At 66.3% G+C, this 111,000-nt stretch carries 126 protein-coding genes and 1 tRNA gene (1 of these 127 only partly in view); 87 read left to right on the forward strand and 40 right to left on the reverse strand.

Features of this window, described 5'->3' with window-relative positions; all coding sequences use genetic code 11:
- Positions 1–152: 152 nt before the first annotated feature.
- Positions 153–1,190 (reverse strand): hypothetical protein, encoded by a 1,038-nt coding sequence (locus NEK97_RS17020; protein WP_257370964.1) that lies wholly within the window; start codon positions 1,188–1,190, stop codon positions 153–155.
- Entirely contained in the window at positions 1,187–1,597 is a 411-nt protein-coding gene (locus NEK97_RS17025; RefSeq protein ID WP_257370965.1) for a hypothetical protein, read from the reverse strand. Before NEK97_RS17025 ends, NEK97_RS17020 begins: the two co-directional genes overlap by 4 nt.
- A gap of 402 nt (positions 1,598–1,999) precedes the next feature.
- On the opposite strand from NEK97_RS17025, the gene NEK97_RS17030 reads away from it, so the two are divergent.
- Entirely contained in the window at positions 2,000–2,455 is a 456-nt protein-coding gene (locus NEK97_RS17030) for a LexA family transcriptional regulator (RefSeq protein ID WP_257370966.1), read from the forward strand.
- Between the two features lie 15 nt (positions 2,456–2,470).
- Positions 2,471–3,775: a Y-family DNA polymerase gene (locus NEK97_RS17035; protein ID WP_257371063.1), complete on the forward strand. Its 1,305-nt coding sequence runs from the start codon at positions 2,471–2,473 to the stop codon at positions 3,773–3,775.
- Between the two features lie 70 nt (positions 3,776–3,845).
- On the opposite strand, the gene NEK97_RS17040 is transcribed toward NEK97_RS17035, so the two are convergent.
- Complete coding sequence (locus NEK97_RS17040; protein ID WP_257370967.1) at positions 3,846–4,136, reverse strand: hypothetical protein; 291 nt, start codon at positions 4,134–4,136, stop codon at positions 3,846–3,848.
- A gap of 115 nt (positions 4,137–4,251) precedes the next feature.
- Complete coding sequence (locus NEK97_RS17045; RefSeq protein ID WP_257370968.1) at positions 4,252–4,725, reverse strand: hypothetical protein; 474 nt, start codon at positions 4,723–4,725, stop codon at positions 4,252–4,254.
- Between the two features lie 208 nt (positions 4,726–4,933).
- Here NEK97_RS17045 and NEK97_RS17050 point away from each other — a divergent pair, with 208 nt between their 5' ends.
- From NEK97_RS17050 to NEK97_RS17065, 4 genes are all read left to right on the forward strand, one after another.
- Complete coding sequence (locus NEK97_RS17050) at positions 4,934–5,089, forward strand: hypothetical protein (RefSeq protein WP_257370969.1); 156 nt, start codon at positions 4,934–4,936, stop codon at positions 5,087–5,089.
- A gap of 146 nt (positions 5,090–5,235) precedes the next feature.
- Positions 5,236–5,370 carry a hypothetical protein gene (locus tag NEK97_RS17055; RefSeq protein ID WP_256248754.1) on the forward strand — a complete coding sequence of 45 codons (135 nt, stop codon included), beginning with the start codon at positions 5,236–5,238 and terminating at the stop codon, positions 5,368–5,370.
- 150 nt (positions 5,371–5,520) lie between these two features.
- A complete protein-coding gene (locus tag NEK97_RS17060) occupies positions 5,521–6,021 on the forward strand; it encodes a hypothetical protein (RefSeq protein ID WP_257370970.1) in 501 nt (166 codons plus the stop codon).
- Between the two features lie 106 nt (positions 6,022–6,127).
- Positions 6,128–6,565 (forward strand): hypothetical protein, encoded by a 438-nt coding sequence (locus NEK97_RS17065; protein WP_257370971.1) that lies wholly within the window; start codon positions 6,128–6,130, stop codon positions 6,563–6,565.
- A 186-nt stretch (positions 6,566–6,751) separates the two neighbouring features.
- On the opposite strand, the gene NEK97_RS17070 is transcribed toward NEK97_RS17065, so the two are convergent.
- Positions 6,752–7,567: a hypothetical protein gene (locus tag NEK97_RS17070; RefSeq protein ID WP_257370972.1), complete on the reverse strand. Its 816-nt coding sequence runs from the start codon at positions 7,565–7,567 to the stop codon at positions 6,752–6,754.
- Positions 7,568–8,013: 446 nt separating this feature from the next.
- Between NEK97_RS17070 and NEK97_RS17075 the strand changes: the two genes are divergently transcribed.
- From NEK97_RS17075 to NEK97_RS17155, 17 genes are all read left to right on the forward strand, one after another.
- On the forward strand, positions 8,014–8,562 hold the full coding sequence (locus NEK97_RS17075) for a homing endonuclease associated repeat-containing protein (protein WP_257370973.1): 549 nt from the start codon (positions 8,014–8,016) through the stop codon (positions 8,560–8,562).
- Positions 8,563–8,635: 73 nt separating this feature from the next.
- Complete coding sequence (locus NEK97_RS17080; protein ID WP_257370974.1) at positions 8,636–8,947, forward strand: hypothetical protein; 312 nt, start codon at positions 8,636–8,638, stop codon at positions 8,945–8,947.
- Positions 8,948–9,033: 86 nt separating this feature from the next.
- Entirely contained in the window at positions 9,034–9,321 is a 288-nt protein-coding gene (locus NEK97_RS17085) for a hypothetical protein (RefSeq protein ID WP_257370975.1), read from the forward strand.
- A gap of 200 nt (positions 9,322–9,521) precedes the next feature.
- Positions 9,522–9,842 (forward strand): hypothetical protein, encoded by a 321-nt coding sequence (locus tag NEK97_RS17090; protein ID WP_257370976.1) that lies wholly within the window; start codon positions 9,522–9,524, stop codon positions 9,840–9,842.
- Positions 9,842–10,081, forward strand: a complete 240-nt coding sequence (locus NEK97_RS17095) for a hypothetical protein (RefSeq protein ID WP_257370977.1) — start codon at positions 9,842–9,844, stop codon at positions 10,079–10,081. The genes NEK97_RS17090 and NEK97_RS17095 overlap by 1 nt, the downstream gene beginning before the upstream one ends.
- A 19-nt stretch (positions 10,082–10,100) precedes the next feature.
- Positions 10,101–10,364: a hypothetical protein gene (locus tag NEK97_RS17100; protein WP_257370978.1), complete on the forward strand. Its 264-nt coding sequence runs from the start codon at positions 10,101–10,103 to the stop codon at positions 10,362–10,364.
- Positions 10,365–10,596: 232 nt separating this feature from the next.
- Positions 10,597–11,088, forward strand: a complete 492-nt coding sequence (locus NEK97_RS17105; protein ID WP_021473537.1) for a single-stranded DNA-binding protein — start codon at positions 10,597–10,599, stop codon at positions 11,086–11,088.
- Between the two features lie 175 nt (positions 11,089–11,263).
- A complete protein-coding gene (locus NEK97_RS17110; RefSeq protein WP_257370979.1) occupies positions 11,264–11,527 on the forward strand; it encodes a hypothetical protein in 264 nt (87 codons plus the stop codon).
- Complete coding sequence (locus NEK97_RS17115; RefSeq protein WP_257370980.1) at positions 11,524–11,754, forward strand: hypothetical protein; 231 nt, start codon at positions 11,524–11,526, stop codon at positions 11,752–11,754. The genes NEK97_RS17110 and NEK97_RS17115 overlap by 4 nt, the downstream gene beginning before the upstream one ends.
- A 219-nt stretch (positions 11,755–11,973) precedes the next feature.
- Positions 11,974–12,111 carry a hypothetical protein gene (locus tag NEK97_RS17120; protein WP_257370981.1) on the forward strand — a complete coding sequence of 46 codons (138 nt, stop codon included), beginning with the start codon at positions 11,974–11,976 and terminating at the stop codon, positions 12,109–12,111.
- A gap of 27 nt (positions 12,112–12,138) precedes the next feature.
- On the forward strand, positions 12,139–12,552 hold the full coding sequence (locus NEK97_RS17125) for a hypothetical protein (RefSeq protein WP_257370982.1): 414 nt from the start codon (positions 12,139–12,141) through the stop codon (positions 12,550–12,552).
- Positions 12,553–12,618: 66 nt separating this feature from the next.
- Positions 12,619–12,764: transfer RNA gene (locus tag NEK97_RS17130), tRNA-OTHER, on the forward strand.
- A gap of 62 nt (positions 12,765–12,826) precedes the next feature.
- Positions 12,827–13,135, forward strand: coding sequence for a hypothetical protein (locus NEK97_RS17135; protein WP_071416397.1), 309 nt, complete (start codon positions 12,827–12,829; stop codon positions 13,133–13,135).
- Positions 13,136–13,152: 17 nt separating this feature from the next.
- A complete protein-coding gene (locus tag NEK97_RS17140) occupies positions 13,153–13,455 on the forward strand; it encodes a hypothetical protein (RefSeq protein WP_056387614.1) in 303 nt (100 codons plus the stop codon).
- Positions 13,456–13,620: 165 nt separating this feature from the next.
- Positions 13,621–14,268, forward strand: coding sequence for a thermonuclease family protein (locus tag NEK97_RS17145; protein WP_257370983.1), 648 nt, complete (start codon positions 13,621–13,623; stop codon positions 14,266–14,268).
- Positions 14,269–14,305: 37 nt separating this feature from the next.
- The gene (locus tag NEK97_RS17150; RefSeq protein ID WP_257370984.1) at positions 14,306–14,644 is read left to right on the forward strand and encodes a hypothetical protein; all 339 of its coding nucleotides are present in this window, start codon (positions 14,306–14,308) and stop codon (positions 14,642–14,644) included.
- Between the two features lie 141 nt (positions 14,645–14,785).
- Positions 14,786–15,379: a hypothetical protein gene (locus NEK97_RS17155; protein WP_257370985.1), complete on the forward strand. Its 594-nt coding sequence runs from the start codon at positions 14,786–14,788 to the stop codon at positions 15,377–15,379.
- Positions 15,380–15,440: 61 nt separating this feature from the next.
- On the opposite strand, the gene NEK97_RS17160 is transcribed toward NEK97_RS17155, so the two are convergent.
- Complete coding sequence (locus NEK97_RS17160; RefSeq protein ID WP_056387604.1) at positions 15,441–15,662, reverse strand: hypothetical protein; 222 nt, start codon at positions 15,660–15,662, stop codon at positions 15,441–15,443.
- 71 nt (positions 15,663–15,733) lie between these two features.
- On the opposite strand from NEK97_RS17160, the gene NEK97_RS17165 reads away from it, so the two are divergent.
- The 6 genes from NEK97_RS17165 (at position 15,734) to NEK97_RS17190 (ending at position 18,396) form a co-directional block, all read left to right on the forward strand.
- A complete protein-coding gene (locus NEK97_RS17165; RefSeq protein WP_257370986.1) occupies positions 15,734–16,153 on the forward strand; it encodes a hypothetical protein in 420 nt (139 codons plus the stop codon).
- 220 nt (positions 16,154–16,373) lie between these two features.
- On the forward strand, positions 16,374–16,550 hold the full coding sequence (locus NEK97_RS17170; RefSeq protein ID WP_257370987.1) for a hypothetical protein: 177 nt from the start codon (positions 16,374–16,376) through the stop codon (positions 16,548–16,550).
- A 5-nt stretch (positions 16,551–16,555) separates the two neighbouring features.
- Positions 16,556–16,936, forward strand: a complete 381-nt coding sequence (locus NEK97_RS17175) for a hypothetical protein (protein ID WP_257370988.1) — start codon at positions 16,556–16,558, stop codon at positions 16,934–16,936.
- 36 nt (positions 16,937–16,972) lie between these two features.
- Positions 16,973–17,236: a hypothetical protein gene (locus NEK97_RS17180; RefSeq protein ID WP_257370989.1), complete on the forward strand. Its 264-nt coding sequence runs from the start codon at positions 16,973–16,975 to the stop codon at positions 17,234–17,236.
- A 155-nt stretch (positions 17,237–17,391) separates the two neighbouring features.
- A complete protein-coding gene (locus tag NEK97_RS17185) occupies positions 17,392–18,114 on the forward strand; it encodes an HD domain-containing protein (RefSeq protein WP_257370990.1) in 723 nt (240 codons plus the stop codon).
- A gap of 39 nt (positions 18,115–18,153) precedes the next feature.
- Positions 18,154–18,396 (forward strand): hypothetical protein, encoded by a 243-nt coding sequence (locus NEK97_RS17190; protein ID WP_257370991.1) that lies wholly within the window; start codon positions 18,154–18,156, stop codon positions 18,394–18,396.
- Between the two features lie 111 nt (positions 18,397–18,507).
- On the opposite strand, the gene NEK97_RS17195 is transcribed toward NEK97_RS17190, so the two are convergent.
- The 6 genes from NEK97_RS17195 to NEK97_RS17220 form a co-directional block, all read right to left on the reverse strand.
- A complete protein-coding gene (locus NEK97_RS17195) occupies positions 18,508–18,720 on the reverse strand; it encodes a hypothetical protein (protein WP_142938850.1) in 213 nt (70 codons plus the stop codon).
- Between the two features lie 79 nt (positions 18,721–18,799).
- Positions 18,800–20,254 carry a M50 family metallopeptidase gene (locus NEK97_RS17200; protein WP_257370992.1) on the reverse strand — a complete coding sequence of 485 codons (1,455 nt, stop codon included), beginning with the start codon at positions 20,252–20,254 and terminating at the stop codon, positions 18,800–18,802.
- A 235-nt stretch (positions 20,255–20,489) separates the two neighbouring features.
- The gene (locus tag NEK97_RS17205; protein WP_257370993.1) at positions 20,490–20,963 is read right to left on the reverse strand and encodes a hypothetical protein; all 474 of its coding nucleotides are present in this window, start codon (positions 20,961–20,963) and stop codon (positions 20,490–20,492) included.
- A gap of 3 nt (positions 20,964–20,966) precedes the next feature.
- Positions 20,967–21,383: a hypothetical protein gene (locus tag NEK97_RS17210; protein WP_257370994.1), complete on the reverse strand. Its 417-nt coding sequence runs from the start codon at positions 21,381–21,383 to the stop codon at positions 20,967–20,969.
- Positions 21,380–22,693, reverse strand: coding sequence for a hypothetical protein (locus NEK97_RS17215; protein WP_257370995.1), 1,314 nt, complete (start codon positions 22,691–22,693; stop codon positions 21,380–21,382). The genes NEK97_RS17210 and NEK97_RS17215 overlap by 4 nt, the downstream gene beginning before the upstream one ends.
- 52 nt (positions 22,694–22,745) lie before the next feature.
- Positions 22,746–23,213: a hypothetical protein gene (locus tag NEK97_RS17220; protein WP_257370996.1), complete on the reverse strand. Its 468-nt coding sequence runs from the start codon at positions 23,211–23,213 to the stop codon at positions 22,746–22,748.
- Positions 23,214–25,348: 2,135 nt separating this feature from the next.
- Here NEK97_RS17220 and NEK97_RS17225 point away from each other — a divergent pair.
- Both NEK97_RS17225 and NEK97_RS17230 read left to right on the forward strand, forming a co-directional pair.
- Complete coding sequence (locus NEK97_RS17225; RefSeq protein ID WP_257370997.1) at positions 25,349–25,681, forward strand: hypothetical protein; 333 nt, start codon at positions 25,349–25,351, stop codon at positions 25,679–25,681.
- A 168-nt stretch (positions 25,682–25,849) separates the two neighbouring features.
- Positions 25,850–26,338, forward strand: coding sequence for a DUF2493 domain-containing protein (locus NEK97_RS17230; protein WP_257370998.1), 489 nt, complete (start codon positions 25,850–25,852; stop codon positions 26,336–26,338).
- Positions 26,339–26,462: 124 nt separating this feature from the next.
- Here NEK97_RS17230 and NEK97_RS17235 read toward each other — a convergent pair whose 3' ends face one another.
- Positions 26,463–26,798, reverse strand: coding sequence for an Lsr2 family protein (locus NEK97_RS17235; protein WP_257370999.1), 336 nt, complete (start codon positions 26,796–26,798; stop codon positions 26,463–26,465).
- 208 nt (positions 26,799–27,006) lie between these two features.
- On the opposite strand from NEK97_RS17235, the gene NEK97_RS17240 reads away from it, so the two are divergent.
- The 29 genes from NEK97_RS17240 to NEK97_RS17380 all read left to right on the forward strand — a co-directional run bounded on the left by NEK97_RS17240 (position 27,007) and on the right by NEK97_RS17380 (position 50,958).
- Positions 27,007–28,932, forward strand: coding sequence for a DHH family phosphoesterase (locus tag NEK97_RS17240; protein ID WP_257371000.1), 1,926 nt, complete (start codon positions 27,007–27,009; stop codon positions 28,930–28,932).
- 19 nt (positions 28,933–28,951) lie between these two features.
- Complete coding sequence (locus NEK97_RS17245; protein ID WP_257371001.1) at positions 28,952–29,776, forward strand: CPBP family intramembrane glutamic endopeptidase; 825 nt, start codon at positions 28,952–28,954, stop codon at positions 29,774–29,776.
- A gap of 170 nt (positions 29,777–29,946) precedes the next feature.
- On the forward strand, positions 29,947–30,357 hold the full coding sequence (locus NEK97_RS17250) for a hypothetical protein (RefSeq protein ID WP_142938857.1): 411 nt from the start codon (positions 29,947–29,949) through the stop codon (positions 30,355–30,357).
- Positions 30,358–31,477: 1,120 nt separating this feature from the next.
- Positions 31,478–33,406, forward strand: a complete 1,929-nt coding sequence (locus NEK97_RS17255; protein WP_257371002.1) for a phage/plasmid primase, P4 family — start codon at positions 31,478–31,480, stop codon at positions 33,404–33,406.
- A gap of 7 nt (positions 33,407–33,413) precedes the next feature.
- Positions 33,414–33,650: a hypothetical protein gene (locus tag NEK97_RS17260; protein ID WP_056387559.1), complete on the forward strand. Its 237-nt coding sequence runs from the start codon at positions 33,414–33,416 to the stop codon at positions 33,648–33,650.
- A 298-nt stretch (positions 33,651–33,948) separates the two neighbouring features.
- Complete coding sequence (locus tag NEK97_RS17265) at positions 33,949–37,173, forward strand: hypothetical protein (protein ID WP_257371003.1); 3,225 nt, start codon at positions 33,949–33,951, stop codon at positions 37,171–37,173.
- Positions 37,174–37,336: 163 nt separating this feature from the next.
- The gene (locus NEK97_RS17270; RefSeq protein ID WP_257371004.1) at positions 37,337–37,786 is read left to right on the forward strand and encodes a hypothetical protein; all 450 of its coding nucleotides are present in this window, start codon (positions 37,337–37,339) and stop codon (positions 37,784–37,786) included.
- A gap of 6 nt (positions 37,787–37,792) precedes the next feature.
- Entirely contained in the window at positions 37,793–38,122 is a 330-nt protein-coding gene (locus tag NEK97_RS17275) for a VRR-NUC domain-containing protein (RefSeq protein WP_071416422.1), read from the forward strand.
- A complete protein-coding gene (locus NEK97_RS17280; RefSeq protein WP_056387550.1) occupies positions 38,119–38,538 on the forward strand; it encodes a dATP/dGTP diphosphohydrolase domain-containing protein in 420 nt (139 codons plus the stop codon). Before NEK97_RS17275 ends, NEK97_RS17280 begins: the two co-directional genes overlap by 4 nt.
- A 98-nt stretch (positions 38,539–38,636) precedes the next feature.
- Positions 38,637–39,365: a hypothetical protein gene (locus NEK97_RS17285; RefSeq protein ID WP_257371005.1), complete on the forward strand. Its 729-nt coding sequence runs from the start codon at positions 38,637–38,639 to the stop codon at positions 39,363–39,365.
- 39 nt (positions 39,366–39,404) lie between these two features.
- Positions 39,405–41,273 carry a DEAD/DEAH box helicase gene (locus tag NEK97_RS17290; protein WP_257371006.1) on the forward strand — a complete coding sequence of 623 codons (1,869 nt, stop codon included), beginning with the start codon at positions 39,405–39,407 and terminating at the stop codon, positions 41,271–41,273.
- 269 nt (positions 41,274–41,542) lie between these two features.
- On the forward strand, positions 41,543–42,448 hold the full coding sequence (locus NEK97_RS17295) for a hypothetical protein (RefSeq protein WP_257371007.1): 906 nt from the start codon (positions 41,543–41,545) through the stop codon (positions 42,446–42,448).
- A 202-nt stretch (positions 42,449–42,650) separates the two neighbouring features.
- Positions 42,651–42,824 carry a hypothetical protein gene (locus NEK97_RS17300; RefSeq protein WP_156400143.1) on the forward strand — a complete coding sequence of 58 codons (174 nt, stop codon included), beginning with the start codon at positions 42,651–42,653 and terminating at the stop codon, positions 42,822–42,824.
- Complete coding sequence (locus NEK97_RS17305) at positions 42,821–43,120, forward strand: hypothetical protein (RefSeq protein WP_257371008.1); 300 nt, start codon at positions 42,821–42,823, stop codon at positions 43,118–43,120. Before NEK97_RS17300 ends, NEK97_RS17305 begins: the two co-directional genes overlap by 4 nt.
- An 89-nt stretch (positions 43,121–43,209) precedes the next feature.
- Complete coding sequence (locus tag NEK97_RS17310) at positions 43,210–43,728, forward strand: hypothetical protein (protein WP_257371009.1); 519 nt, start codon at positions 43,210–43,212, stop codon at positions 43,726–43,728.
- A gap of 104 nt (positions 43,729–43,832) precedes the next feature.
- A complete protein-coding gene (locus NEK97_RS17315; protein WP_056387538.1) occupies positions 43,833–44,150 on the forward strand; it encodes a hypothetical protein in 318 nt (105 codons plus the stop codon).
- Positions 44,147–44,347: a hypothetical protein gene (locus NEK97_RS17320; RefSeq protein ID WP_257371010.1), complete on the forward strand. Its 201-nt coding sequence runs from the start codon at positions 44,147–44,149 to the stop codon at positions 44,345–44,347. Before NEK97_RS17315 ends, NEK97_RS17320 begins: the two co-directional genes overlap by 4 nt.
- Positions 44,344–44,613 carry a hypothetical protein gene (locus tag NEK97_RS17325; RefSeq protein WP_257371011.1) on the forward strand — a complete coding sequence of 90 codons (270 nt, stop codon included), beginning with the start codon at positions 44,344–44,346 and terminating at the stop codon, positions 44,611–44,613. Before NEK97_RS17320 ends, NEK97_RS17325 begins: the two co-directional genes overlap by 4 nt.
- A 146-nt stretch (positions 44,614–44,759) precedes the next feature.
- Entirely contained in the window at positions 44,760–45,290 is a 531-nt protein-coding gene (locus tag NEK97_RS17330) for a hypothetical protein (RefSeq protein WP_133830757.1), read from the forward strand.
- A 59-nt stretch (positions 45,291–45,349) separates the two neighbouring features.
- On the forward strand, positions 45,350–45,691 hold the full coding sequence (locus tag NEK97_RS17335) for a glutaredoxin family protein (RefSeq protein ID WP_056387525.1): 342 nt from the start codon (positions 45,350–45,352) through the stop codon (positions 45,689–45,691).
- A complete protein-coding gene (locus NEK97_RS17340; RefSeq protein ID WP_156783997.1) occupies positions 45,646–46,176 on the forward strand; it encodes a hypothetical protein in 531 nt (176 codons plus the stop codon). The genes NEK97_RS17335 and NEK97_RS17340 overlap by 46 nt, the downstream gene beginning before the upstream one ends.
- Positions 46,173–46,517, forward strand: coding sequence for a hypothetical protein (locus NEK97_RS17345; protein ID WP_257371012.1), 345 nt, complete (start codon positions 46,173–46,175; stop codon positions 46,515–46,517). Before NEK97_RS17340 ends, NEK97_RS17345 begins: the two co-directional genes overlap by 4 nt.
- Positions 46,518–46,719: 202 nt before the next feature.
- Positions 46,720–47,130 carry a WhiB family transcriptional regulator gene (locus tag NEK97_RS19870; RefSeq protein ID WP_142133561.1) on the forward strand — a complete coding sequence of 137 codons (411 nt, stop codon included), beginning with the start codon at positions 46,720–46,722 and terminating at the stop codon, positions 47,128–47,130.
- 29 nt (positions 47,131–47,159) lie between these two features.
- The gene (locus NEK97_RS17355) at positions 47,160–47,474 is read left to right on the forward strand and encodes a hypothetical protein (RefSeq protein WP_142938868.1); all 315 of its coding nucleotides are present in this window, start codon (positions 47,160–47,162) and stop codon (positions 47,472–47,474) included.
- 29 nt (positions 47,475–47,503) lie between these two features.
- Entirely contained in the window at positions 47,504–47,956 is a 453-nt protein-coding gene (locus tag NEK97_RS17360; protein ID WP_142938869.1) for a hypothetical protein, read from the forward strand.
- Positions 47,957–47,959: 3 nt separating this feature from the next.
- Positions 47,960–49,261 (forward strand): replication-associated recombination protein A, encoded by a 1,302-nt coding sequence (locus tag NEK97_RS17365; protein WP_133830753.1) that lies wholly within the window; start codon positions 47,960–47,962, stop codon positions 49,259–49,261.
- A gap of 108 nt (positions 49,262–49,369) precedes the next feature.
- Positions 49,370–49,732 carry a hypothetical protein gene (locus tag NEK97_RS17370; RefSeq protein WP_056387508.1) on the forward strand — a complete coding sequence of 121 codons (363 nt, stop codon included), beginning with the start codon at positions 49,370–49,372 and terminating at the stop codon, positions 49,730–49,732.
- Between the two features lie 28 nt (positions 49,733–49,760).
- The gene (locus NEK97_RS17375; protein ID WP_133830752.1) at positions 49,761–50,108 is read left to right on the forward strand and encodes a hypothetical protein; all 348 of its coding nucleotides are present in this window, start codon (positions 49,761–49,763) and stop codon (positions 50,106–50,108) included.
- A 160-nt stretch (positions 50,109–50,268) separates the two neighbouring features.
- Entirely contained in the window at positions 50,269–50,958 is a 690-nt protein-coding gene (locus tag NEK97_RS17380; protein ID WP_257371015.1) for a bifunctional 2-polyprenyl-6-hydroxyphenol methylase/3-demethylubiquinol 3-O-methyltransferase UbiG, read from the forward strand.
- Here NEK97_RS17380 and NEK97_RS17385 read toward each other — a convergent pair.
- Together NEK97_RS17385 and NEK97_RS17390 are read right to left on the reverse strand one after the other, a co-directional pair.
- Positions 50,955–52,040 (reverse strand): hypothetical protein, encoded by a 1,086-nt coding sequence (locus tag NEK97_RS17385; protein WP_257371016.1) that lies wholly within the window; start codon positions 52,038–52,040, stop codon positions 50,955–50,957. The genes NEK97_RS17380 and NEK97_RS17385 overlap by 4 nt on opposite strands.
- Positions 52,041–52,042: 2 nt before the next feature.
- Positions 52,043–52,732 carry an SDR family NAD(P)-dependent oxidoreductase gene (locus NEK97_RS17390; protein WP_160147647.1) on the reverse strand — a complete coding sequence of 230 codons (690 nt, stop codon included), beginning with the start codon at positions 52,730–52,732 and terminating at the stop codon, positions 52,043–52,045.
- A 125-nt stretch (positions 52,733–52,857) separates the two neighbouring features.
- On the opposite strand from NEK97_RS17390, the gene NEK97_RS17395 reads away from it, so the two are divergent.
- The 7 genes from NEK97_RS17395 (at position 52,858) to NEK97_RS17425 (ending at position 57,263) form a co-directional block, all read left to right on the forward strand.
- Positions 52,858–53,415, forward strand: coding sequence for a hypothetical protein (locus NEK97_RS17395; RefSeq protein WP_142938872.1), 558 nt, complete (start codon positions 52,858–52,860; stop codon positions 53,413–53,415).
- Positions 53,415–54,536, forward strand: a complete 1,122-nt coding sequence (locus tag NEK97_RS17400; protein ID WP_257371017.1) for a hypothetical protein — start codon at positions 53,415–53,417, stop codon at positions 54,534–54,536. Before NEK97_RS17395 ends, NEK97_RS17400 begins: the two co-directional genes overlap by 1 nt.
- Entirely contained in the window at positions 54,533–55,171 is a 639-nt protein-coding gene (locus tag NEK97_RS17405) for a hypothetical protein (protein ID WP_256248800.1), read from the forward strand. Before NEK97_RS17400 ends, NEK97_RS17405 begins: the two co-directional genes overlap by 4 nt.
- 140 nt (positions 55,172–55,311) lie before the next feature.
- Positions 55,312–55,719 (forward strand): hypothetical protein, encoded by a 408-nt coding sequence (locus NEK97_RS17410; protein WP_142938874.1) that lies wholly within the window; start codon positions 55,312–55,314, stop codon positions 55,717–55,719.
- 61 nt (positions 55,720–55,780) lie between these two features.
- The gene (locus NEK97_RS17415; RefSeq protein WP_257371018.1) at positions 55,781–56,416 is read left to right on the forward strand and encodes a hypothetical protein; all 636 of its coding nucleotides are present in this window, start codon (positions 55,781–55,783) and stop codon (positions 56,414–56,416) included.
- A gap of 216 nt (positions 56,417–56,632) precedes the next feature.
- Positions 56,633–56,929, forward strand: coding sequence for a hypothetical protein (locus tag NEK97_RS17420; protein ID WP_257371019.1), 297 nt, complete (start codon positions 56,633–56,635; stop codon positions 56,927–56,929).
- The gene (locus NEK97_RS17425) at positions 56,922–57,263 is read left to right on the forward strand and encodes a hypothetical protein (RefSeq protein WP_257371020.1); all 342 of its coding nucleotides are present in this window, start codon (positions 56,922–56,924) and stop codon (positions 57,261–57,263) included. The genes NEK97_RS17420 and NEK97_RS17425 overlap by 8 nt, the downstream gene beginning before the upstream one ends.
- A 70-nt stretch (positions 57,264–57,333) precedes the next feature.
- Here the strand turns inward: NEK97_RS17425 and NEK97_RS17430 are convergent, their stop codons facing one another.
- A complete protein-coding gene (locus NEK97_RS17430; RefSeq protein ID WP_202979322.1) occupies positions 57,334–57,891 on the reverse strand; it encodes a LysM peptidoglycan-binding domain-containing protein in 558 nt (185 codons plus the stop codon).
- A gap of 171 nt (positions 57,892–58,062) precedes the next feature.
- On the opposite strand from NEK97_RS17430, the gene NEK97_RS17435 reads away from it, so the two are divergent.
- The 17 genes from NEK97_RS17435 (at position 58,063) to NEK97_RS17515 (ending at position 74,169) form a co-directional block, all read left to right on the forward strand.
- Entirely contained in the window at positions 58,063–59,013 is a 951-nt protein-coding gene (locus NEK97_RS17435; RefSeq protein ID WP_257371021.1) for a hypothetical protein, read from the forward strand.
- Positions 59,014–59,149: 136 nt separating this feature from the next.
- Entirely contained in the window at positions 59,150–60,181 is a 1,032-nt protein-coding gene (locus NEK97_RS17440) for a hypothetical protein (RefSeq protein WP_257371022.1), read from the forward strand.
- Between the two features lie 218 nt (positions 60,182–60,399).
- Positions 60,400–61,644, forward strand: coding sequence for an AAA family ATPase (locus tag NEK97_RS17445; RefSeq protein ID WP_142938880.1), 1,245 nt, complete (start codon positions 60,400–60,402; stop codon positions 61,642–61,644).
- Between the two features lie 103 nt (positions 61,645–61,747).
- Complete coding sequence (locus NEK97_RS17450) at positions 61,748–63,439, forward strand: hypothetical protein (RefSeq protein ID WP_257371023.1); 1,692 nt, start codon at positions 61,748–61,750, stop codon at positions 63,437–63,439.
- Between the two features lie 148 nt (positions 63,440–63,587).
- Positions 63,588–65,522, forward strand: coding sequence for an AAA family ATPase (locus NEK97_RS17455; protein WP_257371024.1), 1,935 nt, complete (start codon positions 63,588–63,590; stop codon positions 65,520–65,522).
- A gap of 106 nt (positions 65,523–65,628) precedes the next feature.
- Complete coding sequence (locus tag NEK97_RS17460; RefSeq protein ID WP_142938883.1) at positions 65,629–65,832, forward strand: hypothetical protein; 204 nt, start codon at positions 65,629–65,631, stop codon at positions 65,830–65,832.
- A gap of 328 nt (positions 65,833–66,160) precedes the next feature.
- Positions 66,161–68,950: an ATP-dependent helicase gene (locus NEK97_RS17465; RefSeq protein ID WP_257371025.1), complete on the forward strand. Its 2,790-nt coding sequence runs from the start codon at positions 66,161–66,163 to the stop codon at positions 68,948–68,950.
- Positions 68,951–69,057: 107 nt separating this feature from the next.
- Positions 69,058–69,678 (forward strand): hypothetical protein, encoded by a 621-nt coding sequence (locus NEK97_RS17470; RefSeq protein ID WP_142938885.1) that lies wholly within the window; start codon positions 69,058–69,060, stop codon positions 69,676–69,678.
- 62 nt (positions 69,679–69,740) lie between these two features.
- Positions 69,741–70,682 carry a hypothetical protein gene (locus NEK97_RS17475; protein ID WP_257371026.1) on the forward strand — a complete coding sequence of 314 codons (942 nt, stop codon included), beginning with the start codon at positions 69,741–69,743 and terminating at the stop codon, positions 70,680–70,682.
- Between the two features lie 36 nt (positions 70,683–70,718).
- Positions 70,719–71,420 carry a hypothetical protein gene (locus NEK97_RS17480; RefSeq protein WP_257371027.1) on the forward strand — a complete coding sequence of 234 codons (702 nt, stop codon included), beginning with the start codon at positions 70,719–70,721 and terminating at the stop codon, positions 71,418–71,420.
- A gap of 2 nt (positions 71,421–71,422) precedes the next feature.
- Entirely contained in the window at positions 71,423–71,686 is a 264-nt protein-coding gene (locus NEK97_RS17485; RefSeq protein ID WP_257371028.1) for a hypothetical protein, read from the forward strand.
- On the forward strand, positions 71,683–71,967 hold the full coding sequence (locus NEK97_RS17490) for a hypothetical protein (protein WP_257371029.1): 285 nt from the start codon (positions 71,683–71,685) through the stop codon (positions 71,965–71,967). The genes NEK97_RS17485 and NEK97_RS17490 overlap by 4 nt, the downstream gene beginning before the upstream one ends.
- A 221-nt stretch (positions 71,968–72,188) precedes the next feature.
- Positions 72,189–72,491 (forward strand): hypothetical protein, encoded by a 303-nt coding sequence (locus NEK97_RS17495; protein WP_257371030.1) that lies wholly within the window; start codon positions 72,189–72,191, stop codon positions 72,489–72,491.
- A 157-nt stretch (positions 72,492–72,648) separates the two neighbouring features.
- Positions 72,649–73,020, forward strand: coding sequence for a hypothetical protein (locus NEK97_RS17500; RefSeq protein WP_056387433.1), 372 nt, complete (start codon positions 72,649–72,651; stop codon positions 73,018–73,020).
- Complete coding sequence (locus NEK97_RS17505; RefSeq protein ID WP_257371031.1) at positions 73,013–73,519, forward strand: hypothetical protein; 507 nt, start codon at positions 73,013–73,015, stop codon at positions 73,517–73,519. The genes NEK97_RS17500 and NEK97_RS17505 overlap by 8 nt, the downstream gene beginning before the upstream one ends.
- A 54-nt stretch (positions 73,520–73,573) precedes the next feature.
- Complete coding sequence (locus NEK97_RS17510; RefSeq protein WP_257371032.1) at positions 73,574–73,915, forward strand: hypothetical protein; 342 nt, start codon at positions 73,574–73,576, stop codon at positions 73,913–73,915.
- Positions 73,912–74,169 carry a hypothetical protein gene (locus NEK97_RS17515; RefSeq protein WP_257371033.1) on the forward strand — a complete coding sequence of 86 codons (258 nt, stop codon included), beginning with the start codon at positions 73,912–73,914 and terminating at the stop codon, positions 74,167–74,169. Before NEK97_RS17510 ends, NEK97_RS17515 begins: the two co-directional genes overlap by 4 nt.
- 70 nt (positions 74,170–74,239) lie before the next feature.
- Here NEK97_RS17515 and NEK97_RS17520 read toward each other — a convergent pair whose 3' ends face one another.
- Both NEK97_RS17520 and NEK97_RS17525 read right to left on the reverse strand, forming a co-directional pair.
- Positions 74,240–75,061, reverse strand: coding sequence for a hypothetical protein (locus NEK97_RS17520; protein WP_257371034.1), 822 nt, complete (start codon positions 75,059–75,061; stop codon positions 74,240–74,242).
- The gene (locus tag NEK97_RS17525; protein ID WP_257371035.1) at positions 75,048–76,109 is read right to left on the reverse strand and encodes an ATP-dependent DNA ligase; all 1,062 of its coding nucleotides are present in this window, start codon (positions 76,107–76,109) and stop codon (positions 75,048–75,050) included. Before NEK97_RS17525 ends, NEK97_RS17520 begins: the two co-directional genes overlap by 14 nt.
- A 111-nt stretch (positions 76,110–76,220) precedes the next feature.
- Here NEK97_RS17525 and NEK97_RS17530 point away from each other — a divergent pair, with 111 nt between their 5' ends.
- Positions 76,221–76,595 (forward strand): hypothetical protein, encoded by a 375-nt coding sequence (locus tag NEK97_RS17530; RefSeq protein WP_257371036.1) that lies wholly within the window; start codon positions 76,221–76,223, stop codon positions 76,593–76,595.
- A 10-nt stretch (positions 76,596–76,605) separates the two neighbouring features.
- On the opposite strand, the gene NEK97_RS17535 is transcribed toward NEK97_RS17530, so the two are convergent.
- From NEK97_RS17535 to NEK97_RS17635, 21 genes are all read right to left on the reverse strand, one after another.
- Complete coding sequence (locus tag NEK97_RS17535; protein ID WP_257371037.1) at positions 76,606–77,703, reverse strand: hypothetical protein; 1,098 nt, start codon at positions 77,701–77,703, stop codon at positions 76,606–76,608.
- Positions 77,704–77,807: 104 nt separating this feature from the next.
- Positions 77,808–78,179, reverse strand: a complete 372-nt coding sequence (locus NEK97_RS17540) for an HU family DNA-binding protein (RefSeq protein ID WP_257371038.1) — start codon at positions 78,177–78,179, stop codon at positions 77,808–77,810.
- A gap of 109 nt (positions 78,180–78,288) precedes the next feature.
- Complete coding sequence (locus NEK97_RS17545) at positions 78,289–78,654, reverse strand: hypothetical protein (RefSeq protein WP_166185560.1); 366 nt, start codon at positions 78,652–78,654, stop codon at positions 78,289–78,291.
- A 30-nt stretch (positions 78,655–78,684) separates the two neighbouring features.
- Positions 78,685–80,439 (reverse strand): hypothetical protein, encoded by a 1,755-nt coding sequence (locus tag NEK97_RS17550; RefSeq protein ID WP_257371039.1) that lies wholly within the window; start codon positions 80,437–80,439, stop codon positions 78,685–78,687.
- 1 nt (position 80,440) lies between these two features.
- Complete coding sequence (locus NEK97_RS17555; protein ID WP_257371040.1) at positions 80,441–86,002, reverse strand: hypothetical protein; 5,562 nt, start codon at positions 86,000–86,002, stop codon at positions 80,441–80,443.
- A gap of 166 nt (positions 86,003–86,168) precedes the next feature.
- Positions 86,169–90,263 carry a type IV secretory system conjugative DNA transfer family protein gene (locus NEK97_RS17560; RefSeq protein ID WP_257371041.1) on the reverse strand — a complete coding sequence of 1,365 codons (4,095 nt, stop codon included), beginning with the start codon at positions 90,261–90,263 and terminating at the stop codon, positions 86,169–86,171.
- Between the two features lie 125 nt (positions 90,264–90,388).
- Positions 90,389–92,458 (reverse strand): hypothetical protein, encoded by a 2,070-nt coding sequence (locus NEK97_RS17565; protein WP_142133567.1) that lies wholly within the window; start codon positions 92,456–92,458, stop codon positions 90,389–90,391.
- Between the two features lie 132 nt (positions 92,459–92,590).
- On the reverse strand, positions 92,591–94,357 hold the full coding sequence (locus NEK97_RS17570) for an AAA family ATPase (protein WP_257371042.1): 1,767 nt from the start codon (positions 94,355–94,357) through the stop codon (positions 92,591–92,593).
- 153 nt (positions 94,358–94,510) lie between these two features.
- Positions 94,511–94,783, reverse strand: coding sequence for a hypothetical protein (locus NEK97_RS17575; protein ID WP_257371043.1), 273 nt, complete (start codon positions 94,781–94,783; stop codon positions 94,511–94,513).
- A gap of 25 nt (positions 94,784–94,808) precedes the next feature.
- The gene (locus tag NEK97_RS17580) at positions 94,809–95,648 is read right to left on the reverse strand and encodes a hypothetical protein (protein ID WP_257371044.1); all 840 of its coding nucleotides are present in this window, start codon (positions 95,646–95,648) and stop codon (positions 94,809–94,811) included.
- 87 nt (positions 95,649–95,735) lie between these two features.
- The gene (locus NEK97_RS17585; protein WP_071416492.1) at positions 95,736–96,275 is read right to left on the reverse strand and encodes a hypothetical protein; all 540 of its coding nucleotides are present in this window, start codon (positions 96,273–96,275) and stop codon (positions 95,736–95,738) included.
- Between the two features lie 160 nt (positions 96,276–96,435).
- Positions 96,436–98,712, reverse strand: a complete 2,277-nt coding sequence (mobL, locus tag NEK97_RS17590; RefSeq protein WP_257371045.1) for a relaxase MobL — start codon at positions 98,710–98,712, stop codon at positions 96,436–96,438.
- Between the two features lie 94 nt (positions 98,713–98,806).
- The gene (locus NEK97_RS17595; RefSeq protein WP_257371046.1) at positions 98,807–99,823 is read right to left on the reverse strand and encodes a hypothetical protein; all 1,017 of its coding nucleotides are present in this window, start codon (positions 99,821–99,823) and stop codon (positions 98,807–98,809) included.
- Positions 99,823–100,359 (reverse strand): hypothetical protein, encoded by a 537-nt coding sequence (locus tag NEK97_RS17600; protein WP_257371047.1) that lies wholly within the window; start codon positions 100,357–100,359, stop codon positions 99,823–99,825. The genes NEK97_RS17595 and NEK97_RS17600 overlap by 1 nt, the downstream gene beginning before the upstream one ends.
- A gap of 57 nt (positions 100,360–100,416) precedes the next feature.
- A complete protein-coding gene (locus NEK97_RS17605) occupies positions 100,417–101,148 on the reverse strand; it encodes a hypothetical protein (protein WP_257371048.1) in 732 nt (243 codons plus the stop codon).
- Complete coding sequence (locus NEK97_RS17610) at positions 101,145–101,951, reverse strand: hypothetical protein (protein WP_257371049.1); 807 nt, start codon at positions 101,949–101,951, stop codon at positions 101,145–101,147. The genes NEK97_RS17605 and NEK97_RS17610 overlap by 4 nt, the downstream gene beginning before the upstream one ends.
- A gap of 73 nt (positions 101,952–102,024) precedes the next feature.
- On the reverse strand, positions 102,025–102,747 hold the full coding sequence (locus NEK97_RS17615; RefSeq protein ID WP_257371050.1) for a hypothetical protein: 723 nt from the start codon (positions 102,745–102,747) through the stop codon (positions 102,025–102,027).
- Complete coding sequence (locus NEK97_RS17620; RefSeq protein ID WP_257371051.1) at positions 102,747–103,691, reverse strand: hypothetical protein; 945 nt, start codon at positions 103,689–103,691, stop codon at positions 102,747–102,749. Before NEK97_RS17620 ends, NEK97_RS17615 begins: the two co-directional genes overlap by 1 nt.
- Before the next feature lie 164 nt (positions 103,692–103,855).
- On the reverse strand, positions 103,856–106,174 hold the full coding sequence (locus tag NEK97_RS17625; protein ID WP_257371052.1) for a phage tail tip lysozyme: 2,319 nt from the start codon (positions 106,172–106,174) through the stop codon (positions 103,856–103,858).
- Between the two features lie 58 nt (positions 106,175–106,232).
- Positions 106,233–107,534, reverse strand: coding sequence for a hypothetical protein (locus NEK97_RS17630; RefSeq protein WP_257371053.1), 1,302 nt, complete (start codon positions 107,532–107,534; stop codon positions 106,233–106,235).
- A gap of 172 nt (positions 107,535–107,706) precedes the next feature.
- Complete coding sequence (locus tag NEK97_RS17635; RefSeq protein ID WP_071416501.1) at positions 107,707–108,090, reverse strand: hypothetical protein; 384 nt, start codon at positions 108,088–108,090, stop codon at positions 107,707–107,709.
- 437 nt (positions 108,091–108,527) lie between these two features.
- Here NEK97_RS17635 and NEK97_RS17640 point away from each other — a divergent pair, with 437 nt between their 5' ends.
- A complete protein-coding gene (locus NEK97_RS17640; protein WP_142938930.1) occupies positions 108,528–109,019 on the forward strand; it encodes a helix-turn-helix domain-containing protein in 492 nt (163 codons plus the stop codon).
- On the opposite strand, the gene NEK97_RS17645 is transcribed toward NEK97_RS17640, so the two are convergent.
- The gene (locus NEK97_RS17645; protein ID WP_257371054.1) at positions 109,000–110,172 is read right to left on the reverse strand and encodes a hypothetical protein; all 1,173 of its coding nucleotides are present in this window, start codon (positions 110,170–110,172) and stop codon (positions 109,000–109,002) included. The two genes, NEK97_RS17640 and NEK97_RS17645, sit on opposite strands and share 20 nt — an antisense overlap.
- Positions 110,173–110,418: 246 nt before the next feature.
- Between NEK97_RS17645 and NEK97_RS17650 the strand changes: the two genes are divergently transcribed.
- A protein-coding gene (locus NEK97_RS17650; RefSeq protein ID WP_257371055.1) for a hypothetical protein crosses the window boundary here: on the forward strand, positions 110,419–111,000 show its 5' end (the start). It continues 3,111 nt past the right edge of the window; only the first 582 of its 3,693 coding nucleotides appear in the window; it begins with the start codon at positions 110,419–110,421; its stop codon lies beyond the right edge, outside the window.

Consider the following 111,000-nt stretch of genomic DNA (forward strand, 5'->3'; position numbering starts at 1 on the left):
CTGAAGTTCGGGTCGGACCCGGCAGCAGTTTCCATGCCCTGATCGTCGGGCAAAGTTCACCGATTCGACAAATTGTCCCGTCACAAGCCTTTCTTACGGTTCGCGAAGACGCACTCCAGGACCGTTCGCTGTACTCCTGTGCGTGGCGGTGCTCACCGGATCGGCCGCCCTTCCCGCTCGCGCTCGAGCTTCGCCTGCTTCTTCGTCGCCTCCCGCACCCGGTCGCGGACGAAGACCGCGTCCTTGTGCGTGATCGGAGCCTCGTGGACATCGTGCGAGCCGCGCAGGAAGTTGCTCGTGCGGTCCGCGATCGAGTACGCGACTGCCTGCTCGATCGCCGCGCTGGTCTCCATTACCTCACCCAGCTGCCCGTGCAACGCGGCCAGGCCCTGGGTCTGCTCATGGCCCCGACGCTCCAGGGCTTCCATGCGCGCCGCGATGCTGCCCAGCAGCGGATCACGGGAGCGGAACAGCCGCGCCGCGCGCCGGGTGGCAGCATCGGTCGCCAGTCCAAGGTCGAGCTGGGCCAGCAGAAAGGCCGTGACCAGGCTTGCCTGGCTCAACCGCTCGGCGAACTCGCGGGCTGCCGTGTCGCCGACACCGAGCTCACGGACGGCCGCTGAGCGCAGCTGCTCCCGCAGCGCGCCGACGATAGCCTCGGGCAGGGCCCGGACGGCAGGCTGGCTCTTCACGCCGTCGAGCCGGAAGCCGCTCTGTGGCAACGACTCGCTGCCCTCGTCCCCTCCGCCGGAGCCGCCCCTGGCCGCCGCAGACTGCACGGCCTCCTGATGGTCGGTGTGCTGGAGCGGGACGGGCGGGAGGAGGTTGGCATCTTCCGGCGGCGACACCGGGAGGGCCGCGGGGTGCGCTTCGGCGTCTGAGTCGTCGTGCACCTGCGGCGTCGCTGCTGTGTCCACGGCGACGGCGTCGTTCTGGGCCGGGGGAGTGGCGCTGCCCGCTCCCGAGCCTCCCCGCTGGCCAGCACCGGTGTCCCGGTCGAGGTCCTCGGCGCTCTGCTGCGGGGCCTCATCCTTCTCCGGCGCGTCCTGCTCCGGCTCCGCCGGCTGTGCCCGTTCCTGGGCCCGCTTCAGGCCCTCGCTCCCGCCGGTCCGGTACGCATCGAGGAAGGACGTGTCGACGTCCATCAGCTCGTCGGTGGACGGCATGATCTCGTTCAGCCCCTGGCTCACGTCAGCTCCCCGTTCTCCTCGTCCAGCAGATAGTTGTCGCCCCTGGTCAGCCCGAGCAGGGAATCGAAGCCCATGGTCACGACCCGCTCGAGGTTGGCGTTGTTCGTCGAAAGCGCCTTGAGCTCGTCGACGACCTGGTTGATGCGTGCGGTGAGCAGATCAGGGATGTCGAAGTCGAGATTCTCGCGCCGGATCTTCTCGGCGATCGCCTCGGCGTAGTACTCGTTGGCGGAGGGGTAGCCGCGCCGCTGCGCCCAGTACTCCGCCCGCTGCTTCTCGTCCGAGGACAGGCGGGTAAAGACCCGCTCCCTGCGGTCGCTGCCGTTCGGGTCGGTGCTCGGTCCACCGGACCTGGTCGCAGCCCGCGCAGCGGGAGGCGCAGCCTTCGGCTCGTCGACGACGGTCATGTCTCACCTCTCCTGTCATATTCGACTGATGTACGAGTCCATTCTAACGTCATTCAATTATCTGTCACGAATGACTGCGCAATGACTTGTGACAGACCTTTGCGGAGAGGTCGGGCAGAGAGGTAGAGTCGTCTGCGTCACCCGGTCAGCGCCTGATCGCGTGTCCCGGGCGGCCTCGGTTCCTCGACCCCAAGGCCGGGGCCGCTGAACGTTGGTTCGCACCTCCCGTTCGTGCGAAAAAGAGAAGGCCCCGACGCGCATGAAGCGCACCGGGGCCTTTATTCCTGCCTGCAGTCCCAGAGCCCAGGCCAGTCCGGTCCGCCCGGCATTTGCTCCACGTTGCGTGCCGTTCCCGCCCGGGCGTACGATTCCATCGAACATATGTTCGAAAAGGAAGTGGACATGCAGGCCTCGCAGCCAGAACCGTTGGCGCTCGACGAGCCGCTGATACTCCCGTTTGCGCCGGAAGCCGTCGCCTGCGGCTTCCCCAGCCCTGCAGAGGGATATTGGTCCGGGGACCTTGATCTTGTCCAGCACCTGGTCCGGGACCCAACCTGCACATTCGTCTGGCGTGCAGCCGGCCATTCCATGACCGGAGCCGGAATCAATGACGGCGACCTGCTGCTCGTGGACCGGGGGATCGATCCCGTTCCGGGCAAGATCGTGATCGCCGTCGTTGACGGCGAATACACCGTCAAGCGGCTGGACGTCGTCCAGGGACGTACCGTTCTCGTGGCAGAGAACCTCGACTATGCGGACATCGTTCTCCACGAACACACGGAGATGTCAGTCTGGGGCGTGGTCACATGGATTCTGTCTCCTGCGAAAATCAAACGTGGTGTCAGACCCCGCCTATAGTCTCCAGCCGTGGCAATGACGACTCTCACCCCAGCACCCGATCAAATCGCTCTCGTAGACTGCGTCTCCTTTTACGCCAACGCGGAGCGTGTCTTCGACCCCACGCTGCATGACCGGCCGACCCTTGTCCTCTCGAACAATGACGGCTGTGTGGTTGCCGCGTGCCCGCTGGTGAAGGAACTCGATCCTGACATCATGGGCAAGCCGTGGTTCAAGATCCGCGGCTGGTGCCAGGCCAAGGGCGTCGAAGCCAGGTCATCGAACTATGAGCTCTATGGCTCGCTGAGTGCACGGGTTGCCACCATTCTGGGCCGCTTCAGTGCGTGGCAGGAAGTGTATTCGATCGACGAAAGCTGGCTGAAGCTGCGGGGCGCTCCTGAAGAACTCGAATCACGAGGACAAGAGATCCGACGGACTGTCCTCCAGCTGACCGGCATTCCTGTCCGCGTCGCGATCGGTCCCACGAAGACCCTCGCCAAGGTAGCGGCTCTCGGCATCAAGAAAAACCCCGCTTTCAATGGAGTTCTCGATCTCCGGCGGTTTTCGGAGGAGCAGCTTGACCGGATCCTTGACTCCCTCCATGTGACTGACCTCTGGGGCGTCGCCGGGCGTAACGGCAAGCGCCTGGCTGCGCTCGGCATCCACACGGCCAGAGAACTGCGCGACGCTGATGCCAAATGGCTCCGTAAACGGTTCTCCGTCGTCATGGAAAGAACCATCCTGGAGCTGCGCGGGCAAAAATGCATCGAGCTGGAGACCCAGCCGCCGGCTGCCAAGGACCAGCTGATCTATTCCAGGAGCTTTTCGCGCAAGCTTACGGACCCTGACGAGATGCATCAGGTTCTGTCGATCTACGCCCAGCGGGTCTCAGCACGTCTTCGGGCCCAGGGGTCCGTCGCCGGCGTGCTCTCGGTGTGGGCTTCGACCGGCTGGGCCGACGAAGGAACCGTCCCGCATTCAGCCCACCGGGCTGTTCCGCTGGCCATGCCGACCGATGACCCGATCGCGCTTACGAAAGCTGCCAGTGCGATCCTGCCTGATCTGTTTCCGACCGCCGGTATCCGCTACGCCCGTGCGGGAGTTGTGCTCACGGGACTGCGCGCGGGTGACGGCGTTCAGTTCTTACCTGTGTTCCAATCCGAATTCGAAGATCGGGGAGTAGGGAAGGTACTTGACGAGATCACGAGAAAGCTCGGCGCGCAGGCTGTGGGTGTGGGCCTGGGCGGCATGAAGACCCCGCCGGCATGGGAGATGAAGCGCGCCATGCTCTCGAAGCGCTGCACGACCCACTGGGACGAGCTGCCGGTCGCTGTGGCATAGCGGGGTAAGGGAAACGCAGGACCTCAACAGCACCCGCGCCGGCAGCAAACTCGAGCAGCGACCTGCCACATTAAAGCGCGGCTTCGAGTTCCTCCGAGGAATACCCGAACATGTAATCCTCATCCTTACCGTGTGAGGCCCAGATCTGAGCTGCATCGTAAACACTCAGCGCCTCGCTGGCGTCATCGTCATCGTCATCGTCATCGTCATCTAGACCGTAGCGACACTCAAGGCAGTACATCTCGGAGTAAACAAACTTTTTCACCAGGGGCGTCCCACAGTTGGGGCACGGGGGCGTTTCACCCTCGTAGACATCGATCTCGTCCCAGCTTTTTTCCTTCTTCGCAAGGAAATCAAACATACCCAAAGGCCCTACCGTCCCAATACGTCCCGCCGAAGCCGTTTCTGATATGAGATAAACCGCTGACGACAAGCACAACCGCAATCTTCGACACGGTCAGTATCGCATGCGCCTGTTAGGTACTACCTCCACGCGAGTAAGGCGATACCTGGACGAACTTTGTCTCGGTGCCGCCGGGACCGTAGTGCTGCACGCGCTGGTGCCCGCTGACATTATGCTCGGTCGGAGACTTTCTGCTGGCCTCCTCGCCGATGCCCTCGAAAGCCGCCTCCGTGAACTCAGGGATTTTCTCCCAGACCGCCGCGCTGACCTGCTTGAATGCTTCGGGCGACCTCAGTGTCAACAACGTGACCGCGCCAGCAGCCGCAAGAGCGCCAACGGCGAGACCTGTCTTGAAAGCCGGATGCTCCTTGATCCGCTGCCAGCGGGTCGGGCCCTGGCTCATATCCTGCTCGCAGGCTCCGGCGGCCTCAGGGTTGCGCACTTCACTGGGCTCAGACTGGACTGACTTGTCCTTGGGCTGCCGAAGACGTGACGGATTGAGCGGCTGCGCCCGATCGAACGGGCCTTCTTGATCATGATCGGGCACTCGGGCAGTCTATCCTTTACCGGCAATCCCAGTCTCACTCCGGTCCGATTCAAGTTGCCGACCGTAGTCCGACACCTTTGATGGCGCGCCGATCAGAGACTCTCATTTCACAGCTTAGGCAGGCTACTCACTGCGCATGCTGTTACTTGACAACTTTCTCTTCTCCAACGGACAGAGGACGGCCGGGCAGGGCTCTATGCTCAGAGCTATGGAGGTTGAATTGACCATTGAAGATGCCCAGGACGAAATGATGCGCGTCAGCGCGACAGGCCCCGATTATGACACCACCCTGGCCGCGGCGAAGGCCAAAATCCCGGAAGGATCCCGAATGATCATCATTCGCGTTCCGGACCGTGAGGTGTAACCGCTTCAGTATGCTCCTCCGCCCGGATACCCAGCTGGTTTCACCTGGCCCCTTCCCAGCAAGGTCCTGGTCCGGCCTGAAGCAAGCAGTCCGGCATCAGGAAGCACCAGCCATACAACCAAGACAGCGCCCGTCAAGGTTGGTCATTGCCAGGTCTGGCCACACCAGCAACGGCCCTCTTCGTGTTCCTGGATGACCTGGACCCGTTCCTCGCCGAGCAGAATGATGTCTTCGTAGCTGAGCATGCCTCCAGTGCAGCATCGGTTGCCGACTGCCGGTAGAGGAGTCCTGGCGTATGTGGAAAACCGCAGGGACGATCAAGCTCGTTCCGGCGGGCCGAGCCGCCTCGATTCGGTGCCCTTCAAGCTCCGTCCGAACGGGGCCTATCATGAGGGAGGGGGACACCTATTGGCCGCTTGTCGGGACAGGTCATGGCACCACACAACGCGAATAGGCGGGACAACCGCACCCCTGGAACTGCAACATTGCGCCCCGGGCACCGCATCAGGGAAATACGCCAGGACCTCCATGACCGACACCCTGCCCGAGCCCGCTACCAGGTCATTGCTGCGCAGCATTCGGTCGCCGGCGGGGCACCCCTTGTGCCCCCGGCCTCGGATGAATACCAGATCCGTCTCTACACGCGGTCCCGCAGCGGAGACGTAAGGGTGCGACTCGCCGCGGTCAGGGAGGCCATAGCAACCTCGCCATATGTCTGGGAGGACCTCGCCGACGATGGCGTGCGGGAATGGGTGGAGCCTTCGATTGAGGACGACGCACTGTTGGCGGCTGCAGTGGTGTCTCTGGGAACTTTGAGCGCCGAGGAACGCCCATATTTGGGGAAGTTTGTGGTCGAGGAGATCTACGAGATTCTGACAAGTGCAGAAGCGGAATACTGGCACCGGGCCGTATCAGGCCGCCGCCGGCACTGACCGAATCAGCCTGGTTCCGAGATCCTAAGCTCTCAGAGCGGACCAAACATTGTTCTTGAACCTATGAAGCATGGGCCTCTCGGCTGAACTCTGCAAGAATCACGGCATGGTCGACCGCACTGCGTCCGATGAGCACTACGTGCTTGACCTCTGCGATGGCGTGCTCGGCATGAGCAGCTGTCGCCAAGCGACGTTCGATTGGCTCCGCGGCGACCCGTCCCCTTTGCGACCCCTCGGCACCAAGCTACCGGTGGACGGCTTTTGGTCCGATCTCAAGCTCGTCGTCGAGTTCCAGGAGGAGCAGCATTCGAAGCCGTCGCCGTTCTTCGATCGGCGGCAGACCGTCTCTGGTGTCGGTCGCGGCGAGCAACGTCGCCTCTACGACGAACGCAAGCGCCTTCTTATCCCCGAACATGGATTGAAGCTCGTTGTGATCGAGAAGTCCGCGTTCATCGTCAAGTCGAAGCGGATCCGGCGCGACCCGACGACGGACATTGCCGTGGTGCGCGCGCACCTCGGCAATGCGCAGTCAAAACGGCTCTAGTGCCGACGTCGCCATCGAATTGCTGTGACGCAGACTCCGCTCTGGAATGTTGCCATCTGGGGCTTGCTATGACTTCAGCAGCCTTGTGAACAGGAAAAGAAGAACCGGTGCGAGTATGCACCGGTTCTTCTTTTTGATCGGTAGAAGCCAATCAACGGCAGGACAAAAACCCGCGATGGATGAGCCTCAGACCTTTGCGCTGGCCGTGCAGTCCACGAGTGCCGAGGTGAAGTCCTTCGACTTCCAGATCTTCTTGTCCTCGTCCTTCGGCAGGAAGTCCGAGATCGATCCGGTCCCTATTGGTGCGCCGCCGGCGAGGAAGCGCAGCGTCTCCTGCGAGAACCCTGCCTGGAAGACGACGCCCGCCAGGCAAGCGCCCGAGGCTGCGTAGGTCTTCTTCTGATCCTCGTTCAGCGCATAGGAGGAGAACGTCGAAACGAGCCCCGCGGTCAGCTGCGAGGAGGAGTTGATGCTCGTGCCCTGCGGCACCGGGAACTTTGGCGTGAGATCCGGCTGCCGGGCCTGGGGGAGCTCCTGTCCCTGCTTCGGCGGCACGTAGACCTGATCCTTGCCGTCCTTGCTGGTCGTGGCACCCGGAGCCGGGGTCGGCGGGATCACCGCGTCGACGCAAGCGTCGAACTTGTCGCGCAGCTCGGGGGAGAGCATGATCGCGGCGTCCATCGCGCTGACCTCGCCCAGGCCATTTGCCACCGCGGCGATGTCGTCGCTGCCCTTGCCCACGATGTAGGCCTGCGCGGCGTCCGAGAGCTTCTTGTCCTGGACGGCGCGGACCAGGCACGCGCCGCCGTCGATGCTCTTGGCCCCGGTGCCCTGGAAGACGAGCCGGTCCAGCGCCTTGCCGAGGTCCTCGCTGGTCACCTTCGCCGCGCTGGTGCTCGGGCTCGGAGACGGCTGCGCCGTCTCTGAGCCGGCGGAGCATCCGGCGAGCAGGCTGCCCAGCACCGCCAGTGCGGCGGCGGACAAGGCCGCCTTCCTCGTCATCGGAATCTTCATCGCCATGGTCTCTCCTGTCGGGTCGATGTCTGCGCCGGATGGCACAGAGCCCGCATCCGACTGGTCTTCCAGTACATCTTATACGATAGGCCAATCGAATGATCTATCGGATGATGCGCGAAGAGTGACACAAACGACGGCTGACAGAAGTTCTGCGCCAGGCCCTGGCGATGCCTGGTATCGCCAGGGGGCAGCTGGGCTGGGAGGGATCAACGGAGTTGATCCGGACGGGTGCTCGACGCGTCCCGAGCGCGTCACCCGGTCCCTGGGTGGGCCGGGTCGGGACGGCATGCCGCGCCCGGACGACGCCGACCCGAGAGAGGGACTGCCAATGACCCGGACGACTGTGCCGACGGACCTGATGCCGCGCTGCCAGATCGCGGACCCGCCAGGTGCAGGAGCACCTGGCGTGCCAGCACCACGAGAGCGGCGGCGTGCAGTGCGAGAACCCTGATCCGCACACGGACGATCACTGGATCTCGGAGCACACAATTTCCCACGCGCTGGCCGGAAACGGCTACGCCTGCACGGCATTCGACCCCGCAGAGCCGACCCGAGCCTTCCAAGGGCCTGTCCAGACCTACACCGAACAGCAGATGGTCGACGCGCTCCTGCGCTGCGCCGCGGACCGGGACAGCCTCCCGCGCAACGACTACATCCGCCGCAGACACGACGACGAACCATCCGCGCCGCTGCTGGAGCGCCGGTTCGGCTCCTGGAATGCAGCCCTGGAGAGAGCGGGCCTGAACACCACCGAGCAGCCGCTGCACTTCCAGGGCGCGACCACGAAGTGGACCGAGGAGATGATCCTCGACGCCCTGCGCGAGTGCTGGATCAAGACCGGCTCCGTCGCCGTGCTCGCCTACGAGGCCTGGCGCACCGGCGGCACCGACGGCATCTGCCGGACCCATGTCCCGCCGGCAGCCACCATCCGGTTCCGGATGGGCAGCTGGTCGCGGGCCACGCAGCTCGCCGTGGGCTGAGCCGGCGGCCCTGGCGTGGGTGGCTGCCATCCCGCTCATCCCACTGACCGCACACAGACTGAAGGACTCCATCATGACGATCGCCCGCCCCCTCCATGACGTCATCGACGACGCACCGCCGTCGGACGCCATCGCACAGCAGATCCAACTGCAGGCCGCCGCTGCGCTCCTGCCCGAACAGGAGTGGTGCGGCGGCTGCACCCCCGGGGACGATCCGGTGCCCGACGTCGAGGGCGGCATCCCTGGCATGCCGCAGGACGTCGTCCTGCGCATGACGGAGCCGCTGCCGCTGCCCGCGGACTGGAAGGCCGCCTGGGGCCCGGCCCCGCTCTACGACATCGCGTACCTCGCCTGTGGGCACACCGTTACCCGCCGGGCCTCCTGACCCGGGGCAGGGATGCAGCGACGCAGCGCAGCTGCGCCGGGGGACTCATCGACTGAACCATCGACCAGTGAAGGAGCGTCCCGCTCATGCCCCTGACACCACTGCAGAGCTGGGCCCTCATTGTGCTCCTCGCCGTCTTTGTGCTCGGGCTTATCTGGCTCTACGCCGAGGCCGAGGCTGCGCTCCGGCGCAGACATACAGACAAGGCGGCGGCACAGCAGCCGCAGGCCGAGGAGGCAGACAGCTCACTCGTTCCCATTCCTGTACCTACCGCCCGCCCGACCCTTCGTCTCATCCAGGGGCAGGGCCAGGGCCCCGCGAGGTCCCGTCGCGGTCCCGCCGAGGTCTACGACTGGGCCCGCCGGGGAATCTAAAGAGACCCCTTCCGGCCCCTGGCCTCCTGCGGGCTGGGTCAAGACTTCATGCGGCCCACCGCCGCACCACGAACAGCCCCAGGGCCGTCGCGAGAAGCGCCGGACACACCGTCCCTGCCGCAGCCCGGCAACGAAGCCACGGCGGCCCGGGGTCAACAACCATTCACCTGCCCGTGCAGGCATCGAAAGCGAGAAGAACAATGGACCAGACCATCGCACCGCCCCTCATCAAGCACAGCGTCGCCGTCGACTTCGGCGTCATCGAGCTCACGGGCACCCTTCAGCACGCCGACGCCCAGCGCAGCCTCGTACTCCTGACCGAGGAGGCCCCCGAGCGCATCTCGGTGAACCTCGAGGCATATGGCCTCGTAGCCGGCCAGGGGCGAGTGTTCATCAAGGACTGGTCGGAACACGCTGGCCTGGCCGAGCGCCTGCAGGAGGCGGGGCTCGTGCACATCATGCGCTCCGTGACCGTCGGCCCGTTCGCCTCTACCGCCCACGAAGTCGAGGTGACGCTCTGATGGCCGCGGACACCCATGCGCTGAGCATCCTGAAGCTGAGCACCGGCCACCTCGAGAAGATCGAACAGCTCCAGGGACGGATGCTCGCCCTCGGCGAGGAACGGCTGGAGGTCGCGCGCCGCCAGCTCGAGGCCCAGGACACGCAGAACATCCTCGCCTGGCTGCAGCTGCAGCAGGCCCAGGGGCATACACCCGACCCGACGCTCGTGGACCTGGTCCGCCGGCGGTTGCGAATCTGAAGCAGACAGGAGAAACGCCATGGACAACATCATCGAGAGCGCCGGAGTCCTCATCGCCACTCTTGCCTTCATGATCTGCCTCGCGTGGCTGGGCTGGTTGCTGTTCCGGCGACGGTTCCCGAACCGGGACGGGCAGATCGCGTACCTGGAGGAGGACTACCGGCGGGCCTGCGAGAGCGGAGACGTGGCCGCGGCCGATCAGATCGAGGCTGAACTCTGGGATCTGGGGGCAGCACCGGGCTGGCCTGGGGCCGGGCGTACCGGGTTCGATCAGCGCAGCTGATGCGGGACCCGTGATGCAAGGGCATCTGGGATCAACGCAGTTGATCCGGAAGGAGCACTGAGGAGCGCTCGATCAGCACAGCTGATCCGAGTCTTCATTCGAAAGATCATCGTCTGATCAGCACAGCTGATCCGGATGGGGGTCTGAGAGACAACCGAACACTTCAACTCACCATCGCGCGCGGAGCAGGGACACTGCCCGCGCGTTTCGTGCACAACGAGGAGAAACACTCATGTCGAACCCCCGCAACTCCGCCACCGTCATCGGCCGCCTGACCAAGGACCCGGTCGTCTTCAACAACCAGGACGGCTCCAAGAAGGTCGCGTTCACCCTGATGGCCGACCACAACTACACCGACAGCCAGGGCAACCGCGGCGCTGACGCTGTGCCGGTCGAGGCTTTCGTGCGCGCGACCACCAACGGCATCGGCCCGTTCGCGAGCATCCACAAGGGTGACCTCGTGGCCGTGAACCTCAAGCTGCGCCAGGACCGCTACACCAAGAACGGCGTCGAGGTCTTCGAGCTCAAGGCAGTCGTCGAGGACATCACGTTCCTCGAGCCCCGCTCGGTGACCCAGGCCCGCGTGAACGAGCGCGTCGCTGCCGCCGAGGCGCAGAACCAGGCCCTGCAGACCCAGCCGGCTCCGGCTCCCGTCGCAGCCGCTGCCGCACCGCAGCCGGCCGTCGCCAGCGCCGTCCACAGCGAGGAGCTGCCCTTCTCCTGAGAAGCGCGGCCCGCACCAAGCACAACCCACAACTGAATAACAACCGAATAGGCGGGTCACGCACGCCGACAGTCCCCGTCCGAGGAGCCTCGCGCTGCTCGGACGGGGATCTGCTTTCGCTGGCCGCCGCCCTGCCCTGCCCCCAACGTCATCAGCCAAGAGAAGGAGTTCCGCCATGCAGATCGTCGCCGACGCGAACGTCGAGGCCACCGATCACGACCAGGCCCTGCACGCAGGGCTCACCGCCGTCGTCGGCTCGGTGATCACCGACCACCCCGGACCGGATGTCGAGGCCATGGTCGACGACGTCGTCACTGCCGTCATCCAGAAGCTGCGCCTTCACGCCAGCCAGGTCTTAGTCGCCGATCACGGCGGCACCCGCCCCGTGGAGCGCTTCCGCACCGTCACCGGGCGGATGGACCTGGAGGACCCGGAATGAGCCTGGTCCAGCAGCTCGAGCCCGCCGCCGAGGTCCAGCCGGCTGCCGGGCTTCCCGGGGCGGCGCGGATCCTCGCCGAGGCATATCCCCAGATCATCGACTTCGACCCCAGTGGGATGACGATCGAAGAAGTGCACTACTTCCTCGGTGAGTCGGTTGCCGTCGCCTTCTTCCAGTTCCTGGTCCTCACCAAGCGGTGCAAGGCCGCCGTCGGGATCCGGCGCTGAGAGCTTCCGTGCAGAGCGGTTCGATCCCTCCATGGGTCCGGCCCCACCAGCGCCCCGCGCGCCCTGCCCTGCCCTCCCGGCAGCAGCGGCGTGGCGGGGCGCTGTCTTTTCGTTCAGGTTTCGTTCCTGGCCGGGCGTGGAGGGGATCGGCACAGCCGATCCGGATCTGACGACGAAGGACAACGTCCCCGTCCTGCCACACTTCACTGGAGGTCCGCCATGTCTGGTCTCAGCTGCCCCAACGATGGCGCGCCGATGGAGTCCGACGCCCCCGCCACGGCCCGCGAACGGGCCGGCCGGAGCGGTTGCGCCTGCACCCACACCTGCCCGGAGTGCGGCTACTCCGCGATCCGCTAATCACCGCCCATCGACCGAGGAGGGGCCATGTCGACCTCCGTGCAGCACCGTCATCACCGCAACCACGACCACACCCTCACCGGCTTCCTGTCCGCCGTCGCCGCGGTCTGCCAGGAGCTGAACGCCGCCGACGACGCCCACGAGCTCGAGCGCCACGTCGGCTGGGTCTCGCACTCGTGCGAGCCGGACTACCAGGTGCTCGTCGAGCTGATCGGCCCCGCGCCGGGCCTCGCCCTGCAGCTGGTCATCGACCTGGACATCGACTCGACGGTCGCCTCCGCGCAGATCGTCGGCACGGCCGATGACGAGTCGTTCACGACGGACGTCGAGGTCGGAGTCCGGTTCCTGTCCCATCTCGTCGAGCACCACCTCGCGCCAGCGGCCAGGCCGTGCGACGGCTGCACGGCTCCGGGCTCCCTGCGGGCACCGACCTGGAAGTGAGTGGCGAACGGCTCCTCGTCCCTTTCCTCACAACCCCTCGCCGGCTCCTTCCCGGAACCGGCCCACGGCGCTCTAGCTCAGCGGCAGAGCACTCGGCGTTCTGACTGCCCGCGGTTCGATTCCGCATCAATCCCTGGTCGGGCAGACCCAGGCTACAGGCCCGTTGCAGGGCGACGCACGAGAGGTCACGGGTTCGATCCCCGTGAGCACCACAGACCCAGGGTCGTACAGACCCGCGCGATCCATCAGCTGCACCAGCCAGGAGGGCACTGCCATGACCGACACCATCACCCCCGCCTTCCTCGACATCGTCAAAGACGGCGGTCCTGCGGTCCAGGAGGCTCTGTTGCGCTCGACCGAGCGCCACCGCATCCTCGGCGGCAAGAGCGCCCGGATGCTACGCCGGGGCGACCGGGTCGCGCTGCGCGACCTGAACCCTGATCTGGATGGCGGCACAGCCGTCGTCGAGCAGGTGCGGCCCTCGGTGGGCAGCACTGTCCACATCCTCACCGTCGGCGGTGAGGCCCACCTCGTCCGCGGCTCGCGCCTCGTGCTCGTCGCCCGCGGACCGGAACAACCCTGACCAGCAAGGAAACCGCCATGTACACCGGACCCATCAGCAACGGCATGCTGCTCGGCATGACGCACAAGGGACGCAGCGCATTGATCCGCGAGCTCAGCCCGGACGTGCGCCGCAAGCTCGCACACATCGCCTCGCTCGGTGCCGAACAGGAGACCAGGAAAGCCGCCGAGCACTTCGACGCTGGCCGGCGCGTCTGGGCCGGTAACAGGCTCGACCACGCCCAGTCACTGAGCCGGCTCGCTGCTGAACTCACGGGCGAGCCCGACGGCGTCTTCATCGTCGAACCCATCGACTCCGGATCCGTCGCGGCAGGCAACTGATCTCTCTCACAGGACCCCCGGCACCGAGCGCATCGCTCAGGGCCGGGGGTCCTGTCTTTCTCTTTCCGGAACAGCCAGCACAGCTGGCTCGGGCGTGCCCGTGGAGAAGCACGCCTGCCACCCCGGCCAGAGCGACCGACGACTACTCCAGCAAGGAACCCCACCATGAAGCGCACCCCCTCCGGATCTGTCTTCGCCGGCCTCATCGCCGCCGTGCTCTGTATCGTCACGCTGACCGGCTGCGAGGACCTGCCGAAGGCCCCCGGCGTCCCGGGTACGCCGTCCACCAGCACTGCGGCAGCCCAGGACCCGGGACAGGTGTCCTCTGGCAAACCGGCGAGCGTGGAGACCAAAGTCATCCGTGTCATCGACGGCGACACCGTCGCCGTGCTGCCGGTGGCCGGCCTGCTCGAGGCGACCGACAAGCATCTCGGGATCCCCGAGCACACAGTCAGGCTCCTGGGCATCGACGCGCCCGAAATGAACTATCACAAGGATGCCGAGCCCGAGTGCGGCGCTAGGGCCGCCACTGATCATCTTGGCGGCATCCTGCCGCAGGGCATGCCAGTGACCATCGAGTTCGACCCCGGGGCAGACAGAACTGACCGTTATGGCCGTTCTCTCGCCTACGTCATCACACCGGCCCACAACGACGCCGCGCGACAGCAGGTCACCGACGGCTACGCCATGCCCTGGTTCCCCAAGGGCGAGCCGGAGCCCCAGCGGATCCCCGAGTACCGCACGGCGGCTGACAACGCCGTGGCACTGCATGCCGGTGCGCACTCACAGTGCTCCTCCATCGGCCGCGGCTGAGCTGCTGCACTTACAGACTACGAACCAGGAGAACCACATGCCCATCCCTACAGCACCCTCTGAGCTGGACGAACTCCAGGTCGGCGACAAGGTCCTCGTCAAGAGGGTCCTCGACCACCCCGCCTGGATGAAGCAGGTCCCGTGCGATCCCCGCAATGGCTCCACCACGAAGTACGTCCGCGACCCGCAGCTCGTGGAGGAGCTGGGGGTGAGCAGCGTGATGGACCGCCGGGCGGTACCCGCGATCGCAGCTGCCGGCAACTGGCCGGGACGTGAGGCGCACACGCTGGTCCGCCTGCCCAACGGCTTCTGGTACGACTGCGCCACCGGCCTGCAGGACGGGTCCGGATCCACGCGCATCGAACGCATGCACTGAGCCTGAAAAGAGCCCGGCACGGGGGAGAGCCCCTGGTGCCGGGCTCGTCTCTTTCCTGGCGGCTCGTCAGATCGGCACAGCCGATCCGGATCTGGACTCGAAGGAGACACCCGCTCCTTCCCGACCAGAAGGAGCAGCACGATGAGCAACGACGACCACAAGTGCAGCCTGGCCCAGCTGGAGCGGGCGCTCGAGGTGCTCGACGGAAAGCTGAAGCGCCTGGGGCTGAACGCCCCGGTGCAGATCCGTGCGATCGGCGGCTTCGCGCTCATGAAGTACGGCATCCGTGCTGCGGACCGGGCATTCACCGTCGACATCGACAGCGTCACCGGCGATTTCGCGCCAGAGGTCATGGCGGCAATCCATGAGGTGGCCGACGAAATGAACCTGGAGCGCGACTGGATCAACAACGACAACGTGATGGACGGTGACGACGCTGAGCTCGTGGCTTCGATATACCAGGCGCGCTGGATCGACGACGACACAGCGTACGAGTGCATCAGACTTCAGGTGGCCAGTGTCTCCACGCTGACCCGCGCCAAGATCATCGCCGCGGACACCGCGGAGTTCTCCGGCCGTGCACAGGACCTGCCGGATCTCCTGGAATTGCTCCGATTCCAGGGCATCACCACCGCTGCCCGGTTCGATGCTGCTTACCCGGATCCCTACGACGAATACCCCGCCGCCCGCGAGGCCGTGCACGAGCACTTCGCTGCGGACAGGACGTTCGCCTGAAGAAGACCCCACCGTCAGAGCGCGTGCTCCGGCGGTGGGGTCTATTTTTTGTGTCCGTGGTTTACTGCTGGCCGGAATCTTCGGAGTTACCTCCGTCGTCGATGTCCTTCAGCCGCTGTTCCAGCCGGGTTGCGTGGGCCTCTTTGACTTTCCGGTAAACCTTGACGCCACCTGCAATGACCAGACCTGCAGCCGCCAAGACCCCCGCGGCGATCAGGTCCTCTGTACGGGCATCCTGCTTGCCTGCGTGGTAGCCCTTGCCATAGACCGCGCTTCCCGCCACGAATCTCTCCCTTTGTTGAATTTTGAACTCCGCCGAAAGCCTATCCCAGGGTGCGTGGAGGGGTTGTGCCGATGCTGCGGATCATCCGCGCTTTGCCGGCGCGGGGTTGGAACCTTCTTGTTGTTCTTCTTCATCTTCGATTCTCAGGTGCAGCCAGTGGTGGTGACAGCGGAGCTGTCACGGAGGAGTCATCGACGAAGGACGGCCTGCAGTGCAACGCCGTGCCCCACAGGATTCCGAGGAGAACCGCCATGAGCACCATCGCCGCACCCATGCAGGACGCGCTGCCATTCGACTTCGGCTCTGATGTGCTGGTCGTCAGCGCGCCCGTCTACGACGAGCAGGCCCGCCGGGCCGACCGCGAGCTGTGCCAGGGCTACGTCATCGCATGGTGCGGCACGGCGTTCACGGCGGACGGCACACGGGCAGAACGCGCCGAGACCACCTTCGCGGACTTCCAAGCGGCCGCCCGCCGTCTGGCAGAGGGCTGAGGAACCAGCGCAGCTGATTCAGGTCCGGCATCGAACAAACGACTTCATCAAACAGGAGGGGATCACCGAGTCCGCTGCCACCACTTCCGAGCCCGACCTCGACGCTGAAGCTCAACGCGTTGCAACCGTCCACCGGCTCGCCACGAGCAAGGCCTTCTACCCGGAGCTGCGGCGTGCCGAGGCTCAGGCCCGGGTCCAGCTCGCCGCCGCCGTCATAGCAATGGACGAGGTCGAGGACCGCATCGCCGCCGGCGAGAAGATCCACTCACTCTACGAGCAGGCTGCAATCGAACGGGCCAAAGACGCCTACGCCCAGGCGCTGGCTGATCTCATCCGCGGCGAGTCCAGCGTTGAGGCTGACCCATCGACTTCCCAACCCATGAACCAGGAGCACTGATCACCATGTCCTTCCTCGAGAAGATCGGATTCGTCGAGACCGCCGAGCAGGAGGCTCAGCGCCTCGCGCAGTCGCCCGAGGGCTCGGCCAATCACGAACTGTCCAAGCTGCCGGTCACTATCGAGCAGTGGCCCCAGGACCTGCTCATCGAGCTGCCCTGGCACGCCACCGAGCGGGGCTCAGGCCACCGCGTCGTCGTGGTGCCCATCGAATACCGCGGCGAGGCCCGCACCGAGGGCGAGGAAGAACCCCGTCCTCGCAAGCGCCACGCCGGTTGGTGGAACTGCGCGGTCGTCGCCAGCGACCACCCCAGCTACCCGGTCGGCGGCCACCGGCTGAGCATCCCCGCTGCCGAGCTCGCCCGCGGCAAGCGGATCGAGCTCTGAGAGAACACATCCCACGACGAAGGAGGGTGAACCACCATGCCTGACACGATGCAGACCACCGGCCGCCGCGAGCGGATCCTCCGGAGTGTCTGCAGGGCGCTCCTCGTCACGGGGATCGTGCTGAACGTCCTCGCCCTGCTGCCCGCGATCGCAGCCAGCGCCTGGACCGGTCACTGGACGGCGAGCGTGGTGCTCGTGGTCCTGTCCGGTGCTGTCTGGGCTGCTGGACTTCTGGGCCTGAAGACCTGGGCTGCGCGGCTACGCCGTCGCAACGACACCCGGCCCAGCCAGCACCAATGACCAGTCGCCCTGCCTGATCCCACCAGAGCCCCGGCTCCTGCGCTCCGGCGCGGGGTCGGGGCTCTCGCTCTGTCTCTGAGGCGGGTCCACGCGCTGCGGGGCAGCGCCTGGTGTTTTGCAACAGCAAGAGAACCATCCCGAACAAAGGAAGAGCCATGACCACCCTGACCACGACGCGTGTCCCGCTCAAGCAAATGGACCCTGCGATGCTCGTGTTCGAACTCGAGCGGGAGATCCAACACCTCATGCCCGGCACCACGAACACGGAGCTCGTGACCCGCGCAGCTGCGACGGCCTCGTTCCTGCACCGGAAGCAGACCCGCTTCATCAGGGGAGACATGCCTCGCGTGCCGTACATCGAGCATCCGCTGCGCGTGGCGTTGCGCCTCCTGCGCTGGGGCGTCACCGACGCTGAACTGATTGCCGCAGCACTGCTGCATGATGTCGTCGAGGACTGCAGCAAAGAGCTGCTTGCTGCTTTCGGCCAGCCGGGTGAGGATCCCCTGGGCTACCTGGCGCGGCTGTACGGCCGGCGCGTCTCGGTGCTCGTTGGGGCGGTGACGACTCCTGGCGGCAGCACCTCCTACGAGGAGCACCTCACGCGGCTTGCCAACTCCGGTTCCCGGGCGCTGCTCATCAAGGCCAGCGACCTGAAGGACAACGCCGGTTCGATCCGGCACCAGCTCGGCCACGGCCAGGATTCGCGCATGTACCGCATGCTCTTCAAGTACATGCCGGCCGTCGAGATCGTCGGAGCAGGTCTGCGCCGCTCGCTCTGCTGCCCTGCGACCCAGCAGTGCACCATGGCTGCCATCGCCGCGATGGAAGATCTCAGCCACGATCTGGCAGCCCTGTCGGCCGAGCATGGCATCGACTGATCAGCATGCCGCATGTCGCAAAATTCAGAAAGGAACCTGATGGGAAGCAGGCAGGTAACTCTCACCTCGTGTGATCGCTGTGGAGTTGAGACGGAGTCGGATGTTGCCCATGAAAATTCAGACAACTACGACCCGGCCGCCCACGTATGGCGGACATTGAAATTCCACTACATCCAGCCGTGGTTCTTCTTCTGTCCCGATTGCGTGAAGGCCTTCCTCAAATTCATGGCCATGGAAGCAGTGCTGCCGGTCAGAGTGATCCGCAGGCCCGACCGTCCCTGAACCAGAGAACCAGCACTACAGCAGAGACCCCACCGTCAGGAGCATCAGCTCCGGCGGCGGGGTCTCTTTTTTCTCTGGTCACTTCTTTCTCCCGCGGACCGGATACTCCGGCTACCAGCCGGAGCTGAAGGGCAAGCGCACGTCACCGGAGAGGATCCCGCCGCACAGGAACAGCAGTGCGGAGACGCCGATGAGGCCAACGGCGAAAGCCACCGGCCGGTCCTCGTAGATCTGCCGCAGCCGGGAGACGAGGCTCTGTGGCTTCTTACTGGTCTTGTTCGGGTCTCCTGCTGGACTCTTCCGGGTCTCGTCGTGGTCGGTCATGGGTCTGCATCCCTTCTGGTCGGTGTGTGGTCTGGTACTGGGCGGTGGATGGTCTCGTCGAGGGCTGGTGCGGGTCCCGTCAGAGCCCCGACTTCAGCGGCACGACGATGTCGCCGACCATGAGCACCAGGCTCATCGACAGCATCGCGAAGCCGATCAGGTAGGCGACCGGCAGCTGCCGGGCGACGTTGACGTGACCGGGATCAGGACGGCTGAACCGCCGTGCCAGGCAGCGCCTGGCCCCTTCGAAAGCGCTGCCCGCGATGTGGCCGCCATCCAGCGGCAGCAGCGGGATCAGGTTGAACACCCCAATGAAGAGGTTGAACGAACCGACCACCAGCCCGAGCAGCGCAGCCTTGCCGCCGAGGTCGAGGCCGGGTTTGGTAGATGCCGCGACCTCGCCGGCGAGCCTGGATCCACCGATGACCGACATGGGTCCGTCCTGGGCACGCTCGCCCTGGCCGAAGATCGCCTGGGCGACGTTGTACACCCGGGCGGGCAGCTGCACGATGGAAGACACTGCGTGCCCGGTCATCTCGCCCATGCGCGCCATCGTGTAGACCGGGCCGTACCTGGTCACCACCTCGCGGGACTCCGGCTCGACACCGAGGAAGCCCACTGTCGCAGTCTGCTTCGGGCCGTCACCATCGAGGTCCCGCGGCATAGCGATCGTGTGCGAGGCCTGGAGCTTCACCTGCGTACCATCGCGCTCCACCTCCATGGCAGCGACGCTGTCGCCGTTGGCGTGGATCAGGTCCGACAGCTGTGACCACGAGGTGACTGGCTGGCTGTTGAAGCTGACGACCACATCGCCGGGACGCAGCCCCGCCGCCCGGGCGGGGGAGACCGGGTCGCTGTCTTGGCACGCAGTGCGCTTGGCGTCCTGGGGGATCACGCAGTCGGAGACGACGGAGACCGCAGGGCGGCCGGTCGGCTCGACCGAGTGCACGCCGTAGATGCCATAGACACAGAGGAAGCAGAGGAACGCCAAGGCGATGTTCACCCCGGGGCCCGCCACCATCACCAGGATCTTCTTCGCCGCGGGCAGCTTATAGAACAGACGGTCAGCGTCGCCGGGTTCGACGAGCTCGAACTCCGCCGCCCGGGTCTGCGAGACCATCTGTGCGAACAGGCCCGTGTTGGACTTGCGCAGCGTGAGGGGCGCGTCCGGGGTCGCGGTGCTGGCTGCGACGAGGACGTCGCTGTGCGCTTCCTGGTATGCCGGCGCGGCTGCTGTATCTGCTGGCACCTGCTCGCCGCGGGAAATCTGCTGCTCGCGGTCCGTCTCGGGCGGGAACATGCCGATGATCTTCACGTAGCCGCCGAGCGGGATGAGCTTGATACCGTACTCGGTCTCGCCCTTCTTCAGGGACCAGACCGTCGGGCCGAAGCCGACGATGTACTGGCTCACCCGGCACCCGAACTTCTTCGCGAAGTAGAGGTGCCCCAACTCGTGCAGCGCGATCGAGACGAAGATCGCGGCCAGGAAGATCACCACACCGAGCACGTACAGGGCGACCTCCGGACCCGTCACGGCGTGTACCCCTCGTCGGGCCGGCTCTGTGCGATCGTCATCGGTGCATCCCCTCGTCATGCCTCGTCTGTCGATGCTCTATCGCGATAACAGGGAGCATCGACTCCCATACGTCAATTCTCGCATGTCGAATGCCATTCAGACAGGACGCGGCACTGATGCCGAGAGATGCGAAGAGCCCTTCCTGATCCTCTTTCGATGATCAGGAAGGGCTCTTCGCCTGCGCGGACCCGGGTCAGTCCGAGTCACCGCGCGTCAGCTCAAGAGCAGCCGCCTCACGCTCCCTGTAGACCTCGTAGAGCGTCCGGCCCGCCGCATCGACCTGCAGGAACGCCAGCAGCGCCTGGTCGACGTCGATCATCCCGGCGGCCACAAGCGCGAGCTGCGCCTCGAGCCAGGTCTTCATCACGCGCCAGGCAACACGCTCAGCCTGGGCCCGGCTGGTCCGCTCGGCGCGCGACCCCGCCTTCAGCCGGCCGGCGGCGTCCTCCTTCTGCGGCAGCGCCTCCATGCGGTCGACGCTGGCTGGAAGAGAGAAACCGCGCTGGCCATGCGGCGTCGCGAGCAGGAAGTCCAGGGAACTGGGCACGCCAGAGGCGTCGTAGTCGACGCCGATCCGGAGGGCCCCGTGCTGCGCGAGCAGCGCCTGCATCTCGGCGACGGTCTGCGCCGCCGAGATCTTCGTGGAGTAGTTGACCGGAGCAGCCACGGCTCAGCTCTCCTGGTCGTCGTCCACCGGCACCAGCTCGCCAATGCCGCGGACCGTCCAGTCGCCGCTCGCCACATTGACGAGCGTGCAGTTCGACCCGGCGGTCGCCTCCGAGTCATACTCCTCGAAGACGTAGACCCGTGGCGGCGTGTGCACGCCTTCGTAGACGTCCTCATCGAGCATCACGCGGCCGCCGAGCTCGACGCCCTTGTGCATGACGACCTCCGGCGACTGTTCCGCCTCGTCGTCACAGTCAGCGGCGTGGGTCCCGGCGGCCTGGACCGGAGCCCCGGCCAGCGAGCCGAGAAGCTCGGCTCGGCGCGCATCAAGCTCAGCCAGCCGACCAAGGAGCTGACCCTGCTCTTCCTGCAAGGCCAGCAGCTCGGTCACGGCCCCTGAGGGGCCAGGCGCGACTATCACGCCGCGGCCTTGCTGCGCTTGCCCTCGGGCTTCTGGACCTCGACGGCCTTCGCCGCCAGGTACAAGCCCTCACGGTTCAGGTGGCGCGAGTACGCGGCGTCGAGGTAGAGCACCGGGATGCCGCCGGCGGCCTTCTGCAGGACAGGGCGCAGGATCTCCTTGATCGGGCCGGAGCCGCCGCCGTAGACGTACACCACTTCGGTGGTGCCGCCGACCTCGGCGAGGACGTCCTCGAAGCGTGCGCCGATCTCTTCGGCCAGGTACTCGGCCTCCTCGGAGACGTAGCCGGCGGCGCGATCAAACCGACCCTGGAGGAAGACGCTGGGCTCCTGCTGCAGGAAGTCTGCCAGCGCCTTGCGGTTCTTGAACCGCAGGTCCTTGTCGCCGCTCGTGCTCATGCGGTCCAGCGCGTTCGTCAGCGCGGTGCCGTAGCCCTGGTCCAGCGTGCTGGCCGCCTCGGAGTTGAATCCGCCGTCGGTGAAGACGGGGAAGTTTACGGTGCCCTCGCCGACGTCGACGCCGACGGTGTTGCGCACACCGACCAGCAGCTCCGCGGTGACACCCTGCAGGCGCGCGGCCTCCTCGGGGTCCGAGGCCCGCAGATCATCCAAAAGCGCCTGCGCCAGCGGCGCGCCCTTGTCGGTGATCGCGAACTGCGCGGACGCACCTTCGGGCAGGACCTGCACATCCTCGAACTGCAGGCGCACGGTGACCGGCGTGGAGAAGTTCTTCACGGTCACCAGGTGCACCGTGGGGTCAGCCGCGCCCAGGAGTCCGACGAACTGCGCAGCGTAGGCGCTGCGGCGCTGCACGTACTCGGCGATCGGCAGGGCCAGGCCTGCGCGCACCGTGGCACGCAGCTCGCGGTCCGGCAGCGCGCCGTGTTCGCGGACGTAGTCGCGCAGGGCCTTGGCGGCGAAGACGCCCAGGACGAGCACCGAGCTCAGTTCCTGGTCGGCCTTCGAACGGGATCCGACGACCTCGAACTGCGTGAACTTCGACCCCGGGGTGCTCAGGGCCGCACGGCCGAAGGTGCGCAGGTCCGAGTGCCCGATCAGGGGAGTGGTGAACGAGGCGGCGACGCGGTTGTAGAAGTCGTCCTCCACCACGATCTTGAAGGCATCCGAGTCAGCCTCGGGCACCTTGGGCGTGGAGCGCGAGGTGCTCACCACGGCCGAAGGAAGGTCGATCGTATCGAAGACCTCCTTGCCGTGGACCTCGCCGCGGATGACGCCCTTGACGTATCCGTTGCCGACGTCGATGCCGCCGGTGAGCTGGATGGTCTTCTCGGCGGTGCGGGTGTTGCTCATGATTGTGTCCCTCTCGGTCAGGAAGTCGGTGTCTCAGGAAGTGCGGTACGGATCAGCGGGTGAGGAAGGCGTTTAGCCCCGAAGGGACAGAAGGCTCCTCGGCGGGAACAGAGTGGGGCTCGCGGACAGGAGGCTTGGGCGGCGGCTGAACAGCCTGGGCTGCCTCAACGCGCTGCACGGGCTCTGAAGGAACAGCAACAGGCACGGCAGTCTCGTCACGGCTTTCGCGACTCTCGTGCTGGCTTTCACTACCGTCACGGCCGTCATCGCCGCGTTCCTCTCCGTCATGGGCCTCGCTGCGCCCAGGGTCCTGCTCGCCCTGCGGCGGGCGGCCGCGCCGGGGAAGCTGCTCAACGGGACGGTTGACCACGTCGATGTAGCCGTCGCGCTGGATGGACTCGCGGATCAACAGCTGGAGCGAGCGCGAGATGTCGTACTGCTGGTCCAGCCACCGGTTCGTCGACTCGTCGGCCCGCGGGACGCTCCAGCGCAGACGGCGCGGCTCGGCCTTATCGGTCATTGCGAGCACCCCCTTGCGCCCTCGTGCTGATGGACACTGTCCTCGGTCATCGCGGCCCCCTCTCATGCGCGGTCCCCGAGGCGCTACTGCCAGTCGGGGACCTTTCGACTCATTTATTAGTCATCATTCTACTGGTCTTTCAATGGTCTCTGCAAGGACCACGCCAAGACCAGCAAAAGGCCACCAGCAGATCAGGCCTGCATCACCGTGAGCGACCCCTGGCCGCGGCGGGACCCGTGGGAGCCGCCGGCAGGACCCGCAGAAGGCCACGGGTCAGCCGGGGAAGCAGAAGACACAGGACTCATCAAGGGCTCACCCGGGACCGGCACGCGGTCCGCTGCGGACCAGCAGAAGACCTCGATCAGGCCACCTCACATTGGAGGGCGCTCGGTGGTCCCACACAAAGCACAGAAGCGCCCTCGAAGAGACCAGCAACAGTCCACCGTCGCGAGCCGGACCTGAGCAGACCTGTAAGAGACCATCATGGGACCAGCAGTACGCCCGAAGCGGCCCCAAGGAGTGCCATCTGGAACTCAATGGGGCCTGAATGACCTTTCTGGACTCTCTCGGGTCTTTTATGGGTCTGGTCTGTGTCCCTGTCTGGCCATGCTGGTGCAATGATCTGTCGACTCCGGGACCAGAAGGGGTCCAGCGATGCGGGCCCGGACCGGTACCTGGAACACCCGCCTGCGACACCTCGAGGCAGTCCTGGAGCGAGCGGAGGAGCTCTCGGAGCAGGGTGGAGCAGCTGTGGTTGCGCCTGTGGCGTCACCGAGCCGCCCGGGGGCCGCAGGGAGAGCGGAGGGAAAAGGCGAACCGGGTAGTAGGGCCCCGCATGGAGCGAAAGGGCAAAAACTCCGCTTCCTGGAGAGGCTCACGGGCGGTGGGGGTCCAAAAGGTAAGAACCCGTGAGCCTCTCCAGGAAGCTGCACCTGGTGGGAGACCCGGGCGGCTCGGTGACGCTGGGAAGCGGGGGCTCCCGTTGGATCCAGGGAGGCTTCATGCTTCCCGGGAAAGCTCCTCTTCTGATGCGTCCACGAGGGACAGGCCGGGCGGTGGCCGTCGAGGACTCGCTGTCGCTCATCCGGAGCGCAGCTGCCACCAGGTGGGGCAGGCGGCCGGCCCGGAACGGCCCCCGGCAAGGAAGCGGTGTGGGCCCCACCTCGGACGCGGTGCGACAGATGCTGGCGCGACCGCGAAACAGAGCCGGAGTGAGCACCCGCACACCGGTGCGACGAGCGCACCGGCAGATCAGTGCAGTGCTGTGGCAGCAGAGTTTTCCACAGCCTGACGCGACAGGTCGCGGGGAGTGGTGGACCGCTGCGCTCCGGGTCTGATGCGCCTGCGGCAGCAGGATGCACCAGGGGGTGCGGACCGGGCTGCGCCCGACGTCGCTGACGCTACGTGTGGGGACCCGTACGGGTACCCGCTCGTGCCTCGCGGTGGTGCGGAAGATGCATCCGTACGGCGTTGCAGCGGGCGGCAAAAGGACTGTACACCCAGAAGCCCGCAAATCCAACGGAAACGACGTGACCCGTACACCCGCTGCGCGGATGGAGAGGGGGTGTACGGGTCAAGGGTGTACGGGCCGTTTCCCCTGATATTCCAGGCTTCCGCTAACGCTCCAGCCGTGGAATGGCGAAATGGCGGCAAGAGAGGAAAGGGCATAAGGGAACCTGGCAACAGCGGTCCTGCGGACCCTCCGCTTCGCTCCGGTCTCTCGCTGCGCTTCGAGACGCTGTTGGTCGGCATAGCCGACAGGTTCCACCGCTCGCTTCGCTCGCCGGTCCGTCAGTCGCTGCGCTCCCTCCGGCTATGCCCAGCGCTGCGCTTGAGTGGAGGACGCCCCCGCCTGCCCCGCCGCATTTGTCCACAGGTGGACGACGCGGCAAAGGGTGCAGCCAGGCGGTGGATCACCTGGCGCTGCGCACCAGGTTTGTCCGAGGAGGACGGCCCGTCGGCCGGCCCGCTGCGCGGCCCAGTCGGAGCAGTTCCCGACACGGTTCACCAGTGGGCCGTCAGGCCAGCGGAGCTGGCACGGGAGCTGGATCGTACATCGAGTCTCCGCGGACCCCTGGCGGGACCTGCACTCGATGCCCGACACCTGCATCCCGAGAAACAGAAGAGGCATCGTCATGACACACGCCCGGAAGGCATCCAGGTCCGCACGCCGGCCACAGCCGCAGCTCTCGCCCTACGACACCGGAGCCAGGTGCGAGGCCAAGCCGTGGATCCCCTACGGAGAGCGAGTCACTGCGGCGAATCCGGCGGAGAGCTTTGGCAAGGTCGACTTCGACGATGAAGAGAGCGGCACGGTCTGCGTCGCCTACCTCGAGCGCGACATGGACGGTGGATACACCCTCCACGTCGCACCGCTCAGCGAGGACCGGAAGGTCCGGGTGGCAATCCATTACGAACGCGGCGTTGCCAGGGTCAACGGTGCCCAGGCGTCGGCAGCTGCCGCGTAGTGACCTGCCGACTGAGAAGGAACACCGGGAATCATTCCGGAAAACATTGCGGCGAAAGAGGACGCGAATGATGCAGCGACAGACGAGTATCACAATCCGGACTGCCACCGCGGCGGCCTCGGCGGGATCTATGCCGATGACCAAGATGACCAGCCGGGAGGCATCACGATGACCAGTGGATTCAGCCATGCCCTGCTCGTGACCGGTTCCCGAACCTGGGACGCCGCGGAGGCCATGAAGGCGGCTTTGAACGAGGCCTGGAGAGCCTGGGGACCGTCTGCGGTCGCCCGACCCGTGCTCCTGTCAGGGCACTGTCCCAAGGGTGCTGACGCCATGGCCGAGCGGCTGTGGCGGGCTGCCGGCTTCGAAGTAATTGAGTTCCCGGCCGACTGGAGCGCTGAGCCCAAGGCGGCGGGCTTCACCCGGAACCAACGGATGGTCGATGCCCTCGTCGCCATGCGCGCCGGGGGAACGCAGGTCCGTGTCGCCGCCTTCCTGGACCTTTGCAGCAAGTGCGACCAACGCACCGGCCAGCAGCAGCTGATGCCCGGAACGCCAGTGCACTTCTCACATGGCACCGTGCACGCCCGCTCCCGCGCCCTGGCTGCAAGCATCGAGGTCGAAGACATCATCCACCCGCGCCTGCCTCCGTTCTGACAAGTGCACACCCCGGACATGACAACAGCCCTGCAGCTGGTGCTGCAGGGCTGTTGATCCTTGATTCGAATAGGTGGCCGGAAATCTCTCCGGTATGGCCCGAAAGACTGCGGAAAGGGTGGGGCTAGAGAGTCCGCTCGATGCCGTGTGCCTCATCGTGGGCCTTCATGACAGCTTTCGGAATGCGACCAAACTCGGGCACTTCATGACCGTTCTCGCGCGCCCACTTACGGATCTCCTCGCGTTCCTCGGGCGTCGTCTCGGGCACGAGTCGCTTCTTCTCGCCCTTCTTAGTGGCCTTTCGACCCTTAGTGATGTATTCCTTGAGATTCTTCTCAAGCTCTTTGCGCTCTTCGTCGGTCAGGTCTATCTCGAACCAGGTGTCGCCCAGTCCGAAGGTGACTGTGGCAGCATCCGGCTTGCCACTGATGTCCGACTCCACAATATTTCGAATAGCCATGTCTTGAATGGTAGACGATCCGAACCACCTTAGAGAAGTCTTTGGGCGCGCCAGAACGACAGATCTTTCGAATGCCTTCATCATAGGCCGAAAGCACTGCAATACCAGCATAATCCACCTGCCACACTGCTAAAATCACACTGCCAGCGGGTGCCTTTGCCCACCCCTGTAAACCGACCATTCGACACGATCGAGAGGCCCCCCCACCATGACCATTCTCCAGACCGTCGACGACCATCCACTGACGGACGATCGCGTCGACCTGTTCGCCCTGATGTGCCAGCGCCGCGGCTGGACCGACGAGTACCTCCGCGAGATCGAATCAGCTGAACACGACGAGCTCCTGGGCCTGGCCGAGATGGTCGAGGCCCTGGAAGACGCCCGGGCCGCCGGCCACAAGGTCACCATCGCCCCTGACTTCGACATGGACGGGATCTCCTCCGGTGTGCTCGGCTACGCCGGACTGTCAGAGCTCGGCTTCGACGTCGAGCTGCACGTGCCCGACTACCGCCGCGGCCACGACCTCACGCCCGAGGACATCGCAGAGATCGCCGCGACGTGGCCGGACACCAAGGTCCTGCTGACCTGCGACGGGGGAGTGAACTCCCACCGCGGGATCGCCGCCGCCCGGGCTCTGGGATGGAAGACCCTGGTCACCGACCACCATGAGGAGCTCGAACCCGGTTCGAGCGCCGACGTCACCGTCGACCCCTGTCGGATGGACGAGACCTACGCCAACACCGGCATCTGCGGCGCGCACGTGCTCTACCAGGTGTTGGAGGCCTATGCCCGCGTCCACCGGCCGGAGAAGCTCTGGGAGATCCGCCTGCTGCGCCTGTTCGCCGGCCTAGGCACCGTCTCCGACGTCATGCCCGTGCTGTACGAGAACCGGCAGCTGGTGCGCGACTCGCTGTCCATCGCACGGCTGCTGTACGCGCCCGCGCCGCGCACGGTCCCGACCCCCTGGGGCTTCGACCAGGACCCCGAGGCGATCGACGTCGGGCAGTCGACGCTGATGCAGCTGCTGCGCGTCGACCCGCACCACCCGGCCTTCGTCCGGGCCTTCGAGGGCTTCGCGGTCCTGCTGAAGGCTTTCGGCCAGGCAGGCAAGGTCCGAGACATCGACAGCATCGACGAGGGCTTCTACGGGTTCTACCTCGCGCCGGCGATGAACTCCCCGCGCCGTACGGGCGACCCGCTCGCACCGTGCTTCGGCGTGTTCACCGCGCCTGACCAGGACTTGATGCTCGAGGCGGCACACCAGGTCATCGCGACCAACGAGAGCCGCAAGGAGCTTGTCGAGGTCCACACCCGGGAGCTCGAGGAGGGTGATCAGCCGCTGGCCCCCTGGGTCTACTTCTCCGAGGCCTACCCGGGCATGTTCGGTCTGCTCGCCAACCGGCTGATGGAGCGCCACGGCCACCCGGTCGTCGTGCTCAACCGTCCCGCCGGGCCGGATGACTACGTCGGAGGCTCCGGCCGGGCACCGTCGTGGTTCGGCATCATCGACACGCTCGAACACCAGGACGGCATGCGCGCCATCGGCCACCAGCAGGCCTGCGGCGTCAAGGTCGACCGGGCGGAACTGCTCGACGGTCTGGTCGAAGCATTGCGGGAGGCCACGCAGGTTGCCCTGCTGGCTGTCGTCCAGGATGAGCGCCGGGCCGACCTGGTCCTGGGCCCGGACCGGGACTGCGATGCTGGCCTGGACGACCTGGAGCCTCTGGTCGGCTTCGTCCGGCGTGTGGAAGCGCTGCGGCCCTTCGGCCACGGCTTCGTCGAGCCGGTGGTCGAAATCGCTGTCGAGCCCCTCGGGCTGCGGGTGGACCGGATCGGTTCCGATACTGACTGCGGCCATGAGCGCACCGACGCCAACCTGATGACCAACGCCCGCGGCTACCGCGTGTGCCGCCTGTGCAAGAAGCACCTGCGGCTGGTCACCAGGTCGGGGCTGTCCTGCCTGTGGTGGAACGTCGCCGAGGAGAAGGAGCCGGAGATTTCGGCTCTGACGCGGTCGGCCAGCCGCACCGAGGTCGGAACGCTGCGTTTCATCGCGAAGCTGCAGCTGAACACCTTCCGCGGCGAGACCCGCGTCCAGGCCGTCATCGAAGAGCAGATCCCCGCGTCTGTCTGACCACGGAAAGGAGGCGGGGATGCCCGCTCCACCCATCAAGTCCCGGCTCGTCTCCATCGCGTGGTGTGTCCTCGTGCCCCTCGACGTGCTCGCCGCCTACCTGGGACTTGGCCTTGCCGTAGTTTCCGTGGTCGGCGAGCCCGTCCTGGGTACGGCGGTGCTCGGAGGCCTGGTGGCGCTGCTCGTCGGCGCTGCCAGGCTCTTCCGGCCCCGGTGGTTCGCCAACGCGCCAACGGTCCGACCGATGTCCGGAACACCGCGCTTTACCCGAACGGTGCTTGGGTGCCTGGCTCTGGCGTTCTTCGCCGGCCAGTCCCTGGCCCTGTGGCTCTATACCCTGGGCGGCTCGGCGGGATTCGATGAATCGACCCGAGCCAGGACAGACGCCGGTCCCGTCGTGGCCCTCCTGCTCGCACTGGTGGCAGCGCCGGTGGCCGAGGAGATGCTTTTCCGCGGCCTGCTCTACCCGCTGCTGCGGCGCAGGGTCGGCATCGTCGCGGCGGTGCTCGTCACCGCCGCGGGCTTCAGCCTGCTGCACGCCAACGTCGTCCAGTTTGCTGCCACGCTGCCCCTGGCGGTGCTGCTGGCGCTGGTCTACGAACGCACCCGCGTCCTGTGGCCGTGCGTGCTGCTCCACCTGGCCTTCAACCTCACGGCCGTCCTTGTCCCCGCCCAGCTGCTGGGCGCACTGGCGAACCCCGTCTCAGCGCTGCTGATGACCGCGGCGTTCCTCGCGTGCGCCCTGGCGGTGTACCGCATGGCGGCACCCGCGCCCGGGCCTGCACAAGACGACAGGGAAGCCGGCGGGGAAGAAGGCAGGGAAAACGAGCCACAGGCCGCATAGCGGCCGGGCTGAATGTGCAGGACTGACGCTGGTGCCCTCCGGGCGACCTTTCGGCCGTGGGCCGACGGTCGCTCCGGAGGGCCTGCTCTCGGGTGACCGGGGTGATCCGGTCACCGGGGGATTGGCTGAAGGATTTTCGTCAGCCAGACCTGAGAGGAGGTGGATCCACCATGGCAGTCGTCAACAAGTGCACGTATGACGCGCAAGGCCGGCTCGTGCGCCCCAGCGGCAGCGAAGTGCGCCGCGCGCGGTTCGCCAGCGACTTCGACACCGGTGAGAGGCCGACCTTCGATCGAGGGTCCATGCACTTCTTCACCATGAGCACCAGCGGCCGCACGGCGGAGCAGGCGCACGAACGCGCCCGCGAGATGCTCGCCCGCTTCTTCGAACGCGCCGAGTCCGTCGCTGGCTTCCGCAAGCTCGAGATGCGCCGGAGGCAGGGTGTGATGCCCTGCAACCGCAACGTCTCCATCACCTACGAGATCCTGTACGCCGTCGAGGACGGCCACCGGGTCCGTGCCCACATACCCGAGTCCCCCAATGCGGGATACCGGCGAGGCCGCAGCGCGGCCGCCTTCTAGGCGGCCGGCGCACCCTGGGCCTCGCACCAGCGTGAACGCGCAGAAAGGCCGGAGAGCTCCCTTCCCACGGGGATGCTTCTCCGGCCTTTCTGTTTTCACGTTCCTGTGACAACAACGCCTGGTGACGGTTCCTGGCCCTAACACCAATGCCCACTCTATCAGTGTCGATTCATCATGTGCAATGCAGTTGGCATCCCATTCCGTCGACCATTCGAAGGTCTGTCTCGGAATCACTCGGAATCACTCGGAAGCCCGGTCGACCAGGACGCCGGACCCATCGCGATCGCTCCCGTCAGGGCCGTGAGGGCCTGATGCTCCGCTGCACGGGAGGACGCAGCGCCGAGGTGTACCACGTGTCGTGGTACACCTCCCGATCCCAGTGCTGGCCTGCTCAAACGGCGGGTCAGGCGACCGCGGCCGAGGGAGTCTGTACCACGTGCCCGAGCGGACGTGGTACGCCGTTTTGCCTTGGTAGATCAGCGTTTTCGGCAGGTGTACCACGAGTACCACCAGATTCCGAGCGTTTACATATGTGCGCGAAGGACGCCTCCGATCGGTCATCCAGCCAGTAAGAGCTCTTATCCCCATGCGCGTATATCTAGTCTTTATTTAGTGGTACAAGTGGTACAGGGGGTATATAAAGCCCGTCTGACCAGGGTAAACGCCTGTACCACGTGCAAATCTCCATGTGGTACACCCCGTTTGGAGAAGTCCTGAAATCCCCGACTGACCAGGGGAAACAGGTGTACCACGTCAAGTGGTACACCTTCCGATACCCACAGGGGGTATACCGACTCGCTGTTGCAGCCGGATCCCAGCTCTGGAGGTTCCCGGCCGGCCGGTCAGAAGAACTCCCCGAACCCCGACCAGGGGGTCGGGCGGCTCACGCCGCCCGCGGGGGAGTGCTCGAGCACGAGAACCCAGCGGCTCCGTGGGGCATACGCCCCCGGAGCCGCTGTTTCTCATTCCAGACCGCACGCTCTCGTCGTGTCGCCGTGGCCTCCGGGTCTCGCGCGCGACCCCTCCGAGCCCCACCCGGGTACCACCCGCGACCTCTGTCGGACCATGAGTCGGCTATCAGTCGACTCGTTGCGAAAGACCATTCGGATGGCATAGAGTCGTGAGCACGTTCCTATTCGATTACGAGACCAATCGGCTTCCCACTCACTGCCGGCAGGTACTCGACGCGATCGAGAAAGACAGCAGCATGACGACTCCTGACGACCCAACGCCCGTCTTCGACGAGGACTTCGACACCCCCTCGACCAACCCTGTCGCCGACGCCTTCACCGAGGTCATGACGTACTTCGCCGACGGCGGCGACATCGCCCCGCAAAACGAAATAGTCACGCGCGCGACCGAGGTCTACCTCCAGCTGATCGACCCGTCGGACCCACCGGCACCGCGCCTGCTCGAGAAGCAGCTGCTCGCGATCGTGAACGGCGTCTCCAAGGCCGAGAACAGCAAGACCAAGGTGGCTGCCGAGAAGCTGCCCCTGGCCCGGCATCTGACCTACTGGCAAGTGGCGCAAATCCTGTTGAGCCTGCACCACGTGATCCGCATCGCCCCCAGCGCCAAGGACACTGACCGCGAGTACGACCTGCTGGCGATGTACCAGGCCACCGGCCCGGGCCGCGGCACGTACACCACCAGCGAGGACGACATCCGCACCACGGCACGCCGTTACAACACGCAGCTGACACTCAAGGAATTCGCCGAGGTCCTCGCAGTACTCCGCGAGGACAGCCCGCGCCGGCACCAGTGCAGCCACAGAGACCTCATCGCCGTGAACAACGGCGTGTTCCACTACGGCCGCGAGGCCCGGGACATCCATGAGGGCGGCAAGGCCTTCCACTTCGAACCCAAGTCGCTCGTACCCTTCGACCCGGCACTGGTGTTCCTGGCCAAGTGCCACATCGACTACGTCGAAGACCCGGACAACCCGGTGATCGTCCACCCTGTCGACGGCTCGGTCTGGGACATCGAGTCCTGGATCCGCGAGCTCTCCGACGAGGAGGGTATCCCCGAGCTGCTCTGGGAGGTCATCGGCGCGATCATCCGGCCGCACGTCAGCTGGGGCAAGACTGCCTGGTTCTATTCAGAACAGGGCAACAACGGCAAGGGCACGCTGTGCTCGCTCATGCGCAACCTGTGCGGGCCACGCTCGCACACCTCGATCCCGCTGAGCGACTTCGGCAAGGACTTCGCGCTCGAGCCGCTCGTGCGCGCCAACGCGATCATCGTCGACGAGAACGACGTGGGCACCTTCATCGACAAAGCGGCCAACCTGAAGGCGATCGTCACCAACGACGTCATCCAGATCAACCGGAAGTACCGGATGCCGATCGCCTACCAGTTCTTCGGCTTCATGGTCCAATGCCTCAACGAGTTCCCGCGCGTGAAGGACAAGTCCGAAAGCTTCTACCGCCGGCAGCTGTTCGTACCGTTCAACAAGAGCTTCACCGGCATGGAGCGCAAGTACATCAAGGACGACTACCTCCAGCGCCGCGAGGTCCTGGAGTACGCCCTCTGGTACGTGCTCAACCGCGCCGGCGCAGCCGACCCGGGCAACTACTACCAGCTCTCCGAGCCGGTGGCGACCATGGACGTCCTGGCCGAGTACAAGGAGGCCAACGACCCCGTGCGCGCCTTCTGGGAAGAGTTCCGCGAGCGGCTGGTGTGGGACCTGGTGCCTTTCACCTTCACCTATGACCTCTACAAGGCCTGGTTCGCAGACGTCTCGCCCTCGGGGTCGCCGGTGAGCAACAAGCAGTTCATCACGGACCTGGTTGCGATCGTGCGGCCTGACCCGCTGTGGCACTGCCCGGACAAGAACAAGAAGATCCGCCCCGGCCAGATGATGGCCACCCCCGAGACGACCATCGCCGAGTACGAGCTGAAGAAGTGGATGAACCCGCACTACAGCGGCTCGGACCCGAAAAAGAAGTCGCAGCCGGTCCTTCAGGCCAACTACCGCGGCCTGCTCCGGCACACAGGTCCCGCCGCCCAGGTGGACGCCGACGACGAGGACACCACAGGAGAGGACTGATCCGACCATGCCCACAATCGCCAGGGCCATCACCGAGCTCGCCCGGGCGGTGACCGACCTCGCCAAGCAACAAGGCAGGGCGAGCACCGCGCTGGCCGATGTCGCCCGCGAACAGCGGATCACCAACCTGATCGTCCGGTCGCAGATCAGTGCCGACCCGGAGGAGAAGCGGCGGCTCGTGGCTGAGGCCTCCAGCCGGATGGACGCCCCGCGCCGCCGCTCTCCACACAACCCGATCGACTGAAGACAAGAACGGAAAACAGGACATGACGCAGCCGCACCCGAACGAACCGAACTGGAAAGACGGATGTGCAGGAGAGGGAGTCTCACCCGGAAAGGAATGCGCCGACTGCACCGGCCAGCGTGAGCACTTCGGCTACTCCCTGGTGGGAGGTCGATGGGCCCGCGGTGCCCGGCCGGTCCCCGCGCCCGTCACAAGGAAGAAGCGCCGCCTAAGGCCATCCGCGGCAGCGCCCGGCACCCCGACCAGATAACTGCATACCCCGGCCGTGACGGCCGGTGACGACCGAAAGGCCAGACACATGACCACCCAGCGCACCCCCGTCACAGCTGAGACCGCGCTCTTCACGTTCTACGACATCGAATCGCTGTCGAACGTCTTCACGCTGTGCGCCTACACCCCGCGGCCGGGCCGCGCCGTCCACGACCTGGAGATCTTCTTCCTGGCCGACGACCCGGCGCTGGTCGCCTCCGTCGACCCCCAGGCCCTCTACGACACCGTGATCCGCTCCAACCCGGGGCTGCCCGCGGTCAGCGTCCAGCTTTGGAACCTCGGCGGCGAACAGGGCAGCCTCCGGCTCGCCGAACTGATGGGCCTCTCGAACGCCGACCAGGTGTGCAACCACTCCGACCCAGGCGGGTACCCCGCGGCGCTGCGTCCGGTCTGCGACACCGACCCCGAGTACGACCCGGCACTGCATCCGTTCCTTGCTGGCTACAACTCAATGAACTATGACACGACCATGGTCGCGCTCTACCTCAACGAGGCGTTTCCGGCCCCGGGCAGCGGTCGGCCGTTTCAGCCGACCACGGCCCGTACTCTGCGCGACCACAACGACCAGCTCTTCTCGTCCCAGCACATCGAGTACATGCCTGGCTACCTCGGCTGGGACGGGGCGGCTGCGAAGATCCGCCGCGCCATGCTTCACTCGGGCCGGCACCTGGACGTGGCCCGGCTGAACGAACTGCAGTCCAAGGTCAGCCTCAAGCGCCTGCTCGGGATGCTCGGCCGCCAGATCAAGGAATCCGAGAAGCTCAGCCATGACACGAGCATCGAGGCGGTAGAGGATCTCTATGAGCTGCTGGCCTACAACGTCTCGGACTGCCTTGGTCTGGCCCAGCTGTTCCGGCACCCGGCGTACGCGAGCAACTTCGATCTCAAGGCCGCTCTGCTCGCCCAGTTCACCGAAACGGTGTTCACCAAGAACGGTGCGGTGCGCAAGGACCGGCTGGCAGTCGACTCCTCATCGGCAAAGTTCGTGGGCCGCATCCTCGCACCCTACGCCTCACTGGATGACATCGAGGCGGTGTCCTTCGTATATCCGCACCCCGAGGTCGCTAAAGAACGCGGGATCGAGCCGGTCAACGTGCTCGACGAGTGCGTGCGCTTCTTCGAGGAGAACGTCGCGCCCGACCCGGCCACCCACTCCGAAGTGACTGCAGCCCAGCGCGAGGCCCACCGGCAGTTCCTGCAAGTCGTGGCGTACTACCGCTCGATCGAGGGGCAGAACTTCAACGACTCCGAGGAGTACCGCGACAAGTTCAGCCTTCCGGCCCGGTCTCTGCGCGATGTGCCCAAGACCCCGAACAACGTGCCGTATTTCCGGGCGGACGCCTCGCCGTCGTCCTGCTTCGCCACGTTCTCCACCGGCGGCATCCATGGGGCCGAAGCCGACCTGTCGGTGTTCAACGCCGAGAAGGTCGAGCACAACGATCAGACCATGATGCTCATCCGGGCAGCGCAGGCCTTCCCGGATGCAAAGGACTTCGTGGCCGAGGCCAAGCGTCAGCACGCCATGCTCCGCCTGCCCGACGGCACCTTCGTCGACAAGCGGCTGGTCCTGCTGGGTTCGGACCCGGAGAAGGTCAAGTACCGCAAGCCGAAGAAGGACGACCCTGACCAGGCCGGGCAGCTCGCCCGCGCCCAGGCCCAGGTGCCTGACCCGGCGGACCTGTTGACCACCCAGCGGCCCGAGGCGGAGGCGCTGAATGTCGTCCTGCCCGACGGCGGTGTCCTGGAAGGCAAGGTGGTACTCGCCAACAGCACGGCCACCAATGCCGCCTACCGCGATGAGCCGGCCAAGAAGAAGCCGGAGCTGTTCATCGCCAAGGAAGACGGCTCCGACAAGCTGCACCCGAAGTTCGCACGCACCTCGGCTGGCCTGGTGATCCACGAGGACTTCACCAGCTACTACCCGAACCTGCTGCGCAACATGCGGGCGTTCTGGAACCCCGAGCTGGGTGAGGACCGCTACGCGAAGATCTTCTTCGACAAGGAGCGCTACGGCCAGGAGATCAAGGGGCTGAAGAAGCAGCTGGCGCAGCTTCCGGGCGACAGCCCTGAAGCTGCGCGGCTGAAGGCTCAGATCGCCGGGCTCGGCGTGCTGCGCAACGGCACGAAGCTGATCCTCAACTCGGCCTCGGGCGCAGGCGACGCAAGTCACCGGACGCCGATCCGGATGAACAACCGCATCATCTCGATGCGCATCCTTGGCCAGCTGTTCAGCTGGCGGATCGGACAGGCCCAGACCCTGGCCGGGGCGCGGATCATCTCCACCAACACCGACGGCCTCTACTCGGTCGTCGGCGGCGAGAACGGATTCGACGAAGCGACCAACAACCGGGTGCTCGCCGAGCAGCAGGAGGCCATCGGCGTCGACATCGAACCTGAGCTGATGTTCCTCATCAGCAAGGACTCGAACAACCGCCTGGAGCTGGAGGCCCCGGAGCCGGGGCGGTCCGTGGCAGACAGTCCGATCATCGCCGCCGGTGGCGGCACGCTGGCCTGCCACGCGGGCCCGACTCCGACGAAGTCGCTGGCCCACCCGGCCGTGATCGACTTCGCCCTGGCCCGCTACCTGCAGACGGTGGCGAGCAGGGGAGAGTCGGCGATCGCGGAGCCCTTCGACCTGATGCTGGGCCGGAAGGTGATCGAGGAGGCGGTCCTGGAGGACGACCCGATCCGGTCGCTCCTGTTGTTCCAGAACGTCATCGCGGCCTCCCGCGGCTCGATCACCTACCCCTTCTCGGCTGCACCCATCGACCCCGCCGTGGGTGTGAAGTACAGCGAGCAGGGTCACGTGACCAACGTCCGCGACCCGCAGGTGCTGCAGATGGTCAACCGGGTGTTCATCGTCCGCGAGGGCACTGAGAACGCCCGGAGCCTGCTCAACGCCGGTGCCTGGAAGGTCACCGCGGCCAGCCAGGCCAAGCGCCGCGAGGAGGACATCGGCCGGACCAAGCGCGACCCGGTCGCGCTGGAGGTGCTGCGCCATCACGGCTGGGCCCGCTCCCGCGCCGAGGCCAGCATGTCGGACGGGCTCGCCGTGCTCCCGGACGACCAGGACGTCGTGGTGAGGCGCATTAACGCCATCGACCCAACCTGGTCGATGGTCGTCGTCAACGACGACCTGCACCAGCTGCCGGCCGACCGGATCGAGCGGCTCATCGCCTCGCTGGACCTGGACACCTACGTCCGGATGCTCGAGGAGACGTTCACCAAGAACTGGATGAACGAGGCCGCCTGAGCCGATCGACCACAGCCCGCACAAGGGGGCCGCGCACGCCGCGGCCCCCTTGTTCAACTCTGTGCACCATTGCGAATGGTTCCGCACAGATCATTCACTTCGAGTCATAATTGAGTACGAAAGGCAATTCAGACTCGATACGACACGATCACGAGAGGCCATCATGTCCCAGTCAACAGTCCCTGTCCGCTCCACTGACCCGGAGACCTCCTACGCCGCCGCCGTGAAGGCCGCGCTCGGCGCATCCCGCGTCCGTCCCATCGTGCTCGACATCGTCCGCGAGAAGGGCCCGCTCACCCACGACGAGCTCATCGCCGCTTACCACGACCGCGTCGTCACCAGCCTCGGCGAGGTGCCGCGCTCCTCGGACTCCTGCATCCGCACCCGGCTCAAGGAGCTCGCCCACCAGGGCCTGGTGACCGTCGCCGACATCGACGGCTTCTCCAACTACGGCAATGCGGCCAAGCGCTGGGTCGTAGTCGACCCTGACGACCCGAGCTTCGTCTACGACCCGGACGCCATCGCTGCCTACATCGACGACGAGGACATCGTCGGCTTCGGGCACTTCCTTGACGGCGACGCCTCCGACGCTGCCGGGACCGACGAGGACTGAGGCCCCATGCCGAGGAAGAAGAACCAGCGGGAGAAGGCCGTCGAGCAGTACCTGCTCACGCAGTGCCGCCGGCACGGTCTGTTCTGCCTGAAGTTCGTGTCCCCGGCCCGCGGAGGCGTCCCCGACCGAATCGTCCTCACGCCCACCGGCACGGTCTTCGTCGAGGTCAAGCGACCCGGCGGAGACCTCGAGAAGCGCCAGCGCGTCATGCACGCCAAGATGCGCCGTTTCGGTGCCGAGATCCACGTCGTGGATGACGAGCAGGCCGTCGACGCCTTCATCACCCACGTGCTCGGTTACCGCCGGATCGAGAGCCAGCAGAAAGCAGCATCATGACCGCAACAGCCACCGCCGCGGGCCCGGAGACAGCCGCCCGCGACTACGAAACGAAAGACTCGGGATCACGCAGGGTCACCGCCTCCGGCATGCAGCGCGAGGTGAAGACAGGCCAGCCCCGCTTCGACCTGCTCGTACCGCTTCAGGTGCCCTACCAGGACCAGCTGCTCACAAGGACGGCCGCGCTCGTGGAGCGTGGAGCGCGCAAGTACGACTCGCGCGACTGGGAGCAGGCCAGCACTGCCGCAGAGATGGAGGAGTTCCGCGCCAGCGCCTTCCGCCACTTCATGCAGTGGATGTGCGGCGAAGACGATGAGGACCACGCGGCTGCCGTGGTGTTCAACCTCCTGGCCGCGGAAAGCACCCGGACGGTGATCGCCCGCGGTGACGCCGGAACCCCGGAGGCCGCCCGATGAGCGGCCGCGTCACCAAGGGCAACGGCCAGGCCACCTCGGCCTTCCGCCAGCTCACCCGGGCCGACCTGGGCACCTTCGATCGCGAGGCCACGGAGCTCGTGCTCGAAGCGATGCGGGCCGGCTGCGTTGGGCGTGTCTCGTCCCGGGGCCACGCCATCCTGCGCAACAATGCCGGCGGATCCGTCTCGGTGCCGCGCAACATGACCTCACCCAACCGCACGGCGCAGAACGCCCGTGCCGACATGAAACGGCTGCTCGGCGGGCACCGGGCCGATCATGCAGTATCCGCCGCAGACCGCAGGCCACGCGGGAAACGGCAGATGACCGTCGCGGTGGCCTTCGTGGAGCACCCAGCCGCCTTCTCCCGCTGGTTCGACGCCCAGCCCGAGGGCCTGCCTGCGGACCAGCTCATCGAGGTCTCGTTCGACGGGGCCGGGGAGCAGGCCTTCCAGGCCGTGCCCGTCGACGCGCCCGCACAGCCCGATGCACCGGAACAAGACCAGCCGGAGCCCGCGACGGCCCGGCCCACCCGCCGCCGGGGACACCTGATGATCGCGCCCGAGCCCGGGCAGGAAGCAGAGGACGACATGACCGCCGAGGCCAAGGAAGATTTGCCGTTTGCGACGCCCATACCCGATGCGGCCGTCGGAGATGCCTCTGCCGAAGCGGTGCTTGAGCGCGTACGCACCGCGCTGGGTGAGGACCCGCGTGTCACCGCCCTGCAGCGCAGGATCGTCGGGCTGGAGGCAGAGCTCGCCGCCCAGGCACGCCGGGCCGATGACGCCGAGGTCCGCCTGGGCCTTATCCGCGAGGCATTCCATGCCTGATCCCGACTACCGACAACCCACGAGAGGAGGCCGCACACCATGACCACGACCATCGCACCACCGCAGCCGTCACCCGCGCCCATCGTGCTCAAGCCCTACCAGCAGCAGATCCACGACTTCCTCGTCAGCCGCCCCTTCGCCGGAGCCTGGCTTGGTGTCGGAGCCGGGAAGACGCTTTCGACCCTCAGCGTCCTGCAGACAGTCCGGCCGATGGGCCACATCCTCGTCGTCGCACCGATCGCGATCGCTCGCTCGACCTGGCTCGACGAGATCGACAAATGGGGATTCCCGATCCGAACCAAGTCGCTCATCGTCAACGAGAACGACCGGAAGCTGCCCAAGGAGAAGCGACTGGAACGCTTTCGGGAAGTCTTCTCCGACCCGCCGACGATGTACTTCGTCAACCAGGAGTTGCTGACCCAGCCCTCCCAGGGTGCGCGTCTGCTCCAGCTGACCGGCGACCCCACCGGCGATGCCATCGCCGCCGGGATCTCACCGGAGGCCGTGCGGCTGCGCGGGCTCATCGAGACGATCGGACCAATGGCCCAGGAGCAGCTGATCGGACACTTCCTGCAGCTGGCTGCCGGGCAGTCCGGAACCAAAGCCCCCACCAAGACCGCGGTCAAGGAGGCGATCAGCGAGCTCGTCACCCGCGGCGCGCTGGAGCGCGAGAGCCACGACTGTCGTAGCTGCGGCGGCGACGGCTGCGCGCAGTGCCGCTACGGCCTGGTCGACCAGATGCCGATCCAGTCCATCAACGGACAGGACACCCTCATCTGGCCGTTTCAGACGGTGATCATCGACGAGTCGCAGGGCTTCAAGTCCCACAGCAGCGCCCGGTTCAAGGCCTTGAAGGCGGTCCGCCCGGCCATCACGCGGCTCATCGAGCTGACCGGCACGCCGAGCCCGAACGGGCTGCACGACCTGTGGAGCCAGATCTACCTGCTCGACCAGGGCGAGGCCCTGGGCCGGACCATCACGGAGTTCCGAAACCGGTGGTTCATCCCGAAGATGGTGCCTGGCACCACCACCCCGGCGAAGTGGATCCCGACCCCGAACGCCGAGGCCGAGATCCATGAGGCCATCAGGCACCTGGTGATGAGCGCGCAGAACACCAACCTCAACTTGCCGGGGCTGACGATCCAGGACGCCAACGTCACCCTCCCGCCGGACCTCATGCAGGCCTACAAGGAGTTCAGGCGCGACCTCGTGCTCGACGTCGTGAAGACCTACCAGGACGAGGACGGCAAGCTCACCCAGAGCGTTGAGTCGATCGTCGCCGAGAACCAGGCGGTCCTCACCAGCAAACTGATGCAGTTCGCCTCGGGGACGCTCTACACGGCCGACCCGGAGGACCCGGCGACCAAGGGCCAGTACGAGGTTATCCACGACAAGAAACTCGAAATGGCCGAGTACCTGGTGCGCAACAGCGGGGGAGACCCGGTGCTGGTCGCGTACCACTTCCGCTCTGACCTGGAGCAGCTGATGGCGCGCTTCAAGAAGGCGGGCATCGACGCGCAGGTCTTTGACGGCTCGCGGGAGATGGTCCGCCGGTGGAACGCCAAGCAGATCCAGGTGATGCTGCTGCACCCCGCGGCGGCCGGCCACGGCCTGAACCTGCAGGACGGCGGCTCGACGATGATCTGGTACACGCTGCCGTTCTCGCTCGAGCACTACCTGCAGACCAACGGCCGTCTCTACCGCACGGGGCAGACCAAGCCCGTGGTGATCCACCGGATTATCACCAAGGGCACTCAGGACGAGCGGATGCCCGGAGTCCTGGCAGAGAAGCAGCAGGTCCAGGACGACCTCATCTCGGCTGTGTCCGGCGAGGAGGCGATCCTCGTCGCCCTCGAGGAGGAGATCCAGGACGACCTCAACGACCTGCGGGTCTCCGAACGGGTCTGACCAACCCATTCCGACGCCGCGGAGCGCCAGCCACACGCCGGCGCTCCGCGGCGCACCACCCCGACCCCAGTGCCACCCGGCCCGAGGAGGACTGATCCATGAATGACCCGAAGCACCAGGCCTGGCCCGACGGAGCGCGCGTGCGCTTCACCGCCGAGGCCAGGGAAGCCATGCAGGCGCGGCCCGGAACGAAGCCGCTGCGCGCACCGGCCCTCGGGCCGAACACGGACTACACGATCGACAACACCGACGACGGCCTGCACGACGTCGTGCTGCGCGAGACCGGGGAACGCTACGGCGTGCTCTGGCTCCAGAGCGCAGAGCACGAACCCGTCGACCCCGACGTCGCGCTGCTCGAGGAGCTCTTCGACCGCGAGCTGCCGGCCAGCTTCGACCCCGCCCGGGGGACAAGGAGCGTCACTCGCCATCACGGAGCAGGGATGGCCACAGCCGGAGCCCGGCCCGCCACGACCGTAGTTCCGCGCGGCAACTGGATGCAGACCTACACGGGTCGCCGGTTCTACCCGCTGGACCCGCGGCCCGAGGACGTGGACATCGCCGACATCGCACACGCGCTGTCCATGCAGTGCCGCTACAACGGCCACGTCCGCCGGTTCATGTCCGTCGCCGAGCACTGCGTACTCCTCTCGCGACTCGTCGCCCCGGAGCATGCGCTCTGGGCGTTGCTGCACGACGCGACAGAGGCATACGTGGGCGACATGGTCCGCCCGCTGAAGCTTCACATGCCGGAGTACCGGGCCGTCGAGGACGGCGTCATGGTCGCCATCGCCCAGAAGTTCAGCATCGACCCCGCCATGCCCGCCGAGGTGAAGCACGCCGACTCGCGGATCCTGCTCGACGAGCGCGCGGCGCTGCTGGGCGAGCCGGCGGGGGACTGGGAGGTTCCAGGTCAGCCCTTCGGGATCGAGATCCAGGCCTGGAGCCCGGATGCTGCCGAGCTCGAGTACCGCCTGCGCTTCGCCGAGCTGACTGGAGACCCGGCCGGTCTGCCCGTCGGGCTGTGCGGAGACCGGGAGGACCACCTGCCCCACACCCACCGCAGCGCCTCGCTTGGCGGGCTCTGGTGCTCCGCTGACCAGGACTCCCGCCTCCCCTGGGCCGCCGAACGTCGGCAGACCCAACCCGGAAACGCAGGAGAACAGCCCCATGGCTGAGACCAGGATGACCGGGACGGAACGCATCGCAGCTGGTTCATGACCGACCGGTGACCGGCACCCTGCGGGTGCTGGTCACCGGAGGGCACAGCGTCGGGGTCGGCAGGGCCGACCCGGGTGCCGGGGCAGTGATGTCGGGGGTCGGGTCCCGGCCCGGTCCCCCCTCATTGCCACGACACCACAACGAGAAGGAGCGAGTCCCATGGCTGAGCAGCCCATCTACCGGCTCCCGCCTGCGGGCTGGTCGGACTTCGGCGCACACATAGACCAGCCGGAGGTCCGCCTCGAGTTCTCGGCCGAGACCGGCGAGGACGGGATGCCGCTCTGGGAGCGGCCCATCGACATCCGTCACGACGACCAGGAGGTCTCGCCATGAAGGCGTACAGCACGCAGACCGAACGCACCTACGATTCCTGGGAGGACCTGGTGGCCGAGGAGGCCAACGGCTACGGCGTCGTGGTGATGATGCAGGCCGAGAGCCTGAAGTCCGCCAGCCCCCAGACCTACTCGCACCTGATTGGGCCGTTCGACGACCAGAAGAAGGCCCGGAACAAGGCCGCAGCCGTTCGCCGCGCCTGGAAACGCGCCAAGGACCGCGACCCCCGTATCCAGCTGCTGCGCGTCTCGGTCGAGCCCATCTGGCCCGACCTGCGCTTCCGCACCAGGAACTGAGACCTAATTCCACAACCAGCGCCACGGGCGCGCTGTCGGGGCCGACGCTCCGCAGACCATCAACGACACGACCGACGAGGACATCCCCCATGACCATGACGACCACCGCCCGCCCCGCACCTCCACGCCTGCAGGACCCGCTCGACGCCGTGATGCGCAGCTGCCTGCGCGATGACGCAGTCCGGGCCGAGGTCACCACCACGCCGGCCGGCCTCAACCAAACCGAGCACTGGCTGAAGACCACCGCCTCAAGCATCGACCAGCAGCTCTCATTCCGCCAGGACGACGCCGAGATCTGGCGGCTGTCCCCGCTGGATCACAGCACACAGCTGATCGAGTTCCTCGAGTGGCGCAAGGGCGCGCTCTACCTCAAGAGCCTCTGCGAGAAGCGCCTCATCGACATCAAGCGCCTGCGGACCGCCGACGAGGAGCGCGCCGAGGAGATGAAGGTCCTGCTGGTCCGCCTGGCGCAAGCCGTCGTCGCCCACGAGGGCGAGCTGATCGGAGACGAGGACCTGTACGGAGCCCTCGACCGGATCTCGCTTCCCGGCGCGGACGCGCCGACCCTGCGGGAGTACCTCCAGTTCCGCGACGGCTCGAAGGACTGACCCAGACCACACGACCGCAGCCTCGCCGCGGCCGGGTCCCTGTGGGACGGCGGCGCGACGGGGCTCCTCGATCCCGGGCCAAGCGGCCCGGCGGAAAGAACCGCATGACGCCCCAGACCACCACGACCACCGCAGAAGAGCTCGTCCCTGAGATCGAGCAGACCCTGCTCGATTCGCGGGCGGACCGTGCCCTGCACGAACGCCGTGGGGTGCACGAGCACTCCGAGCAGACGGAGCTGAGCGACCACGAGCGCACCGTGATGCTCGACGTCACCCTGGCGCTGCTCATCCGGCATCGGCTGCCCATCGACGCCGACCGCGCCGCGAAGGCGGTGGCCGCCGCGCAGACCGCCGATGCCCGCACGTGGGCGGCTGGCTGCGCCCGCCACATCGCCCGCGTGGCGGAGGAGAAGAACCCATGAGCCGAAAGCGCAGGCAGCACTACTCCACCGAGGGCTTCCGGCCGTCGGGGAATCCCGAACAGGCGCACTGGATGCGGGAACTCCGCAAGTCCAGTGCGACGCAGCGGCACACCCCCAAGCCCCGCAAGGGCACCCGCCGCGAGCGGGAGCGACAGGCGATCCGCGACCAGCAGCGACACCGAGGAGACCACCTATGACCGACAACAACCGAGGGCCCGCAACCGGAATCGCGCTCGAGGCAGAGTCACTGCGTGCCGAGCTGCGGGAGGCCCCGGAGGCCCACGGCCTCGATCCGGAGCAGGCGGCGGAGATCGCAGCGCTCCCGGACGGACAGATCAACAGCTGGATACACGAGCTCGCCGCGCGCGACGACGCCTTCTGGGCGCTTTACGACGGGCTCCGCCGGCGCACCATCGCCCATCTCGCCGAGATGCACAGCACAGCCAAGGACGTGAAGCCGTGAACGCGCCCCTGCCCGACTGGTGGGTCGACGCGACGCCGGACGGCAAGCGCGCCAAGCACCCCGGCAAGCACGAGGTCTACGTCTACGGCCAGCAGCGCGCAGACGGCATGGCGTGCATCGGGTGCAGCTGGCAGCACAGCACGGTCATGTCGACACCAGCAGCCATCGCCCGGCACGACGCCGACCAACACCTCGAGCACGACCACGGGCTCTGGGTGCCCATCGATCGCGGCCCCCTCGCGGGCACCTGCCCGTGCGGGAAGCCCGGGCTGTACGCCGACTCAGTGCTGCGGACCAAGGTCCGCGCAGTCCTCCAGCAGGCGCAGCCGTGGAGCCCGACACCGGACCAGCTGGCGGACCTGCTCGTCGGCGCGCTCGTGCCCGACCACGGCATCCTCGTGGCCTTTACAGCCGAGCAGCAGACCGAGTCCGACTGGGAGCTGGGCTACAGCGCCTCGTACACCGACCTCGCTGCCCCCGAGGTGCTCGGCCACCGCCTGAGCGAGCGGGAGCTCGCCGAGCTGTACTTCCAGATCGAGGCCATGGGTGGACTCGGCGAGTCCGAGGCCTACCGCGACCTGGACAAGGCCGTCGAGCGCCTCGGCGAGGAACCCGCCCGGCAGCTGCGCGAGCGTGTGGCCCAGCCCGGGCTGTTCGACCTGGAGCCCGACGTCTGAGAGCCAGGGCCTCCACACCACAACGACCCCCAGCAGGGGAGAGAAGGAAACCAAGTCCCATGACCCCCACCACGATCGGCGACCTGCCCCGGACCGCCCACACCGCGCCGAAAATCACCATCTACGGGCCGGCGGAGTGCCCCAACTGCGACAAGGCCAAGAGCCTGTTCGATCGGCAGCAGCCCGCGATGCAGTACACCAAAATCGACATCGAGCAGGGCGATGAAAACCACCGCCACATCACCGAAGACCTCGGATATGCCCAGGCACCCGTGATCGTCGTCAAGCTGGCCTCCGGCCGCACCGTCCACTGGGGCGGGCACCGCCAGGACATGCTCACCGCCCTCGTCCGGCTGTGCACCAAGGGCATCGTCCCGGAGGACCGGAAGGCGGCGTCCTGATGGCAGCGGCGCAGCAGCGCCTCGGCCTCAGCATCACCGCCCGGCAGGCCGACATCCTGCTCGATACGCTCGTCGACAAATCCGTCGAGACGGACCACTACCTGCTGTCCTATCCCAAGGACGAACCCGACAAGACCGACACCTGCTGCGACGCGCACCTGGCCCGGTTCGAGCAGCGCGCACTCCAGCGCAAGGCGCTGCTCGAACGGAAAGCAGAGGTACAGCACCTCATCGCGCTCATCGAGGCGATCCGGCCGGCGTTCGAGGCCTCCGAGTCCTCCCCGGTAAGCACCACGGCCGTGGACCTGTCCGGCGTGACGCTCGTCTACCGGGACACGGCAGGCAAGACGCACGAGCAGCCGCTGGCCGACATCGGATCCGCCGGGACCCTCATCGACCCCGACACCGGAGACGACCTCGAGCTCATCGCCGCGCTGGTCGCAGCAGACCCCACCCGAACCAAAACCCAGGGAGCAACACCATGAGCCTGCACATCGACAGCCTTGCCGACCTCGTCCGCGGAGCTGTGTCCGGCGGCGACACCACCCGGGAAGACTTCGAGCGTGCGCTCGACCAGGTCTTCCCCCGGGATCAGCTCGACCCGTTTGAGGGCACCGGCAGCGAGGAGTACCTCGTCGGATGGACGATCGACCAGGATGCTGCATCGCCCGCTGAGGCCGCCAGCAAGGTCTGGCGGGAGGTCTTCCAGCGCGGACCATGGCAGCCCAGTGCTGACGAGGGCTGCGTCTTCACGGTCTCTCGTGAGGGCCAGCGTGTCGAGATTGACCTCAGCGACGAACACTTCGCGCGCCTTTTCAGTGACTAAAAGGAACAGCGGGAGCAGCGCGCGGCGCAGCCGCCCCGGAGTACAGGACGGAAGCCTCGCGCACAGAGCCCCGGAGGAATGGGATCCTCCGGGGCTCTGTGCCCGCACACCCCGAGAACGAAGTACCGACACACGCACGACAACTTCTAGGAGGAGCCACGGTGCACGCACAGCAGAACACCCGCCTCCCGGCCGCACCGTCATGAGCGGCGAGGACCCCGACGAGAAGTGGCGCAGGGATGCCCTGTGCGCAGAAACAGACCCCGACGCGTTCTTCCCGGAGAAGGGCGGCAACACCACCGACGCCAAGAAGGTCTGTGCCCAGTGCGGGGTGCGCGCACAGTGCCTGGATTACGCGTTGAGCGCCGACGAGCGCTTCGGCATCTGGGGCGGACTCAGCACCGCCGAACGCGACCGCCTTATCAAGACTTCACCGGTGGCACACCGTAGCGCCGCCCAGGCGCAAAAGCAGGAACGCGACACCCTCATCGTCGCGATGGCCGGCAGAGGGATCGACCCCCGGACCATCGCCGACATGGCCGAGGTCACCGACCGCACCGTCTACCGGGTGCTCGCCCGGCACAAGGAGCGGGAGGACGCCGTCTCCGCCTGAGCGCAGCACCGTCAATTGAAAGGACCGCCATGCCACTGTTCCCGCGCCGCTTCAGGCAGCAGAACCTGCTGCCCGGGGACGCCTATCCCCCTGAACGGACTACAGGCGCGCCCATGCCGGCCAGGAAACGCGCCGCCATTGACCGCAAGCTCCACCGGATGGTGAAACAGCATCGGCTCCCGGCCGAGCCGGGAGAGTACTTCGACGCAACGGGCGACCGCTGGACGCTCGACGCCCAAGGCGGCTGGACCGACGCCGGCGGCGTACACCGCGACGCCCGGTACGCGCCGATCATCGCCTTGTTCGTCCACAACTCCGGCCCGTTCACGCGCATCGAGAGCTGATGGCCACCCCCGCCGCAAAAGGAGCAACCATGCACCCCCGCATCGAAGACAGCCACCTCGACCCCGGACTCCTGCCGACCGTCAATCCACAGCAGCGCACCGACACCCAGCTCGTCGAGCCGGTGCTCCGGGCCATCCACGCCGCCGTCGCGGACTGCAGCGTGACCGCCGCCCAGGTCTTCGCCGGCCGGATCCACACGCGCAAGAACGAGGAGTGCACGACAGCGTTCGGCCGGCCGCCCAGCGTCGGTCACGCATCTGACGGTGACGACTTCTACTTGCAGATCAGCGTCCGGGTGCCCTCGTACGCAGCCGCACCGGTGCTCGAAGCGATCCACGCCGTCGAGGCCATGTCGGACGCGCAGGCGCTGCGCGAGGCGCGTGCCCGGCTCGCCGAGGCCAGGGCGCGCACCGCCGCGGCACAGAGCGAAGAAGCCCGGGTCGAGGCCGAGATCGCCCGCCTCGAACCAAACAAGGAGTAGACCATGAGTGCCATCCAACCCCTGGCCGCCCGCATGCGGCCCACCTCCCTCGACCAGATCGTGGGCCAGGAGCACCTGGTCTTTCCCGGCTCGCCGCTCGAGCTGCTCGCCCAGGGCGAGGGTGCGACCTCGGTCCTGCTCTGGGGTCCGCCCGGCGTCGGCAAGACCACCATCGCCTCGGTGATCGCCCGCCAAACCAGCCGCCGCTTCGTCGAGCTCTCTGCGACCAGCGCCGGCGTAGCCGATGTCCGCAAAACGCTCGCCGGAGCCCAGAAGGCCCTCGACGACGACCTCCAGACGCTCGTTTTCATTGACGAGATCCACCGCTTCTCCAAGGCGCAGCAGGACGTCCTCCTGCCCGCCGTGGAGGCCGGGGTCATCTCGCTCATCGGCGCGACCACCGAGAACCCGAGCTTCTCGGTCAACTCGGCACTGGTCTCGCGCTCAATCCTGCTGGTCCTACGCCCTGTGGAGGACGGCGAGGTCGTGAACCTGCTCTCGCGTGCCCTAGAGGAGGACCCGGTCCTCTCAGCCACCGGGATCGGGTTCGCCGACCCCGCGCTGCAGATCATTGCAGGGCTGTCCAGCGGCGACGTCCGCCAGGCGCTGAACCGGCTGGAGACCGCTGTCGCAACTGCGCAGGCCGCAGGCAAGAGCGTCGTCGACCGCGAGGTGCTGGAGCAGGTCACCGGCGCTGCGCTGCAGCGTTACGACCGCGATGGCGACCAGCACTACGACGTCGTCAGCGCATTCATCAAGAGCATGAGAGGCAGCGACCCGGATGCGGCCCTGCACTGGCTGGCCCGGATGATCGAGGCGGGGGAGGACCCGAGGTTCATCGCACGGCGCTTGGTGGTGCACGCCTCCGAGGACGTCGGCATGGCCGACCCCTCGGTGCTGGGCATCGCAGTGGCCGCCGCCCAGGCAGTCCAGCTGATCGGTATGCCCGAGGCGCGGCTCAACCTCGCTCAGGCAACGGTCGCAATCGCCACGGCCCCCAAGTCGCCGGCCGTCATCCGCGGCATCGACCAAGCGCTGGAAGACGTCCGGCGCGGCCGGACCGGGAGCGTGCCAGTGCACCTGCGCGACGCGCACTACCCGGGCGCGAAGGGCCTCGGGCACGGAGAAGGCTACTTCTACCCTCACGACTTCGAACACGGAGTTGTCTTGCAGCAATATCTACCCGATGCCGTCCGCGGCACACAGTATTACCGTCCTACCGGCAATGGCTTCGAACAAACCATCGCCAGACGGTTGGCTGCGATCGATCAGATGACCGTGGAGGACAGGAACCCCCTCGACTAGATCGCGGACCAGAGGTAGAACCGTGACCGCATCATCCTGGATCGTCGCTGCACGGAAAATCACCAGCAAAGTCGTCGGCTTCCACAAGACCTACGAGAGGGGATGAGCATGATCAACGACAACACTGAACGCGCGAGGCAGACCCCGGAGTCCGACAAGCCCAGGACTGTGGACGACCGACTCTCAGCAGATCTTGGTATCGACGTCGCCGCCGTCGAAGCGCAGGCACGGTTGCATCTCGACCTGCTGCGCATGCAGCGCCGCGAGCCCGGCGAACTAGGCTACGTGCTCATCGACCGGGAGTTCCATCCCCGCACAGCTGTCGTCTTCGCATCTCCCACAGAAGCCCGCAGCGCGCTGGAAGGCCACCCTTTGATCGATGCCCTCTGTGAGGAGGACAGCGTTGATGCACGGGTCCCGGATCCGGCCGTTCTCTCCGACCTCGCCTCCCGCGAAGTCATTTTGCCCTGATCGCACGGAATCGCGAAGGAATGGAAACATGACCAACACCGGTATCTTCACCCAATCAGCAGCTTCAGTCCTGCAGGACGTCGAAGAGTTCTACTTCGGTGGCGCGCTTCCCTGGTACCACGGGAGCAAGCTGACAGAGGACGGCTTGCACGTGAGCATCACACTTGACGATCCAGAGTCTGATGACGAGTCCAAGACCAAGGACTACGAGCTGTCGGCCGCCCAAATCAAGGAAGCCTTTCGAAAGGCCAAGCAGAAGGGGTACCACCTCTGCTGCTCTGCCGCCATCGAGTCCGAACAGCTCGGATTCGGCTGCGTCCAAGACCTTGACATCATCCTTCAGACCGCTTGCTACGGCGAGCTGGTCTTCGGCTGACGCCGCACCGGCTCGACTTCACCAGTGGAACTACTTCCACTAGGATGCAATCTCAGAGCTGCCCAGTGGACACGGACCCCAGCACAGCCGTCCTTGCTCCTTCGTGAAACCACCCTGCTCACCCTCACTTCGCCGACCTCGACCGATAGGCTCCGATCACATGAACGACCAGGAAGTGCGCCGCGGCGCAGGTATCTACAGCAAGCCGGTGCTGGGCTTCTACGACCTGCTCGTCGTGAAGTTCTCCAATTCGCTGGCCTGGCGATGCCCCAGCCAGCTCATGCTAGACCAGTACAACCGTTGCATCGGCACGCGCCATCTCGATGTCGGTCCCGGCACTGGTTGGTACCTCGCCAATGCCGACCTCCCCGAATCTGCTGAGATCACACTCATGGACCTCAACGAAAACAGCGTGGAGCACGCAGCGTCCAGACTCGCCCACACCCACGTAAGCACCAGAGGTGTGACCGCGAACGTCCTCGAACCGATCCCCGAGGCTCTCGGCCAGTTCGATTCCATCGCGGCGAACTACGTCTTCCACTGCGTTCCCGGCTCCTGGTCGGACAAGGGCGTAGCTTTCAAACACCTAGGGGAGCGGCTCGCTGCTGACGGTGTGCTGTTCGGCAGTACCATCCTGGGCAGTGGCGTGAGCCACAACCTCATCGGCCGCGGCTTCATGGCCCTGTACAACCGCCTGGGCATCTTTCACAACCGCGAAGACGACACCGCAGGACTTGAGGCTGCACTGCGGCGAAGCTTCGACCAAGTGAAGGTCGACGTCATCGGTACCGTGGCGGTGTTCAGTGCACGAAACCCGTTGCGAAACGGCGGGGCAGGTGGACTCGACTAAAAGTCGAGCCTGATGACTGCATCCCGCCCTTCAGCCCCAGACCTGACTCCGGTGGCGGTGATGCGCACATTCTGCACGGAACCGTCGACCCGGCGAAGCGCCAGACCCATCGATTGAGAACGAGCGGTATCCCTCGCCGCAGCCGCGATGAACCTGTGCAACTCACCTGAAGCGTCAATGGCAAATTCACCAAGGCCGCCGACATACCCGAAGTCTTCCCGACGCCACGATGGCGACGTCATAAGAACATCCAGCGTTGCAGAGTCGACGACGGCCATCGGTTCCTTGGCCAGGGCCATGACTCCGCGAAGCACGTCGTCCACACGCCCCGCATTGGCGTCTTGCTCGAAGGCCATATCGTGAAAAGTCTCCGGGGCCTCGTAACTGAAGCCCTGCAGATAGATCTTGTCGTGATCGGGCTCGATCGGCGGAATCACGCCGACCAGGCGCATGTGCCGACGGTCCTGTGAAGCCGTGCCGTAACCTGTGACGATGTTGTAGGTCAGGCACCGGACCTTGCCCGTTACGCCCATCAGCCCGTCCTGGATGCCGTCGCGGATGAGGCTGTTCACGCGCATCCGGTCGGACTGGTCGATGAGCTCGCTCGCCCATTCCCCGGCTTCCCAATAGCCACTGCGCTGCTGGGCGACGCTTGTGTCGACGTTATAGATACGAAACAGGTTCCGGTCCCAGTACGTGCGCCGGCGCAGTGTTGGTTGACCGTCGGCGTCACGCTCGATCTCCCATTCCCAGCCACCGACCAGCGGTGGTTCCGGAAGCGAATCAGCCGCTTTGGCCACGCCGGCGAGGACACCGATCACCGTGGAGGTACGTGGAGAGAAGACGGGCCGTACCTCAACTGCCCACTGCTCGTCCGCATGGGGGACTGTCTCGGAAATTACATTGCCACTGCGCATCACCTGGGCGATGCGGTTCTCATCAAGTAGAAGACGCCTGGGAATTGCACGCGTGGGCTTCCGAGCGGAGACCGGACCACAGGGCTTATCGTCCACCAGAACCAGCTGCTTGCCGTCGCTTCCGCAGAAAAGGCCCCAGGAACCTACATCCAGCTGGACCTGCATGATCAAATACCGCCTGAGACCTGCACAGTGGCCCCCGACATGTAGGTATTCTCCGCGGTGTGAATGATCGCCGAAGCGACTTCATCTGCCGTCCCGAACCGACCCAGCGGGATTCCTTCCAGCATTGCCATCCGTGCCTCCTCAGCAACATCAGCCATCATGTCCGTATCAGTTGCGCCGGGAGCAACAACGTTCACCCGGATGTTCCGGGCTGCGTACTCCCTGGCCATCGATCGTGCAAACGCTTCCAATGCCCCCTTGGATGCAGTGTAATTGCACTGGCCGACAACGCCGTACTTCACGGACATGGATGAAACCAGCACGATCGATCCGCCGCGCTGCCGCAGCATCGGCCCCAGGGCCGCCTTGCAGGCCAGCATCGGCCCGATCGCATTGACCTGCATGACCTCGCTCAGGTCCTCCTCGCTCATCCGCATGAGCAGCTTGTCGCGGGTGATCCCTGCTGCGACGACGAGCACATCCAGACCACCCAGGTCGGCGGCAGCCGCCTTGACGCCAGCTGCGATCGAATTACCGTCACGCACATCCATCTCGAGGGGGAGCACCCCCTCGGGCACGGTCCCCCCGGTACGATGCGTACCCGCCGTCCGGTAGCCGGCGGAGAGCAGGGCTCGAGCCGTGGCCGCCCCGATCCCACGGGTTGCACCGATCACCAGGGCAGTTCTCCCCATGTCGCTCATTTTTTTCTTACCCTCCCAGGTTGTAAAGTTGTGACACGGAACTTTACTGGACTTGTACCCCTTCGTTGACAAACGACAGGCGGTGTCCGCTCTTCTCGCTATTTTGAGGAACGCTGATGCCTGCCTTCATTCCATCCGCTGCGACCGCCAATACGCCTCGGAACGGCCAGCCCCGTCACCCCCTGTTCGCCCGACTGATGCGCAAAGGCGCTGCCAAGGTCGGTCCCACCAGCTGCACCCCGAAGCCCGCTCAGCTCGACCTCTTCGACTGGCCGAACGAGTTGAGCCTCGAAGCACTCGGGAAAGCCATCGCCTCAGCTTGCGGCCTCGAGATCGTGATACGGCCCATCCCGGATGAGATGCGCCATCATGAGGTCAGCGGCCTCACCACTGTGATCGGACGAGTGGCCCACGTCTTCTACGACCCTGAGCTCCCGCCCCTCAACATTGAGCAGACAATCCTCCACGAGTTCGCCCATATCCTGCACGGCGACGTCCGGGCCGACACCGACTGCACCCATCTGCGCAGCATGTTCGACGATCCGGTGGAGAAGCGCGCCGAGACCACCGGCATGCGGCTGATGGATGCTCTGCACCGGAAGCGGCGGGCATCGGAAGAACGCAGCGAGGTCCTCGCCTTCCTGTCCGGATCAAACGAGGACGGTGAGATCTGATGACTGAGATCATCATTGTCGGTATCACCATGGGCCTGATCATCATCGTCTCTGCCCTGTATCAAGGACGCCGACGCCGGGTTAACCTTCTCAGGGTCACCTGTGCCGCCCTCTTCGTGGCCACGGTCTGCCGTGGCGTGGAGCCGCCCTTAGACGGACCTGCCGTCGACCTCCTCAAGCGCCTTGCCATCCTGACCGCCCAGGTATCCGTGGCGCTGCTCATCCTCACGTTCCGCGCGACTCCGCTTTCACGACGTGCAACCCGGTTCATCTACCTCTTCGCCGGGATCATCGCCCTGGGCGAGGCCGTGCTGGTGTGGTTCATCCCCGTCCATGCCGACGGCACCATCTACGACCGGGTCGACATCGACGCCGCCCTTGCCCGCGGCCAGGCCTGGGCGCTGATCTCCTACAACTTCCTGTACCTCTCTGCATTCGCCGCGGCAACTGCCGTAGTTGCCGTCGGCTGTTGGCGGACCATGACGCAGAAGAACCAACCCTTCTCCGCCCGCCTTCCGGTTGCATTCGTCTTTACGGGGGCCATCGGATCTGCCCTGTTCATCGGCTCATCACTCCTGGACCTCTTTGGCAGTCCGGTCGTCGGCGGAACTGAACTGAGGACACAACTCCTCGTCACCGTTGTCAGCTTCTTCTTCCTGGGACTCGCAACAGGGGTCATCCGCCGCATCAGCATAGAAACGCAGGTGAGGCTCGCGCTCCGCCTCGCGCACGAGGTCGTCGTACCTCTGTGGCGAACGACCACCACTCTTCATCCCGACGTAAAGCTTCCGCCCGAAGACAGGCAGGGGTTCGATCATCTGATGACGCTCTCAAGGCTCACCATCGAAACCCACGACGCGCTCAGACTCATCCGCGAGGACCACGACCCCGCACTGGAACCCCTGCACAGGCAGCACCCCGAGGATCCGCACCTGTCGGCGGCGCTGGTGCGCCATCTCAGCGGCGAGAACGCCGTTCCCAGCCTCGGGTGGTTCACACTCGCCCTGAGCCGGCTCCGCACGCTCAAGCTGAAAGACGACGAAACCCTGGCCGCCTCTGTGCAGAGCCTCTACGAGATCCGAGTGGCGATGAGTGCCATGAATGGGACGGACGGGCGATGACCGGGAACGGAACGAAAATCCGCATCCCCGCGGCCGGCGATCCTGCGACCCGGGCCGCCCGGATCCTCAGTGACGTGTTCGCGCCCGCTGTGTCCGTATTCCTCATCTGCGTCCTCTGCGGCGTCACAGGCCACCCGCATACATGGGTTGGTCTCGGATGGGGCATCCTGATCGGCTCTTTCTGCGCAGTGATCCCGACAGCAACCATCCATGTCGCGGTGCGGCGCGAGCAGCTCACCGACCGACACGTCACCCGGCGCGATCAACGCTGGTGGGTCTTCCTGGTCTGCGTGGCGTCTGTGCTTGGAGGCATGGCAACGGCGGTGCTGCTGGACGCACCGCCCACGCTGCTGTGGATCCTGCCGACGATGGTTGCCGGGCTCGTCCTTGCCGGGGGAGTGACCCTCCTGGGACCGAAAGTCTCCATGCACGCGTTCTGCTTCACCTCCCTCGTCGTCCTCGCAGCGATGCTGCTCTCGCCCTGGTGGCTGCTCGCCCTCCCAACCCTGCTGCCCGTGGTCGCCTTCGCCCGGCTGAAGCTAAAGCACCACACACGCCTCGAGCTCACACTCGGATCCGGCCTGGCGGCCGCCGTGATGCTCGGAGCCAGTGCGTACATGCCCACGGCCGGCTAGGACTGCCCGCTGCTCCGGCGCAACCGGAAATGTGCCGATGCCACCGCATTGGAAGATCTTCCACTAGTATGAAGGTGTCGTCGCGTGCACCGTTCGCCTCGATGACTTCATGTCTGAAATCACGAGGAGGATCCAGCTCCGTGACCATCGCCCAGCGACTAGAACGCTTGTTCGCGGAGACGGCGGGACCACACGGTCGCCCCGTCACCCTGCAGGAAATCGTCCAGAGAATGGAGCAGCGCGGCATCTCCTCGATGTCGCTCAGCTACCTGCAGCAACTGCGCAAGGGGGAGGCCCACAATCCCCGCCTGCAGCACCTCCGAGCCCTGGCCGATGCCTTCGACGTCCCCCTGTCCTACTTCCTGGAGGAGAACGAGCCAGACAGCGCCACCGAGCAGGAGCTGACCCCGCAGGAGCGCACCATCGCCCTGCGTGTGCACGGGCTCAGCGACGGCGCACTGGCCAGCATCCGGGCCATTGTGGAACTGGCGCGCAAGAGCGAGCAGCTCGACGACCCTCCCAAGAGCCCTGATTCCGCTCAAGACTGATCCCGCCGCGGGGTCCCACCACCCTGCGGACGTCTTCCTCGTGCCGGCGTTTGGTATTTGAGTGGAATCTTTTCCACTCCTGTGGCAGGATGGGAACCACAGCCCGGCGATTCCGTACATCGTGATGTCCCGCCGGACTAAGGTGATCACGCCCGTGAAGGAGCATCAGATGGTCGATATGCAGCCCCCCTCCGACGAGTTCCGCGGATTCGACGAGGCCCGGTCGATCATGTGGTGCTACGAAGCCCGCTCACGCACCTATGCCCGTCTGAGCCAGACGGACTTTCTCGCCAACGACGCCGTGGCCGCCGTGCATGTCGAGAACACCTCCCGCGCCGACCGCGTCTTTCTCGCCGCCTTCGACCGCTCCGGCGGGCTGCTGTTCGGCGACACGCTTTACATTGACGACCCGACACAGCGGCTCGACGTCACACCCGAGTTCGACCACGACTTCACCGGCATGACCGTCGCCGCTGGCTCCGAACTTGAGGAAGCCGTCGAACGCGAGAACGGCTGGGTGGTCAACCTGGATGCCCTGCGCGACTACGACCCGCTGGAGGACCGCCGGACCACGCAGCGCGCGGTGCTCCTGGCGCACCTCGGAGACATGATGGCCAGCGGCCAGGCCCGGGGTTTCCTGTTTGACAAGCACGACGCTGCCGAGGATCCCGGTGAGGCCGACACCGACGCCGCCTGAGAGCGACGCAACACTTCTTCTGGCGTTCGATCGACCCCGCCCGGCTTCGGCCGAGGCGGGGTCTTTTGCGTCCCGGGGGAACCGGTGGAAAGACCGTGGACCGGCTCACGCCGGTCCCGGGGGTCGTTCCGTGGTGGTCGCAGCCGCGCGGTGCGCGGCGCGGCCACCGTTACCGAATCGTCTGTTCTTAAGAGCCTCGACCCACAGGAGTAGCCCATGACCGTCCCTCTCCGCGCAGCCCAGCTGCCAGTCAAGTACGAGCGGCTGCGTGAAACCCATCGAGCCGGTCAGACCATTTACGAAGTCCCTGGATCAGGACTGTACCGGGTTCTCGAGCTCAACCACGGCGAATACACCGTCGAAACGCTCACACAACTTGGGTGGACGACCCTTATCAAGCTCGATGAGCAGGATAAAGCCTCCACAGTCCTTGAGGCCATGCAGATCTGGCTCGACATCCAGACGCCTGCCCGCAACGTCCGGCAGGAAGAAGAGAGCGAAGGCGATGACTGATGCAAGCGCCGCCATCAAGGATGCCGCCGAAGAAGCCGCCAATAGCGTCATCAGCGCCCACGGTATCACCGTAGACGACGACGAAAGCTGCTTCGAGGCACTCTGCTGGGCATTGGGTGCGGACGTGCCCTACGAAAAAGGCCTTCTCCAGTTTGCCCAGGCAATTGTCTACGGCTTTGATCTGAACGGACTCGTCGAGGCGAAGATCGAGCTGCTCGGCGAGTACAAGCTCGACTATCCCCAGGACTACGAGCCAGACGACGTCACCCGCATGCAGGAAGAGCTGCTGCGGCTGCGGTCGCTGCAGCAGATGCTTGCAGGACCCGCCGTCTGACCGTTTCCGGACACAGCAAGAGGCCCGAACAGCGCTGAAGGTCAGCGTTGTCCGGGCCCCAGGCCTGCTCTCACGCCGTGGGCGGAATGAGCAGAGAAGCGCCGGCATAGATGAGATTCGGATCCTGGATCCGGTTCTCCTCGACCAGGGTCCCGATCGGCACTCCGGTCTCCGCCGAGATCTCCGTGAGGGTGTCACCCCACTGGATCACGTAAACCCGCGGCTGAGGCTTCGGCTCGGGGAGCTGTGCCGGCTTGTCCTCGTCACCCTTGCCCGACGCCGAGGTGCCCGAACCCTGACCGTCCGTGGACCCCCCGTCGCCGGCCTTGTCCTCGAAGGCGTCCGGGACCCCGTTGCGGTCCCGGTCCGGCAGGGTCACCGTCACGGTGCCCTCCTCGTGCTGGGAAGCTGCCGCCGCATTGCTCGCCGGGCTCCGGTCAGCAGTGAGGAGCTGCGTCGCGCCCCAGCCTGCGAACAACAGCGCCCCGCCGGCCATCAGCCCAGCCGCCAGTACCGGTCCACCGCCATACCCGAGAGGCCCCAGCCGGTCCCTCCGCTGCACCGCCACCCGGGCCGGGGGAGCCGCATCAGCGACCTTCTCCTCGGGCCTGTGCATCGTATCCGTCATCCCTGTCCCTCTCTATCCTGCTCGCCATTTCCGACCATTCGAGTCCTCATGCACATTCTACTCGTAGTCCAGTGCATCTTGATAGAATAGGAGAAGGAATAGACGAGTCATAGATCAGTCCGACAGGCCGCCACGAACCATCGAATCACTCAACAGAAGGAACCCGCCACCATGGCCAACTACGCCATCTCCGCCAACCAGCTCACCGAAGGCACCAGCGTCTTCATCCGCGGCAAGCTCGCCTTCGCCCGGCTGACGAGCCTCATCGAGGGTGCCGCCCTCGCCGCCAGCGACCAGCGCAAGGTCCAGAACGGCATGAGCCCCGTGGGCAAGCCGCACACCACGGCGACGATCACCGAGGCCGAGGTGCAGTTCGCCGACCCGGCGAACCCCACGGTCGAGGAGCAGTTCGTCTCCGAGCGCCGCTACACCTCGAAGAAGAACCCAGCCTCGGGCGCGAACTACTCGATCGACTCCAAGGGCACGAACCTGCCGATCATCGCGATCCCGTCCGAGAAGGGCGATGGCACCTACGACCAGGACACCTCCGGCCAGGAGCTGGCACAGGGACTGGACGTGACGCTCGTGCTGCGCGTCTACAAGCCGAAGAACTTCGCCAACCGCGGCCTGTCCCTCGACCAGGTGATCATGCACGAGACCCCGCGCTACTACAACGCCGGCGGCGTCGCCAGTGGCGAGCTCGCGGCCCGCGGCATCGTCTTCAACACCCCGCCCCGCGCGGTCCAGGCCCAGCCGGGCACGGATTCCGCCGTCGGCAACGGCGAGGAGCCGGTCGCCACCGAGGTCGAGGACGGCTTGTCCTTCCCGGCCCCGCAGCCCGCCGTCGCGGCTCCAGTCGCGGCACCGACTCCGGCCCAGGTGCACACGCAGGTCGCCACCGCACCGGTCGCGGTGCTTCCGGAAGCTCCCGCGGCTCCGGTTCCCGCCCCGGTCCCCGCGGTGCAGCCGCAGCAGGAGACGCCCGAGCAGAAGCTCGCCCGCCTCGAGCGTGAAAACGCCGAGTTGAAGAATGCGGGCTCGGCCGTGGGTGCTCCCGCCGGCCAGGGCCCGTGGGGCGGTTCCGGCGATGCCCAGCAGGCCGGGATCACCTACCAGGGCTGATCTAAAGCCGATCCGACCGACCGAACCCCAGACGAGACCCCCGTGCAGGCATCCACGCCGTACGGGGGTCTCGTCTTTCAGAGCCGCGGTGCAACGCGGCTCTGTTTTCATCCGCTCCCGACAAGAAGGCATTGATGTGACCGCCGTCGATCCCCGCGCGATCTTCCCCAGCTTCTACGACAACCCCGCGATCCGCGCCCTGGCGACCGCCTGCCGCTGGACCATCTCAGGAAGGCTCGGCGAGCTCGACGACGAAGACACCGGCCGCAAGGCACCTATTGACGTCCGGCACCTGCTCGACGGCTGCAATGCGGGCTGCCGCCATGCAGGCCCCCTGCGCGGAGCGTTCGCCCTGGACGCGACCTGCCTGCTCACCCTCGACCAACTCGCCGACACACTGCCGAACGCGGCGAACGCGGCGTTCTACCTGCAGGCACCCTCGGACGGCCTGGTGGTAATCGACGTGGAACCCGGCTGCCCGGCAGACGTGGCCGCCGAGATTCTGCGCCTGCCCGGAATCCTGTACTCGGAGCTGTCGATGTCGGGCCGGGGCTTCCACCTGGTCGCCCCGCTGCCCGCCAACCTCCACGACTTCCCGATTGCCGCTGACAAGCGCGTCCTGCGCGAGGAACACGGCTGGTACGAGATCCTCCTGGACCACTGGTGCACCTTCACCCGCAATCCGGTGCCGCAGCGCATCGTCGAACACGTTGCAGCACGGCCGTCCTCGGGCCGGTTCTCCTCGGTAGAGGATCTGTACGCGGAGCTGGCAGCGAAAGCCAAGCCGAGCATCAGCATCCCCTCGACCGCTGTCGGCACCGACGGCGAAATGCCCGACATCCCGTACGCCGAGGCCATCGTCGAGCAGACACTGGCCGGCTCCCGCGACCGGCTGAAGACACCCGAGGACTTCGACAACGACCGCTCCCGCTGGGAGTTCTCGGTGCTCGGCGTGCTCTACACCGGCATGCAGCTGCCGTTGCGCACCTACCGGTCCTTCGGCGCGCAGTTCTATTCCGGTGACGAGGCCTGGCTGCTGTACAAGACCTCACTTGCGGTCATCGAGCCGCGGCCCAAGCACGCCCAGATGCGTAACGGCAGGCCCTTCCTGCTGGACCGTGCTGCGGCTCTCGTAGCGGCACGGGAGGCCACCGCCGAAGCGGGGTGACCTCCCGGGTTGCCCATCGGTTTGGCGGTGGAACAAAGACTGGATCGGGCGGAGCCCGATCGGGGATGGAGAGGCGGTGGGCTTCTGAGCCCGACCGCCCCGTCACCGGGCCTTGTGGCCCTGCTTCCGACATGTCCCGTACGGCTCTCAGCCCTGCCGTGGGTCCGTCTCCCCGTCTCACCTGCTCACAGCTCACCCACGACCAGAAAGACATTCCCATGAAGTTCAACGACACCCTGACGACCCTGATCCAGCAGTCCCTCGAGGTCGGGGCCACGCCCGCACTCATGGGCGAGCCCGGCATCGGCAAGTCCTCCTTCGTCGAGGCCCTCGCCTACTCGATGGGTACCAAGGCCTTCGTTCTGCCCTGCAACCAGCTCGCCGACAAGGCCGACCTCACCGGCGCGCGCCTGGTGCCCTACGAAAAGAGCGACGGGACACAGTCCTACAAGCAGGTTTTCTACCCGCACCAGGTCATCCAGGAGTGCATCGACTACGCGCTGGAGAATCCGCGCGAGTGGCCGATCCTCTTCCTCGATGAGATCAACCGCACGACCTCCGACGTGACCTCCGGCGCGCTCACCCTGGTGACCCTGCGACGCATGGGCCACATCGAACTGCCGGAGAACGTCCGCCTCGTCGTGGCGGGCAACGACAAGGGCAACGTCACGACCCTCGATGAGGCCTCGCTCTCGCGCTTCGCGATCTTCCACGTCGAGCCCGACGCAGCGACCCTGATGTCCGTCCTCGGCGACGCGCTGAACCCCTGGGTGAAGAAGGTCCTCACCCAGCACCCCGGACTCATCTTCCAGAAGTCGACGCCGAACGCCATCGTGGCCGACGGCCGCGACGACGACGATGACGACGGCAACGTCACCATGGCCGAGCTCTTCGACGGCGGCGAGGAGATGAACCAGCTCACCACGCCGCGCACCATCGACCACCTCTCACGGTGGCTGAACAAGGTCGACCGCCAGGAACTGGCGAGCCACCTCGCGACCCCGGTCCACATTGGCAGCCGCGAAACCTCACTGCTCAACGAGGCCATCGAGGCATTCACCGGCGACACCATGTTCACCACCCAGCTCGTGGCGGTCATCGCCGAAGACCTTGCCTCGAACTCGGGCGGCCCGGCACACAACCGCGTCAACGTGCCCAAGCCGAATTGCTACGCAACCCTCAAGTCCGCGGGCACGGTCACCGACCTCGCCGCGCAGATCTCGGGCCTGACCCAAAACGAGGTCTCCGGCTCGCTGCTCTACGCGATGAAGGAGAAGGAGGACAACTCCCGCCTCATCGAGCAGCTGGCCCAGGCGGCCGTCCAGATCGAACCGGAGCACACCCGTACCCTGTTCGAGCTGGTGACCACCGGGCAGTTCGACCGGCAGAACCTGGAGGCGTTCCTCGAAGTCGACTCGCCGATCGTGGCCGCGGTCAAGCCGTCCCTGTCGGCCTTCCTCTGAGCCGACCCGGCACCGGGCGGCGGGGGATGCCACCGGCTCCGTTCCGGAGCGTTCCCCGCCACCCCACGACACCCGTCGCCTCAGACTGCAATAGGAGACCACGATGACGATCACCGTCACGAACCAGAAGCCGGCGGTGCTCGACGCCCTGCACACGATCTCGTGCACGGGCGACTACGACCCCATGCCGGCCATCCAGAAGGTCCTGGTCGACCCGCTGCTGGAGCCGCTGAACCCCAGCGCTCCGGCCAGCATCGTCGACGGCTCGGGCCACGACATCACCGGCGACGTCCTGGACATCGTCATGCGCTGCCTCGGCGAAACGATGGACCCGGCCGCTGAAAAGAACGCCAAGGAGCTGCTCGGACAGACCCTGGTCAGCTATGACCAGGGCACGCCCCTGCCGGTGGGTGAGCTGTTCGCCGTCCAGGCCGGGCAGCAAAACAAGTGGCCCGCGCCGTCAGCCCGGGTCCTGTACTCAGCCCAGAACGATGTCATCCCCGCGGCCAAGGGCCTGCTCGCCGGCTCGGCCGACGAAAGCGCCTTCTTCGCCTCCGTCGCCTACACCTACCACCCGAACACCCTCGGCTTCTGGTTCCAGTCCTCTGCCGCCTTCGACGGCTTCAAGATCTGGCTGAACCAGCAGGTGCAGGCGATGGCCGGCGCGAACGCCATGCCCGCAGACACCCTCCGGCTGCTGAACGACTTCGCGAACCTCTCGCTCAAGGGGCTGACCGAGTCGCTGCTTCTGCGCAAGGACGACTCCGACGGCAACGACGAGTTCTCCTTCGCCCGGCTGGTCATTCGCATGCTGATGACCTACGTCGACCAGCGGCGCAAGGCCGCCTCAACAGGCGCGGCTGCCCTCGACACCGGCATCATGCCGTTTACCGTCGGGGAGCTGTTCTGCCCGCGGTCGCTGGTCCTGGTCAACGTCGAGGCCCACGCCCGCGCCACCGCCGCGAAGGTAACGGGGGAGTGGAACCTCATCAACCAGTCCCTCGCCTCGCCCGTGAAAGTCGTCTCCAACGCCGCGCTGTCCAAGCTGACCTCGCTCCCGCGGGCAGCTGCCAGGGCCGCTGCCATGGGCGCACGGCAGCAGCCGGGCCAGCCCGGCTCGCGTTCGGCCCAGGTAAAGTTCCGCAAGGCCCCGCCCACGAAGCTGGACCTGTTCAAGGACATCACCCGGGTGCTCAAGCGCATGGGCAAGGTCAACAAGTCGCAAAACATCTACCGGACCACGAAGACGACCTTCCTCAAGGCCAACCGACGCAACCCGGACGACTTCAACAAGCCCGGCCGGATCACCTCGGTGCAGTACATGCCAGACCTGCACATCTACATCGACACCTCCGGATCGATCTCCGAGGAGAACTACCAGGAGGCGGTGCTGATGCTGATCAAGATCGCCAAGAAGCTCAACGTCAACCTGTATTTCAACTCGTTCAGCCACATGCTCTCCCAGGAAACGTTGCTGAAAGTAGAGAACAAGTCGACGCGGCAGATCTGGAATGAGTTCCGGAAAGTGCCCAAGGTCACCGGCGGCACGGAGTTCAAGCAGATCTGGGACTACATCAACGCCTCGCCAAAGCGCAAGCGCCAGCTGTCGCTGATGATCACCGACTTCGAGTGGCCTCCGCCGTCCAGGCGCGAGGAGCACCCGGCGAACCTCTACTACGCCCCGTGCTCGGCCATGGACTGGAAGTACATGGTCCGCTCCGCCGAGGCGTACGCGAACGGCATGCAGCACATCGACCCGAGCATCCGGCAGAAGCTGCTGGGCATGGTCCTCTGACCCTGCCCTCCAGCCATGGAGGAGACGCCGACCGGCCGAACCGGCCGGCGTCTCCTCCTCCCTCAGACCTACCCGTAACCCTGCCAGGCATCCCGGCGCGCCCACCCAGCGCGCCGCCCGGCGAACCCCACCGAAGGAGGGACCCGCGATGGGCCTCAACAACTTCACGTCGGGCTCCGACGACGACGCAAACAGCGGCGGCACGCCTCCGAGCTTCCCGCCCATGGGCGGCATCCCCAGCCAGGGCGGCCAGTCCGACGACGCCGTCAAGGAGCTCCTCGTCGACTACAACGAGAAGTTCAAGAACGCTGACCCGACGATGTTCCGCGACGCGCTCATCGAGCAGGTCCTCTCCGTCCTGATCAGCCGGAACAAGCCGAACGTGCTCCTGAAGGGCTCCGCCGGCGTTGGTAAGACCCGGATCGTCGAGGACATCGCCCGCCGGATCGCCCTGGGCGACACCCTCATCCCGGACCAGCTCAAGGGCTTCACCGTCTACGAGCTGCCCATCACCAACCTCGTCGCCGGCTCCGGCATCGTCGGGCAGCTGGAGGAGAAGGTCCAGACCGTCATCGACTTCGCCTCAGACCCCAAGAACAAGGTCATCCTGTTCATGGACGAGATCCACCAGATCACCGGTGGATCCACCTCCCACACCGACTCAGTGCTGCGAAAGGTCTCGCAGGTGCTCAAGCCTGCCCTGGCCCGCGGCGACATGCGCGTCATCGGTGCCACCACCTCCACCGAGTCCCGGGCCTTCGACGACGACCCTGCCTTCGCGCGGCGCTTCACCCCGCTCATCGTCGACGAACTGACCGTCGAGCAAACCCTCACGGTGCTCGGCAGCGTCCGGCCGGGCCTGGTGGCGCACTACCGCCATCAGATCGCGGTTTCCGACGATGTCCTGGCGGAGACGGTCCGGATCGCGGAGGAGAATTCCCGTGCCGGGCAGCACCGCCCCGACAGCGCCATCACGCTGCTGGACCGGGCGATGGCCGACCGTGTGCTGGAGCAGAAGAAGCTCATCGTCCAGGCCGAGGCAGCCGGAGACACGGCACTCGTGAACACCTTGCGGTCGATCCCGCAGGTGCCGCTGACTACCAAGCGCGTCCTGGACGTGGCCAAGCGTCTGATGACCGGAAACGCCCAGCGCCCGGAGTTCGACGTCGCAACCCTCCGGGCGACCCTGCTGGGCCGCCTGCGCGGACAGGCCGACGTGCTCGAGAAACTCGTGGACCGCCTGGCCCGCGAGGAGCTGGACCTGTTCCCGACGTCGACCCCGACAACCTGGATGCTCGCCGGAGCCTCGGGCGTGGGCAAGACCGAGACCGCGAAGATCATTGCGGAGCAGATGACCGGCACCGAGCCGATCATCCTGAACATGACGGAGTTCCACACTCCCTCGGACACCGCGAAGATCGTCGGGGCACCTCCCGGCTACGTGGGCTCGGACTCCAACCGCGAGCTGCCATTCGACACGCTCGAGTCCAACCCCCACCGGGTGATCCTGCTCGACGAGTTCGAGAAAGCGGACAAAGCCGTGCAGCGGCTGTTCCTCTCGGCCTTCGACGAGGGCTACATCCGCAACGCCCACGGCAAGGTGCTGGACTTCTCCAAGGCGCTGGTGATCTGCACGACCAACGCCGCGCGGGAAGCCCTGAACCGCAAGCCGGTCGGCTTCGGCTCGGCCCCGCCGGCGGTCTCCCACCGGTCCCTGACCAAGGAGCTGGCTCAGTTCTTCGACGCAGAGCTGCTCGGGCGGTTCTCACTCGTCGTGGGTTTCAACCCGGTCGACGAGCAGGCCTACCGGGAGATCCTCGCGGCGGAGTACAGCCGCCAGCGCGAACGGATCCTGGACGCCAGGCCCCGCCTGGGCCAGACACTGCCCGCGTCGATCCCCGACGACGAGCTGCGTGCCGTCGCCGAGGAGACCTACGTCGATTCCCAGGGTGCGCGTCCGGCCGGCAAGGCTGTGCGCGTGTGGATCGAGGACCGGCTGCTCGCCGCCCAGGCAGCGCCAGTCCCGTCCGCACCACCTGCGGCCGCCGTCTCCGACGAGCCGGAAGCACTGTCCATCGACTGATCCGGCACCACACTGCGTTCGAGCACCCCTGTCCCGGATACCGGGGTGGGGGTGCTCGTGCGTACGCGCATCGCGTTCCACCACAGGAAGTAAGGACGTCACCGCCATGACCATCACGACCACCCACACCACCATCCGTGCAGCACAGCCCGAAGACAGGAGCGAGCAGATCTGCGACGACGCACGGCTGCTGGTCTCCGCCCACTCCGAGGACGCGGCCGACTGCCGTGATCTCGTGCTCATGCTCGGCCTTGTCGAGGTGGACCCCTCGGGGTCCGTCACCAAGGCCAATCCCTGGAACGCCGACTGAAGGTGCTTCCCGCCGGGCCTACCCAAGAGGTGAGCCTGCGATGAACGACCGCGCGCCTGGGTAGCGCGCGGTGTCCGGGTCCGCGCGGCTGACGCCGCTGCGCCCGGATTCAGGGGCCTCACGGCCCCTGACGGGTGGGTTGAGAGGAGTGCGGGAGGGCTCGTCGCCAGAGGCGAGCCCTCCCGCTCTCATGCCCGCGCCCGTGACCCAAGCGCTCGTCTAAGAGCATTCGACTGACCATTCGTCTCCTGTGAGTATGGTCTATACGGCTCCCATTCGATAAACCCTCTCGACCTGCCTACTGATTCGTTCGAAGAAAGACGACACCATGCCTATCCTGCTTGACGACATCGACCTTTCCGCAGCCGCCGTTGCTGCCCAGAAGACCGTCGACCCGAAGTTCTTCTCCTCTCGTCTGACCGGGTCCGGCAAGAAGACCGGCCTGCTCAACGAGAGCCTGCGGCCGATCAACACTGCGACCAACACCGCCTACGCGGTGGACCGCGACATCGAGGTCAAGCAGAGCTCGACCCACCACGACCTCACCACCGCGCTGGTGCCGCTTGCCCCGATCACACGTCGATCCCTGCTCTCGGGCGGCTCGTTCACGCTCCCGGTGCCCCATGTCGACGACCGCTTCGAGCTCGACCTTCCGACGCCGGCCAACTCCTGGGACGTGCACTTCGACATGACCCCCCAGGCCCTGACCGTGTACGAGGACAAGGCTGGCGACAAAATTCGCCGCGACCTGGTGATCCAGTACCGCCTGGAGCTCTACTTCCTCAAGCAGGGCGTGGCTGAGCCCGAGCGCGCCGTCTCGGTGTCCCGCTCCGTCGGCTACGGCAACCACGACGCGGCGGTGTTCCTGCAGTGGGACACCAGCCCTGCCGAGAACGCCCGTGAGTTCATCGAAGATGTGCTCTCGGCCGCAGGGTTGAGTGCCACCAACCTCGACAAGCTCGCCGACTGGATGGACGAGTACCCGATCTACGAGCGCATCACGCGCCTGGCCCGGATCTGGGACTCCGAGGCCATCTCCGACACGGTCTGCCAGTACGTGCAGGACATGCCGGCCAGCCCCACCGAGGAGCAGCTGAACATGCTCGCGGTGCAGCTGCGCTACCTGGAGAACTACAACGTCCCGCTGGAGGCGTACCGCCGGATCCACCAGCAGCTGGACACCACGTTCTCCGCGCCGATCGCGGCGAAGCTGTCCAAGCAGAACCTCAGCCTGCTGATGAACCACACCCTCGACCACCTGGAGCGGATGAAGGGCCAGCTCATCACGCCGCCGCAGCCAGCCACGGCGGCGGTGTTCCCGCCGCACCTGTCCAAGCAGCAGCTCGACGCGCTCAGCACGCACGAGCCGCTGGTGATGACGCAGGCCGGCGCGGGCACAGGCAAGTCGACCGTGATCCTCGAGCGCATCAAGTACCTCGAGACCTGCGGGGTGCCCGCCAGCGACATCACCGTCCTGTCGTTCACCAACGCCGCCGCCGACAACATCACGGAGAAGAACCCGAACGTCGGCTCGATGACGATCGCCAAGATGATCATCGACATCTATTCGATGAACCACCCGACCCACAAGGTCTCGGCCATCGACACGATCATCAACTCGATCGACATCTTCTACCCGAACAGCCAGTTCGCAGCGACGTTCCGACACCGCCTGCTGGAGGTCGACCAGAACAAGACCGGCGCGTTCACGGCCCTGAACACCTTCGTCGAGAACCACTTCGACGAGGTGATCGCGCTGCTCGACCGCATCGAGCAGACCTCGCTGGAGCTGCAGATCATCATCTGCTACCAGAAGATCGATGACATGTCCGAGCCTGCCCACGTGCAGAGCAAGTACCTGATCATCGACGAGGTCCAGGACAACTCGGTCTTCGAGTTCATCTACGTGCTGAAGTACATCACCAAGCACGCCCAGTCGCTGTTCATCGTCGGCGACGCCAGCCAGACGCTGTACGAGTTCCGCTCGGCCAACCCGAGGGCGCTCAACACGCTGGAGGGCTCGGGGGTCTTCGCAACCTTCCGGCTCACGACGAATTACCGGAGCAACCAGGAGATTCTCGACTTCGCGAACGTCGTGCTTGGCGGTCTGGAGACCAACCAGTTCGCCAACATCCAGCTGCAGGCCAACTCGCTGGCGGTGCCCACGGCCGACTCCTTCCAGGAGAAGGTCACCCTCAACTACCACGAGGTGGCCCGCCTGACCGGCTTCATCGCCAACGACCTGCAGCCGCTCGTGCGCAACACGGTGATCCCGGAGTACGTTCAGGCCTGCCTGGACCGCGGCGAGCAGGTGGCCTTCCTGGCCTACGCCCGCCGTGAGGTGGCGCTGATCCAGGAAGTGCTCGAGAAGGCCTACCCGAATAAGCACGTGGCCTCGCTCGTCAGCGACCGCGTCTACGCCACGGACATCTTCTCGAAGTACATCAAGTTCTTCTGGAACGACGTCCTGCAGGTGCAGCCGGCCAACGCCTCGTTCGTGGTCTCCCAGGGGATCAAGGACAACATGGGCAAGCTGACGAAGAATGCCGGAAACGTCAACGTCGAGAAGGCAATCCTGCGCACCATCTCCGAGTGGTGGGTCGAGAACAGCGCCGCGATCAACGGCTGGGTGGCCCTGTGCAACCAGGGCAGTCTGCCTGCGAACGTGTTCTTCGACCGGCTCCGCGACAACCTCCTGTCCTTCGAGATCACGCGCAACCAGCAGAAGCTGAACGTGAACAAGCAGAAGAACCAGGAGCGCAAGCGGAAGAACCTCGAGTCCAAGGCCGATCTCGTCGTCTCGACGATCCACGGTGCCAAGGGCCTCGAGTTCGACAACGTCGTCGTCCTCTACAAGGAGGACGCGAAGATGACCCAGGACACCAAGCGGATGTTCTACGTCGCGTTCACGCGCGCCATGAAGAGCCAGTACGTGCTCTCCTACGGCACGGCGAAGAACCCGCCGATCCAGAGCAGCTACGAACAGATCGTCAACGCCCTCACCGAGCGTGACGAGAAGAACGCGCAGCGCGCTGCGGGCATCGACCCGACCCTTCTGGTCGACGACGAGGACGCCGGTACCGCCGGCGACCAGCAGCAGGTCGCAGAAGCTGTCTGACCGACGGCACCGGCGCGGGCGCTCCACCTCCACGAGAGGTCGGAGCGCCCGCGCCTCCTGCTTCCCATCCCATAAACACAGCCAATGCAGCTTCGAAGGAGCACGCCATGACCGCCACTGGAATCCAGGCCGGCTCAGAGGAGCTCGTGCCGGGCCCCGACAGTGCCTACGACCTGGTCATCTGCCACGACGACCGGATCGTCTTCCACGACCACTACCCCTCGCCAGCATTCCGGCTGCGCATGTGCGCGCAGCTGCTGACCGCCTCGGACGTCGTCCTGGGCGCAATCGACGCCTCCGCCGCGAACGAAGTGCACGAGCTGTACCAGTCCAGCTCCGGGCAGTGGGAGAGCGCCCCGGACAGCGTGGTTAACGCCATCGCCAAGCTCTGCCGCCGATGGGGCGTCCAGGTCTACGTGAGCACAACCCGCAAGAAGACCGAGGTTCCCGCCGCGCTCTATTCGGTGATCACCGAGTACGGCCCCGGACAGACCGTCGCCGAGCACTTCACCTCCAGAGAGGCCCGCCGGGCCAGCCTCATCGAGCGTGCCGACATGTTCTTCAGCTCCCGCGGCAGCATCCCCGAGCGGGTGCTGGCCGACGAGCAGCGCCTCGCCGCGCTCGTGGGTGCGTTCCTCATGCCCGCCACCGTGCTCCTCACCGAGGCCGTACTCGACGAGGCCGACGGCCACTACAAGCCCTCCGGCCGGCCACTGCCGATCCTCTGAGCACCGCCCGAGCGGACGGCCCCGACCACAACCCTGACCAGCAGACCCGGAAGGGACCCGCCATGTCCGCACCTGACACCGTCAAGCCCGAGAACCCGTACGCCCCTACGTACGCCGACTTTCTCGCCCAGACCCGGGAGCACGTCCTCGTCGTTCTGCACGACGAGGATCTCTACCGCCACTTCAGGATCCAGGCCTCAGGGACCCGCATGTGGTCCTGGGACGTCACCACCTGGCCCGGCCACCTGGCCACCAGCGGCGACATCGCCGACGGCTACATGTTCACCCGAGAACCAGACATGATCGGGTTCTTCGCGTCGGCCGGCAAGAGCGAGGGCTACTACTCCGACGGTGCGCCAAGCATCGACTTCCGCTACTGGGCCGAGAAGCTCTGCGGCGGCCGCTCCCGCGAAGTAAAGCAGTACGACCCGGATCTCTTCATCCAGCTGGTGCGGGAGCACCTCGAAGAAAGCGAGGGACTCGGCACCGAGGCCCAGGAGGTCCACCATCAGCAGTTGGCGCTGCTGGCGCGCCTGCACGAACTGCGCGGCCTTGACGGGGACGCACAGTTGGCGCTCTTCGAGGCCCACTGGGCTGCCCAGGAGCACCTCGCGGCCACCGGCACCGTGCTGAACCACGAGCGCCGGAACGCGGCCGCTGCCGCGCGCGCTGCCCTCTGGAGCACCGACGGCATCCCCGACGAGAAGTTCGACCGGCTCACAGAGGAACACAACTGGATGGAGATCGCCGACATCGAGGTCCCACGACATTCCCCTGCCGAGCGGCGCATGGAAATCATCGAAGACGCCCGCTGGCACGCCGACAGCGAGTCGGAGGCCCACAAATGGCTGGCTGAGCACGAGGACACCGTCGGCTCCGACACCTGGGAGTGGGACCTGCGCGACTGGGACATCCACTTCCTGTTCACCTGCTACTGCGTCGACCTGGCTGTGCGCCTCTACCGCGAGCACGCCGCCGCGAAGACACAGGAATCCGCCGCCTGAGCCGACCCCACCCACATCCCGACCCAAGGAGAACCCATGAGCGCCGATATGCTCACCGCGGCCATCGCCGTCCCGGCCGACCGCACCAAGCCGATCGACTTCGAACGCGGCCGCCTGATGGTCGAGGAGACCGCGGACCCTGAATCGTTCCGGTTCGACGACCCCGAGTCCCAGCTCGAGGAGCTGGTCGAGGACTTCGACCCCGACATGCACCTGGACGCCGAGGGCGAGCCGAGCCCGGAGGTCATCAAACGCGTCGGCCGCAGGGTCATCGACGAGCTCGAAGAGGCGCTGAACTCCAGCGAGACGGACACCATCGAGGTCGCCGGCTACCGGCTGTACCTCTCCGGCGGACTCTCCTCGGGCGATTCCCCCACCGACGCCGCCGACGCGATCTGGCACGCCCACCACCTGCCGGTGACCGTCCTGCTTGCCATGGGATTCATCCCCGACTGCCGCAGGCCGCTGTCCCGGACCAACGGCAACCCCGGACCTGTGACCGACACCGACATCGTCGACGCCATTGCCCTCGGCCTCGGCACCAAGCCGGAGTGGTCCGGTGCCGACGAACTGGAGTGGATCGCCAACGCGATCGGCTCCGTCCGGCCGCACCCGGGAGACCGGGACCCTGCCGAGTACCACACGGAGTTCACGGAGCGGCACGGCTTCGATCCGGTCGACGACAACTTTCTCATCGGCTATGTCAGCCAGTACGACAACCAGGAAGGCGGGGACTGACCTTGGCCAGCGGTGTTTTCATCCTCTGCGCGTGCTGCGCCCTCAAGCTCGTGAACGACGACGAGTCGGCCTGCCGCGACTACCACGGCCACGACCACGCTCCGCTGCAGGTGCCGGCTGGCACCGCGATCACCCAGGGTCCCCACGAATGGGCGGGCTCTCTCGAACTGACCTGCCATGGCCATGAGAACGGGACCATCCAGCCCCTCGGGGAGTACTGGGTGGCCCAGCCCGGTCCCGCACCGGCCGAAGAAGGAGTGCGATGAGCAGCCGGACACCAGTGCCCGATGCGCTCTTCGACGCCGATCTCTGCCAGCCTCTCGGCCGCGAAGACTGGGTTGACCGCTTCGACTGGGTGATCATCGACAGGCGCGTTGTGCACGCGCCTGTCGCCTGGACATGGACGTGTCCCACATGCGGAGAGTCCGGCGTCATGCCCGATGGTCCCGACCTGCTGGCAGTCCCGCACGGGTCACAGCATGCTGCAGGACTTTTCGGGACGATCGTCCCGCTCGACGTCGAGGCCGAGCGTCCGTTTACTGAATAGCCTCACCGCCCGGAAGGAGGGACCCACCATGACAGAAATCAGCACTGCTGCGGCCGCGGTCCTCTCGCCGGCCGTGATCGTCGACATCGACGGGACGGTCGCAACGCACACCCTTCCCGACGGACGCTTCATCAGGGGACACCACGAGTACCGGCTCGTCCCCTGGGACCTGCCCAACCCGCCAGTGATCGAAACCGTGCGCGCCCTGCACGCTGCCGGACTTGAGATCGTGTTCTGCTCCGGCAGGCCGGTCATGGACGACAAACGGCTGGGACGTCGGCCGCGCGACCTACGCCTGGCTCATCGAACATGTGGGGGAGTGGACTGCCAGCTGCCCTCTGTTCATGCGCGGACATGGCGACCGCCGGCCGGACGACATCGTCAAGCCCGAGATCTACGAGGCCTTCATCCGCGGGCGGTGGGACGTCCGGCTCGCGCTGGATGACCGGCCCAGGGTGATCCGCGCCTGGCAGGCACTCGGCGTGCCGGTGTTCGACGTCCAGCCCGGCTCGGGCGAGTTCTGATGCATGGCCCGCGCCCTCGACCCGCAGTGGGCCGCAGGGCGCGGGCCTGCTTCTCTTCAACTGCCCCGCTACGCCATTCCCCAGCGACTCAGTGTCCATCAGGAATGGTGGAATATGAGGCACTGGCATCCCATTCGACCACGAATAGACTGGAACCATGACTGACGACAAGACCCCCCAGGCCCCGCGCGAGGGCTCCCTGCCGAAGTTCTCCGTGAACGTCGCCCCGACCCAGAAGATTACCGCCGCCGACCTGGGCACCCTGCTAGAGCGCTTCCGCGCCGGGGATGCCGAGCCCCTGATCTTCGGTGACGGGAACGTCCCCGAGGCCGCCGTGATCCCGTTCGCCGACTTCGTCGACCTGCTCCGGCGGGTCCACGCCGACGAGACTGCCTTCCAGGCGGAGCTCTCCCGCCGCATCCGTGCCTCCGACGCCTCCGAGGAGCCCGGCCTGACCCTCGATGAGCTTGGCGATGAGCTGGGCGAACCCGCCCGGTCAATGATCCGCAAGGTGCTCGACGATGACTGAGGGGCTGCGGATCAAGGTCCATCTCAGCCCCGGGGCCCGCCAGGACATCGAACGGCTCAACCAGCGCGCCCTGAAGAATGCGCACAGCCGGGACGAGGCGCTCCTTGAGGCCACCATCGTCATGCTCCACCGGCTCAACGGCCGCCGTCACCCGACTAAGCCGCTGGACTACGACTCCCGCTTTGCCGACCTCTCCGACTGCGACACAACCTACGTCGGTGCGGACCCCCATGAGAAGCCGCCGCTGCGCATCGTCTCACGCGACGTCAGGCCCGAGCCGCCCGGCGGCATCACCCGGCGCGAGATCGTCGCCATAGGCGCACGCCGCGACAGTGAGGTCTACCGGACAGCCGGCCAGCGCCTCGGGCGGCCCGTCGGGGTCACCCTCGACCAGCTCGCCGCCCAGCGCCGCGCATCCGCGGCGAAGAACCATGCCCCGCAGGCGGGCAGGGGGCTCGACACACCCGCACCAGTCGGTGCAGACCTCGAGTTCGACTGACCATTGGGCCTCGTTTCTGTTCGTCATTCAGCCTTTCTCATAGAATGGACATGAATGATGATTCAATGGAGACGGGATGAAGTGATGCACGACTACGACACGGACCACCAGACCTGGGATCCGGCAGTCGCGGAACCACGCCGGGGGATGAGCCCGCGGGCGCAGCTGACAATCCGCCGGAGCCTTGCCCTGGCGATCGCCCTGGGAATGGCCTACGGCATCTTCCATGTGGTCTTCCGCACCGATGTTCTTGCGCCGGTGCTCGCGTACGCCGAACCCGTCAAAGACGGGATCACATGGGTGATCGAGGACCCGAAGCGGGCCTGGCTGGCCTTCGCCGTGCTCGTCATCCCGCACGTCGGGCTCTACTACCTGCTGTTCGAGGACCGGAAATGAGGGGACTGTCCATGCTCAGGAACACCAGAACGATCGTGGGGCTGTGCGCGCTCAGCGGAGTCTCGGTCACCGCCGTCATCGGCTGGGCTACCGGCTTCTTCGCCTGGGCCGTGGGCTCCGTCCGTAGCCTGTGGGATGGCTTCATCGCCTTCCTCAACTCGCCGTTCAGCTGGGAGCACCTCGCCGCCGGCGCGGGCGTGCTGCTCATCCCGATCATCATCATTGTCGTGATCTTCGCCATCGCGGATAACTGAGTCGCGCGGCATCTTTTGCAGAACCCGCTCCGGCCGCCGATTCTTGCTTCAGCGAGTACAAATTGGCTGCTTAGGCCCGCGACAGCTCGGAATGCCGCTCGAGGCTGTACCGGATCAAATCCATAGCCGGGGTAAGGGCCCAGACAAGCAGCCTCATGGTCGGCCGGTTTTCCTTGGCGATGACATCATCCGGCAGAGAAGTTGACTGAGCCGGCTTCAGCACGGCATCCGCGGCCCAGCGCCTGCCGTGGGCAAAACCCGAGCACAGCTGCCATACGGACAAGGCGGACGTCCTGGGCACCAGGTCGCGGACCTGCGTGAGTATGTGCGTGCTGCTGGGGAGAATCAACTTTCCAGCGGCCCCGGAGGCATCGAGAATAGCCTGCAGTTGCGCCTTGTCGCTGTCGAAGTCCGGAAGCGTTCCCTGAAGATTCGGATGGCGACGTGCCAGTTCGCTGTACGCAGTCTCGCGGTTTTTGGCTACCTTCAGCGACAGAGACAGCGAACGAACTATCCTGGTCGCCTGTTCTTCTGGCGCTGAAATCCAGGCGGCCTGTGCGGCGCACTCAATGGCTGCCCTGACCAGCGAGAACGGGGCGAGAGTATGTGATGCTCCGGCACCAAGCATGATGCTGTCCAGCGCGTGCAAATGATCGATCGCGCTGACTACCGCATTGGCGATGTTGTGCGACGCCTGGTGGGGTTTGATGAGCCCATCGTCCTGCGCCAGACGGCTTCCGGCTTCCGGGATCCACGCCTCGTGGGAATCCCGGAAGCCCAGCCAGGTCCTCAGCTCCTGAAAATACGAGTCGGCAATCTCGAACTCTTCAGGTTCATCTTCTCGTCGCATGACTCCATTCTTCACATGGCTACATTCTTTATCGCCAGGCACGCTGGAAGCCTTCCGGGAGGGATACTTCCGTCGGCGACAACTCAGGCCTGACCCGCATGAGGCGGACTGAAAGCCGGAATGCCTGACCCGACCAGGCTATGTCGGCCGAGACTTCAACCACCAACGGCTCCACCAAAGTCAAGCGAGGGGTGCCGCCCTCCTTGGTGAAGCGGTCCAGCACCCGTTCGCTGATTTCCTCCGGCCATGGATGCCTTCCCCGGGGAGGACGAAGATATGTGGCCAGATCCCTTCCCGCACGAGCCGTCAAGGACGTGGACCGGCCGACAATCCGCAGCCGTCCGTGTACCGGCAAACCCACCACCGCTGCCCGCGGGTGCGCCATGGGACCTATGACCGCCGCAAGAATCACATCAAGGGCGCTTCTGCTCTTGACCTTCAGCCAAATTCGCCGGGGCTCGTACGTCTGCCCTTCACCCTTGATCACAATTCCTTCCACGCCCGTGGCGGTCATGTCACTGAACCACGTGGCCGCCAGGGCCCGGTCGCGGGTCACCGGTGACAGATGCAGTGGCGGAACCCACCCGCGCGCCAGCTCCTCGAGCAGAGCCCGGCGGTCCCGGAATTGAAGCCCGCGGGTATCCTGCCCCGCCACTGCCAGGACGTCGAAGGCGATCAGCGAGGCAGGGCTTTTCATCACGAGCTCCGCCAGAGCCGCCTTTGAGCTCACCAGGCGCATCTGCAGCGCATCGAAATCCAGCCGCCCTTCGGACCACACCACAACTTCGCCATCGACAACACAGCCCGGAGGGATCTGCTCACGCACGGAAGCCAACACGTCCGGAAAGTACCTGCTCAGATCCTTGCCCTGTCTGCTGTAGAGCCACGCCCCATCCGAACCGACCAGGCACACTGCCCGGAAACCGTCGAACTTCATCTCAAAGACTGAGCCGCCGGACAGTGCGTCACCGCGTGGTATCGACTCCACGGCCTTGGCCAAAGCAAGGGCAACAGGAGGATGCAGGGCGGCCGGCAAACCTTCGAACATCGTGGGCACAGCGTAAGCCCAGCGAAGCAGGGGTGGAAACAAGGCTTCCTCCCGGCGGGATACAGCACCAAGCACCGGGAAGCGTCACAGCAAAGCTGTGACCGGGTCCTTCTTCGATCAGGGAAACCAACCACATTCGAAACAGGAGTCGTCATGTCCACTGAAGCTGTTACAAACCCCGCTGGGTCTGCCGGGACTGCCGGTGGCCGGCGCTACAAGGAACCCACCTCACAGCAGATTGAAGATGCCGCGGCCCTGACGTTCCTGGCGGCGACAAGGAAAGCTCTGCGGGACCAGCAGCACATCTGGGATGTCGAACTGGAGTTGGAAGTCACCTACACCGTGCACAACCAGCGCAGGTACTGCGTGCACGCCAGCACCCGTACAGGTGAAAGCCTCACGGGCCCACACGGTGTTCTCGTTCATCCGGCCAACGGAACTGCGGAAACGGCTGCCTGGAGCATTGCCGCCGAGGTTCGCAATGCAACGGCAAAACGTCGGCAAAAGGCGGCCATCAAGATTGCGTGACTACTGGCCTTTACCGGGGCGGGGCTTCCGAGGACCTTCCTGGCGTGGCTTGTGTATTGTCTTTGCCGATCTTTAGCCAGAACCAACCGACATACCAAAGAATCGCCACCAGTCCGATGACAAAGCTGCCAAGCAGCAGAATCTTGGACACGACGTCCAGGCCCTTGGGCTCAAAGGCCATCATGATCAACGGTACGAGGATTCCCAGCGAGAGGAGGCCCAGCATCCACATGGCCGCAGCCACACCCACAGGCTTGCCGACGCGGGCCAGCTCTTCATCCAAGCGGTCCCGCTCGGCCACAGCCGCCCGGAGTTGCGTCCGCAGATCTGCCTCAGCCTTGATTTCCTCGTCCTGCCGTCGCAGGCTTGCCGCGTGTGCCGCATCTGAAATGATCCCCGGTCGAAGTACCGAAGATAAATCCGCATAGCTGCTCGGTCCAAACATCGCCAGACCCGCCGGAGAGGGAAGGCTGCGTCGCCGATGCTTGAAGGCCTGTTCGTAAATATCCTGATCGGCGTCAGCAATCACCAGACCCCGCTCGACAAGAGCTTCAAGCTCCAACGCCTTGGTGTCACCCTTCCTGAGCTTCCCGTTGATAGCCTTCACCGCGTCCTGCACGCGTTGCCGAAGCGAAAGCGCATACGGTTTGAGCTCATCCACTGCCGTTCCCCCTAGCAAGCGGCCTTGGATCAAGGAGTCGAGATCCAAAGCCGGATCTTCGAGTATTTTCTCCACTGCTTCTTCGTAGAGATAGCTCTTTGCCCTGTTCAATCGCGTCTGATGGGCCTGGTCCAGGTCCGACTCAATGTGCTGAATACGGCCGGTTGCTGCTTCCACCAACCTCCTGATACCCTCGCGTTCGCTGGAGATCGCGACAAGCCGGCTGACCAGGAAACCACCAATGATGGCGACCAGAACGGCCGACGCCTGGCTGAGGGCGGACAACAAAGTGCTCGGGTCCCAGTCCTGTTCCGGCGACCTCACAATCACGCTAAATGGATCGCATTGCACCACTGACTGGAGCAATGGCACATGGGAGGTACAGGTGAGGAATTCAGACGAGATCACCGAGCGATCATAAGCGACCCCTGACGATGCGCCGTGCACAGGGACCGGTCTTGGCACCTGCAGCCCCTTACGGACAGAAGAACCCCGGTGATGCTTCCGCATCGCCGGGGTTCTTCTTTTTTCTGTCAGCAGCTGCCCGTCGTCTATCCCGCCACCCGGGCAAGGACCTCCTCAGCCTCGTCAAATTCATCGATCAGCCTCAAGGTCTCCTGGCCGCCCAGGTCAGTGTCCGGATCGAGCCGTCGATTGATGCTGCGTGACGCTGAGAACTTCAGCACCGAGTAGTCATCCACGTCCTTCTTGCCGAACCGGACCTTGTGGCCTTTGTGCGTCTGCCGGGCGAAGCGGCCAAAGCCGGTGAGCACGACGGTGTCTCCACGGCGCATGGCGTCGGTGAGCTCCGCGATGAGCGACTCGTACACCTCACTCACCACCCTTATCGGCTGTCCGCTGCGGCCGGCCACCTTCGAGATGAATCCACGCTTGCTGATCCGCGGATGAACCGTCGTCTTCATGCCCACACCTTTGTCCTATCATCCCTCGTCGTCCGCTTCCTGCTTGAAAACCAGTTTATCCGACAGGCCTGTCGAAAAGCGATCCACAGACCTGTCGGTATTCATTCAACTAAAGCTCGAAATCCGGATCAATGGACTGGCGGTCGTCCTTGTACTCGTAGTCAACTGACTCAATAATCGACCGAGTCTTCGGATCGCGCCGTGTGCTGACGATCTTGTCGTGGGACTCGTCGAACCGCTGCTGGTCGGCGATCCGGTGGGCCGCGTTGAGCTTGGCGTTGATGTTCTTGTCGCCGAACTCCATCATCGAGCTCACGGAGGACTTCGCACCCTGCTTGGTTGCGTTGACGTTCTTCTTGTTCTGCGCACGCTGCTGCTCCCAGCGACCGCGGTCCTCGGGCGTGACGTACCCGAACATCTGGGCGAGCCGGGAACCGTACCGCTCCTGCTGCTCTACCTGCTGGTCGTCGCTCATAGTCCTGTCTCCTTCTCGTTCGTTTCCGGACTATGCCGGCTGGTAGTCCTCGGCTCCGCGGTCGCGGCTCCACTGGCCCTCCGGCCCCGGCCGGGCCGAGGGGCCGGGCCCCTGTCGGAAGGGCTGGGGCCGCGTGCGCTGCGCCGCCAGGAAAGTAGCGGGATCGTCGACCGCGGCCCGCATCGTGTCCTGCCAGTCCTCGCCGAGGGCCAGCTTGAGCTCGTGCTCAAAATCCGGGTCCTGCTTGTTCAGCTCCTCGATGGCGTCCACGTAGGCGTTCGAGTAGACACGCTGCTGCTCCTCGTCCGAGAGACCATCGATCTCCATGCTTGCGAGCATGCTCTCGGACTGGTCGAGGCGCTGCTGGAGGTCCTCGGGCAGCCCGCGGGTGTCCAGGCCCTGCTTCTTGGCCGCGAAACCGATCATGTAGCCCATGACACTGCCGCCGAGGGTCTGTCCGTCGCCACGCTGGACGCCGTCCAGCATCGCCGCCTTCATGGTTTCCGCCAGCTGCACCTGGTGCTCGTCCGGCTCCATCGGCAGGCGCAGCGTGAACATGCCCTCGTCGGGGATCCGCCGGCCCAGGTGGTCGTCGAACTCCCCGGTCCAGACCTCGCGTACCCTGTCGGTGCCCGCGAGGCGGGCCTCGTGCGGCGGGGCCTTGACGATGCGGCCGTGCGCGACGCCGTTGAACATCAGGCGCAGCTCCGGCTCGGACTCCATCCGCTCGCCGATGATCGTCCGGGCGCGCTTGACCACCTCGGCACGGTCGAGCCCGTCGTCCCCCATCTGCTGGCGCAGGCGCTTGCGCAGGGCCTTGTAGCTGGCGTTGATCTGCTTCGCGTCCTGCTCGGGGTCACGCATCTTCCAGAAGGCGTTCTCCATGAGTGCGACCTCGGTCATGGCCGCCGACTCGGGAGTAAACAACTCTCGGTTGCCCCGCTCGCGGCGCTCCAGGTCCTCCAGGCGGGTACGCCAGCGCCGGGAAAGGAAGTCGTCCCTGCTGGTGCCCCACCGCCCGCCCAACTTCCCGGACTGCTTCCCGCCGTCGTCGCCGGCGGCCTCCTGCGCCTCCGGCGCGCCCCCGAACAGATCTCCGACCAGGGCCGCCTGGCGCTCGGCCCTCTCGCCGATGTGCCGGGTCTTCGCGTCGATCCGGTCCTGGACCTTGTCCTTGAACGGCTGCAGGTAGGAGTCCATCTCCTTCCTGAAGTCAGGAGCGAGCATCCGCATTGCCATCATCATGCCGGCGGCCTGGATGACCGAGTTCGGGTTCACGCCGCGGGTGAGCGGACGCAGGCAGCCCTGCATCATCATCTGCATGTAGACCGCGTGCATCGCGTCGAACTCCTTCGTGCGCTCCCCGTCGTTGAAGCCGGGCACGAGCAGCTTCGAATCGCGCAGCGTCTGCATGTACGCCTCGCCCGCCAGCCGCGTCTCCGCCCGGAGCTTCAGCAGCCGCTCCCGGTCGTCGAGGCCGTCATCGTCGGCCGCAGCGCGCTCCTGGTCGCGTGCACGCTGGCGCTCCCGCTCCTCGGTCCACTCCCGCGTCGTGGCCCCGAAGAAGCCGCGGGCACGGTCGCGCAGCCACTCGCGCTGCCCGCGTGAGGTGTCGTGTCCGGCCTGCGTCTCCGGCTCGTCGACAATCTCCGCGTCGATGATGTCCTCCTCCCCGCCGTCCATCCCGTACACGGCATGGACGTCGCCCAACGGGTCGACAGGCAGTGCCTTGCGCCCCCGACCCCTGCCGCCCGGACCCATTTCCTGCTCCGTGTCCTGTGTCATGTCAGCCTCCCAGTCCATAGTCGTCGTCACTCTGCTGCTGCCCGGTCTCGTAGCTCGGCGTCCAGGCCGGGCGACGGCAGCCCACGCCGACGGCGTGTGCCGAGCGCCGGCTGGCACCGCGCGCCCTGGCGGCCCCGTCCCCGGTCTGCGCGAGCACGTCACGCTTGAGGACCGAGGCATCCACCGCGGCCTCCGCGGAGTCCAGGCCGTCCAGCCCGTCGAGGCCGTGCGCCGCGAACGCGTCGAGCTCGCGCGCCGCCGCGGCCCGGGCACGGCGGGTGCCCGCTGAGGCGAACTGCTCGTTCTTCTCGCCGTCGAAGACGCTCTCGCGATTCTTCGCAGCCTGCACCAGCGCCTCGAAGTCGCCGCCGTAGGCCATACGGTCCATCACCGTGCCCGCCAGGGACGGGTCCTCCTCGAGGTTGCGCACCAGGCCCGTCTTCGGGTCCTCCAGCGCGCGGGCGACTCGGGCGACGCAGTCCGGGTTGACCGAAACGTTGAACCCGTCCTTGGCCTCGTAGAACTCAACGAACTGGGCCTCCCACTCCTCGGCCGTGGCCTGGACAGCCTCGCCGTCGGCGAACTCGGGACGCCACTGGCCGGGGCCGGTGTGCTCGAGCTTGCGGCCGCGCCACAGATCGCGCCCGGGACCCTGCAGCATCTCGTACTTGTGCCGTGCCTCCGCAGCGTCGTGCTTGGCCTGCAGGATCGACTGGGTCACCGGATAGGTCACCTCAAGCACCGCCTTCAGGTCAGCGCCACGCAGGGCGCGCACCGCACGCTGGGAGAACGAGCCACCCAGTCCCGTGCCGTGGGCCTTGATCGCCGTGGCGAACATCGAGGCCTCCTGGTCCTCCTGCGTGATGCCCGGCGTGCCCTGCTCGTCGCCGAGGTTGCGGGCGTAGTCCCCGAGCTTCTTCTCGCTGCCCTTAGCCCCGGTCTCGACGCAGACTTCGCGCACGCTCTGCAAGTGCGCTTCGCGGCTGCTGAAGGTCAGCGCCGAGCCGAACTCGCCGCGCTGTGCCGAGCGATAGAGATCGCTGAGCTCCTCGACGAGGACCTCGTGGCCGGCGGCAACCTCGTGCGGATCGCTGACGAACCGCAGGCGGTTCGCCTCCTTGACGGCACTCTCAAGGCTCTCCGCCAGCTCCGGGCTCTTGGACAGCGCCACCTGGGTGTCCAGCGAGACCTGCATGGCCAGCGGGTGCGAGCCGTCGGCCTTCACCACGCCGGTGTCCAGGAGGTTCGCTCCGACCGAGAGCCTGGCCATCGCCTCGGCCTTGGCGGCCTCGCTGTGCAGCCTCACGACGGCGACCGCGTCACCGTCGAAGTCGCCGTCGAAGCACTGGTCCATCACCGGGTTGATCGCCGCGCCGGTGAGCCGGTCGTCGATCGCCACGCGCATGTAGCGCACGCCGGCGTCGCGCAGGACCGGGTCGCGCCAGACCAGCGCGTGATCGCCTTCGGCCAGGCCCAGCTGCTCGGCCTTGACCGAGCTCAGAGCGATCTGATCGATGTCCAGCCGAGGGTCGGCGGTCCAGACCATCGTGGCCGAGTCCGACAAGCGCGAGCTCATCAGCCCGGTCTTGAAGATGTTGTTCTTGCCGGTCAGCACGCGGTTCTGCACGTCCGTGGTGATCGCCTCGAAGGCACGCTGGGCCCGCGAGACAGACTCGCTCATGCCCCGGCGCACCTCGGCGCGCTTGTCCGGCGACAGGCCGTGGTCGTCCAGCTGCTCGGCCATGTACCGGTAGCGGCAGGCTTCGACGAAGACGTCCTGATAGCTGCGCGTGTAGTCGTGCGTGACGGACGTGCCGTCGTCGAACTCCTGGCCGCTGCGCAGGTGCGAAGAGAGCACCGGCAGCTTCCACGAAGTCGCGCTGACCGTCTCGGTCAGCTGACTCGTCGGGTAGGTCAGCGGAAAGGGGATTTCCATGTCGCCGCCACGATCGCCGATCAGGTCGCCGAAGGACTTGCGCATGGCCGTGGTGTTCAGCCCCGGCGTCGCGCCTTCGCTGCGCGGCTGCGTGCGCATCAGCTCCGGCATCGGGATCAGACGGCGCTCGGGCCGCTCGTCGACACTCTCGGCCTGGCCCACGACACGCAGGGTGCCGTCGGCCTCCATGTCCAGTCCCGCCACCAGCAGATACTCGCGCAGGTTCGACTCGGCACCGGAGTTGTGGCCGTAGAACTCGCGCATGATCGCCGGGCAGTCCTGGGACTGCAGCGCCCAGGCCAGCTGCGAGGAGGCCTTGCGCCCCTTGCCGGCGCGCACCTGTTCGTCGTCGTAGATCTTGGTCTTCTCGTCGACAGCCATGTGGGTGACCACGAACCGCATCTCGCCCAACCCTCCGTCGACCGGCCCGGCATCGGGGCCCTGGACGGCCGGGCGGCGGATGTCGCCCACGGCACCACCCATCAGCTCGCGCGCCGATCCGGCGTTGCGGCGGGAGATCAGCGAGAACGGGCTCATCACCACGTCGATGCCCGGGTTCTCCCTGAACCAGGCCACCTCCTGCTCCAGGCCCTGGACACGCGCCTCGTCCGGGTCCATGTGGCGGTCGACCACCAGAGAGACGACACCCTTGTTGCCGTGCAGATCGCTGATCTTGTCGCCCACGACGAGGTCGCGCAGCTGGCCACCGGCCCCGCGGATGCGATGCCGCTCGGAGAACTCCGTCGACACCACGATCGGGTCGTCGGCCGTCCAGCCGCCGAAGGTCATCAGAGCGGTGCCGGTCGGCTTCGTCACCTCGGAAGACTGCATGATCGTCGAGGCCGTCATCTGCTGGCGGTCGAACGGGTCATAGCGCAGCGTCTCCAGCTCCGGCCGGCTCATCAGCGGGGCGCGGGAGCCGGTCACGGTCTCCGGGTCACCCGGCTCAATCGTGCCGTCGGGGCGCACGGCGGCGTCCTCGGTGAGGTAGCGCACGATGCCCTGGTTGGTCGCGCCGCCGGTCATCACCGGATCGAAGAAGCCGCCGGGAGCCGTCACATGGTTACGGTCGGTTCCCGTGAGCACCGTCATGTTCCGTCCACCGGTGAGCCGCCAGGCGTCGAAGACGTTGTCGTCGGCCGGGTCGGTGCGATCGCGTTCGGCGCGGTACTCAGCGTAGATCGTCGAGCCCTGCTTGATCTCGTTGGAGTAGCGCACGCGCTTGGCCTCGGTCTCGAGGATCGAGGCCGTCCACTCGTCCAGCCGTGCGGTGGCCTTGCCGGTGGCAGGGTCGACCTCATACGTCGTGGCCCGTTCGAGGAAGTCAACCGGGTGCTTGGTGCCGTAGAGCTGCGAGTACACCGCGTTCAGCGAGGCCGGCTCGCCGGTCCGGCTGCGGCCGGAGACGAGGTCACCGGCAAGCTGGTACTGGATGCGCTCGTGCATCAGCTGTTCGTAGCCGCGCAGCACCGTGCGCTCCTCGACCGACTTGGGGGCCTCGCCCGGGGTCTGGGCCTTGATCCGCGCCTCGTAGCCGGGGACGATCAGCGCGTTCTCGCCACTGGCGAAGCGCGTGACAATCTCCCCATGGCTGCCGACATCGAAGACCTGGCCGATCTCACCGGAGACCGGCGTGGCCTTGCCGTCACGACGCAGCTTTTCGGCGGTCCAGCTGATGACGCCCTGCGCGTCGACCAGGATCTCACCCGGCGTCGCGGCGTTGCGCTCGATGCTCTCCCGGACGGTCTGACCGATCCGGCGCATGAACTCCGAGGGATGCTCGGCGATGGGGGCGGCGGTGGCCGCATGGAAGGAGACGATCCGGTCCTTGAAGCGGGTCGTCTGGAAGCTGGTACCCATGAGCTCGGTGGGAGGCACCCCGCAGCGGCGCAGCGCCGAGGCAAGGTTGTCCAGGTTAGACCACTGGCCGGTCGGGCTGGTCATGTACTTGGCGACGCGGGCGGGGTCGAAGCGCTGGTCGAGCCACTCACCGTCGATCAGGTGCGGCTCGGCATCCCAGGTGCCGACCAGCTCGAACGGAACGTCATCAGCGTGCGCACGGACCTTGTCGGCGGCCGTGCCACCATAGACGAGGTTGCCCAGGTCCGGAAGCTCACCGGCCTGCAGCTCGCCGATCTCCTCCAGGCGCTCCTGGTACATCTCCTCGGTCGCGCCCGGACGCAGCAGCTCGCTGCGCGCTCCGGTGAGCACGTCCCAGTAAGAGCGCTGGATCGCCGCGACCTCGGGGTCAGAGGCATACTCCTGGGGCTCGATCTCGTCGAGCGCGCCCTCGGTGCGCTGCAGCTCAGACTCCGCGCGCAGGATCAGCTCCTCGACGCCCAGGGCGGCGCGCAGGTTCTCCCGCGCGGTGTCCACGGCCTCGCGACCGTAGGCCTCGGCCGGCTCTGCATCCACGAAGAAGGTCGGCAGGGAGCGGTTCTTGGCATCCCGGCGCAGCATGACCTTGGACCCGGGGCGCGGGGCGCTCTCACCGGGGACGACATAGTCCGCGACGACGAACATGCTCTCGCGGTCGACGTGATAGCTGTCCGGCACGTCGATGAGGGAGCGGCCGCGGCCATGCTCGGGGTGGCTGGAGCCGACGACGCCGACCACCGTGCCGGGAAGATCCTCGCGTTCGATGGGCAGGCCTTGGGCAAAACGCAACAGCCGCACGGCGTCCTCGGAAGTCGGGGCGGGCACGGCCATGCCGCCGGGCACCCGGTGATTGGTGCTGTAGCGCAGCACCGTTCCGTTGTCGTAGATGCGCGCCCCGGCGTACTCCTCCTGGCGCGTGTCAGTGAGACGGATCTCCATGCCGGTCCCGGAGATCCGGGCCTTGATCTGCCCGGGCTCACGGTCGCGCAGGACCTCGTAGGCCACGCCCTGGGACTTCAGCTCCTCGAGCAGCGCCGCCGAGCGCGCCACCGCCCGCTGGGACATGAAACGGTTGCGGTCAACGCGGCCGGTCTGCGGGTCGCGTCCGCCGTCGATGACCCACTCGCGGACCTGGTCGTACTCCTGGCGGCTCATCTTGTCCATGAGCGCCGTGAGGCCTGCGGCGTCGTCGTTGGTCATGGCACGGCCGGCCTCGTACGGCTTACCGTCCTCGTCGAGCCGCCAGAGCGTCATGTTCCCGCGGCGCGGCTCAGACAAGGACTCCACCTCGCCGCCGGCGTTCTTCACGATCGTCTCGTCGGGAATGTACAGCAGCTCGGTACCTGCGCGCTTCACCGTCGCGCGCTCGGACCAGGCCGGGTCGTAAGGGCTGATCGGCAGTCGCGCCGAACGCGGGTCGATCTCCGCTCCGACGCCCGTGGCACGGGTGAACTCGCGCTGCAGCGTCTGGTAGCGCTCGTTGGCGGGGGAGTGGTCGCCGAACTGCGCCTCGTAGTCCGGGACGCGCTCGGAGAAGGCCGTGTCGATCGCAGTCAGACACGCGGTGACGCCGAGTCCGGGATCAGCCAGGGCGGTTCCGCGCTGGCTGAGGATCTGGTCGACCCGTGCACGGATGGCCTTCGCCTGGGAGATCGGAATGATCTCCCCGCTCTGCTCCCGGGCCTGCTCGACTGCCTTGTAGAGGACGTACTCGTAGAAGTACCGCCTCAGTCCGTGTGCCTTCTTCATTGCTACTCAGCCTCCTGTGGACGCTCGGGGACATAACTATGTATAGATCATACCCTGATGATTCGAATGGAGGCGATAGACGAGTCAGAAACGAGCCAAAAGACGAATGCCGGGACAGTCGAATTGCATCGACTGTCCCGGCACGGAGCGAATAGACCCGCCGGCACTACCCCCGGGACTTCATCTCTACGGCCATGGCCCGGTCGAAAGCCCCGTCGGCCAGGACCTCCCAGCTGGGCAGCGAGGCCAGGTACGTGTAAAAGGCGGCGTGCACCTTGACCGTGGCCAGCGACCGCAGATCCTCCTCGGTCACGTCCTGCTCGGCGAACACGCGCGAGCCCTCGTCGCTGATCTGGCCGTTGATCCTGCGGGCGGCGTCGGTGTAGGCATCGGAACGGACCTGGCTGATGTAGGTCTTTGACCCGTCGGCGCTGCGCAGCTCGCCGTCCCCGCCGACTGAGAAGTGCTCGCGGTCCCGCTGCATCTCCACCAGCGCGGTCTTGTACGCCTCACCAATCTCAAGGTCCAGGGCCTTGACCTTCGCCGAGCCGTCGAGATTGGTCAGCATCTCCTTGCTGACCGTGCCCTCGGCGTAGACCAGGCGCTTGTGGTCCTTCTGCGTCGCCTGGTGGGCAGCCACGGTCGCGGCCACCTCCACGTCCTCCAGGAACTCCTCGTCGTTGCCCAGCATCATGGCCTCGTAGTCGTCCGGGTCCACGACCACCGGGGCGTTGGGATCGCCACTCTCGTCGGTGAAAACCATCCGCGTGATGACCTCCATGACCTCGTCCGAGTAGACGTCCGGGTCGAGGCGCTCGATGTCGATGTCCTTGTAGTCGTACGTCTCCTGGTAGAGCGTCTTGGCGTCGGCCGCCCTGACCGCCTGGGCCATGCGCTTGTCGAGCATCTTGACGAAGTCCGGCTGGTTCATGCGCACGTCGAACTCCATCGCGGAGCTGAGCGTGGGGATCGTCTGCAGCGAGTACTCGTGCCCAGGGTGGGTGATCGTGTTGCCGAGCAGCTTGAATGACATCGGCAGGATCGTCTCGTTGCGGTTCCAGACCGGCGCGTCGCCGGCGCGCAGCACGATCGAGTTGCGAGGCGAGAGGAAGGCAAAATCGTTGTACTTGATCAGCGGCTCCTCCTCCGTCGACCAGGTGCGCGAAATCGCTCCGTCCGTCTTCCCGCCGACCACCTTGTCCAGGTTCTGCGTGATCTGCTTCGAGCTGGCGTGGGTACGGTGAGTCTTGCCGCTCATCTTCTCCAGCGTCTCAATCATCGAGTCGTCGGTCGACTTGAGGAAGACGATGTTGCTCGTGTTTCCCTGCACAATCTTGTCGACCGACTCGCCGTAGACGTCGCGCAGCTGCTGCAGCGTCTGCAGGATAAGCGTGAACTGCTGCTCCTGGCCGAGGCCGATGGAGAGCATGGTCTCGAAGCCGGCGATGCCATTACCGTCGGACTGCAGGTTGCCGAGCTCGTCGAGCATGAACCGGGTGCGGTAGAGCGGCTTCTGGTTCGACTTGGTCATGTACGACTGGTCAAACGAGACGTCCACCAGCTGCTTGACCAGGATCAGGATCAGCTTGGCGTACTTCATCAGGTGCGGGGGAGTGACGAGAAAGACCGCCTTGGGCGACTCCGAGTACCGCGCCATCGTCTGCGTGATCGCGCGCGCCCGGACCTCGACCTCCTCAGGGTGCCCTCCGCCGGAGAAGTCCAGCTTGCGGCTCGGAAAGGTCGTGTCGCCGGGCTGGAACGAGAGTATCTTCCCGTCGCGGGTGCCACCCTCCCGCACTGGTCGCAGCTCGCGCAGCACGCCGTTCTTCACGATCTTCTTGCCGGTGACCGGCTCGACCACGAAGTGCCGGCCGTTGAGGGAGAGCTGGTAGCTCTTGCGGAAGTGGAAGTAGAAAGTGCGCACGAGCATGCCGCTCTGCGGGTTCTTCAGCTCCAGCTTCAGCCAGGCCTCGTCGCCGGGGAAGATTCCCTTGAAGTTATAGCGCGCCCAGCCCACGCGGCCGACGATCTCCGAGTGCTCGAAGTCCTTGCCAAGGTTCTGGGTGAACATCGGGTCCGCGTACGCCGACCAGCTCGCCATCTGCCCGAGCAGGTGGTCGCGCTTCATGAAGTTCGGCGAGAACCGCACGCCCAGCCGCCGCGGGAAGGACAGGCCCGCCAGGTCAGTGTTCTGGCTCGGCTTGCCCGAGGTCAGGGTCGAGATCGTCGGGTCGGTGAAGAAGCTCATGCCCGTGATCGCGATGCCGTAGACCGAGGACATCATCTTCTCCGCACCGGCCATGGCGACCAAGGCGTTGTGGGCGTTGCCGACGAGCGTGCGCATCGAGTTGCGCGGCAGGGCCTGGGTGGCGTTGAAGTAGAGCGTGAGCAGGTCCTGCTCGGCCTTGCCCTCCCATAGGAAGTCCTTCTCGGCGACCTTGGCCTGCTCCTCGGCCAGGGCGTCCTCGTCCTCTTCGAACTCGCCGTTCTTGATGCGCTTCTCCAGCTCGGCAGCGGGGTTCTTCCACTTCTTCGAGGTCAGCTGCACGAAGAGCTGGTAGCAGTTGTACAGCGTGACCTTTCCCCACATGTCGTCCAGCCGCTGCTCCAGCGTGCCCGGGTCCATGCCGGTGGCTGCTGCGTACTCGCGCAGCTCACGCTCCTCCTCGAGGTAGTAGTCGATGAGACCGTAGGCGGCCCGTTTGAAGGCGTTGTTCGCCGCGTTCGGCCAGACCGGGTCCTCACCGCCGTCCAGCGGGAAGAAAACCTCGCCGATGTTCTCGATGTACAGCGCGCACTTGGTCGAGTCGCCCTCGCGGGCGGCGTCGGCGGCCATGCCCAGCGGGTTGTAGATGTCGGTCTTCATCGCGTTGATCAGGTTGAACTGCACCGGCTCGAAGCCGCGCGTGACCAGCGGGATGTAATTCTTGACGAGCAGCTCGCCCTTGGGGTCGTTGATGACCATGTTCGAGGGCTTCTTCTCCCGCGACCACATGTCGATCATCGGCTCGATGTAGGTCTGACCCTTGCCCGCCCTGGTGATGGCCAGCACCATCGTGTTCACGGGAGCAGTGTCGACGATGTAGGCACCGGCAGGGCGCTGGACTTCGTACGCCGGGAACTCCCAGTCATCGGTGATCAGGTCCGACACCGTACGGTAGGGCCCGAGCTTGTCACGGTTCGCGCCCTGGAGCTTCCCAGGGTCCTTCGCCTCTTTGGCCTTGCGCTGGCTCTCCTCGGTGGGCGGGTTGTACGGGATGACCGTTGCGTCATACTTCCGGCGCAGCCGCTTGTCCCGGGGCAGGCCCGAGGCGTCAAAGAGCGCCTCGCCGAACTCCTCGTCGATCAGCGGCAGGGTCTCGACCAGCGGCTCGCCGTCGTCGCCGTCCATGACCTCACCCTTGTAGTAGACGATGTTGCCGTCCTGGTCAATCACGTCGGAATCTGCGCGCCGGGAGACCTTGACCGTGCCCAGCCCCTTCTTGCTGAGCATCATGTGACTGATCATGGAGCTGACCTGCACCTCCGAGTGCGCACCGGCGTCCGGGAACCAGTCGTAGTTCTGCTGGACCTCCTCCGGCAGCGCGATGTGCTGGTCGTTGCGGTGGTCGTTGATGTCCGTGTGGTCGACCGTCGCGTTGTGCTTGGCGACCTGGCGTCCGGTCCAGGTGGAGATCACGATCATGACCAGCGCGCCCGATCCCAGCGTCAGGAAGAGCTTGAACCCGGTGACGGACCCCAGCTGCCCGCCGACGTTCGTCGCCGTGGGCGTGGCCCCCTGGTCAGCCTTCGGGGCGTCCTGGGCGGCGCTGCCTGCGTGGGTCCACCACGCTGGCACCGGGACGTCCCTGAGATCCGGGTAGCACTTCGAGCCGATCTCGGGGTTACCCTTCTCGTTGACGGCGCGGTAGCACGTCATCGGGGCCCCGCCCTGGCCTGTCGTAGTGTCCTCCACGTAGTACGAGTCCGGCTTTCCGCTGCTGTTTCCGCCCAGGCCACCGCCCATCGTCGCCCCGAGCGTGAGCACTGCCGTAGCAATGACCGAGTACAGCACCCACGCCACGATCGCGACCAGCAGGCCAGCGACGCCGGCGAGCACGAGGCCCGACGTGTTCGACTTCTTGCTCAGCCGCTCGCCGCGGTCCAGCTGCTGGTCTTCATAGACGTCCCGGTTCGTCAGCGTCTCCTCCGGCCGACCCGCCGAGATCTTCTCCCAGCCGCTGGCCTTGGGCCGTGCCGCCCTGCGCTTGCTGCCTGCCATGATTCTCCCTGCCTGTTTCCGCGTGTGTCTGTGTGTCCTGCGCCTGTTGTGATCCGGAAGACGCCGACGGCGCACGGGGTGCGAGCCCCATGCGCCGTCAGACCCCCGTCGATCTCCGAGTCGGGTCAGCCGCCCATGGCCGCCCCGCCGATGAAGCCGGCGAGGCCGCCGAGCACGGGCAGCGCGACGATCAGGGCGATGAGCATCTTGTTGTAGCGGCTCTGGATCTCCGAAGCCCTTGCCAGCTCGCTGGCGTAGGACTCCTTGTCCGCAGCCATTTCCTCCAGCCGCGCCTCGTAACGGCGCTTGACCGAGTCCTCGACAACCTCCATCTGCTGCAGCAGGTCCGTGTTGCGCTGCGTGGCCGAGTCGGTCTTCTCCTTCTCGAGGGACAGGCTGTGCTGCCATTCCGTCTCGCGGGCCTGCATCTGGGTGATCGCGTCCTTGCGGTTGCGGTCGAGCTCGTCCTCCATCCGGCGGATGCGGTCGGCGTGCTCGTTGCGGATCGACTCCAGCAGCGCCTCCTGCTCGCGGCGCAGGACGCCGATCTCGTCGGTGGTGCGCTGGTGCTCTGCCAGAGCCTCGGCCTGGGCGATGTCCGCCTTGCGGTTGTCGTCGACGATCCGCTGGATCTCGGCCTTCCACTGCCCCAGACGCTGCTCCTCGGCCTCGAGGTAGGCCTTCTGCTTCTCGGCCAGGACCTCGAAGATCCGCGTAGTGCCGACCTGCATCTTCAGGGCGGCGTCGGAGCGGCGCACGCGCAGGATCTCCTGGCGGTCGTGCGAGTAGGAGTTCTCGAGCACCCGCTCGATCTCGGCGACGGCGTCGGCCTGCTCGCGCTCCATGCGGGAGCGGTTGCGCTCCTTGTACTGGATCTCCGCCTGGAGGGCGGCCTGCTCGGCGAGCTTCTTCGCCTGGGCCTCGTAGTCCTGGACGATCTCGGCCTTGCGGGTGCGGATCCGCTGTTCCTTCTCGGACTCCCGCTCGCGGTGCGCCGCCTCGGTGCCGTCCTTGAGTGCCTTGTAGCGCGAGCCCTCGCGGTCGGTGGCCACGTCACGGATGACCTGCTCGACGTGGGCCGACATGAGGTTCACGTACAGCGTGCGCAGTTCGTCCTCGTGCGCCCACCGCAGCTGGGCAAGGTCGGCGTTCGCCTGCCGGTTGAGCTGGGCGACCTGGTCGCCGAGCCATTCGGTCGCACCCTGCGGCACCTCGATCTGCACGACCGGCGCGCCGATGGCGAAGGTCGCATTGAACTCGTCCAGGCGCACGTCGAGGTCCAGGTCCTCGGAGAGGAAGCGGCGGGCGATGACCTCGCGCACCTGCTCCTGGTTCTCCAGCAGGACGGCTTCCTCCTCGGCCGGGGCGTACGCCGTATCGTCGGCGGTCACGGGACCGGACTCCTCGTCGAACTCCTCGAAGCCGGCCGTGCCGTCGAAGCCGGGCTCCGGCTCCACCGCAACCGGGGCCGCGTCCTCGTCTCCGAAGTCGACGGCTTCGTCGTCGAACACGGGCTCATCGCCCGCAGCGTCGAAAACCGGCTCGTCACCGGCACCCTCGTCCCCGCCGGAGATCGAGTCGAAGATCGGGTCACCCTCGTCGGCGGTATCCACGGCAGCAACAGCGTCCGCGTCCGCCGCGGGACGGGTCCCGGGCTCGTCGGTGGTGACGCCGCTGTGCTCGCGCCAGGCCTGCGCTCCGACAGCCTCCTCGAGGCTCAGCGTGCCGGAAGCGACCTCCTGGGCCTGCTTGAACGTGGCCTCGGCGACCAGGTCCACCAGCAGCTCGCCGCTGGGCTTCTGCCAGACGACGGCCCAGGAGTACTCCGCGCCAGCCAGGAGCGAGTACTCCTCCATGCGCGCAAGCGTCTCCGTGTTGGGGATGATGCCGAAGACCTCTTCGCCCAACATCTCTGCCGTGGCGACGGTCTTGATCTGGTCGGAGTCAATGAGCTCGATGAGCGAGCCCTTCGCCTCGTCGCGGCCGTGCCGCTTGCTCAGCCCGCCGATGGACTCGGCGGCCAGCACGAGCATGACCCACGCCGTGCCGCTGGGGAAGACGAACTTCGCGTTCGACCGCAGCAGTTCGACTGCTGCGGGGATCGCCGTCTCCCTGACCACGGACGACAGCAGCTCGTCAGGCTTCTTCTTCCGATCCTTGTTCCGGCTTCCCGCAGCCGTGCCCAGAATGCCCATTGGTGTCGATCCCTTCGATGATGAAACGCAGTTCGCCTGGTATATGAGTATCCTATCGCTCATGAGTCGATAGGTGCAATGATAGACAATTCGACACGACGCCGAATGGCCCACAATGGCCGCTGGCTCAGATCAGCGCACGGCGCTCACCTCGATGCACGCATCGGAGGTGAGCATGTCCTTGTGGTCGCTCGCCAGCTCGCCGACGACGTCGATCCGGATCCGCCGCTCAGAGGGATGCTCGTTGATGAACGTCGCCACTCCGGTGGTGACCTCGTCGGTCATCTTCGCCACCGCGCCACGGGCACCGCCGGCATTGGAGTCGGTGTCGCCCTTGTCGTCAATGAGGTACTGCAGGACCCTCTGGTCGATGTCCACCCGCACGTTGTGCTTGATGAGGACCTCCTGCACCATGTGGCGCAGCTTGTTGCGCACGATCTTGCGCTGCGTGTCCTCAGAGAGCGGCTGGAACGGGACGATGGCGTCGATACGGCCCAACAGCTCGGGCGGGAAGCGGTTATCCGCCGAGGTCTCGGTGATCGAGCGGCGGATGAGCTTGTCGTACTTCAGCAGCTGCTCGCCCGAGCCCGTGTCGTCGGCCGCGTACTGCGCGATGGTCTTGTAAATCTCCGAGCCTGCGTTCGTCGTCATGACGATGTAGGTGTTCAGGAAGCTGACCTCGCGGTTGTTGTCGTCGGAGAGCCGGCCGTCGTCGAGCACCTGCAGCAGCAGGCGGGTGACCATCGCCGAGGCCTTTTCGACCTCGTCGAACAGCAGTACGGCGTGCGAGAGGTCCCAGACCCGCTTCGTCAGCTCGGAGCGGAACAGGTCCATCGAGGAGTCCTGGGCGTACTCGGACATGTCGAAGCGGATCAGGTGGCGCTGGTCGTCACCGAAGAGCAGCCGTGCCAGCTGCTTGGCAAGCTCGGTCTTACCCACGCCGGTCGACCCCGTGAACAGCAGCGAGGCCTCCGGCCGGCCCTTGTCGTTCAGGTCCGCGACCGACAGCTGCAGCCGCCGCGCGACCGCACGCGTGGCCAGGTCCTGGCTGAACACCTTCGAGTCCAGCTGCTCCTTGATCTTCGCGCCGTCGACCTTGAAGGCAACGTTGACGCCCAGGGACTCCTGGAGCACGTCCGAGAGCAGATCGCGGTCCAGCGCCCGCTTGGTGAGGCGGTGCCAGCCAACCATGCTGTCCAGCACCAGGATCGACTTGCGCGGCTGCGAGCTCGCCGGCATGTAGCGCTCGGTGTACTCATAGATCTGCCGGTAGATGTGATCGTCGTAGAACTGGTCGGCGACGTCGTAGTGCTCGGCCATGCCCTGCAGAATCCGGATCGTCGTCTCCTGGTCCGGCGGCGTCAGGTTGATGCGCTGCAGCCGTTCAACCAGCGGCTGATTCGGCGCAATGTGCCTGTGGAACTCGTCATAGGTCGTCGCGGCGATGATTCGGATGCCGCGTGCCCCGGAGGCCGCCAGCACCGGCTTGATCGCCTCAACCGCAGCGTCGGAAAGCTGGATGATCTGGTGGAACTCGTCGATGAACAGGACCAGCTCCTGCTTCTCGTCCGCCACGAAGTGCTCGGCCTCGTCGAAGAAGCCCTTGAGCATGGCGGCCATGCGGTCCGAGTCGCCGGCCTCGGAGATCATCCGGGACGGATCGACCTCGAGATAGAGCCGCTCGGCATCAGCGGCCATCGTGGCCTGGACGAGAGCGGTCTTACCCGTACCTGCCTCGGCCAGGAGCAGGGCGTTGCACAGCTCCGGCCTGCTCATCGAGGCCAGCAGCTGGAGCTTCTCGTGCTCGCGGCCGACGATCTCGCGCTCGGCCCTCTTCAGCGGGTCCGACAGCTTCGACAGGAGCGGATAGCCCTCATTCAGGTGCACTTCATGGAACATGCCGTGGAAGACCTCTCGCCAAGACTTGAATTCATCTGATAGATCAGTCGAAAGTCTATCATGGCACCATTCGGCTCGACTGCGATAGGACAGTGAAAGACCCCCGGACTCATATCCGGGGGCCTCTTGGCCATTCACTCCGTAGGGGTGCTGTCACAGCCCCTGCTGGCGGTCCTCCTGGGGCGAAGCCCCATCCTGCTCGAACTGGTAGTCGTACCGCTCGCTCAGCGGCCTGCTGGACTCCCGGTCGCGCCGTGCCCGCTCGTTCGCCTCCCGCTGCTGACGCATCGAGGCACCCACGCGGTCGACCAGTGCGCGCCCGGCCTCGGCCCACATGTCCTTGCCCTCGTCCGGGGCCGTGATCTCGTCCAGGCCCAGCTCCAGCAGGCTCGTTCCGCTCAGTGGGCTGGGATCGTTCGTCGCCATAGCCTTCTCCTCCTCCGTGCCTGTCTCAGGCCCCGCGCTGCTGCTCGGTGCCCTCGGGCCCGCCCTGGCCCTCGAACTGATAGTCGTACCTCTCGCTGACCGGCTTCCGTCCCTGCGGCGAGGTGCCCGGCAGCTGCTCCTGAGCACCACGGCCGACAACCGAACCCATCCGCCCGACCAGGTCCGCCCCGGCAGCGGAGCCCTGGGGGGCCTTCTGTCCGCCATGTCCGTCCAGCTCCGTGTGCAGCCCGCGGGCTGCACCCACGGCAGCTCCCCTGACGGCGCTGGCGGCGACGCCCCTGGTCGATGCACCGGACTGCTGGGCACGTTGGGCGTGGGCCGCGGCATCCTGCATGGCCTCGGTGCCGAGCCGCCTGGCTCCCTCGCGGAGGCCTGCGGACTGCACGGCCTGTCCGACCTTCGACCCGGCGGCCCGCTGGGTGAGCGGGACCTTCACTGGACCCTGAACCGTGCCGCCGGCATGGGCCTGCTTCGCCTGGGCCTGCTTCGCCTGGGCCTGCTTCGCCTGGGCCTGCTTCGCCTGGGGCTGCTCCTGCCGGGACGATTCCGGCTTCGGCGCATCCGCTGAAGTGATCATCCCCGGTGCCGGCTCAGCCTGCGGGCGCGGCCGCCGCTCGACCACGTTGGGGTTGAACCTCGAGCCCGGCTGGCCGGGAGCGGGGGAGGAGGGCACGCTGTATCGGGGACCCCGCACCGAGCCGAGGCCCGCCTGCGAGCTCGGGCCCCGCTGCTCTCCGGTATCGGGGGTGGCCCCGCGGATCGCCACCAGCTGCTCGGGCGTGTACGACGTCGGGCGCTGGCCGTGCTCCGGTCGGCCCTGGGAACCTTTACTGAGATCTGCCATGATGATTCGTTCCTCTCTATGCGAAAGGCCCCCGGAGAGGTCTCTCCGGGGGCCTTTCAATGAGTTCTGCTGAGCCGTGGATCGGTGTCAGCCGACCGCGGGGGCCTCGGCCTCGACGACCTGTTCGGCCTGGGCGGTCTGCTCCGGACCGGCCTGGCTCTGCTTGGCAGCCGCCTGGGCCTCCTTGGCCGCCTTCATGGAGGCGAACTGGTTGTCCAGGGTCTTGGCGTCGACCTTGAAGTCGCTGGCCTCCACGGACTTGGTGTTGACCACCAGACCGGTGCCGCGCGAGGCCGGCATCACGTTGCCCTTGAAGCCGTAGACGGTGCCGACCTTCTCGCCGTCCTTGTTGAGCAGCGGCTCCGTATTCGGGCCCGCGGCCTTGACGATCTCCTCCAGCTGGCCCACCGAGTAGGGGGCGGTGTTGGCGAAGCGCTCCTTGCCGTCCGGGCCCTTCACGCGCTCGGACTTCAGGTGCAGGTTGCTCTGCTCCGGTCCGCGCGAGTCGCGGGCGTCGACCTGGATGTCGGCGTAGTGCGACTTGCCGTCCTTGGTCGCGCCGTTGTCATAGACCTTGGCGATGAGGTTGACCCCGGTCATTGCGCCCTTGCCCTTGAGAAGTGCCATGATCTCGTCCTTTCGTCGTTCCGTCCGCCACTCGGCAGAACGGCCTTGATCATTCACGTCGTCCGAGCAAAGCCCCGAAGTGCAGTGCCGAACTGCTCTATACACTAATACTCCTATAGAGCATTCCGCAACCATTCGAATGATCTTTCGACTCATGTCCCTACTCGTTCTGGATGCCGTCGGACCGGCCTGCCGGCTCCTGCTCGGGGCCGGGGAGGACCCCGGCACCAGCCACCGCGGCGTCGACCCGCTGCTGGACACGCACCACCAGGCCGGCGTCGAGCGAGGAGGCCTTCGAACGGCGCATCCGGGCCGCCTGTTCCTGCTCTTCGCGCAGCGCCGCGATCCTCGAACGCAGAACCGGCCGCGTGGAGCCGTCCTCCACCGGAACCAGTTCCCGCGAGACCCGGGTCATCGCGGCGATGTCGTCGACAGGGAGGTCGGCGATCGCCTCGGACTGGCCTGACTGGTCGAGGTACTCCATGGCCGCCAGCAGCAGCCGGCGGCGTTCGGCCGCGGCTGCGGTGAACTCCCGCCGGGCCCGCTCGCCGATCTCGACATCGGCCACGAAGTCGTAGCCCAGGTGATGCAGGTCCAGTGCCTTGACCTCGTCGAAGGGGTGCACCGTCCCGGTCTCGATCGACAGCTGGGTGGAGACCTCCGGATCCCCGCCGGCGACGGCGCTGCGCTGGTCAGCAGGACCGGCGACGAGCACCAGCCCCGAGTCGGCCAGGTCGGTGCGCAGCTCCTGGAGCCGTTCGTCGTAGACCTGCTTCATCGTCTCGATGCGCGCGTCCAGCACCGCCCGTCCGGCCTTGCCCGCGGTCAGGTGCCGTCCGCCGGGCTGGCCGTAGATCTCGCGGCCCATCTCCTCGGCCTGGTCGGCGTCCTTCATCCGCTGCAGCGAGGCGTCCTGGCGCAGCGCCATCAGCGAGAGCAGGCGCTGGCCGTACGCGGCGACCTCCTGCTGCTGGGCGTACCACTGGCTGGCGTCGCCGACAAACGGCAGGAAGTGCTGGTACTTGCTCATCACCCGCCGGTGCCAGTCCTCTTCGTAGCGGTAGAAGTCGTAGAGCGGCCGGGAGTCCTCTACGGCCACTTCGGCCTTCTCGGCACGCTCCCATTGCCGGGCCAGGTCGCGGTAGGCGCTGGCCTTGGACTTGTGATGCTGCAGGCGGGAGGCATAGCTGCGCAGCCGGAAGCCGAAGGAGACGACATCGTCCTCCGAGCTGCCGTGCTGCTGCTGGCGCTCTGCGGCCAGGGCGGCCATCTCGGCGTAGTCCATACCCATCACCTCAAGCATCGGTGTACGCACCCGCAGCTCCTCCTCGGGCAGGGCGCGCAGCATCTGGTAGACCCCGTTGACCGCCCGCTCGGTGATCTGGTTGCGGCCCGCGTCGACCAGGCGCTGCCACGCGTCGGTGCGCAGGCCCTCGGCCTCGCGGCGCTGATTGGCGTACTCCACGACCCTCTCCATTGCCGCCGGCAGCGGAGAGCCCGGCCGCTCCAGCTGCTCGGCCACCAGCTCGGAGACCAGACGGTTGGCTTTGCGCATCCGCAGATCGTTGGTTCCGGCGCGCCACAGCGAGCGGTCGGCGGGCAGGCAGGCCAGCAGGAACTGGGGGAGGGCCTCTGAGCGCATGCGCTCGTGTGCCCAGCGCTTGATGAAGGTCGTCACGTTCCTGCGTTCGTAACCGACGGCGCTGGACAGGTGCGCGACGGCCTGCTTCTCGTCCAGCCAGGCGTCCACGCCGCGCCGCAACCGGGACTTGTGCCGGTCCAGAAGCTTGCCCCGCTGTGTGCCGTCCTTGGCCAGGTGGCCGTGTCCGGCGTCGACCATCGCCAGGTGGCAGTGGACGTGCTCGGTGTCGACCTGGATCACGCCGACGTAGCGCAGGTCGTCGAAACCGCTCGTGCCCGAGCTCATCCGCTCCAGCCCGTGCATGATCGCCATCCGCAGCTTCATCTGGTCGATGTGGCCGCGGTAGTCCCCGCGGCCTTCGCAGTGAAAGTCCTCGCCGACGATGCGGTGCCGTTTCAGGTATTCCTCATCGAAGGAGAGCACGGTCTTCAGCACCGTCTTGCCGCTCTCGAAGTGTTTCTGGATGTCCCGGGACGCAGCCCGCAGCTGCTCGTCGGAGAGCGACACTGAGCCGTAGCCGAAGGCCACGCCGCCATCGCCCTGGGCCTGGCGCATTGTCGTCTTGGCCTCGACCCTGCTCGTCCCTGCGCGCTCGACCGCGCTCTCGCGGGCCATGTAGCGCAGGATGAAGTCGTCCGTGCGCAGCCGCTGGATCGGCGCGAGCGACTCAGTCGCCTGCTCGCGCGCCATGTACCGGGTGACGTAGTCGCCGGGGGTGCCGCCCCGGGACCCCTTGCCGCCGGGCAGCGGCACACTGAACTCGTTGACGATGACCACTGACTGCTTCAGGCCCATCCCGCCTCATCCCTCCGTCGTGTGAATGCACAGAACCCCGGCCGCTGTCCTCCAGCGACCGGGGCCCGTCCTGACTGCTCTGCCCGCCTCGACCTCAGTGGCCCAGACCGTGCCCGTCTTCCTCGCCGAAGTCGAGGTCGGCGGCGCGGCGGGAGGCCTCGCGCTTGCGCTCCTCGAGCGTCGGCGCGGGCACCTCCTGCCCGGTGGCCTCCTCATCCAGACCAAAGTCCAGATCGTGGGTCGCGCCGGCATCCGGCTCCGCGTCCGCAGGGGCGGCAGCATCCTCCGGTCCGTCCAGGTGCAGGGCCGGGGCCACACGCTGGTGATACAGGTGCTCGGGCCTGCCCTCAGTGCGCTCCAGCTCAGCCTGATACTGCTCGCGCTCCGCGGTGATCTCGGCCTCGACCGCCAGCAACTGCGCGGTGACGCCCTCGGCAGCCGGCCGCTGCGCCTCCGGCCGCTGGAGGTTCTCCGCCTGCGCGACCAAGTCGAGCTCGTCCTCGCTGAACAGCGAGTTGATCGCGTCGGAGCGGGCCCGCAGGCCCCGCTGGTCGACGACGGACTCAACCGGACCATGACCATCCTTGGAGCGATCAGCGAAGTAGGCCGCCAGGTCGTACTCGGTGGAGGCCAGGTCGATCTCGAGATCGGCGATGCGGTGCACGTTCATGAAGACCACGGGGGCATCGGCCTGGTCCCCGGACGGGGTGAGCACGAGGGCATCCGCCCTGGCGGGCAGCTCCCACTCGATCCCCGTGAGCTGGTCGGGCACAGTGAACGAAGGGCTGAAGTAGCCCTTGGCCGCCAGTGCGACCAGCTGCTCGTCGTCGAACTCGTAGAAGGCGTCGACCTTCTCGCCCTGGCCGTGCGAGTAGGTCACCTGGGTGATCCCGTACGGAAGCGGCTCGGCGGGAGTGATCGAGCGCAGCTCGCCCACGACGTGCAGGTAGGGCCGGTAGTTCTCCTCCTTGCCGCGGTGCTTGAGCTCGACAGAGTCGACCAGCACCCCGATCTGGGCATCGAGGCCGTCGTAGCGGTGCGCCTGCACGCCACGCTCCCGCAGGGCCCGGTCGGCCCACACGTCATTCATAATCAGTCCAGCAGTGCGCATCAGTTGCTCCTCTTCCGGTTGGTCTTCTTGATCGGGTGGGTGGTCCTGGGGGCGGAGGTGGCCGGGGCCAGCGCCGGGGTGCGGGCGTCGCGTACAGCCCGGATCCGGCGGGTGGACCAGCGCCACATCCCGCGCATCGCGGCGATCTCCGCGGCGGCCAGCAACAGGACCACAAACAGCAGCGGGGCGATCCACATCGCGACGGTCCCGGCCATGGTCAGGTCGCCGCTTGCTGTGCCCGACTGCCGGTGCAGCCACGCGCCGAGCATCGGGATCACGACCATCGCAGTCATTGAGGCCAGCACGTAGTCGGCGATGAGCACGACCGAGCGGAAGAACACCGCCCAGATCAGCACCGGCGATCCGCCGGAGCCCTTCCCGGGGGCCAGGCGGCGCAGCGCGCCGGCCAGCTTCGAAGGGCCACACCCGGGCTTCGGCTTGGCCGCGGCCTTCTCGACGGGGACTGCAGTGGCAGCCTCCACCCGGGCTTCGTGCTCGGTCGCGCTGCCGGTCTTGTCCAGAGTCTGGATCGTCATTCGTCTCGTCCTTCGTTGTTGTCGTGTCGTGTCGTGTCTGTGCGGGTGTCCCGCCGGTCAGCCGCTGTGGCTGGGTCCAGGGCTGGCGGTCTCGGCCGGTGAAGCAGAGGCAGGCGGCCTCTGCGCGACAAGCTGGTCCCGCGTCCGGCCCGAGGCCCGGTACGCTTCGAACGAGGCGACCGTGCCGTCCTGTCCGGTGGCGAAGGTGAAGACCACGTACTCACTTTTGGCCGTGGACTTGCCGTCGACGGAGACCGGGTCCAGGCGCGCCACTCTGATGTAGGAGTAGTCCAGGCCCTTCACCGCGGCAACGTCGACGTCGAAGTCGGCCAGCTGGTACGCCGTCCCCGCGCCCTTTCCGGCACCGGTCGCTGCCATCCATTCCGGGATGAACTCGGTGAGGATCCGGGACGAGGTCCCGAGAAACGCGTACCGGGCATCGAGGGCGGCCTGCGTCTCCTTAACGGTCCGCGAGGCAGCCGAGGAATCCGTCAGGCTCAGCAGCACCGAGCGCGCTGCGGCCCGGTCCCGGTCGGCCCGCTCGGCATCCATCCCCGGCAGGGCAGCCAGCAACCGGGCGTGCTCGGTCTCAAGTGCCGCCTGCGCGTCCTCCTGCTTGCCCTGGAGCTGGACGATGAGCAGGTCGGCCTTGGCGTCGGCGTCCGCCGAACCGTCGGCCAGCAGTGCCAGGGCCAGAGAGAGCAGCGACAGCGCCAGCAGCGTTCCGGTGCTGCAGGCCAGGACCTTCCCGGCCCTCGCGCGCACCCAGTCCTTCACGTCCTCGATCACGGTGCCTTCACCTCCTGCCGCAGGGCCTCGCCCGTGGTCGTCGTTCCGGTCTGGACCCCGGAGAAGCTCTTGCGGGTCATGTCGTAGTCAGCCCGGGCCCAGGCCAGTACCGCCGGGGCCTGCCTGGCCGCCGGGCGGGTCTGCACCGCCAACCAGGTGACCCGGATCGTGCCGTCCACCTCGACCGAGTAAGGGCGCTGGGCGACCCACTTGAAGCCGGAGTCGAAGCTCATCGGAATCTCGTTGCCCGCGGCGACGTCCTTGTCGGAGGCCAGCAGGTACCAGGGTTGGAGCGTGGCCTGCCCGACGTCGGGGGCGAAGTGCGGGGTGAGGTTCCGGCGCGTCGGCTCGGCGGCAGCCTGGTCCAGCGTCCCGCCCGAGTCCGCCACCGAGGGTGTCAGGTGGCGGTACTCGTTCTGCAACCGGGCGATCTGTTCCGCAGCTCCCTGTGCGGTGACCAGGGCGCGGTCAGCGTCCTTGGCCTCCGGGAGGGCGTCGGTGCGCACCTCGGCGGTGCGGATCTGCTCGCGAAGGGAGACGATCTGCTGAGCCTTGTCGTGGCTGACGGTGGCCTCGCCACCAGAGAGACCTGCGCCGGCCAGGAAGCAGAGCAGCGCAGCTGCCCCCATGCACACCCCGCCGATGGCCGCCCGGCGGCTCATCAGTGCACCCGGGACATTTCCGTCCCCAGTGGGGTCGGCGTCGCCCGGTGCCGCACCGGCGTCCGGCGCGGCCACGAAGCGGGTCTTGCGGACAGGCTTGTCAGCCTGCACACCCGACTCGCCGATCTTTGTCGATGCCATTGCCCCTCAACTCGCTCTTCGTCTCGAATACCAGTACAACTCTATCAAGAAGATGAGTCGAAAGGGAGTCGGATCATCTGGAATGACGAGTCGAACCGCCAGTGGGAATGGCGGACAGACCAGAGACCTTCCCTTGCGCGTCGACGGTGAGGTACACCAGCACGGTCCGGTACGACTTGACCCGATCCGGTGCCACCTTGTTCTGGGACACCGCATCGGAGGTAGCCGCCACCTCGACCTGCACGGCATACGTGTACTCGTCCGCGGTGACCTTCACGACCTCGAGGTCCGCGTCGGCATTGACCGCCGAGTTCAGCCCTTGGGTGTCGATGTAGTAGTAGCGCTTGCCCGAAGCGTCTTCGTTGAAGCGCGCCGGCGGCATGAACTGCTTCAGGAACTGCTCGTCCTCGGACAGGTGGTAGCGCTCTTTCAGGTCCCGGCGAGCGGCCTCGTAGGCCTGGCCGGAGTCCCAGGTGAATGCCGTCTTCACCAGGCGGTCCACGATCTGCGTGTCGTCGTGGATCCGGCTCTGGCTCACGCCGAGCGACTGCATGACATCCTGCTCGACCTGCTCGGACTTCGCGGTCCCGACCGAGGCAAGCTGACCCTGAAGGCCCGTGATCGTCTGCTGCTGCTGATCCAGTGCGCTGCGCTGGGACCCCCATGTCAGGCCGGTCACCGTCACGGCGGTAACCAGCAGTACCGCGACCCCGACCACCAGAGCGTTGCGCCGCATGAAGCCCTGTCCCGGCGCTGCCGTTTCGTCCGTGCCGTCAACCTGCTGCTCCTGCACCATCAGCCCTCTCCGCTTCCGTTGCCCGTCGTCGATGCACCCTGCTGGTGCTCCGCGCCGGCGGCGGTCACCACGACCTTGAGATCGGCGAAAGTCCCGGCCTTCCCGTCGTAGGAGTAGGCCGCGTTCGCCCACGCCAGCACCTGTCCACCCGCGGTGTCCCGGCACAGCCAGATCACCCGCGCCGTGCGCGTGGTGCCCGTGGCGTCCTGGGTGGCGAGGTCCGGCATCACCGACTCGACCGACCAGGCGTATGCTCCGGGCGAGGAAGCCTTCAAACCCTCGTAGCGCACATACCAGGGGAACCGCGGGTCGATCTGCGTGCTCGGGTCGAACGGCGTCACAGAGGTCCAGGAGTAGGCCCCCTTCTCGTCGGCCAGGAACGAGCGCGGGCTGAACAGGGGTGCCAGCGTCCGGCGGTGCTCGGCGATCTGCAGTGTCGCCGCGTTCGGCGTACCGTTGCCCGCATTGGGCTGTGTCGCCGCCTCGTGGTGCAGCTGCGCGAAGCGCTGCTGGGCCTCCGCGACCTTCTGGGCGTCCTTTGCGGCTGCCTCCATCAGCCGCGTCATCTTTCCGGTCAGATCCGGGTCGACCGGAGTGCTCCTGGCATCCTCGATCTGGACCTGGAGCGCGGAGATCCGGTCGGCGTTGGCCGCGTGCTCCGCCTCGAATCCCTTGCCGCTCACTCCCGCGGCCGCCGCGAGCCCGAGGATCGCCACGCCCATCGCGGCGCTCAAGACCAGGCGCGTCCGCCGCGCCGAGTCCTCCGGAGTGCGTGCCTGCCGCTCTCCTCGCCGGTCGGAGCGCCAGCCCTCGAAGCGGGCCTCGAGTTCGACCCCGCTGACCCGCCTGCGGGTGGCGGGGGCCTTCAGCTTCTTCGGCGCGCCGTCCTCGTCCTCGACCGTGTCCCCGGCCCTGCCACGCGCATCATCGTCCGCACTCGTCACGATGCCCGCCCTTTCTCGCGTTGTCCTCATATATGACTCCCAAGTCTATCTGCAATGGTCATTCAATAACGAGTCTGCCCCATTCGACAGGTTACTGCGCACGGATCGGGACGCAGAAAGGGCCGGTGCCCGGATCGTCCGGACACCGGCCCTGCTTCCGCCGGCTACGCCGGCAGGTTGCCGCCCGTGGTGATGAGGTCCGTGACGTCGACGAACACCCACCCCTCGGACTTCATCCGCTCCGCACTGTCAACGCGAACGCGGCCCATGAACGCGCAGTAGCCGGCCTCACCGAGGATGACCTTGTCGCCCTGCACGCCCAGCACCACGAGGGTGTGGCCCGCGGACCCCGTACCCGGCCCGGAACCGACCGAGTAGGCCGTCGGCGTACTCGAGACCTGCTTGCCCGTCATGGACGCGATCGCGTGGGCTGTCTGGATGCCGTCGCCCGGCGGGTACTGCTGGAACGAGGTGTACTTGTTCATGAAGTAGACCGAGAACGACACGCAGTTCATGGCGTGGTTGTCGCCGCAGGAGCCCGGTCCGCCAGCGCCGTACTTGTCGTCCAGGAACTTGTCGCCCTCCTGGTTGTACAGGTCGATCAGCTGCCGGGCCTGCTCCTCGTTCATGCCGCCGTCGACGAGGCTGCCCGGGCGCACCTTGGTGTCGCTGTCGCAGTTGCCGAAGATGGAGCGGAGCCCGCTGCCGACCGTGTCGACAATGCCGCCCACGATGTCCTGGACCCCGCCCACGACCGAGGTGTCGACGGTCCAGCCGCTCATCTTGCCGAACCACATCTCGGCGTCGGCCTTACGCTCCTGCAGCTGTGAGGCGTTGTCGGCCGAGCGCTCCCACTTGTCGTGGAAGTGCAGTGCAGCAGCAGAGGGAGAGCCCTGCGAGGTCTTGATCATGTCCTTGAACACGGCCACGTCCCCCGGGCTGTCGCCCTCCGCCATGAATGCCAGCTGGGCCTTGATGGTGTACCAGTCCAGGTTCTTGGACTTGGCATAGTCCATGAGCATCGTGGTTCGCCCGTTCGACCACTGGCCCAGACCGATGCCGCCGTGCGACTGGCCGGGAATGTGTGTGAAGTTCCCGTCCCACGCGGTCTGCTTGCGCGGGCCGATCTGGTAGGGCTCGTTGTAGATGCCCTCCACGCTGGTGGGGTCCACGCCCGACTCCTGCGACCAGTTGCCCAGGATGCCCGCGATGTTCTCCTCGGGCATGCCCCAGGTCTTCAGCACGGAGTAGACCGCCCGGGCGTTCGCCTCGGTGTTCGCCGGGACGTCAGCGCCGGGGCCGTTGCGGCTGACGTTGACAATGCAGTTAGTCATGGTCGAGCCGCGGCCGCCATCGAGGCCGGCCTGGTCGAGCACACCCGTGAGGACCGTGCTGAGCACAGCCACCGCGGCAACGGTCGCAGCCACCCCGGATGCGGCCGTGGCCACCGGGGCGACGGTGGCCGTCACGGTGACCCCGAACACGGCTCCTGCCGCCTTGCCGACCAGCCCGCCCAGTGCGATGAACGGCGCTGCGATCGTGTGCCCGACCGCCTTGGCAATCCCGAGGATGAAACCCCAGATCATGCTGGCCGCGTTGGCGGCCATCGCGAGCATCGCGAAGAACATGGTCTTGAGCCACTTCAGGAAGGCCATGACCATGAGAAGCCCCGCAGCCGGGGGAGCGGCCGCCGCGGTGCCGCCGACGGCGACACCCTTAGCGGTCTTGGACAGCAGCTGGCCGTCCTTCTCCTTCTGCGAGGTCCGCTCGTAGCCGGTGCCCCCGGCACCAAGCCGCTTGTCGGCAGGCTCGGCGTCCGGACCTCCGCCGGTGACCTTGGACGCACCGTCGACAACATCCTTGCCGGTCTCCAGGCCCACATTCTTGGCAGCGCCGACCGCTGCCCCGGGCAGCGCGCCGACACCGCCGGCGGCGGCTCCGGCCTGGGCCCCGGCGACAGCTCCCGAGGCAGCCGCTCCCGCGTACCGGCCGGCACCGCGGCGGACCGCGCTGCTGCCGTCGCCCTCGACCGCCTTGCGGGCAGCTCCCCCGGCCGCCCCGGCGGCGACACCGTCAAGGCTCTTGGCAGCCTTGGCAGCCTTGGCAGCCTTGGCAGCCTTGGCAGCCTTGCTGGTCTTGCTGGCTGTGTCGGCCGCACCTGCGGCCTTGCCAGCGGCAGCCCCTGCGTCCGGGGCCGGTGCGGTTCCCAGGTGCTTCGACCCGCGGCCCGCAGGCGTCGGGTCCACGGGCTGCGGCGCGGGGGAGGCCCCCGGGGTTTTCGGCAGGCCCTTGGCTGCATCCCCGGACGGGGAAGGAGCGGAGGCCGCTCCGGTACGGGGCCCGGCGCGGCGTTCGCCGGACCCCTCACGACGAGGGGGCTGCGACTCCTCCTTCGCACCCCCGTCGGCGGACCTGCGGTCCCCGCGGGGCGACGCAGCGCGCCGGGCCGGGTCATCCCGCCGCGTCGGCTTGTCGATGGCCATAAGCTTGTCCTTTCCGGCTCGATGCCTGGGTGGTGACTGCCCGCTCCGTGGAGCGCGCTCAGTGATAGACGGTCAGGAAGTCCCCGGCCGAGTTCGCAGTGCTGTTGGACTGCACATCGCGCAGCTTCACGTCCAGGCCGAGCAGCTCGAGCAGAAGCCCGGACTGGTACTCCGACTTGGCCTTGCCGTAGTCCTGGTAGGCCTGGGAGAGGTTGTTCATCACGTTCGTGAGCGGGCGCATCGTCACATCGGAGGACCGGTAGTCCTTCTTCAGGTCGGTGCCGTCGGAGAGGACCCACTTCATGTCGGAGACCTGCTGGCTCGTGCTGTCGCTGCCCTCGGCGCGCTTGTCGGCGAGGAACTGCACATAGCCCTTCCCGGCGGGCACGAGCGTGTCGAGGTAGCCGTCATAGACGTTGCCCGCGCGCCAGTTGAAGTCGAATCCGCCGGGCACGACATGGCCCGTCTTCAGCTCGAGCGTCGCCTTCCCGTCCTTGGCCTCGGCCGCCGAGGCACCAGCCACCTGATCACCTGCGATGGAGGTCGGAACGGCCGGCGGACGGAGGAAAAGCCCATCGACCTTGGTGGTCGCCAGGTCGGAGGTGTACGACTCGACCTGCTTCAGGCTCGTGCGCATCGCGAGCAGCTTCTGGTCGAGCTTGTCCCGCGTCTGCTGCTCCTGGGTCTTCAGCACGACGTCGTAATAGGCCCGGGCCGGGTCGAAGCTGGCCGCGTCCAGGGCCGGGATGTCGATGGTGCCCGACGCACCCGGGTTGATGATCACGCGCCACTGGTCGTACTTCTTGAAGCTCGAGTCGCCCACGACCTGGTCATCCCTGCTCTGCTGCCGCTCGTCGTAGGTCAGCTCGGCGTTCGCGCGCACGGTCAGGTTGAGCACCTGCCGGTCGAAGGGCCGGTCCGCGTCCAGGAGGACCCCGACGTAACCGGTCGAGCCGAAGACGTGGAAGGTGCCCCTGATTCCGCTGGTGCTGACCTTTTCGGTCTGCAGCTTGTCGTTGGTGCCCAGCAGGAAGGCCTGGTAGTCCGCCGCGTTGTACGAGATCGCCGCGCTGGCGGGGAAGTGCATCATGACCAGTGCCCTGTTGCCGGTGTGATTGGTGTAGACCCCGTCGACCGTGCCCTTGAGCTGGGTCTTCGAGGAGGTGAACTCGGTGTTGTAGAGCGCGGTGTGCGACACCGCGTCGCTGCCCGCCTTGAAGGCGGCGGCACCCGAGCCGGCCACCACGACCAGCCCCATCACAGCGAAGATGCCGAAGAACACCCCGAAGCGCTCGATTGCGTGGTGCGAGTCGAGCTTGAACCGCTTGCCGAAGGCCAGCGCCTTGTCCTTGATCCCCATGTCCGTTCCCGTTCGTCCTGTTCCTTGCTCTGCCTGTCCTGCTCGTCGTCAGCGCCGTCGTCCGACCCCGGAAACGACGCACCGGGCCGGTTGAGGCCTGGTGACCTCAACCGACCCGGTGCGGTCCGTCGACGCTTTGTGTGCCCGGCCGTTGATTCCTGCCGCGCCGGGCTTAGCCCAGGACGCCGCTGGTCAGTACGTGGCTGACCGTCTGCACGAGGACCGAGCCGCCGCCGAGGTCCTCGAGGGTCTTCTGGCCGCCGGAGCCGATGGTGTTGATCAGCGACCACCCGCCGGTGCCGAGCGCGCCGCCGACCAGGATGAGCAGGGCGATGGTGCCCCAGCCCTGCTGCTGGCCCGCGGACTGCGGGGTAGCCATCAGCTTCTTGATCAGGAGCACGCCGCCCCAGACCAGTCCGACCGCACCCAGGAGCATGAGCAGCAGCCCGCCCCAGAGCTGGATCTGGGACTTCGCGTTCTCCAGGAAGCTCGTCAGGTCCCACGCCGCGGTGGGCAGGGCGACCCGCTCGAATGCCGCCTCGTAAATCTTCGTCATGGTTCTTTCCTCTCGCCTATCGAATGGTCGCTTGCATGACATGTGTCACGAGGCGACTGGCATAACCGATTCGCCTAGACAGAGCACTGCGCCCTATCAATGGTCTCTCCCGATGCGACGTGACTCCCCGTTGAGCGAAATGCCTGCAATCATGCGGCCGACCCCTCTCTAGGGACTCGTATACGTGCACATCTTCAGTGACCAATCTACATCATTCGAGTCATCAGTCATAGTCGTATCAGTGACGAGTCGGATACGAGACCGGAATGTGCTCGAAGACCAGCGCAAACGAGGTGTCGGCGGTAGGACTGACGTTCTGCTCAAAAACGTGTAGATTTCACATGACGGGGCGCGCGGTGTGCGGCTCCGGCACGGCTCGGCATACGCTTCTTGCTGAGCCCTTCGCGCCCATGTACCCGACCAGGAGCCCAAACCAGATGAACGCCTTGCCCGGAGACCTCTTCGCCCGCCGACTGCGACAGGAGAGGGAACGCCTGGGCATCAGCCAGGCTGAGCTGGCCCGCAGGATTGCCGAGATCCTCGGAACGAACGTCGACCCTTCGGCGGTGACCCGGATAGAGCAGCAAATCCGCGCCGTCCGCCTGGACGAGGCGGTCGCCGCCTCCAAGGCCCTGGACGTCCCCCTGGCGATCCTGGTCGCCGAGGATCCGGAGGCAGAGAGCGAGGCCCAGCTGCAGCAGTACCTCGCCGACCTCGCAGCGGCCCAGCGCGAGTGGGAGAAGAACAGGCTGGAGGTGCTGCGGCTCTCCAAGGCCATTCAAGTGCTCGGCGGCGGCGCTCAACTCAAAGGTGTCGTCGACTTCCGCCTCCTGGAAAGCATCGACGCCCGCGTCCCGGTCGAGGAGGACGACCAGCACGGGCACCGGGTTGCCCCCGGCATCGAGGGGTCTACAACCCCAGACGCATGACGCTGTTGCGTGCCGCAGGATTGAACTCGCGGTCGTAGACGTCTACCGTCGCTGCCCGGCTCCACCGGCCAGCGCGCATGATCTCCTCCGTGCTCGCACCGTTGCGCCGCGCCTGGGTTACGTGCCCGGCCCGCAGTGAGTGGAAGCCGTAGGCAGCAGGGTTCATCCCGGCCTCGACCATGCGCGAGAGCAGCATCGTGTGCAGCGCGTCGCCGCTCACCGCCCGTGCATGGATCCGGGCGTCCTTCCTGTTGCGGTACGTTGCCCGGAGCAGGGGCGCGCCCGAGGCCAGGTCGGCGCTGCTGATGAGCGCCGTTGAGCCGGCGGCCCCGCAGACGTGCTCCTCGAGACCGTACGAGAACAGCTGCTGCATGATCCCGCGACGCCGTGTGCGCGCGTCGTCCTGCCGGGCGAGCCCGAGCAGCACGACCCAACGGTGCACCGCACACGGGGGACAGGATGCCGGCGAGCTCCCGAACGGCAGCACGACCACGTCCGGCAGCGCGTTCTCCGGGTCGGCCTTCGAGGCCCCCACATGAACGTGGACACCATCGACCGGGTGCAGCTCGAGCCGGTTCAGCGTCAGGGCCGCCGCCTCGCTCCTGCGCAGGGCCCCTGCGAACCCGAGCCACACCGCCAGGGCGTCCCTGGTGGCTGACACGCCTGCCGGATATGTGTCGTGCTCCATCACCGCGATGATCCGGACCACGTCGTCCAGAAGCAGAGGGCGCTTGCGCCGGGGCCTGGTGGCCCGCAGCTTGGCCAGCCCGCGCACGAGATCCACCACGCCGCGGTGGGCCGTGGGATCCAGAAGCCCGCCGCGCAGGTGCCTCTCGCCGATACCGGCCAGGCGCTGGCGGATCGTCGCGACGGAGAACCGGGGGAGCCCGTCGTCATCGAGCTGCGTGGACATCCAGGCGACGTACCAGCGCACGGTCTCCGGATGCGCAGGCAGCGCGTCCAGTCCGTGGCCGGTACAGAAGTCATCAAAGGCACGCCACGCCGTGGCATAGGCGCGCCGGGTGGCAGCAGACAGCGTGTGTCCTTCCAAAGACCGCGAAATTTCTTCGAGCTCGCGCAGCTCGTCGTCCACCTCCGGTTCAGGTGGGACGGTGGGAGCGCTGAGCGCTGCGAGCCTCACCTGTACTGCCATGACTCCAGTCTCGACTCACTGGCCGGAGAATCCAAGTCGCAATGGTCTGTCAGTGGCGATTCCCCATACCCGCGATCGACGGGCGGCTTCGAACCGGGTCTCTGGTAAGTGCGCTTATCGGGGCATGGAGAAGCACTGCCGTCGCGTGACGCGGTGAGGGAAAACAACCGCATCCTGATCCCCGATAAGATCACGAGGAGGTAGTGCGCTCAAGCGCTGCCATGGCTCATTGGGGGAAGAGGAACCGTGGCCGAGGAACGTCTGAGCCAGCCGGAGGCACCGGGGCAGCAGATCAAGCTGCGCACCCTTGCCCCTGAATTCGAACCGAGCCAGCACGGGATATACGTGCGGCACCTTGAGGAGGCGGTCCTCGACAAGAGGAACCGCAACATCGCCCTGACCGGCCGCTACGGAGCCGGCAAGTCCAGCGTGCTGGATGACTTTCAGAAGAAGCACCACAAAGACACTGTCCGCATCAGTATCAACACCCTTGGCCCGGATAAAGACGACGAGGACCTGACCAACCGGATCCAGAAGGAACTGGTCAAGCAACTCGTCTACCGGCTGACACCAGGGAAGATCCGTCGATCCAGGTTCGCCCGGCCCAAACCCGTGACCAAGGGCCGTGCGTTCCTTCATGCCCTCTTTATCAGCGTGGTGGGCCTGGGGCTTCTCTGGGTGCTGGGGGTGCGTTCCGGACCCGGCTGGCCGGACGCCGCAGCTGACTTGCCCGGGTACCTCGTGCGGGCGGGAATGCTTTTCAGTCTTGTCCTGGCGTCCCTGTGGGCGGCCCGATGGATCATCGGCGACCGGATCGTTTCGGAGGTC

Origin of the sequence: Paenarthrobacter sp. UW852, assembly GCF_024608385.1 — a bacterium.
Taxonomy (GTDB): Bacteria; Actinomycetota; Actinomycetes; order Actinomycetales; family Micrococcaceae; genus Arthrobacter.

Bases quoted from the DNA above. Each gene is read 5' to 3' on its own strand.
- NEK97_RS17400 (WP_257371017.1), top strand. From the start codon at position 53,415: ATGACTGAGATCATCATTGTCGGTATCACCATGGGCCTGATCATCATC.
- NEK97_RS17575 (WP_257371043.1), bottom strand. From the start codon at position 94,783: ATGGCGACGAACGATCCCAGCCCACTGAGCGGAACGAGCCTGCTGGAG.
- NEK97_RS17335 (WP_056387525.1), top strand. From the start codon at position 45,350: ATGACCCCCACCACGATCGGCGACCTGCCCCGGACCGCCCACACCGCG.
- NEK97_RS17060 (WP_257370970.1), top strand. From the start codon at position 5,521: ATGGCACCACACAACGCGAATAGGCGGGACAACCGCACCCCTGGAACT.
- NEK97_RS17530 (WP_257371036.1), top strand. From the start codon at position 76,221: ATGTCCACTGAAGCTGTTACAAACCCCGCTGGGTCTGCCGGGACTGCC.
- NEK97_RS17375 (WP_133830752.1), top strand. From the start codon at position 49,761: ATGACCAACACCGGTATCTTCACCCAATCAGCAGCTTCAGTCCTGCAG.
- NEK97_RS17035 (WP_257371063.1), top strand. From the start codon at position 2,471: ATGACGACTCTCACCCCAGCACCCGATCAAATCGCTCTCGTAGACTGC.
- NEK97_RS17540 (WP_257371038.1), bottom strand. From the start codon at position 78,179: ATGAAGACGACGGTTCATCCGCGGATCAGCAAGCGTGGATTCATCTCG.
- NEK97_RS17140 (WP_056387614.1), top strand. From the start codon at position 13,153: ATGTACACCGGACCCATCAGCAACGGCATGCTGCTCGGCATGACGCAC.
- NEK97_RS17435 (WP_257371021.1), top strand. From the start codon at position 58,063: ATGGCCAACTACGCCATCTCCGCCAACCAGCTCACCGAAGGCACCAGC.
- NEK97_RS17505 (WP_257371031.1), top strand. From the start codon at position 73,013: ATGACTGAGGGGCTGCGGATCAAGGTCCATCTCAGCCCCGGGGCCCGC.
- NEK97_RS17170 (WP_257370987.1), top strand. From the start codon at position 16,374: ATGGACGAGGTCGAGGACCGCATCGCCGCCGGCGAGAAGATCCACTCA.
- NEK97_RS17150 (WP_257370984.1), top strand. From the start codon at position 14,306: ATGCCCATCCCTACAGCACCCTCTGAGCTGGACGAACTCCAGGTCGGC.
- NEK97_RS17265 (WP_257371003.1), top strand. From the start codon at position 33,949: ATGACCACCCAGCGCACCCCCGTCACAGCTGAGACCGCGCTCTTCACG.
- NEK97_RS17360 (WP_142938869.1), top strand. From the start codon at position 47,504: ATGCACCCCCGCATCGAAGACAGCCACCTCGACCCCGGACTCCTGCCG.
- NEK97_RS17595 (WP_257371046.1), bottom strand. From the start codon at position 99,823: ATGCGCACTGCTGGACTGATTATGAATGACGTGTGGGCCGACCGGGCC.
- NEK97_RS17395 (WP_142938872.1), top strand. From the start codon at position 52,858: ATGCCTGCCTTCATTCCATCCGCTGCGACCGCCAATACGCCTCGGAAC.
- NEK97_RS17155 (WP_257370985.1), top strand. From the start codon at position 14,786: ATGAGCAACGACGACCACAAGTGCAGCCTGGCCCAGCTGGAGCGGGCG.
- NEK97_RS17070 (WP_257370972.1), bottom strand. From the start codon at position 7,567: ATGACGAGGAAGGCGGCCTTGTCCGCCGCCGCACTGGCGGTGCTGGGC.
- NEK97_RS17180 (WP_257370989.1), top strand. From the start codon at position 16,973: ATGCCTGACACGATGCAGACCACCGGCCGCCGCGAGCGGATCCTCCGG.
- NEK97_RS17305 (WP_257371008.1), top strand. From the start codon at position 42,821: ATGAAGGCGTACAGCACGCAGACCGAACGCACCTACGATTCCTGGGAG.
- NEK97_RS17260 (WP_056387559.1), top strand. From the start codon at position 33,414: ATGCCCACAATCGCCAGGGCCATCACCGAGCTCGCCCGGGCGGTGACC.
- NEK97_RS17220 (WP_257370996.1), bottom strand. From the start codon at position 23,213: ATGACCGATAAGGCCGAGCCGCGCCGTCTGCGCTGGAGCGTCCCGCGG.
- NEK97_RS17240 (WP_257371000.1), top strand. From the start codon at position 27,007: ATGACCATTCTCCAGACCGTCGACGACCATCCACTGACGGACGATCGC.
- NEK97_RS17385 (WP_257371016.1), bottom strand. From the start codon at position 52,040: ATGCAGGTCCAGCTGGATGTAGGTTCCTGGGGCCTTTTCTGCGGAAGC.
- NEK97_RS17270 (WP_257371004.1), top strand. From the start codon at position 37,337: ATGTCCCAGTCAACAGTCCCTGTCCGCTCCACTGACCCGGAGACCTCC.
- NEK97_RS17120 (WP_257370981.1), top strand. From the start codon at position 11,974: ATGTCTGGTCTCAGCTGCCCCAACGATGGCGCGCCGATGGAGTCCGAC.
- NEK97_RS17640 (WP_142938930.1), top strand. From the start codon at position 108,528: ATGAACGCCTTGCCCGGAGACCTCTTCGCCCGCCGACTGCGACAGGAG.
- NEK97_RS17345 (WP_257371012.1), top strand. From the start codon at position 46,173: ATGAGCCTGCACATCGACAGCCTTGCCGACCTCGTCCGCGGAGCTGTG.
- NEK97_RS17105 (WP_021473537.1), top strand. From the start codon at position 10,597: ATGTCGAACCCCCGCAACTCCGCCACCGTCATCGGCCGCCTGACCAAG.
- NEK97_RS17405 (WP_256248800.1), top strand. From the start codon at position 54,533: ATGACCGGGAACGGAACGAAAATCCGCATCCCCGCGGCCGGCGATCCT.
- NEK97_RS17275 (WP_071416422.1), top strand. From the start codon at position 37,793: ATGCCGAGGAAGAAGAACCAGCGGGAGAAGGCCGTCGAGCAGTACCTG.
- NEK97_RS17420 (WP_257371019.1), top strand. From the start codon at position 56,633: ATGACCGTCCCTCTCCGCGCAGCCCAGCTGCCAGTCAAGTACGAGCGG.
- NEK97_RS17145 (WP_257370983.1), top strand. From the start codon at position 13,621: ATGAAGCGCACCCCCTCCGGATCTGTCTTCGCCGGCCTCATCGCCGCC.
- NEK97_RS17110 (WP_257370979.1), top strand. From the start codon at position 11,264: ATGCAGATCGTCGCCGACGCGAACGTCGAGGCCACCGATCACGACCAG.
- NEK97_RS17280 (WP_056387550.1), top strand. From the start codon at position 38,119: ATGACCGCAACAGCCACCGCCGCGGGCCCGGAGACAGCCGCCCGCGAC.
- NEK97_RS17390 (WP_160147647.1), bottom strand. From the start codon at position 52,732: ATGGGGAGAACTGCCCTGGTGATCGGTGCAACCCGTGGGATCGGGGCG.
- NEK97_RS17460 (WP_142938883.1), top strand. From the start codon at position 65,629: ATGACCATCACGACCACCCACACCACCATCCGTGCAGCACAGCCCGAA.
- NEK97_RS17610 (WP_257371049.1), bottom strand. From the start codon at position 101,951: ATGGCATCGACAAAGATCGGCGAGTCGGGTGTGCAGGCTGACAAGCCT.
- NEK97_RS17325 (WP_257371011.1), top strand. From the start codon at position 44,344: ATGACCGACAACAACCGAGGGCCCGCAACCGGAATCGCGCTCGAGGCA.
- NEK97_RS17430 (WP_202979322.1), bottom strand. From the start codon at position 57,891: ATGACGGATACGATGCACAGGCCCGAGGAGAAGGTCGCTGATGCGGCT.
- NEK97_RS17175 (WP_257370988.1), top strand. From the start codon at position 16,556: ATGTCCTTCCTCGAGAAGATCGGATTCGTCGAGACCGCCGAGCAGGAG.
- NEK97_RS17025 (WP_257370965.1), bottom strand. From the start codon at position 1,597: ATGACCGTCGTCGACGAGCCGAAGGCTGCGCCTCCCGCTGCGCGGGCT.
- NEK97_RS17190 (WP_257370991.1), top strand. From the start codon at position 18,154: ATGGGAAGCAGGCAGGTAACTCTCACCTCGTGTGATCGCTGTGGAGTT.
- NEK97_RS17465 (WP_257371025.1), top strand. From the start codon at position 66,161: ATGCCTATCCTGCTTGACGACATCGACCTTTCCGCAGCCGCCGTTGCT.
- NEK97_RS17165 (WP_257370986.1), top strand. From the start codon at position 15,734: ATGCTGCGGATCATCCGCGCTTTGCCGGCGCGGGGTTGGAACCTTCTT.
- NEK97_RS17445 (WP_142938880.1), top strand. From the start codon at position 60,400: ATGAAGTTCAACGACACCCTGACGACCCTGATCCAGCAGTCCCTCGAG.
- NEK97_RS17570 (WP_257371042.1), bottom strand. From the start codon at position 94,357: ATGTTCCATGAAGTGCACCTGAATGAGGGCTATCCGCTCCTGTCGAAG.
- NEK97_RS17330 (WP_133830757.1), top strand. From the start codon at position 44,760: ATGTCGACACCAGCAGCCATCGCCCGGCACGACGCCGACCAACACCTC.
- NEK97_RS17195 (WP_142938850.1), bottom strand. From the start codon at position 18,720: ATGACCGACCACGACGAGACCCGGAAGAGTCCAGCAGGAGACCCGAAC.
- NEK97_RS19870 (WP_142133561.1), top strand. From the start codon at position 46,720: ATGAGCGGCGAGGACCCCGACGAGAAGTGGCGCAGGGATGCCCTGTGC.
- NEK97_RS17580 (WP_257371044.1), bottom strand. From the start codon at position 95,648: ATGGCAGATCTCAGTAAAGGTTCCCAGGGCCGACCGGAGCACGGCCAG.
- NEK97_RS17560 (WP_257371041.1), bottom strand. From the start codon at position 90,263: ATGGCAGGCAGCAAGCGCAGGGCGGCACGGCCCAAGGCCAGCGGCTGG.
- NEK97_RS17515 (WP_257371033.1), top strand. From the start codon at position 73,912: ATGAGGGGACTGTCCATGCTCAGGAACACCAGAACGATCGTGGGGCTG.
- NEK97_RS17245 (WP_257371001.1), top strand. From the start codon at position 28,952: ATGCCCGCTCCACCCATCAAGTCCCGGCTCGTCTCCATCGCGTGGTGT.
- NEK97_RS17300 (WP_156400143.1), top strand. From the start codon at position 42,651: ATGGCTGAGCAGCCCATCTACCGGCTCCCGCCTGCGGGCTGGTCGGAC.
- NEK97_RS17125 (WP_257370982.1), top strand. From the start codon at position 12,139: ATGTCGACCTCCGTGCAGCACCGTCATCACCGCAACCACGACCACACC.
- NEK97_RS17185 (WP_257370990.1), top strand. From the start codon at position 17,392: ATGACCACCCTGACCACGACGCGTGTCCCGCTCAAGCAAATGGACCCT.
- NEK97_RS17080 (WP_257370974.1), top strand. From the start codon at position 8,636: ATGACGATCGCCCGCCCCCTCCATGACGTCATCGACGACGCACCGCCG.
- NEK97_RS17450 (WP_257371023.1), top strand. From the start codon at position 61,748: ATGACGATCACCGTCACGAACCAGAAGCCGGCGGTGCTCGACGCCCTG.
- NEK97_RS17290 (WP_257371006.1), top strand. From the start codon at position 39,405: ATGACCACGACCATCGCACCACCGCAGCCGTCACCCGCGCCCATCGTG.
- NEK97_RS17600 (WP_257371047.1), bottom strand. From the start codon at position 100,359: ATGACGATCCAGACTCTGGACAAGACCGGCAGCGCGACCGAGCACGAA.
- NEK97_RS17625 (WP_257371052.1), bottom strand. From the start codon at position 106,174: ATGGCCATCGACAAGCCGACGCGGCGGGATGACCCGGCCCGGCGCGCT.
- NEK97_RS17135 (WP_071416397.1), top strand. From the start codon at position 12,827: ATGACCGACACCATCACCCCCGCCTTCCTCGACATCGTCAAAGACGGC.
- NEK97_RS17065 (WP_257370971.1), top strand. From the start codon at position 6,128: ATGGTCGACCGCACTGCGTCCGATGAGCACTACGTGCTTGACCTCTGC.
- NEK97_RS17215 (WP_257370995.1), bottom strand. From the start codon at position 22,693: ATGAGCAACACCCGCACCGCCGAGAAGACCATCCAGCTCACCGGCGGC.
- NEK97_RS17030 (WP_257370966.1), top strand. From the start codon at position 2,000: ATGCAGGCCTCGCAGCCAGAACCGTTGGCGCTCGACGAGCCGCTGATA.
- NEK97_RS17490 (WP_257371029.1), top strand. From the start codon at position 71,683: ATGAGCAGCCGGACACCAGTGCCCGATGCGCTCTTCGACGCCGATCTC.
- NEK97_RS17355 (WP_142938868.1), top strand. From the start codon at position 47,160: ATGCCACTGTTCCCGCGCCGCTTCAGGCAGCAGAACCTGCTGCCCGGG.
- NEK97_RS17550 (WP_257371039.1), bottom strand. From the start codon at position 80,439: ATGACACAGGACACGGAGCAGGAAATGGGTCCGGGCGGCAGGGGTCGG.
- NEK97_RS17380 (WP_257371015.1), top strand. From the start codon at position 50,269: ATGAACGACCAGGAAGTGCGCCGCGGCGCAGGTATCTACAGCAAGCCG.
- NEK97_RS17320 (WP_257371010.1), top strand. From the start codon at position 44,147: ATGAGCCGAAAGCGCAGGCAGCACTACTCCACCGAGGGCTTCCGGCCG.
- NEK97_RS17425 (WP_257371020.1), top strand. From the start codon at position 56,922: ATGACTGATGCAAGCGCCGCCATCAAGGATGCCGCCGAAGAAGCCGCC.
- NEK97_RS17115 (WP_257370980.1), top strand. From the start codon at position 11,524: ATGAGCCTGGTCCAGCAGCTCGAGCCCGCCGCCGAGGTCCAGCCGGCT.
- NEK97_RS17225 (WP_257370997.1), top strand. From the start codon at position 25,349: ATGACACACGCCCGGAAGGCATCCAGGTCCGCACGCCGGCCACAGCCG.
- NEK97_RS17500 (WP_056387433.1), top strand. From the start codon at position 72,649: ATGACTGACGACAAGACCCCCCAGGCCCCGCGCGAGGGCTCCCTGCCG.
- NEK97_RS17090 (WP_257370976.1), top strand. From the start codon at position 9,522: ATGGACCAGACCATCGCACCGCCCCTCATCAAGCACAGCGTCGCCGTC.
- NEK97_RS17315 (WP_056387538.1), top strand. From the start codon at position 43,833: ATGACGCCCCAGACCACCACGACCACCGCAGAAGAGCTCGTCCCTGAG.
- NEK97_RS17230 (WP_257370998.1), top strand. From the start codon at position 25,850: ATGACCAGTGGATTCAGCCATGCCCTGCTCGTGACCGGTTCCCGAACC.
- mobL (WP_257371045.1), bottom strand. From the start codon at position 98,712: ATGGGCCTGAAGCAGTCAGTGGTCATCGTCAACGAGTTCAGTGTGCCG.
- NEK97_RS17310 (WP_257371009.1), top strand. From the start codon at position 43,210: ATGACCATGACGACCACCGCCCGCCCCGCACCTCCACGCCTGCAGGAC.
- NEK97_RS17630 (WP_257371053.1), bottom strand. From the start codon at position 107,534: ATGGGGATCAAGGACAAGGCGCTGGCCTTCGGCAAGCGGTTCAAGCTC.
- NEK97_RS17555 (WP_257371040.1), bottom strand. From the start codon at position 86,002: ATGAAGAAGGCACACGGACTGAGGCGGTACTTCTACGAGTACGTCCTC.
- NEK97_RS17085 (WP_257370975.1), top strand. From the start codon at position 9,034: ATGCCCCTGACACCACTGCAGAGCTGGGCCCTCATTGTGCTCCTCGCC.
- NEK97_RS17510 (WP_257371032.1), top strand. From the start codon at position 73,574: ATGATGATTCAATGGAGACGGGATGAAGTGATGCACGACTACGACACG.
- NEK97_RS17365 (WP_133830753.1), top strand. From the start codon at position 47,960: ATGAGTGCCATCCAACCCCTGGCCGCCCGCATGCGGCCCACCTCCCTC.
- NEK97_RS17565 (WP_142133567.1), bottom strand. From the start codon at position 92,458: ATGGGCATTCTGGGCACGGCTGCGGGAAGCCGGAACAAGGATCGGAAG.
- NEK97_RS17635 (WP_071416501.1), bottom strand. From the start codon at position 108,090: ATGACGAAGATTTACGAGGCGGCATTCGAGCGGGTCGCCCTGCCCACC.
- NEK97_RS17100 (WP_257370978.1), top strand. From the start codon at position 10,101: ATGGACAACATCATCGAGAGCGCCGGAGTCCTCATCGCCACTCTTGCC.
- NEK97_RS17250 (WP_142938857.1), top strand. From the start codon at position 29,947: ATGGCAGTCGTCAACAAGTGCACGTATGACGCGCAAGGCCGGCTCGTG.
- NEK97_RS17095 (WP_257370977.1), top strand. From the start codon at position 9,842: ATGGCCGCGGACACCCATGCGCTGAGCATCCTGAAGCTGAGCACCGGC.
- NEK97_RS17050 (WP_257370969.1), top strand. From the start codon at position 4,934: ATGGAGGTTGAATTGACCATTGAAGATGCCCAGGACGAAATGATGCGC.
- NEK97_RS17480 (WP_257371027.1), top strand. From the start codon at position 70,719: ATGAGCGCCGATATGCTCACCGCGGCCATCGCCGTCCCGGCCGACCGC.
- NEK97_RS17370 (WP_056387508.1), top strand. From the start codon at position 49,370: ATGATCAACGACAACACTGAACGCGCGAGGCAGACCCCGGAGTCCGAC.
- NEK97_RS17585 (WP_071416492.1), bottom strand. From the start codon at position 96,275: ATGGCACTTCTCAAGGGCAAGGGCGCAATGACCGGGGTCAACCTCATC.
- NEK97_RS17545 (WP_166185560.1), bottom strand. From the start codon at position 78,654: ATGAGCGACGACCAGCAGGTAGAGCAGCAGGAGCGGTACGGTTCCCGG.
- NEK97_RS17645 (WP_257371054.1), bottom strand. From the start codon at position 110,172: ATGGCAGTACAGGTGAGGCTCGCAGCGCTCAGCGCTCCCACCGTCCCA.
- NEK97_RS17470 (WP_142938885.1), top strand. From the start codon at position 69,058: ATGACCGCCACTGGAATCCAGGCCGGCTCAGAGGAGCTCGTGCCGGGC.
- NEK97_RS17615 (WP_257371050.1), bottom strand. From the start codon at position 102,747: ATGGTGCAGGAGCAGCAGGTTGACGGCACGGACGAAACGGCAGCGCCG.
- NEK97_RS17455 (WP_257371024.1), top strand. From the start codon at position 63,588: ATGGGCCTCAACAACTTCACGTCGGGCTCCGACGACGACGCAAACAGC.
- NEK97_RS17235 (WP_257370999.1), bottom strand. From the start codon at position 26,798: ATGGCTATTCGAAATATTGTGGAGTCGGACATCAGTGGCAAGCCGGAT.
- NEK97_RS17040 (WP_257370967.1), bottom strand. From the start codon at position 4,136: ATGTTTGATTTCCTTGCGAAGAAGGAAAAAAGCTGGGACGAGATCGAT.
- NEK97_RS17475 (WP_257371026.1), top strand. From the start codon at position 69,741: ATGTCCGCACCTGACACCGTCAAGCCCGAGAACCCGTACGCCCCTACG.